Below are 110554 nucleotides of genomic sequence, written 5' to 3' on the forward strand. Positions count from 1 at the left end.
TGGTGATCACCGCGCCTGTCGTGGCGCTGCCGCTTGTCCGCCTCATCACCAAACACGCTTATCAGGCCGGCGCCGGGCTGGTGAGCGCCTTCTACTCCGACGAGGAAACGACGCTGGCGCGCTTCCAATATGGCAGTGACGAGAGCTTCGACCGCGCCTCCGACTGGCTCTACGAGGGCATGGCCAAGGCCTATGCCAACGGGGCGGCCCGCCTGGCCGTCGCCGGCGACAACCCGATGCTGCTTTCCGAACAGGATGCCGGCAAGGTCGGCCGCGCCAATCGCGCCACCTCCACCGCCTATAAGCCGGCGCTGGAAAAGATCTCGAATTTCGACATCAACTGGAACATCGTCTCCTATCCCAACCCCTCCTGGGCCAAGGTGGTCTTCCCCGACGACCCGGAGCCGATCGCGATCGCCAAGCTCGCCAAGGCGATCTTTGCTGCCTCGCGTGTCGATGTCAGCGACCCCGTCGCCGCCTGGGCGGAGCACAATGCCAATCTCGCCAAGCGCTCAGCCTGGCTGAACGGCGAGCGTTTTGCTTCGCTGCATTTCCGGGGGCCGGGCACCGATCTGACGGTCGGCCTCGCCGACGGACATGAATGGCACGGCGGCGCCTCCACCGCGAAGAACGGCATTACCTGCAATCCGAATATTCCGACCGAAGAGGTGTTCACCACGCCGCATGCATTGCGGGTCGAAGGTCATGTCTCGAGCACCAAACCGCTGTCGCATCAGGGCACGCTGATCGACAATATCCAGGTGCGCTTCGAAGGCGGGCGGATCGTCGAAGCCAAGGCGTCACGCGGCGAAGAGGTCTTGAACAAGGTGCTCGATACCGATGAGGGCGCGCGCCGGCTCGGCGAAGTGGCGCTCGTGCCGCATTCCTCGCCAATCTCGGCGAGCGGCATCCTGTTCTACAACACGCTGTTCGACGAAAACGCCTCGTGCCACATCGCGCTCGGCCAGTGCTACTCCAAGTGCTTCCTCAACGGCGCGACCCTCAGCCAGGAGCAGATCAAGGCGCAGGGCGGCAATTCCAGCCTGATCCACATCGACTGGATGATCGGCTCCAACAAGGTCGATATCGACGGCATCACACCGGACGGCTCGCGGGTCCCGGTGATGCGGCAGGGCGAATGGGCCTGAGCGGCATCACCTTGCGCTGACTGAGCCAGACGCCGGCAAGCACCAGGGCGAAACCGGCGATCTGCACCGGCGTCAGGCTCTGGCCGAGCGCCAGCCAGCCGAGCAGGGTCGCGACCACAGGGCTCAGAAAGCCGAGCGAGGAAATCGCCGAGGGCTCGACGCGCGACAGGCCGCGGAACCAGAGCAGATAGGTGAAAGCCGCACCCACCAGACCGAGATAGGCAATGCCGGCAATGTTTGCGATGTTCGGCGACGGCAGCGCCGGTTCCAGGAAGAGCGCAAAGGGTACCAAGAGAATACCGCCTGCCGACAGTTGCCAGGCGGTGAAGGTGAGGTTCGACACCGGCGGCGCCCAGCGCCGTGACAGCACGGTGCCGAACGCCATCGAAACCGCGCCGGCGATACCGGCGGCGACACCCACGGGATCGAGGCTCGCCTTCGGCGTCAGCACCAGCAGCGCGACCCCGGCCATGCCGGCAAGACCCGCCAGCACGGCAAGTGGCCGGACCGGCTTGCCGAGGAAAAGCCGCGACAGGGCGATGACGATCAGCGGCTGCACGGCACCGACGGTCGCGGCAACGCCGCCGGGCAGCCGGTAGGCGGAGACGAACAGCATCGCCCAGAAGAACGAGAAGTTCAGCGCCCCGAGAAGGAAGGCGCGGCCCCACCAGACGCCCGTCGGCAGCTTCCGAACAATCAGTAGCAGAAGCAGGCCCGCCGGCAGGGCGCGCAGCAGAGCGACCGTCAACGGATAGCCCTGGGGCAGGAAGGATGTGGTGACGAAATAGGTGCTGCCCCAGATAGCGGGGGCGACAGCGGTCGTCAGCACATCCGCCAAGTATCGAGAATTTTTCTTCATCTCAAGAATCTCTACATCAAGATAAATTCGAACATAACGCAATTTATCTTGACGTCAAGGTATGCAGTGGTATCCATCCCACATGGGTGAAGCGAAGCAAGATCACGTCGACCGGATTCTGGCGCAATGGCGGCGCGAGCGGCCGGATCTCGACGTCGAGCCGATGGGCATCCTCGGGCGCCTGAAACGCCTCGGCACCTATCTCGGCCGCGAAGTCGAAGCCATGCTCATGAAGCACGGGCTTTCCACCTCGGCCTTCGACGTGCTGGCCACACTTCGCCGCTCCGGCGCACCTCATCGGCTTTCGCCGGGCGAGCTCCTGGAAATGACCATGGTCAGCTCCGGCACGATGACGAACCGGATCGACCAGCTGGAGAAGGCGGGCCTGGTCGAGCGCATCGTCAATCCGCAGGATCGGCGCAGCGTGCTGATCGCGCTGACCGAAAAGGGGCTTGCGACCGTCGAAGAGGCGGTCGGCGCGCATGTCGCCAACCAGCAGCGGCTGACGCGCAACCTGACGGCCGAGGACAAGGCCGAGTTTGACCGACTGCTGAAGAAATTCCTCGCGGATTTCGAATAATAAGAGCCTTTCCTGGTCAGATTGAAGCATTCTGTTGGCTCAAACGGAGTCGGATGGTCGACCGGCCGGCGCGCGTCGTAGCCAAGCTCTACGGCCAAGCCGGCCGGTCGATCAGCCGGCCCGTTTCAGCCCTCCGGCAGAATGCTTCAATCTGACCAGGAAAGGCTCTTTAGATGGCGGCGAGCGCCTTGCTGACACGCTCCAGATGCGCCCTGCGCCTGGATTCCGTGGCGCGGTCCATATCGTGGAGGCTCAGCATGCGGAAGATAAGCTTCCTCGAACAGAAGTTGGCGATACCGCGCTTCAGCAGGCGGCGAACGGGATCGCCCATATAGAGATGCACCAGCCACCAGGGCGAGCCCGTCGTCGTCAGCGCATAGAGCAGCCTGATATTGGTGAGCTCAGGCACGATCCGGCCGCCAGCGGCGTCATGCGTGAAGGCCACACCTGGCGCGAAGACGCGGTCGAAGAAGCCTTTCAGGATGGCTGGGAAATTGAACCACCACTGCGGAAAGACGAGGACGAGACCATCGGCCGCCTTCAGCCGGGCAACGATATCGGCCACATCAGAGGTGTCGTAGGGCATATCGAAGTAAGCACGGCGCTCGGCCTCGGAGAGTCGTGGATCGAAATCCTCGGCATAGAGATCGAGCAGATCGACGGCATGACCGGAAGCTTCCAGCGCTTGGCGAGCCGTGTGCGCCACCGCGGCAGCAAAACTGTCCGACAAGGGATGGGCGAGCACCAGCAGGATCCGCATCGTTAGAACAGGCTTCCCTGCTTCGTCGGTTCCGCCGGTTTTGTGCTGCGCTTCTTGGCGCCGCCAGGCGAGATGCTGCCTTCCGTGGTCATTGCGCCGACACGGCCGTCGGCAAATTCGATGGCGATGCCCATGCCGGCGGAAAGTGCGGCCGCCTGCGAGACCGGCCTGTTGTCCTCGTCGCGAATGACGGCGTAGCCGCGCTTCAGCACGTTCTTGTAGGAGAGCGACTGCAGCACGCGGTCCTGCGCGGAGAGCTCGGCGCGGCCGCGCGTCAGCTGGTGGCGGATCGCCGTATCGGCATGGCGCGAAAGGTTGCCGAGCCGCTCGCGACTGCGGTCTGTCTCGGTCTTCAGCCGGGCCGGCAGCGAGGCGAGGATGGCCTCGGCGCGGTCAATGCGGGACTTCGAGCGATCGACCAGGCGCTCGACGGTGCGCTCGGCCCGCGCCATGCGCTCGCTCAGAAGCTGGCGTCGCTCGGCGATGCGATTGGAGAGCACATCCGGGCGGAGATGCGAGGCGATGCGCTCGAAGCCGCGACGCTTGTTGATGGTGTTGAGTTCCAGCCCGCGGCCGAGGCCGGCCGCCGTCTCGTCGAAGCGGCGGCGCGGCAAGGCGAGAAGCTGATCAAGCGAGGGCAATGCCCGCATCAGACTACGGACGGACTGGCGGCGCTGATCCATCTGCCGGTTCATGCAACCCTGCAGGCGGGCGGCAAGTGCGGCCGCCTGCGCTTCGAGCTCCGCCTTGACGGGCACAGCCATCTCCGCCGCCCCGGTCGGCGTCGGAGCGCGCACATCGGCGGCATAGTCGATCAGCGTCCAGTCGGTCTCATGGCCGACGGCCGAGATCAGCGGTATGCGGCTTTCGGCAGCAGCGCGCACGACGATCTCGTCATTGAAACTCCAGAGATCTTCCAGGCTGCCGCCGCCGCGCGCGACGATCAGCACATCCGGACGCGGAATGGCGCCGGCGGGGTCCAGCGCGTTGAAGCCGCGGATGGCGTTCGCCACCTCCTCGCCGGATCCCTCCCCCTGCACCTTCACCGGCCAGACGAGGACTTGCACGGGAAACCGGTCGGAGATGCGGTGAAGGATATCGCGGATGACGGCGCCGGTCGGCGAGGTGACGACGCCGATCACATGCGGCATGAAGGGCAGCCGCTTCTTCCGGGCCGCATCGAACAAGCCTTCGCCGCCGAGCCTGCGCTTGCGCTCCTCGATCAGCGCCATCAGCGCGCCGGCGCCTGCCGGCTCCAGTGTCTCGATGACGATCTGATATTTCGAGGAGCCGGGAAAAGTGGTGACCTTGCCGGTGGCGATTACCTCCATGCCTTCCTCAGGACGGAACTTCAGCCGCGAGAAAGTGCCTTTCCAGATAACGGCGTCGATACGGGCGCGATCGTCCTTCAGTGCGAAATAAGCGTGGCCGGAGGAGTGCGGACCCCGATAGCCGGATATTTCGCCGCGCACGCGAACCTGATCGAAGGCGGTTTCGACGGTGCGCTTGATCGAGCCGGAAAGCTCCGAAACCGAATATTCGGCAAGGTTGGTCGGCGAATCGCTGTCGAAGAGGTTGCTCATCCCTCCTTTCTATTTCCATTGGCGGGAAACGGGAAGGTCGCGACAGCCGGAGAGACCGTTTTCCCGACTGCTGAAACCGGTGGCGAGGCCGAGTCGTCGGCGTTGCATCAAGATTCACGCTCCGGGCATTGCGTGCATGCGGTCGTTGCAGCGATAAGAATGACAAGAAAAACGGGAAAATTCGCTCCGTCGGGGAACGCATAGATAAAACGCGCGTTTTCTCTGAAAGGGATTGCTAACCACCGCAATACAAAGGATTTTCAGCCGAGAGAGCCGGTAAATCTTTGTTAGTTGGCGCTTCCTATTCTTCCCCTCGTTCTCTCTGGGAAGGTGCTGAAATGATTATTCTCACAGCAGCAGCATTGGGCATCAGCGCCGGGTTAATGCGCTCGGCCGCCGGTATCGCATTGGTCGCCGCGCTGATCGGAATGAGCTTCACGCTGGCGGCGATAACCTCGCCGGGGCCGGTGTCACTTCTGGCGCTTGTTTATGCCATTCTCGGCTATAATGGCGGCCTTATCCTTTTCGTGCTCGGGCTTTATGCCAGCGACCGTCTGCGGGCCGTCCGCACGTCTCACTGACGTCAGCGCAACATAAAGGCTGTCGGCGTCAATTCGCCGTCGGCCGGTAGCGGAAGAACTGGACGCCCGTACCCGGCACCTGCGCCAGCGGCTCCAGATAGGGCGGAATATTCCCCTTGCCGAGTTCGGCATAGAGCCCATCTGGCTTCAATTTGGCGAGTTCGCGCGTCTGCAGGTCCTTCTGGCAGAAAGCAAGCGCCGTCACACCGGCTCCCTTCAGGAAGGCTTCCGCCTCCTGCGGTGTTGCCAGGCCGATATGCATTTCCGTCAGCATGCCGCCCTGATCGCGATGATAGGGGGCGGAGAGAACCCGGTTCTGCGTGAAGCGGAGGATCGGCACACCCATTTCCGATGGCGCGGAGACCAGGCCGGGCGGGAGTTCGGCAAGCGGTGCCAGCGCCTCTTTCGATGTGCAGGAAAGCGCTTTTGTCGGCTCCGCCGCCTTCTTCTGCGCATCGTTCTCCATCTGCAGCGAGACAAGCCCGCCACCGACGGCCCAGACCGCCGGAACGCTTGCAAGCACGCTCATCACATAGACGAAGGCAGCGGCGACATTCTCGCTGTCGCTGTTGGAGATGCGCCTGACATCAATGATCAGCAGGGCGAGCGGCAGGATCGAAAGCAGGTTCGAGAAGGAAGAGCCGCGCACCTGGACCAGCGCGATTGCCCAACTCGTGGCGATCAGGAAGAGCAGGATCAGGTGGATCTGCACGCGGTCGCGCTGAATGAGGCGAAAGATGCAGACGGCAATGGCGAAGAGGCCTGCCGCATAGAAGGCGCCGACCGCGGTGGGATCGGTGCGCGCCAGCGCCAGGAGCGATTGGGCTTCCGAAATATGCCGCAGCCAGAGCTCGACCAGCATCGGATCGAGATTGCCCAACGGATCGCTCAGGCATTGCGGCGCGATGACGATCGCCGCACCAAAAACGCCGACGCCGATAAAGGCGAGCGCGGTAAAGCGCAAGGGCCGACGCAAGCCGCTGGCAAAAACGGCCAAAAACAGCAGCAGGCCACCACCAATCGCCGCCAGACTGTAATAGCCGAGCGAGAGATTGTCGCAGGTGACCATCGAATAGAGCCGGGGCGGTACCGTTGCGAAGAAAAGAATGTTGATCGTAATCGTCAGCGACAGCCCGAAGGCCCGGGCGGCGACGGCGAAATTCTCCCCTTCCCATGCCCAGAGCAGGGCGACCGTGAGGCAGACGCCGGCGACGAACGGGGTGGTCTCGGCCCCGATGGCGATGGCGACAGCCGCCGCAACGCCGGCGACCGCGTAGCTCCAACCGCGACGTTCGGGATCCACGAGCATCGCCACCATCGTCGCGACCAGCGCCAGTTGCGCATTGTGATGATCGATGGCGCCCGGGGCGAAGCGGTTTCCGGTGTAGATCGCCGGAGCGGTGAGACCGAGGGCGATATGCATGCCCGCGACGCCGCCGATCCGCCGGCCGGCGACGCCCATGGCCAGCATGGCAGGAAAGATGAGCGATACGGGCCAGACGGCGAGCGCCAGCGCCTCGGCGGTTTCATACGGCGCAAACAGGCCGAAGAACCAGATCAGCGAAGCGATCGGCAGATCGATCAGCCTCGACCAGTGCATCAGCGTACCGCCGGCAAGGCCGAGACGATATTGCGTCAGATCGAACCAGCCCTGGCCGGCAAGAAAATCGCGAACCTCGACGAGACGCATGCCGTCGTCGTTGTCGGGACCGACATAATCGGTGGAGCCGGAGAATTTGGTAACAAGGATAACGGCGGCGAGGATGACACTATAGGCAATGACAGCCGGCCACAGACGCGTCAGCAGCCCCCCGAGCCGGCTCCGGCGGGCGGCGGTCACGGCGGATGCATCAGCGATCGGCTGCACGGCGTTCATCGTGGTTAGCGCTTCGTTTCCAGATGCCCGAACCTTAGCGGGCACCGATCAAGAAAGTGTAAAGCCGTCTGAGACCGCAGCCGATTTTGCCTGCGTCATAGGGTCTTATTAACGCTGCGTGATTTAGGCTGGTGGCGGCTTTTCAGTGTAACGAGTAGAGTCATGGCCCGAACGCTTACCCATTACCCGGACATTGCCGTCCTGCTTCCCTGCTATAATGAAGCTGCGACGATCGGCGCTGTGGTGCGGGGCTTCCGGGCGACGCTGCCGGATGCCGCGATCCACGTCTACGACAATAATTCCACCGACGGCACCGCGCTGCAGGCGATGCTGGCCGGAGCGCATGTCGTGCGCGAACGGCGCCAGGGCAAGGGGCACGTCGTGCGCCGCATGTTCGCCGACATCGAGGCCGACATCTATATCATCGCCGACGGCGACGGAACCTATGCGCCTGGCGACGCCGAGGAGCTCGTGCGAACGCTTCTAACCGAGCGCGCCGACATGGTCGTGGGAACCCGGCGCGGCGTGCATGCCGATGCCGGCCGTCAGGGCCATGCGCTTGGCAACCGGCTTTTCAACCTGCTCTACCGAACGATCTTCGGCCCCGACTTCACCGATATCTTTTCCGGCTACCGCGCTTTCTCACGTCGCTTCGTCAAGAGCTTCCCGGCGGTATCCGGCGGCTTCGAGATCGAAACCGAGATGTCGGTGCATGCCTCCCGGCTGAAGCTTCCGGTCAGCGAGCTGGAACTCGACTATGGCCGGCGCCCGGAAGGCTCGCATTCCAAGCTTTCGACGTTCCGCGACGGCGGAAAAATCCTCTGGATGTTCGCGATGCTGATGAAGGAAACCCGGCCCTTCGCCTTCTTCAGCGCGATCAGCGCCGCCTTCATGCTGACGAGCCTCGGCTTCATGACGCCGGTGCTGGCGGAATATTTCGACACGGGCCTCGTCAGCCGCATGCCGACCTGGGTGCTGTCGATGGCGCTGATGATGATCTCCTTCATGCTTTTTACCGCCGGCGTCATCCTGGATTCCGTGGCCCGCGCCCGGGCCGAGCAGCTTCGTATCCATTATATGAGCCTGGAGACCCCGAGTGCGGTCAAGGCACCGCTCGCCGACGCCAAACCGGCATCGCGCGATCGTCCCGGCAAGGCGGATGCGGCATGAGAAAGCTCGTCCGCTTCGCGATCGGCGGCGGCATCGGCTTCCTTGTCGATGCCGGCATGCTGGCGGCGCTGCTCCATCTGACGCCACTCGGACCGTTTCTGGCCCGGCTCGTCGCCATCGCGACGGCAATGGCGACCACATGGGCTTTCAACCGCAGCTTCACCTTCGATCGTTCCGGCCGGTCGCTTGCCGCCGAGGGTTTCCGCTACGGCTCGGTCGGCGTGACGGCGGCACTGGTCAATTACGGGCTATACTCTGCGCTGCTGCTTTCGCTGCCGGCGCTGCAACCGCTGGCGGCCATGGTGATCGCCAGCGTCGCCTCGATGGTCTTCAGCTTCTTCGGCTATTCGCGCTTCGTCTTCCGCGCGGAATGAGCGGAATGATCAGACTGCCTCCCAGCCGTCCTTCTCGCTGGCGCGGTAGATGGCATCGATCACCTTCTGGTTCAGCTTCGAGTTTTCGAGCGTGACGATCTCTTCCTTGCCGTTCTTGACCGCGCGAGCGAAGGCCTCGACCTCGCGCCTGTATTGGCGGCTGTCCTGATAGCGGAAGATGCGCGATTCATTGTGGCTGCGATCGGCGAGTTCGATCTCTTCCGGTCCCCAGCGATTGGCGTTGAAGGGCGATTTGACCTCGATGTAACCTTCGGTGCCGTGGAAGACCATGACCTGACGGTTGGCCATCTGTGTCGAGACATAGAAGCTCAGCTCGAAATCGCCGAAATCGGCCTTGACGCTGGAGTAGATATCGGTGCCGAAATCCGGATCGCGCTCGGTGATCGCCTGGACTGAGAGCGGCTCCTTGCCGGTGGAAAAACGCGTGCTCATGACGGGATAGACGCCGATATCGGGAAGGCCGCCGCCGCCGAGTTCCGGAACGTTACGCATGTTGGCGGGGTCTCGGTTGAAATAGGTGAAGGCGCCCTGCACATGTCGCAGCGAACCGATCGCACCCTCGGCTATCAGTGAGCGCACCTTCTGCCAGACCGGGGAATAGGTGACCATATAGGCTTCGGTGACCACCACGCGGTTGCGGTCGCGGGCAGCGATTACCGCGTCGATATCGTCGGCCTTCAGGGCCAGGGGTTTTTCGCAGAGCACATGTTTGCCGGCATCGGCTGATTTGATCGACCATTCGATATGCTGCGACGTCGGCAGCGGGATATAGACCGCGTCGATGACGTCGGAAGCCAGCATTTCCTCATAGGAGCCGAAGGCATGCGGCACGGAGAAGCGATCGGCCATCTCCCTTGCGCGCGTGAGATCACGGCTGGCAACCGCCGTGACGACGCAATTTTCCGCGTCCTGGATGGCGGGAACGACATTGTCGCGACCGATCTTCGCCGTTGAAATGATACCGAAACGCAGCATGTGCGAGCCTCCCAAAACCAATGTCGGCGAACCATATTCAGGCCTCCGCCGCGACGCAATGGCGCGACATGAAATTGCGGAAGCCGGGTTTGCCTGGCGCCGGGATCGCGCTAGCTTGGCCAGACGGCGTTCTGCCGTATCCGCGATTCAATACAGCCTTTTATATTCACCCATTTTGGAGAGCGTCATGAACATGCGCCGGCTTGGAAAAACAGGTCTTTCGATCTCGCCGATCGTCTTCGGCGGCAATGTTTTCGGCTGGACGGCCGACGAGAAAACATCTTTCGCCATTCTCGACGCCTTCTTCGACGCGGGGCTGAACACGATCGACACGGCGGATGTCTATTCCACATGGGTTCCCGGCAACAAGGGTGGCGATTCCGAGGAGATCATCGGGCGCTGGCTAAAGCAATCGCGGATCTCCCGCGACAAGGCCGTCATCATTACCAAGGTCGGCTCGGACATGGGGCAGGGAAAGACCCTCAAGGAGGCATACATCCTGAAGGCGGTCGAGGGTTCGCTGCGCCGATTGCAGACGGACTATATCGATCTCTATCTCTCGCACTGGCCGGATTCCGATACGCCACACGAGGAAACGCTTGGCGCCTTCGCCAAGCTGAAGCAACAGGGCAAGATCGGCGCCATCGGCTGCTCGAACTATGATGCGGATCTGCTCCAGGCGTCGTTCGACGCAGCCGAGAAGGCTGGCCTGCCGCGATACGACGTGCTGCAGCCGGAATATAATCTTTACGAGCGCGCGAGCTTCGAGGGGCAATTGGCCGAACTGTGCATCCGTCAGAATATCGGCGTCATCACCTATTTCAGCCTCGCAGCCGGTTTCCTGACCGGCAAATACCGCAGCAAGGCCGATACGCAAGGCCGCGCCCGCGAAGGCCGGGTTTCGCAATATTTCGACGCCAAGGGCCTGCGCATCCTCGCCGCGCTTGATCAGGTCTCGGCCGAGACCGGCGCCAAACCCGCGGAAATCTCGCTCGCCTGGCTTTTGCGCAAGAAAGGCGTCACGGCGCCGATTGCCAGTGCGACCAGCCTGTCGCAGCTTGAAAGCCTGGTGAAATCAGCAACACTCTCCCTTTCCAACGACGCAATGGCGCTGCTCGACGAAGCCGGTGCCTGAACAGGAATGCCATGACCGTAATCATTCGCGATGCCCGCCCGGAAGACGAAGCCCGTTGGCGTGAACTCTGGGCAGCTTATCTGGCCTTTTACGAGGTGAGCGTTGACGCTGACATCACCGACCAGACGTGGCGGCGAATCTTCGATCCGGCCTCGGCGATCGGCATGCGCGTCGCCGAGGCCGACGGCAGGATCATGGGCTTTGCTCTTTTCCTGACGCATGAGGGCACCTGGATCCGCGGCAGGGACTGCTATCTCGAAGACCTCTTCGTCGATCCCGATGCGCGCGGCAAGGGTGTCGGCCGGGCGCTGCTGGACGATCTCGTCGCGCTCTGCAAGGCCGAGGGCTGGTCGCGGCTCTATTGGCATACGAGCGAAGGAAACAAGACTGCCCGTGCGCTCTACGACAGCTACGTCGAGAGTGACGGCCACATTCGCTACCGCATCAGTTTCTGAGGGCGGGAAATCCCTCATACCATTCCGAATGGTCGCCTTCCCAGTTCCCCATGCCCGGCTTTGTCAGGATGCCGCGCGGCCTGACGTAGCTCTGGATCACCCGCTTCGGCCGTTCGTGCCATTGGATATTGAAGGCCGAAAGCTTTGGGAAGAAGCAGAGCGAGGCGTAGGGCAGATGGTCGTGGATCCACCAGGCGAGCCGCTGCCAATCGCTTTCATCGCGATAGCGGTCGATCATCCAGGGCACGGCAATGCAGACGGCGGCGCCCATGCAGCCGTCGAAATCCCTGATATCCCAGATGTGATGCGCAGCCGTTGCGGCATTGGTGGAACAGTTCAGATTGTTCGCGTTGCCGAAGCGGTTGACCTCAGGCGAGCGGTAGCCGGAGCGGATGTGAAGACGCCCGAACGTCGCTTCCAGCGGCTCCAGCAGTTCCTCGCAAAGTCTTTTGCCGGCTTCGATCGCCAGGTCGGGATCCTCGGGGATATTGGGAATCCGGTAGAAATCCGCGATTTCCGAATGCAGGAAATCGCGGAAGAAGAAGTTTTGCGACAGCCGCACGCGGCCGAGATCCTCCAGACCCTTCATCGAACCCGGCTTTCGCATGATCTTTTCGTCCTCCACTTCAGCGGCCGAATGATTGCCCGGCGCGGTTTTCCAGTCCACCCGAAATCGATCGGGAACAAATTGCGCGATCTTCGCTTCTTAGTGTGTCGCCGCATTCGCGGCCTTTCCCAAAACAAGGATCGAGAAAATGGCCAAGGAAAAGACGTTGGAAGACCTCTTCTACGACACGCTCAAGGACATCTATTTTGCCGAGCGGCAGATATTGCGCGCCCTGCCGAAGATGGCGCGCGCCGCCCAGTCCTCCGAACTGAAGGCCGGTTTCCAGAAGCATCTCGAGGAAACGGAAGCCCAGGTCGAGCGGCTGCAGCAGGTTTTTGAAAAGATCGGCAAGCGCGCCCAGGGCAAGACCTGCGAGGCGATCCAGGGCATTATCGCCGAGGGAGAAGAGATCATGGAAGAATTCAAGGGCACACCGGCGCTGGATGCGGGGCTGATCTCGGCTGCCCAGGCGGTCGAGCACTATGAAATCGCCCGTTACGGCACGCTGAAGACATGGGCCGCGACGCTCGGCCAGAAGGATGTCGTCGCCCTGCTCGACCAGACGCTGCAGGAGGAAACGGCCACCGACAAGATCCTTACCAAGCTCGCCACGACTGCGGCAAACCAGAAGGCAAAAGCCGCCTGACGAAACGAGGCAAACGAGCGGCGGCCCTCATCGGCCGCCCGCATCCCTCACCGCATACCTGAAGAAATCGATGAAGGCGCGCAGCGCCGGCCGCATTTGCCGTCGGCTCGGATAATAGACAAACCACCCGGGATAGGGCGCGCACCAATCCTCCAGCACCCGCACCAGCCTGCCGGCCGTCAGTTCGGTATGCACCCGCATGTCGAAGAGATAGGCAAGGCCGGCGCCGTTCAGCGCCGCGAGCAGGGCCAGCCGGTCCTCGCTGACAACAAGCGGCCCATCGACCGCGACGATCAGTTCCTGCCCATCCTTTTCGAATTCCCAACGATAGATGGAGCCGTTGGTGAAGCGTCGCTTGATGCAACGATGATGGACGAGATCGCGCGGGTGCTCCGGCTTCGGATAGCGCTCGAAATATTCCGGCGAGGCCGCGATCACCGTCGTCAGATTGGGTGAGATCCTGACTGCGATCATATCGGCCTCCAGGCTCTCCTCCAGCCGGATGCCCGCGTCGAAACCCTCCTTGACGATATCGGTGAAGCCGTCCTCATTGGCGATCTCCAGCGTGATATCGGGATAGGTGTTGAGAAAATCGCCAAGGCGCGGGGCGAGCAGGATATCGGAGGCGAAGCGCGGCGCAGTGACGCGCAGGTTTCCGGCCGGTTTGCCGCGCGTATCGTTGACCGCCTCCAACGCGACGCCGATCTCCTCGAGCGCCGGACGCAACCTTTCGAGAAGCAGCCGGCCTTCCTCTGTCGGCGCGACACTGCGGGTCGTACGCGCCAGAAGCCTGACGCCGAGACTGTCCTCCAGGCTCGAAATGGCGTGGCTGACCGCCGACGGCGCGACGAGCAGTTCCTTGGCCGCGGCCCGGAAGCTGCGATGCTCCGCGACGGCGGCGAGAACGGCGAGTTGAGAGAGTTGCCTTCTGTCCATTGATCGAAATTATAGAACAGGCTGTTAGAAACTGCATGCATTTTTTGATTGATACGGCGCCGATATAGTCTGCCCCTGCCGCAATGATCTCCCAAGCGGTTCGGCGCCAGCTCAGAAAAGGAGCGCATCATGAAAACCAGAAAACTCGGAAGCGATTTGTCGGTCTCTGCCGTCGGCCTCGGCTGCATGGGCATGAGCTTTGCCTATGGCGCCAGCGACGAAGCGGAATCAGTGAGGACACTGCACCGCGCCGTCGATCTCGGCGTCACCTTCTTCGACACCGCCGAGGTCTATGGCCCCTTCACCAACGAGGTTCTTCTCGGAAGAGCGCTGAAGCCCTTCCGCGACCGCGTGGTGATCGCCACCAAATTCGGCTTCAGGATCGATACCAGCCAGGCCGGCGCTGCCGCCATCGCCGGCGTCGACAGCCGTCCCGAACATGTGCGTGCGGTCGCCGAAGCCTCACTCAAGCGTTTGGGCATCGAGACGATCGATCTGCTCTACCAGCACCGGGTCGACCCCAACGTGCCGATCGAGGAGACGGTCGGCGCCATGGCCGAGCTTGTGAAGGAAGGGAAAGTTCGCGCCCTCGGCCTCTCGGAAGCCGGCAGCGCCACGATCCGGCGCGCGCATGGGGTCCATCCGATCGCAGCGCTTCAGAGCGAATATTCGCTGTGGACGCGCGATCCCGAAGAGGATGTGCTTGCCACCTGCCGCGAACTCGGCATCGGCTTCGTGCCCTACAGCCCGCTCGGGCGCGGTTTCCTGACAGGAGCGATCCGCAAGGCCGACGACCTTGTCGCCGACGATTTCCGCCGGCAGGTGCCGCGTTTCCAGGCGGAGAATTTCGACGCCAATGCCGCGCTTGTCGCAACGCTCGAAAAGCTAGCCGCCGCCAAAGGCGTGACCGCGGCGCAGCTGGCACTGGCCTGGGTGCTGAACCAGGGCGACGACATCGTGCCGATCCCCGGCGCGCGCAAGCTTCACCACCTCGAACAAAATGTCGCCGCTGCCGATATCACGCTCAGCGCGGAGGAGCTTGATCAGCTCGGCGAAGCGATCCCAGCGGCACAGGTCGCCGGCAAGCGCTATTCGGATGCCTCGCTTGCCATGACGAACATTTGAAAACGGACAAGCCCGGCCGGTCGCATAGGTCGGGCTTGCCTTCGCGGCCGGCGAAACTATCTAACGTCATCTTGGAGAACGGGATGGAAACATGTCGGACAGGCAGGCAGTCGAACAGACGGTTCATCTCTATGTCGAAGGCATGGCCTTCGCCAATGCGGCAGCCTTGAAGAAGGCCTTTCACCCGAAAAGCTCGATCATCGGCTATTACCAGAATGCCGTCGAATGGCTGACGCGGGACGAATTCATCGCCGCGATCCTGGCGGAGGAGCCCGCCGCGCCCGGCACGCAGCCTTTCATGGACATCCAGAACGTCGATGTCGAGGGTGACGCGGCAAGCGTCAAGGTCACCGACGATTTCGCCGGAATGCGCTTTACCGACTATCTCTCGCTGCTGAAGATCGAAGGACGCTGGGTGATCGTCAGCAAGCTCTACCATCTTCATACGTGAAAAGACCGGCCGCTTACGCGACCGGTCTCTTCAGTTTTCGGAAGATGAAGCTCAACTTCTGAGCACACCGCCGGTGAATTTCGTCACGCTCGCCACGATCTTCTGCGTCAGCGCCTCGAAATCCTCATCCGTCAGCGTGCGCTCGACCGGCTGGATCTGAACCTCGATCGCCACCGACTTCTTGCCCTCGCCGACCGATGCGCCCTCGAAGATGTCGAAGACATTAACGCCGGTGATGAGCTTGCGGTCGGCGCCGGTCGCAGCCTTGACGATCGCGCCTGATTCCACCGTCTTGTCGACGACGAAGGCGAAGTCGCGCTTGACGGCCTGGAACGGCGACAGATCGAGCGCCGGCTTGGTGCGGGTCGCCTTCTTCTTCGGCTCCGCCATAGCATCGAGATAGACTTCGAAGCCGCAGAGAGCGCCGGAGACATCAAGGGCTTCCAGCGTCAACGGATGGAATTCGCCGAAATAGCCGAGCACGATCTTTGGCCCCATCTTGATCGTGCCGGAGCGGCCAGGATGAAACCATTCGGGGCCGCCCTGCTCGATCTGGATGTTGCTCGTCGGCAGGCCGCAGGCTTCGATGACGGCGAGCGCATCGGCCTTGGCGTCGAAGGCGTCGACCGGCTTGCCGCCGCCCTTGGCTGCATTCGACCACATGCGGCCGGCGCCGGCGAGCGAGGCCGTGCCGCGGCGGATGCCGCCGGCGACGCGGCGCTGGCCTTCCGGCCGGTCGTTTTCATAGGTGCCCGAGACCTCGAAGATGGCGACGTCGGCATAACCCTTGTCGGCATTGCGCTGAGCTGCGGTCAGCAGACCCGGCAGCAACGACGGGCGCATGTCCGACATTTCGACAGCGATCGGATTGGCAAGCTTGAGGGCTGGCGAACCGCCGCCGAACAGCTTCGCATGTTCCTCCGCAATGAAGGACCAGGTGACGGCTTCGAGCATGCCGCGCGCGGCCAGCGCCCGCTTGGCCGCACGGGTGCGGATCTGCAGAGTCGTCAGAATCTTGCCGTTGACGGCGGCATGGCTTTCGAGCGGCGCCGGCTTGATATTGTCGACGCCATGGATGCGCATGACCTCCTCGACGAGATCCGCCTTGCCGTCGACATCCGGGCGCCAGGAGGGAACGGCGACGGAGACGCGCTCGCCGGAACCGGAGACCGTGAAGCCGAGACGCGTCAGGATCGTGTTGCTTTCCTCATTCGAGACGTCGAGGCCGGTCAGGCGCTTGACCTCCGAATAGGGGAAATCGACGACCTTCGGTTCGTAGCCGTGATAGCCGACAATCTCGGCCCTGGCGGCGGTGCCGCCGCAGAGTTCCAGCACCAGTTCCGTCGTGCGTTCGAGACCGGGAACCATGTATTCCGGATCGACGCCGCGTTCGAAGCGATAGCGGGCATCGGTGATGATGCCGAGACTGCGGCCGGATTTGGCGATGTTCATCGGATCCCACAGAGCGGATTCGATCAGGACGTCGACGGTGTTGTCGTCGCAGCCGGAATGTTCGCCGCCCATGATGCCGCCGATCGATTCGATGCCTTCTTCATCTGATATGACGACATTGTTCGGGCCGAGCTTGTATTCGCGCTGGTCGAGCGCCAGCACAGTCTCACCTTCCCTTGCCCGGCGGACAGTGAGATTGCCCTTTATCTTGGCGGCATCGAAGACGTGGATCGGGCGGCCCTGATCGAAGGTCATGTAATTGGTGATATCAACCAGCGCATTGATCGGGCGCAGGCCAATGGCGGTGAGCCGCTGCTGCATCCAGCGCGGGCTCGGGCCGTTCGTGACGCCGCGCACGAGACGCAGCGCAAAGCCTGGGCAGAGCCTGGGATCATCGAGATCGAGCGTCAGCTTCACCGGCGTTTCGCCTTCGATAGCGAAGGACGGCGCAGACCGCGTCTTCAGCGTGCCGAGACCGGAGGCGGCGAGATCACGGGCGATGCCGTGGATCGAGGTGCAGTCCGGCCGGTTCGGCGTCAGGTTGATCTCGATGACGGGATCGTCGAGATGGGCATAGGAAGCATAACTCCGGCCGACCGGCGCATCCTCCGGCAGATCGATGATGCCGTCATGATTGTCGGAAATCTCAAGCTCCTTTTCGGAGCACATCATGCCGCGGCTTTCGACGCCGCGGATATTGCCGACGGCCAGCGTCACCTCGATGCCGGGAACATAGGTTCCAGGTGCGGCAAAGGCGCCGACCAGGCCGGCGCGTGCATTCGGGGCACCGCACACGACCTGCACCGGCGCGCCGGATCCGGTATCCACCATCAACACCTTCAGGCGATCGGCCTGGGGATGTTTTTCCGCCGACAGGACCTTGGCGATGACGAAGGGCTTGAACGCCGCCTTGTCATCGACATCCTCGACTTCCAACCCGATCTCGGTGAGGCGGGCGCAGATTTCATCCAGCGTGGCATCCGTTTCGAGATGCTCTTTCAGCCAGGAGAGCGTGAATTTCATCGTCCCAAATCTCCGTTCAAGCGCTCAGACCGCCGAACAGCGTCGGCATGTCGAGCGGGCGGAAGCCGTAATGCGTCATCCAGCGGACGTCGGCATTGAAGAAGTCGCGCAGGTCGGGCATGCCGTATTTCAGCATGGCGATGCGATCGAGGCCCATGCCCCAGGCAAAACCCTGATATTCGTCCGGATCGAGCCCGCCATAGCGCAACACGTTCGGGTGGACCATGCCGCAGCCGAGGATCTCCATCCAGTCGGTGCCTTCGCCGAACTTGACGATCGGACCGGAGCGGTCGCACTGAATATCGACCTCGAAGGAGGGCTCGGTGAAGGGGAAGAAGGACGGGCGGAAACGCATCGTCACGCTGTCGACCTCAAAGAAGGTCTTGCAGAATTCTTCCAGCACCCAGCGCATGTTGGCGACATTGGCCTTCTTGTCGACGACCAGGCCCTCGACCTGATGGAACATCGGCGAATGTGTGGCGTCAGAGTCCTGGCGATAGGTCTTGCCGGGAATGATGATGCGGATCGGCGGTTTTTGCGTCTCCATAGTGCGCACCTGCACCGGCGAGGTATGGGTGCGCAGCACTTTGCGCTCACCATTCTCATCCGGATTGAAGAAGAAAGTGTCATGCATCTCGCGGGCCGGATGGCCTTCGGGGAAGTTCAGCGCCGTGAAATTGTAGTAGTCGGTTTCGATATCGGGACCTTCGGCGATCGAGAAGCCCATGTCGGCGAAGATCGCGGTGATCTCGTCGACGATCTGGCTGATCGGGTGGATGCGGCCGCGCTCGGCGGGCGAGGAGCGCACCGGCAGGCTGATATCGACCGTCTCGGCCTTCAGCCGCGCATTGACAGCCGCAACCTTCAGCACTGACTTGCGTTCGGCAATGGCGTCCGTCACCGCATTCTTCAGGGCGTTGATCGCAGCCCCCCGGGTCTGGCGTTCCTCCGGCGTCATGGCGCCGAGCGTCTTCAGCAGTTCGGAGACGGAGCCCTTCTTGCCAAGCGCGGACACGCGCACGGCTTCAAGCGCGGGCTCATCACCAGCGGCGGAAATTTCGGCAAGCAAGGTAGATTTAAGCTGGTCGATATCTGACATCGTCTTCTTTCCGTCCAGATCAGGCGGCGTTCGAAAGGCAGGCTGGAGAGGCCGGCGCAAGGAATATAAAGAAAGAAAAACCCGCGCCAGCCCAAACCAGCGCGGGTTTCCCAAAATTCAAAAAGCGTCAAGCTTGGGAAGCGCTGGTTACCGAACCGCGCCTTCAAACTCGTTAGCCGTGCCGGTTTCCTTGAGATATTCAAGGGCCTTCTTAGCGGCAGCAACCAGGGCGCCGAATGCTTCCGGCTCGTGGATCGCCATGTCGGACAGAACCTTGCGGTCGACTTCGATGCCAGCCTTGTTCAGGCCGTCGATGAAGCGGCCATAGGTCAGGCCGAATTCACGGACGGCAGCGTTGATGCGCTGGATCCAGAGGGCGCGGAAGTTGCGCTTGTTGACCTTGCGGTCGCGGTAGGCGTACTGCTTGGCGCGATCGACGGCAGCCTTGGCGGTACGGATGGTGTTCTTGCGGCGGCCGTAAAAGCCCTTCGCGGCCTTCAGAACCTTCTTATGCTTGGCGTGGGCTGCGACGCCTCTTTTTACACGTGCCATATCATGATCTCCTTAATCTAACGCGTTACCGGAATAGTCTCAGAGACCGTTCGGCAGATAGTTCTTCACGACCTTGCGGCCATCGGGTTCTGCGAGAACCATCGTGCCGCGTGCATCGCGAATGAACTTGTTCGTGCGCTTGATCATGCCATGGCGCTTGCCAGCGGCAGCCGCCTTGACCTTGCCGGATGCGGTGATCTTGAACCGCTTCTTGGCAGCGGACTTCGTCTTCATCTTGGGCATTTTGCTACTCCTTCTGTCCTCCCTGCGCGCTTCATCAAAAAGCCCTCCTTGCGAAGTCCGGTTCTCCGGTCGTCGCAACAAGGTGCGGGAGCGTTTGTTGTTGATCTGCGGCATCGGCGACGAACCGTTCCGCAAGCATTCGAAACTGCCACGGCATGCCCTGCCGGTCAGTTCGGACGCGCGCTTATAACCGCAGCGTCACGAAAGTGCAACGGGGCCCCGGAGGAATCTTCGGCTACGCATGTCGCCCGGAAGTGTGCGGCGGTTCCGGGATAACGACATGCATAAAACAAAGGCTGAAGACAGGGTAGCCAAACGCACAAAAGCCGCCCTTGCGGACGGCCTTGGGCAAGAAGTGACTGGCGCTTACTTCGGCGCCAGCACCATCATCATCTGACGGCCTTCGAGCTTGGGCTCGGCCTCGACCTTGGCAATCTCGGTCGTATCCGCCTTGACCTGCTGCAGAAGCTTCATGCCGAGTTCCTGGTGGGCCATTTCACGGCCGCGGAATTTCAGCGTCACCTTGACCTTGTCGCCTTCGTCGAAGAAGCGGCCCATCGCCTTCATCTTCACCTCATAATCATGGGTGTCGATGTTCGGGCGCATCTTGATTTCTTTGACTTCGACGATCTTCTGCTTCTTGCGCGCTTCGGCAGCCTTCTTCTGGTTGGCATATTTCAGCTTGCCCAGATCGAGGATCTTGCACACCGGCGGTTCGGCATTCGGGGAAATTTCGACAAGATCGAGGCCGGCTTCTTCCGCCATTCTCAAGGCCTGGTCGGTGGGCACGACGCCCATATTCTGTCCGTCAGCCGCGATCAGCTGAACTTTGGGAATGCGGATTTCACGATTCGAGCGCGGTCCGTCCTTCACGGGCGCATCGGTCTTAAAAGGTCTGCGAATGGTCGTATTCTCCTCGCGTTGTTTCGGAACGTTGCAGCCGCGCACGCTCAATCTTGGGTGCACAAACGTATCTCGTTATCGCTGCAACGGAGTCAATATCATCCTTTAGCGGAAAAATCACCAGCTGTCAGCCTGCCAAGAATCTGTTTTATAGGCCGAAACAACAGGAGGTTTCGCCGATGTCCGATCAGATCAGCAATGCCCAACCGCAGTTCCTGACCGTCGGCGAAGGCGAGGCGGCACGGGAGATCGCCATGCTCCTGCGTCCGGCGCAGGCCGGCAATGCTGCCCCATCGCTCGTTTGGCTATCCGGCTACCGTTCCGACATGAGCGGCACCAAGGCGGCGGAGATCGATGGGCTGGCGGCCGAACTCGGTGCGGCCTGCATCCGCCTCGACTATTCAGGCCATGGGCTTTCCGGCGGCAGCTTTCGCGACGGCACGATCTCGCGCTGGCTGGAGGAAGCGCTTGCCGTCATCCGCCATGTTGCGCCCGAGCGCTTCATTCTCGTCGGTTCCTCGATGGGAGGCTGGATCGCGCTCCGGCTGGCGCAGGAACTCGCCCGACAGGGTGGTCCGAAGCTCGCCGGCATGGTGCTGATCGCGCCGGCGCCCGATTTCACCTCCGAACTGATCGAGCCGAACCTTAAGGCCAAGGAACGCAAGTCGCTGGCGGAGCGCGGCTATTTCGAAGAGCGCTCGCAATACAGCCCGGAACCGAACATCTATACGCAGGCGCTGATCGAGGACGGGCGCAAAAACCGGGTGCTCGACGGCATGATCGAGACGGGCTGCCCGGTCCATATCCTGCAGGGCATGAAAGATCCGGACGTGCCGCATGCGCACGCGATGAAGCTTCTGGAGCACCTTCCCGCCGACGACGTGGTGCTGACCTTCATCCGCGATGGCGACCACCGCCTTTCCCGCCCGGGCGATATCGCCCTTCTCCTCAGCGCCGTCAAAGGCATCATTCGTTCATCAACAAATATGCAGATGCCCATTCGAACAGCACCGCCCGAGAAATTCCCCTAACGCAAGCCGCCAACCCGTTGCATTTTAACCATGTTGGCGCGTTGCAACGCTCTCCCAAGAAGTAACGATTGACTCTTCTCCGCCCTCTCCATTAACAATTTGTTAATAATTAAGGGGCGATCAAGGAAAGAGCGGGCGTGCGGATCAAGGGTGTCTTTGTGGCCATGATGGCCGTGTTTGCGATGGCGACTGCCGCCATCCCAGCTCCAAGCAGAAATGCTTCCATGGTAACAGGCAATGCCACTTCGCAGCCGATCGGCCATTACGATTTCTGTCAGATCCACAGCAGTGAATGCGGCGCGAACCGCAATGCGGGCCCGATCGAGATGACGCCGGCGAAGTGGTCGCTCGTCCGTTCGCTCAACACCACGGTCAACAGCACGATCAAGCCGATGACCGACAAGGAAATCTACGGCAAGGACGAGGTCTGGGCCTATCCGACGACCGCCGGCGACTGCGAAGATTTCGCGCTGCTGAAGCGCCGCATGCTGATCCAGCGCGGCTTTTCGGCCGCCGACCTGCTGATGACCGTCGTGCGCAAGCCTGACGGTGAAGGCCATGCTGTCTTGACGCTGCGCACCGCCGAGGGCGATTTCGTGCTCGATAATCTCGCTGCCGACGTGAAGCCCTGGTTCGCGACGGCCTATACTTTCGTCAAGCGCCAGTCGAGCTACAATGCTGGCCGCTGGGTCACCATCGAGAACGGCCGCGACCTTCTGGTCGGCGCTCTTCGATAGGGATCTCAAGGGGATGCGGGGGAAAAGGCCGGCGAAAGCCGGCCTTTTGCTTTTTGGAGATTGGAGACGCGTCGTCGTTAGCTTTCGCAGTCCTCTTCCTTCGAGGTCCGTGCTGTGCACCTCATTGAGCGTTGATCGTGCGTGCCGCCGGAGATGAGGTGTTGATATGCCGCACCGTCTCCCGGCCCTTCGCTTTGGCTCAGGGCGTTCGTCGCTGCAATCGATTCACTGGATCGATTGCTCGGCTTCGCCGACCGCTCCTCACCCATTCCCGATCAGGATGCCGGCGCCGAGGACCAGGCCGCCGCCGAGCACCACCTGGAAGGCGGCGCGCAGGAAGGGGGTTTCCATGTAGCGGTTCTGGATGAAGGCGATTGCCCAGAGTTCGAAGAAGACGATGATGGCGGCGGTGATCGTCGCCGTCCAGAAATGAGGGATCAGATAGGGCAGCGCGTGGCCAAGGCCGCCGAGCGCCGTCATGATGCCGCAGGCAAGGCCACGTTTGATCGGCGAGCCCCGGCCGGAGATCTTGCCGTCGTCATGGGCGGCCTCGGTGAAGCCCATCGAGATGCCGGCGCCGACGGAGGCGGAAAGACCGACGAGGAAGGTCTGCCATGTGTCCTGGGTTGCGAAGGCGGCGGCAAAGATCGGCGCCAGCGTCGAGACAGAGCCGTCCATCAAGCCGGCAAGGCCCGGCTGCACATAGGTCAGCACGAATTGCCGGTGCGCGGTCTCGTCCTCGTCGTGCCTGATATCCTCAGGCGTATGTTTGTCGCCAAGCATGCGGGCGATGTCTTCGTGCCCTTGTTCGGCGAGTGCGAGGTCGCCGAGAAGCTCACGCGTCGAGGCGTCGGTGGTGCGCTTTGCCGCCTCGACATAAAAACGATAGGCCTGCTCCTCCATCGCCTCAGTCTCCTGCCGCATCGCATCGAGTGACAGGTTGGCTCTCAGCCAGTCCGGCTTGCGCTCGTAAAAGCCCTGCACATGCTCGCGCCGGATCAGCGGGATACGCTCGCCGAAACGCTGTCGGTGGATTTCGAACAGCGATTTGCGGTGCGTGTCCTCGACCTCGGCCATATCCTCGAAGACCTTGGCCGAAGCCGGAAATTCAGGGCGCAGCCTATCGGCATAGGCCAGATAGATGCGGGCGTCGTCTTCCTCGGAGGCAATCGCAAGGGCGAGAATCTCCTGCTCGGAGAGGGACTCGAAGGATCGTTTCGGCGATCTGAAAAAACGCGCCAGCATAAATCTCTCCAATAATTTAGAATAATTCTAAATCTAAGCAAGGAAGCGATGGCGGTCAAGTGGCCGGGGCGGACCGGCTGACAGATTGCCGCAATCCGCACGAGCGGCTTTGGTTCGCTGGGGTAAAGGCCTATATGGAGGCTGCCGCATCATGCGGCGCCGGGGTTTATGATGAACAATGATATTCAGGGCCGTCCTGCCCATGTCGCGGCGATCCGCGAAAAGGCGGCGGCCGAGATGCGGGCGATGGGGGTCGACGAGGCCTTTATCGGCAGCCTGGTCGAGACTTTCTACGGGCGCGTGCTGGAGCATCCCGATCTCGGCCCGGTATTCGATGCGCGGCTTTCCGGCCGCTGGCCGGAGCATCTGGAGAAGATGAAGAGCTTCTGGTCGGCCGTCGCTTTCCGCAGCGGCGCCTATGGCGGCAAGCCGGTGCAGGCGCATACCACCGTTCAGAACCTGACGTCCGATCTTTTTCCGAAGTGGCTGGCGCTGTTTGCCGCGACACTTGACGATATCGCCCCCTCGCCGGAAGCCAAGGCCTGGTTCATGGCGACCGCCGAGCGGATCGCCAAAAGCCTGGCGCTGTCGCTGTTCTACAATCCCGCTCTCGACGATCCCGCGAAAAAGGCGGGTTGATCACTGCCGTGCGGAAAAGGTCGCGCCGGCGCTTGCGGCCACGACCAGGGCAGTTCCGGCCATCTGCAGCAGCGTCATCGGCTGCGCCAGAATGACGAAACCCGCGAGTGCCGCAATGGCCGGCTCGAGGCTCATGAGAATGCCGAAGGAGGCTGTCGGCATGCGCCGCAGGGCGATCAGTTCCAGAGTGTAGGGCAGCAGCGGCACAAGGATGGCAAGGCCCGCCATTTCAACCAGGCCGTAAGCATCGAGCTTCGGCACGGCGCCGGCGAAGCCAAAGGGTGTGGCGACAAGAGCGGCGACCATCAGCGACATGGACAGTCCTTCCAGCCCCTTGAAGCTCGCGCCGATCTTTTTTGTCAGGACGATATAGATCGCCCACCCGGTTCCCGCGCCGAGCGCAAAAAGAATGCCCCCGGTATCGCCGACCCAGCCTTTACCGTCATGGGCGAGGGCCAGAACGCCAAGTGCTGCAATGAGCGGCCAGACGAGACGCCGGCTGAGGCCATAGCCGATGGTCGCAACGGACAGCGGACCGAGAAAATCGATCGCCACGGCCAGACCGAGCGGAATGCGCGCGATCGCCGCGAAGAAGCTCATGGTCATCAGCGCTGTCGTCGCGCCGAGAACCAGTGCGCTCGTCCATTGCGCCCTGTTGTAGCTGACGATGCGCGGCCGCACGACAAGGGCGAGAATGATGGCCGCAAAAGCCAGGCGCAGCCAGCTGGCGCCGGCCGGCCCATAGGTTGAGATGGCCGAGGATGAGAGTGCGGCGCCGAATTGGATCGACGACATGGACAGGAGGCACATCAGCCCACCGGTCGCTACCCCGCCAAATGCTGTTGACGCCTCTGCGGTCAGCGTGCCCGCGCCAGCATTTGCTCTTTCTTCCATGCTCGCCCCCGATTGTGCGCTCTTCTTACGAAGACGGCCTGCGAGCGACAAATTCAAACTTCTGATCCGGCCAGCAAAAGGCCTTATGCGATATCAAAGACGGCGGGCCAGGATGACGTCTTCGGCATCCTCCAAACTCATGTCGAACACTTTCCTGCCGATATCGAAGCTGAAGCCGTTACGGGCGAAGGCCGAAAGCTCTTTGGCCTTTCGCTTTTCGTCAAGCTGGACGCGGCGGAAGGGACCGAAGGCGCGTTTGCGGGCAAATATCGCCGCGGCGTAGAGATCGTCAGCCTCCGCAAGGGCGGCCTCGACCTTATCGCCAGCAACACCCTTGGCCGCAAGTTTCCGGGCGATGGCGCGCTTCGATTTGCCGCCGCGCAGCTGGGAGCGCGTGCTGATCTCGGCATAGGCGCGATCATCGAGCGCATTGTTGTCATAAGCGAACCTGACGGCAAAATCGGCAAGGGCCTTGAGTTGCGCCGCGCCGATATCCTCGAACTTCTCCTTCGCCTTACGGGTGATGGCGTCAAACAGCTGTTTTTCCGTCATCATCCGCCGCTCCAGCCTGTAGATGGCGGAATTGCGCGCCCAGCTCAGCATGCGCGGCGTCGGTATATCGGATGGAATGGTGTCGTCGGTCATATCAAGCGATCAGGCTTCCAGGCCCTTGAGGACATTGGCGACGTTGAGGCCGATTTCCGGCACGCCGTAACCGCCCTCCATGCAGATGACGACGGGCAGGCCGGCGGCGGAGATCATCTCTCCCATGCGAATGAAATCTTCCGATTTCAGCTGGAAGAAGGAAATCGGGTCTCGCTCGAAGGTATCGACGCCGAGCGCCACAACGATCGCCTCGGCACCGAAGGCCTTGATGCGGGCGAGCGCATCGGCAAGGGCCGAAGACCAGACCTGCCAGGGCGTGTGGGGCGGCATCGGATAATTGCGGTTGCTACCCGTGCCCTCTCCTTCGCCCTCTTCGTCGGCATGGCCGAGGAAATAGGGAAAGGCAAACATCGGATCGCCATGCAGCGAGGCGGTGAAGACGTCACCTCTGTGATAGAAGAGGTCCTGCGTGCCGTTGCCGTGATGGAAATCGACATCGAGCACGGCGACCTTCTTCGCACCGTCATCGATGAGCCGCTGGGCCGCGACGCCCGCATTGTTGATGAAACAATAGCCGCCGAAGAGATCGATGCCGGCATGATGGCCAGGCGGCCGGCAAAGCGCAAAGGCGAACCGGTTGCCGGCATTCAGCCAATCCGCGCCGGTGATGGCGCAACGCATCGAGGCGATCGCCGCTTCATAGGAGCCCTTGGTGATGGAGGTGTCGGCGGCATTGGCGTAATGGCCGATCGCACCGACGATATTGTCGGGCACGCGCTGGCTGGTGCGGCGGACCGGGAAGGAATTGGCGATCGCCTCGCCCTCGAAGCCGGCCGCCACCCAGCGATCCCAGACGGTGGCGAGAAAATCGAGATAGGCGGGATCATGCACCTTTCGGGCCGTTTCCAGCCCATGCGCATCCGGTGCCGCGACATCCCGGAAACCGGCTTCAGTGACCGCCGCCAGGATCCACTCGGCGCGAAACGGCGCCTCAAAGGGCGTCACCAGCTGGCCGGCATAGAGCTCGGTCCTGGCATCGCGCAGCTTGTGCTCTTCGGAATAGATGACGCGCATTTCGGATCCGTCCTTGATTGGAATTCGAGATTTACATGGGTCGGCCGCGACGAAAAAGCCGGCGCGGCGCCCTTGATCGCCAAAGTAAATGACTTCACCCTTCGCGAGGTTTTGAGTCCGAAGGAAACTGCCGCATGAAAGTGCTGATGGTCGATGTCGACGGCGTGCTCATCCATGGCCGTCCGACCGACGGGCTGCCCCACTTCACCTATCTCGAGCGCGATCTCGGCCTGCGACCCGATCTGCTGCAGCAGGAGTTTTTCCAGGTTCACTGGGGAGACATCATTATCGGCCGCGAAGCACTGGAGCCAAGGCTCGCCGACGTGCTCGCAAAGATCGCGCCCCATCTCAGCGCCGCGGCGCTGATCGATTACTGGTTCGAAAACGATTCCCGGCTCGACCGCAATCTGCTGGAGGATCTCGCCGCTCTCAGGCGAAGCGGCGTCACTCTCTTCCTGGCGACCAACCAAGAGCACAGGCGGGCGCGTTACCTGATGGAACAGCTGGACCTTGGCGCCCATTTCGACGACATCGTCTATTCGGCAGCACTCGGACACAGCAAGCCTTCGCCCGACTTCTTCCGGATGGCGACCGAACGTGCCGGGGTCCTGGCCGCGGAGATCGCATTCATTGACGATATGGCGGCGAATGTCGAAACGGCGCGGCAGTTCGGTTGGAACGCGGCACAATGGACGGCGGGGGCGACCTTGGCCGGCGCGCTTCCCATATTCGCAAGGTGGGCATGAGCGGCGCGGGCGCAATCAGGCGAGCCGCTTGTAGAACAAGGTGGTGTCGCAGAAGCCGCCTTCCGGCCACAGAGCATAATCGGGGATGACGCCGACGCGCTGCCAGCCCAGGCGCGGATAGATCGCCTCGGCATCGCTGCCGGTTGCCGTATCGAGCACGAGCAGGGTCTTGCCGCGGGCGGCCGCCTCGCGTTCGGCGGCTTCCATCAGCAGCCGGGCAAGGCCGCGCCCGCGGGCGGAACGATGCACCAGGAGCTTCTTCAGATCGCCGCGATGCGGCTGGTTCGGCATCAGCGCGGCGCCCACCTGCACCGTGCCGACGATCCGGCCATCGAGTTCGGCGACAACAAGCAGGCTGCCGCCGCCGGCAACCGAATCGGCAACGTCCAGCCAATAGCGCTCGGCATCTTCAGGTCCATAGGGCTGCATGAAGCCGACGGAGGCGCCGCCCGTGACGCAATCGGCCAGCACTTCCGAGAGGGCCGGAATGGAAGCGCGGGCCTCCTCGGCGGAAAGGATGCGAATGTCAGACATGTTCTTCTCCTGAAATGAAGGTCGTCATCGGCCGCCGCGATCGAGCACGACGCAATAGCGCGCCGGCGCATGACCCGGGTTATGAAAGGAATGGCCCTCGCCGACGGGCATGAAAAGGCAATCGCCTGGACGCAGCCGGTAGACCGCCTCACCCGCCGTCATCTCCAACTCGCCGTCGAAGAGCCAGACATGTTGCGTCATGTCATGGGATGCCGCATGCGGTGGGAAGCTGACGCGAGCGCCGGGTGGAAATTCGACTTCGACGATATCGACGGCAGAGCCGGTGCCGGGCGCCGATACCGCGCGCCTGAGATAACCGGTCTCCGGATCACGCCAGACCTGCTGCTCCTGCCGGCGTGCCAGCGGCGAGGCCTGCTGCCCCTCCTCTGCAAAGAAGGCTGACAGCGACAGGCCGAGCGCGGCACAGACCCTTGCCAGCAGCGAGGCGGTCGGGCTCGCCTCCGCCCGCTCGATGCGCGAGATCATCGCGCGGCTGACGCCCGACGCCTCGGCAAGCTCATCCAGCGTCAGGCCCTTTTGCAGCCGCAATGTGCGAATGCGGATACCGATCGCCTGTTCGAGTTCCCGTTCCATCGCCGATCCATTATTCTACTATATGAGAAATACATTATCTCATGATGGAATCAAGCCTCCGTCGATGCTTCATCTCGCTTGCCTTCACCGCCGCGCCGCCGATATATGGCAGCGGCGCTTGCAGAGCGGAGGACCTCATGGACGGCAGCATGCATAACACCGAAATCACGGGAAGCTTCACGGCCGCCGCCTGGGAGCGGATCAAGCCTCTTATGGCCGAGATCGAGCAACTGCCGCTCCTGGAACGGCTTTCGGACGGCACGCTGCCCCCGGAGGTTTTCCGTCACTATATCCTGCAGGACGCAATCTATCTGAAGCATTATGCCCGGTGCCTCGCCATCGTCGCGGCAAAGGCGCCCGACAATGCACAGGTGCTGCGCTTCCTCAGTTCGGCGCAGAAGGCCATCACCGTCGAGCAGGGCCTGCATGCGGGCTTCCTCTCGCAATTCGGCATTTCGAGCGCGGACGTGACGGCCGCCGAGCCCTCGCCTTCCTGCTTCGCCTATACGAATTTCCTTCTGGCGACCGCCTATCACAGCTCCTATGCCGTTGCGCTTTCGGCCATCCTGCCCTGCTTCTGGATCTACATGCATGTCGGCGAAGGCATCAAAGGCAGGCCGGCAATCGATGGCAATGTCTTCCAGGCCTGGATCAACACCTATGGCGATCCGCAATTTGCAGCCGGCGCCCGCGAGGTGATCGCGCTGACCGATATCGCCGCACGCGCCGCATCGGAGACGGAACGTGCCGCGATGATGGACGTTTTCGTGCGCGCCTCGCAATATGAATGGATGTTCTGGGATTCGGCCTGGCGGCTGGAGACCTGGCCGATCTGACACGCTGGCCGCGGACCCGCAAAATAGCGTAAATTCGGGGATAATTACCGCTTTGCGGCAGGGGGCGGCGCTGCTATATGGCGCGCATGAGCACCAATTCGACCACTCCGCTGTCCCATATCCGCAACTTCTCGATCGTGGCCCATATCGACCACGGCAAATCGACGCTGGCCGACCGCCTGATCCAGACGACGGGCGGACTTGCCGAGCGCGAAATGTCCGAGCAGGTGCTCGACAATATGGAGATCGAGCGTGAGCGCGGCATCACCATCAAGGCCCAGACCGTGCGCCTGCACTACCAGGCAAACAACGGCGAGAAATACATTCTCAACCTGATCGACACGCCCGGCCACGTCGACTTTGCCTATGAAGTCTCGCGGTCGCTGTCAGCATGCGAAGGCTCGCTGCTCGTCGTCGACGCCAGCCAAGGCGTCGAAGCGCAGACGCTCGCCAACGTCTACCAGGCGATCGACAACAACCACGAACTCGTCACCGTCCTCAACAAGATCGACCTGCCGGCCGCCGAACCCGACCGCATCAAGGAACAGATCGAGGAAGTGATCGGTATCGACGCTTCCGAGGCCGTGCTGATCTCGGCCAAGACCGGCCTCGGCATTCCCGACGTGCTGGAAGCGATCGTCCATAAGCTGCCGGCGCCGAAGAGCCCGGGCGGCGAGAAGGCGCCGCTGAAGGCGCTGCTCGTCGACAGCTGGTACGACACCTATCTCGGCGTCATGGTTCTCGTGCGCGTCATCGACGGCGTGCTGACCAAGGGCCAGACGATCCGCATGATGGGCACCGATGCGAAATATCAGGTGGAGCGCGTCGGCGTGCTGACGCCGAAGATGGTCAATGTCGACAGCCTCGGCCCCGGCGAGATCGGCTTCATCACCGCCTCGATCAAGGAAGTGGCCGATACGCGTGTCGGCGATACGATTACCGAAGACAAGCGCCCGACCGCGGAAGCCCTGCCGGGCTTCAAGCCGGCGCAGCCGGTCGTCTTCTGCGGCCTTTTTCCGGTCGATGCCGCCGATTTCGAAGACCTGCGCGCCGCCATGGGCAAGCTTCGCCTCAACGACGCCTCCTTCTCCTTCGAGATGGAATCGTCGGCAGCCCTCGGCTTCGGCTTCCGCTGCGGCTTCCTCGGCCTGCTGCATCTCGAAATCATCCAGGAGCGCCTGGAGCGTGAGTTCGACCTCGACCTCATCGCCACCGCGCCTTCCGTAGTCTATCAGCTGACGATGACCGACGGCAGCGAGCGCGAACTGCACAATCCGGCCGATATGCCCGATGTCGTCAAGATTGCCGAAATCCGCGAGCCCTGGATCAAGGCGACGATCATGACGCCGGACGATTATCTCGGCGGCATCCTGAAGCTCTGCCAGGACCGCCGCGGCATCCAGACCGAGCTGACCTATGTCGGCACCCGGGCGATGGTGACCTACGAACTGCCGCTCAACGAGGTGGTCTTCGACTTCTACGACCGGCTGAAATCGATCTCCAAGGGCTACGCATCCTTCGACTATCACCTCGAAGGCTACCGCGCAGGCAACCTCGTGAAGATGTCGATCCTTGTCAATGGCGAGCCGGTCGATGCGCTCTCGATGCTCGTGCATCGCATGGCAGCCGAAAAGCGCGGCCGCGACATGTGCGAGCGGCTGAAGGAGCTGATCCCGAAGCACATGTTCAAGATCCCGATCCAGGCGGCGATCGGCGGCAACGTCATTGCCCGCGAGACCATCTCGGCCCTGCGCAAGGATGTGACGGCCAAGTGCTACGGCGGCGACGCCACCCGCAAGCGCAAGCTGCTCGACAAGCAGAAGGAAGGCAAGAAGCGCATGCGCCAGTTCGGCAAGGTGGAGATTCCGCAGGAAGCCTTCATCGCCGCGCTCAAGATGGGCGATGAATAACGCTTCTCAATGACGTCTTATGCGCATATGATTTGCGCATAAGACGAGGAGATCGTTATGGGTCATCAGGCGAGAAAAGCAGCGAATCTTTCACTTGATGAAGGCCTCGTTTCCCAGGCCCGCGAGCTCAAGATCAACATATCCAGGGCGGCGGAAGAAGGTATCGCGAAAGCGATAAAGGCGGAACGCGAGCGGCTGTGGCGGATCGAGAACGCCGAGGCGATCCGGCTCGAAAACGAATATGTCGAAAAACACGGCCTGCCGCTCGCCAAGTACCGTCAGTTTTAGAGCGGTTCAGTTTTTCATTGAAGCGCAGTCTTGTATTACGCAATTCCTGACGGAAAACCCGCTTCACACTTTTCCTGGAATTGCTCCATGGCACGCTTTCACGTCTATCGCCTGAAAAGTGGGAATGTCCTTGCCGTCGACCTTCAAGCCAATCTGCTTGACGATCTGCCTTCAAGAGTCATGGTTCCTTTGCATCCAGTCCAGGAATTGACTTGGACGATCTCGCGACTGAACCCACGCTTTCTCATTGAGAATGAACCATACGTGATGGCCACCCAGCGCATGGCGTCTGTCCCGACATCGGAAATTGGAGAAGCCGTCACAGATCTATCGGGCAAAAGCGATGCCATCATCGGCGCCATGGACTTTCTCTTCCAAGGCTTCTGAGCCTTATCCCCTGCTCATATACTCCTTCACCAACCCCTCATAGGCGTCCATCTCGGGTAGCGCTTCGTAACTATACACCGCTCCTGTCTCGGCAAACGACAGCTTCTCGCTCGTCCATGTCTCGATGAAGGGCGTGAACCAGCTCGGGTCGTCGAGCATGGTGACGCGCAGATTGACGAACCAGTCCATGCCTTCCGGCCGGGTGAACATCCAGCTCATGCAATGCGGGCAGAAATAATGCTTGGTGGCGCCGTGCAGCCCGCCGATAACAGGCGCGCCCTTGGTAACCTCGAAGCCCTCGCTGGGGATGGCAGCACTCAGCGAGTAGGCGCTCGCCGTCATCTTCTGGCAGCCCGTGCAATGGCAGGCCATGGTGAGCAGCGGCGGAGCGCTGATCTTCAAGCGCACCCGGCCGCAACGGCAGCCGCCTTCCATGGGCAAATTCGGTGATGTCATGATATCTCTCCCCTTCCGTCCCCTGATCTAGCGGAGGCGGCGTCATTGTCGAGAGTCCTAGACGCGTATCTCAAACGCGGTTTATCGGACGCGCGGGATTGCCAACCACCGTTGCGCCCGTCGGCACATCCTTCGTCACCACGGCACCAGCACCGACGATCGAGCCATCGCCAATCGTCACGCCACCGAGAATGATGGCGCCGCCGCCGATCCAGACGTCGCTGCCGATTGCGACCGGCCGGGCGATCTCGATCCCCGCGCCGCGAAGCGCAGGGTCATTGTGATGCTCGGCGCAATAGATCTGCACGCCGGGGCCGAACATGGTGCGATCGCCGATCGTCACGCTGCCGGAATCGAGGATGGTGCAGCCGGCATTGACATAGACGCGCTCGCCGAGAACGATATTGATGCCATAGGAGCAGTGAAACGGCGCTTCGATAAAGATATCGGAGGCGGCCCGTGCAAAAAGCGCGCTGAGGGCGGGGGCAGCGGGGCCGCGCTCGTCCGGCGGCAGCGTATTGTGGGCGTGGACGGCGAGCCGCGCCTGCCGGCGCAGGTGATCGAGCTCATCGTCAAGGCAGCAATACCACTCACCCGCCGCCATCTTCTCGCGTTCGCTTAGTGTCATCGCATTGCCCTTCAAGCCGGGACCTGCGACAGCATCTCGACCTCTTGCTGTTCGATCTGCCCGACCCAGGCACGGGCGATGGCAAGGCCAGCGGCATCGGCGTCACCAGCATGCCGCGCAGTCAGCTCGGCATAGCTTTCCAGCCAGCCGGGCGCGATGCGTTCTATCGTGTCAGGGAATTCCGCCTTCCACTGCTCGACAACCATTCTATCGGCCTCGAAATGAAATTGGGTGCCGTAGACGGCGCGGCCGATGCGGAAGGCCTGATTTTCGGCGACAGCGCTTGTCGCGAGACGAACGGCGCCTGCAGGCAGGGAAAAGGTGTCGGCATGCCACTCGAAGATGGTGAATTCGCCGCCAAGCGCCGAGAGCAGCGGATCGGCCCGGCCTTCATCGGTGACGTCGATGCTGTGCCAGCCGAATTCGCGGGCGGTTCCGAGATGGTTGTCGGCGCCATAGGCGCGCGCAAGAATCTGGCTGCCGAGGCAGATGCCGAGCACGGCCTTGCCGGCATCGCCGAAACGGCGCGCGAGCCGGGCGAGCTCCGGCAGATAGGGATGCGTCTCGTCATCCAGCGCGCTTTGCTCGCCGCCGAGAACGACCAGCGCGTCATGACCGGATATGTCTTTCGGCAGGATGCCATCCCGCCAGACCCGGAACCACTCGATCTCAGCACCCGCCTCGTCGAGCGCCGTGGCAAGCGCGCCGAGGCCGGTGTTGCGCATATTTTCGACGACTGCGACTCGCATAGGTTCTCCCCGGTGGTCGGCAGGAAGAGACCATGCCGAAGAACGGCGCGCAAGATGCTTGCGCATGTGCGATTGCGTCCGCACGCCGCAAGGGCTTAAATCACGCCAAACGAAAGGAAAACGCCATGACCGAAAAAGCCCGCGTCTCGATCCTCTACTGCACCCAGTGCAACTGGCTGCTGCGCGCCGCCTGGATGGCGCAGGAGCTGTTGAGCACCTTTTCCGACAGTCTCGGCGAGGTGGCGCTGATCCCGGGCACCGGCGGCAATTTCGAAATCCGCATCAATGGGGATCTCCTCTGGGAGCGTAAGCGCGACGGCGGCTTTCCCGGGCCGAAGGAGCTCAAGCAACGCGTCCGCGACATCATCGAGCCCGGCCGCGATCTCGGCCATGTCGACCGCGTGTCGCACGAAAGCTGATCAAGCTCGCTCAGCGATAGGGCGAGCGGCAGACCCTGTAGACGCCTTCATAGGTGAGGAAGTGATCCGTCCGCGGATTATAAGAACGGTATTCATTGGTGCACCAGGCGATGTGCTTATTCACCTGCTTCGGCTGCACACGGGGCACCGGCGGCGGATCATAGGTGAGCTGCGGCCGCCCCGCCGCGCCCGGCAGGTAATAGGTCGGCCCCGCGCCCCTCGGACGGTAATTTGGCTGAACATACGCGGGGCGATGCCATTGCTGCGGCCCGAAGCCGAAGCAGCCACGAAAATCGCAGAGCGTCGATCCCGTGTTGACCGAGCCGAGGCCAGGCCTACCCACATTCAGCGAATCGGCGGCTGCCATTGCGGGCGACAGAACGGCCAAGAGGCTGGCGAGCAGAAGCGTGCGAGGAGCGGGCATGACGCATTTCCTTTCGATATTCTCTTTATATAGGGCGCGCCGGCGACAGCGCTATGCCGGCCGGGCCCGCACTCCTCCCGATGCGAGACGCAGTTTTTTGCCAACTGTCAGGAAAACTTCAAAAACCCAGTTGACAGTCATGAGCCGCCCCCTTACATCGCTCTCCGTCGCCCAGATGGCGGAATTGGTAGACGCGCAGGTTTCAGGTACCTGTGCCGCGAGGCGTGGAGGTTCGAGTCCTCTTCTGGGCACCATTTCCTTTTGATCGCTGCCAAGATCAAATATCAAATCTTTCCAAAATTACGCGTTTGGCTCTGTTGACAGAGGCCATCCACGTGCTTGTCTGGATACCGGTTCGAGGAGCGGTGCAGGTTGAAGCCCTGTCACGCCGCCATATGGGGGGTCGTCTTCCCGCTCTCCGATATGACCGACAAAGCCGTAATGCCGGCTTCCCTGGCGGCGCGAAGAAGCAATTCCCTCAATTCCTCCAAGCCGGCCTCCCCGGCGATGGCATCGTCGCAAGCCTTTACGGCCGCGACATATTCCTCTCCATCGTCGAACGGCCAATCTATTATCAGAACTTCGGCTGCGTCTCGGAGCGTCTTGACGACCCTTCGCCGGCCGCCAAGAAAGAGGACAAGAGGCGCAAAATTCGCCGATGCGTTCCATTGCATGACACTTTCTCCCAAAAGGTTAGAATATTAGTAATGATGCAAGAAGCGTGCCGGGGAGCGGAGGCACGTTCGTTGCCCGATCGAGCAGCGGTTCGTGAATGATCTCGGCAAGAGATGAAATCTTTCGGGGCTCGGGGACAAACCGGCCGAGCTGCATGTCTTCTCCGAGAAAGGCGATTGGCCTTACCGCACCGGCTGGTAATGGCCGCGGAGCGGAACCTTTCCGCCCATGGTGACGAAGCCGTCGCGCTCGCAGACATACATCAGCGTCGGCATGCCGCCAGAGCGGAAGATATCGTCATAACGGCGGCGAAGCTGGACGGTCTCGGTGCGGCAATTATAGGATTCCTCTTCCTTCTTGTCCGGCTGCGCCTTGACGCCGGGAAGGCCCTTGTAAGGGTAGAGGGGTTGAACAGCCGAATCCACGGATTTCGTCCAATCGACAGCGAGGGCTGACGCCGGGGCGAGGCTGGACAGGACGCCGAGCGATATCAGAAGCATCATCAACAGCCGCATGGGAATTCTCCTGCCGGCGACAAAGCGCTTCTGCTCCATGTAGGAAAACCGACGGCGCGCATCAAGCCGCCGCGGCGGGCGATTTCCTGAAATAACCTCTGATGACGGGGTGGCCGAAGAGACCGGCGAGAATGGCAAAGGCGGCGCCGACGAAGAACCCGGCCAGCAAGCCGCCGATGATGCCGGCGACCATCAGGATCTTCTTGCCCGGGCCGTCGGCCTTGACCGGCGGCTCAGCCGGCGAGATGACGCGGATGTTGCTCTGGCTGAGGTTCTGCTCCTCGCTCGTCTGGCTGGAGCGCTTGAGCACCGTTTCGTAGATATCGCGCGCCGCCGTCGCCTTGCGCTGCAACTCGTTCAGTTCCACCTGCTTGTCGGAGACGGTTGCCTGCAGCGCCTTCTGAACGGCAAGCTCCTTGGCAATGCTGTCCTCAGCGGCCTTGGCCTGCTCATATTCGCCCTTTGCCGAGGTGGCGAGGCGCTGCAATTCGCCCCTGATTTCGCCTGCTATGCTCTGCAGCGAGGAGCGCGCCGCCTGCAGGCGCGGATGACGCGTGCCCATCTGGCTTTCGAGGCTGCCGACGGCGGCGGCCTGGGCAGCATATTGCTGACGCAGGCTGACGAGCGGCGAGGTGACGCCGCCCTCCGCCTGGTTGCCGGCAACGATGTCTTCGACGCGCAGATTGGCGACGGCATCGGCGCGGGCCTTCGCCTGGATGGTCTTTTCCTGCGCCGTCACCAAGAGCGTGTTCAGCGAGACGAGGCGCTGGTCGGAGATCAGGTTGCCTTCGGTCGCGGCCATGTCGTTGTCGGCCCGGAAGGTTTCGACCGCCTGCTCGGCCTCCAGCACCTTCTGGCGCAGGTCGGCAAGGCGTCCGTCCAGCGTCGAGGAGGTGTTTTCGTAGAGGCCGTTCGAGGCGCTGTTTTCCTCCTCGGTAAAGGAGGTGACCACCTGGTTGGCAAGCCGTGCCGATTTCTCGGGATCGTTGGTCGTCGCGGCGAGCGAAACGACATAGGTGCCGGTCTGGCGGGTAATAACAAGCGCCTTCTGCAGGGCGCCGATCACGGCCGCGCCATCCGTCCTGCCGCCGTTGAATTCCGGATCCTGGTCGAGCTTCATCGCCTCGACGACGCGGCGCAGCACGTTGCCCGAGGTCAGAATCTGCACCTGGCTGTCGATCAGCGCCGAGATCATTTCCGGCGATGGGCCCGAAGATTGCGCGCCGGCCTCGGCCAGGCCGATCTGACGCGGATCGAAATAAAGGCTGCTGACGGCTGTGAATTTCTGGCCGATCAGCGGCGCCACCGCGCCACCCCCAACGGCTCCGACAAGGGCCAGCACAAATACCACCAGCCGGCGGCTCCAGATCGCCGCGATGCTGGAGCGGAGATCGAGAAGCGGGGCGGCTGTGCTCTGCAGCGGCACATTGGCCGCAGGCCTCTCTGGGGCCGCAGGCGGTTCCATGGCCGCAGGCGGTTCGACTGCAGCGGGCGGCGGCTGCTCGGATCGACGGATTTCTGCAACCCGTGCCGAGGGCGGCACGAAAGGCGGAGGGGCTGGCTCGGGCTCGGGACGGGCGAAATCATCGGGACGAACGACGGGACTGCGCGGGCGCACGCCTTCCGACGCAGTCGGAGACGGCTCGTAACTCCGCCAGCCGGGCAGCCGGCTTACCCTGTTCCTGTCATACTGGCTCATACGCGCACTCGTGTCCCGCCCAGCGTGAAAGACTGAAGCCGAGGTGCCGAGACTTTAGAAATTCTTAGCTAACGGACCGTTAAGATAGGCGCAGCGACGTCGATGTTGCGAGTTGCCGTGATTGCGAGGATAGCCATGAGGACGACACGCCATCTGGTGGCGCTGCTGCTTGCGGCCGCCCTCATGCCGTCGCCGGTCTTTGCGGCCGGCGCGCCGTGTTATCGCGGCATCAATCTTTCCGGCGGCGAATATAGCGAGCGCGGCGCCATCTACGGCACGAACTACATCTATCCGAGCGAGCAGACGATCCGCTATTTCGCCAAGAAGGGCATGACGATCATTCGGCTGCCCTTCCGCTGGGAGCGGCTGCAGCCGGCGCTAGGCGGGCGGCTGGACGAGGACGAATTCAAGCGGATCAAGGATACGGTCGGCCTGATCCGAAAGCAGGGCATGGCCGTTCTGCTCGACCCGCATAATTTCGGCTATTACGATAAGGCGCAGATCGGCACCCCGCCGGCGACGGACGCCGCATTCGCCGACTTCTGGGCAAGGCTCGCGGTCGAATTCGCCAATCAGGACGGCGTTCTCTTCGGCCTGATGAACGAGCCGCACGACATCAAGGCCACCGACTGGCTCGATGCCGCCAACGCGGCGATCCGCGCCATCCGCGCCGTCGGCGCTCGCAACCTTATCCTCGTGCCAGGCACCGCCTGGAGCGGCGCTCACAGCTGGGAGGAGGATGTGATCGGCGGCGCCAACGCTACGGTGATGCTCGGCGTGCGCGATCCGCTCGATTTCTACGCTTACGAGGTCCACCAATATCTCGACGTCGATTCGTCGGGAACCCATGCCACCTGCGAAGGCGCCGCCACCGCGGTCGAGGCCATCGCCGGCGTCACCGCCTGGCTGAAGCGGAACCATAAACGCGGCTTTCTCGGCGAATTCGGCGGCTCCGCCGATAAGGACTGCATGAGCGGCCTGACCAAGATCTACGCGACCATGTCCGACAATAGCGATGTCTGGCTCGGCTGGTCCTATTGGGCGGCGGGCGAATGGTGGCCGGCGGACGAACCTTTCAACGTTCAGCCGGGCAAGGGCCCCGAGCGACCGCAGATGCGGCTTCTCGCCGCGTCGGCGAAAGCGGACGCCGGCGCCTGCACCGCCGTCAAGCCTGCGGGGAACTGACCGTGGCGACAGTCGATCAGAAGGCAGCGACTTTCACCGTGGCGGGCAACCGCATCGAGGCGGCCGGGGGGACGTCGCGCATCGACCATCCAGTGCTCTGGCTCGGCCTGCTTTCGATGCTCTATAACGGCATTCTCGCCTTCATCAACCACAACATCATGCCGCTGTCGATGACGCATGTCGCCGCCAGCGAAGGCCTGATTCTGGCAAGCGCAATCATCTACATCCTTCATAAGGGGATCTACGAGACGGATCTGCCGGCCTTCCTGTTCCTGCTGTTCACGCTTGTCGTGACCATCTATGTCAGCGTGCTCAATCGCATGCCGTTCGTCGATCATTTCCGCAACGTGCTGATCATCTTCTGCTTTACCGGCCTCGGCGGCTGGAGCAACGAGAGAACGATGAAGCTGGCCTTCCGCTGGGCAAGCCTTACGGTGCTGATCTTCCTGATCTTCGAGATCGTCAGCGTGCCCTTCTATGTCAGCATCGTGCATCCGTCCGATTATTTCGCCAATACGCGCGGGCTGCTGCCGCTGAGCTACAACACGACAGGCCTGTTCCAGAACGCGCTGGGCTTTCCCGAGCGATTTTCCTTCGGCATCATCGACCATCGCTCGTCGTCGATCTTCCTCGAACAGGTGTCGCTTGCCAATTTTTGCGGCGTGATCGCGATCTACCTGATTTCCATGTGGGAAAGACTGGGGCGCTGGGACCGGCTGCTCTTCATCAGCACGGCGGTGCTGATCCTGGTGACGAACGACACGCGCACAATGCTGATCTTCTGTTTTGCCTGCATCGTCGGCTATTTCGTCTTTCCGAAGATCCCGCGGAATCTCAATCTGGCGCTGATGCCGCTGATCGTCGCCGCGGGCTTCATCGTCTATACCCTCAAACCGAATGCGACGGGTGACAATTTCACCGGCCGCATCAACCTGACGATGAAGAAGATCATGGAGCTCGATCCGCTCGCCGTTCTCGGGCTTTCGGTCGACAGGGTCGCCGAGTTCGCCGACAGCGGCTACGTCTATCTGATCTACGCGGCGACGATCTTCGGCGTCGTCGCCCTCTGGCTGTTCGTCTGCCTGTTCCCTGCCGGCCGTACGGCGGCGCAGCGGCGTTGCGCCCATTCACTTTCTCTTTTCATTTTTCTGAATATGATGATCGGGGGCACCGCCGTTTTCTCGATGAAGATTGCCGGCCTCTTGTGGTTCGTCGTCGGATATATGCGCTTCCACGACAGCCCGCGCATCCGGCAGGGTCGTGCGGCAGATGTACTGAGTTGACCGCAGCGGCACGGTGGAAACCGGCGTCCGCGAGCTCGAGGAGCAAGACATCAGATGCTTGTCCAGCTTCAATATCTGCGCGCGGTTGCGGCGCTGATGGTCGTTTATTTCCATGCAATATTGCAGCTGGCCAAGGTCAATCCCGCCGTCGACGCCACGGCTTTTCTTTATGGCGAAACCGGCGTCGACATCTTCTTCGTGCTCAGCGGCTTCGTGATGTGGCTGACGACGAGCGGGCGGGCGATCCGCCCCATCGATTTCGCCCGCCGCCGCATCAGGAGGATCGTCCCGCTCTACTGGCTGGCAACCTTGTTTTCGGCTGTCGTGGCGCTTGCTGCCCCCTCACTGCTCAAATCCACGGTGTTCGACCTTCCGCATCTCATTGCCTCGCTGCTGTTCCTGCCATGGGCCAATGCCGCCGATCCCGGCACGATCACCCCCGTTGTCGTGCCGGGCTGGACGCTGAATTACGAAATGTTCTTCTATTTCGTGTTTGCACTGCTGCTGCCGCTCTCGGAAACCCGCCGGATTCCGGTGATGTTTGCCGTCTTTGCCGTCATCCTGATTGCCTGCCGGCTGCTTCCGGAATCAACGGCCACCCGGTTCTACGGCGAGCCGATCATGCTGGAATTTCTTGCCGGCGTCGTGCTCGGCTGGCTTTACCGGCAGAAGGTGCTTCTGCCGAACCGCTGGGCATGGGCGGCACTGGCCACGGGTTTTGTGTTCCTCGTCGTCAACGAAGCGCTGATGCCGCCGGAGAGCCGGTTCTACGCCTGGGGCATCCCGGCGATCTTCATCCTCTACGGCGCTGTTTCCATCGACTTTTCCCGTCTGCCGGTTCTGGGATGGCTGAACTATCTCGGCGACTGCTCCTACAGCATCTATATCACCCACGCCTTCACCCTCGCTTTCCTGAGGGTGGCTTCGGACCGCCTGCCGATCGGCATCCTGCAGCAACCGGTGCTCTTCGTGATCCTGGCGCTGGTGCTTTCGTCAATCGGCGGCGCAATCGTCCATGAAATCACCACGCCGCGCCGGAAGGTGGCCGTGGCAGGCAGGCCGCCGGCCTAGATGTGAACCTTCGGATTCAATTTCCGCCCTTCACATGCTTGGTTTCCCGCCTCTCGATGTCGCATATTGCTCATCAGCTTTCAGCGACATGCTTTAATTTCATCCACTGAAGGCGAGAATACACATCCGGACGGCGCTGGCGGTGCGGCGTTGAGCGACTTCTCCTAAGCCGATACGGCCATGAGAGAACTTGCTGGAACGTGATGGTTTATCTTGCAATTTGTCGCATGAATGAAAGTGCGCCGGCCTATTCGCGGCACGGGCTTTGATTTAAGCACGGGCTGCGGCCTCCAAGAGGGAAGAGGGAGAGACATGAGAAGCTATGTATTGACGGTATCCTGCAAATCGACGCGCGGCATCGTTGCGGCGATTTCGAGCTATCTGGCCGACAAAGGCTGCAACATCATCGACTCCAGCCAGTTCGACGACCTCGATACCGGCAGGTTCTTCATGCGCGTCAGCTTCATTTCGGAAGAGGGACTGTCGGGCTCCGCCATCAGCGCCGATTTTGCCGCCGTCGCCGCGCCCTTCGAGATGGATTACGACTTCCACGACAGCGAGAGCCGCATGAAGGTGCTGCTGATGGTGTCGCGTTTCGGCCATTGTCTCAACGACCTGCTCTACCGCTGGAAGATCGGGGCGCTGCCGATCGACATCGTCGGCGTCGTCTCCAACCATTTCGATTACCAGAAGGTCGTCGTCAACCACGACATCCCCTTCCACCACATCAAGGTGACGAAGGAGAACAAGCCGCAGGCCGAGGCCCAGCTCGTCGATCTCGTCGAGCAGACCGGCACCGAGCTGATCGTGCTCGCCCGCTACATGCAGGTCCTCTCCGATCAGCTTTGCAAGCAGATGTCGGGCAGGATCATCAACATCCACCATTCCTTCCTGCCGAGCTTCAAGGGCGCCAACCCTTACAAGCAGGCCTATCAGCGCGGCGTCAAGCTGATCGGCGCCACCGCCCATTACGTCACCGCCGATCTCGACGAAGGCCCGATCATCGAGCAGGACACCGCCCGCATCACCCATGCGCAGTCGCCCGACGACTATGTCTCGATCGGCCGCGACGTCGAAAGCCAGGTGCTGGCCCGCGCTATCCACGCCCATATCCATCATCGCACCTTCATCAACGGCAACCGCACCGTCGTCTTCCCGGCCAGCCCCGGAAGCTACGCCTCCGAACGCATGGGGTGAGTCGGCCGAGGCCGCGCATCTCTTTTGCCGGCAGACAACAATCTCCCGTTGCCTGCCAGCGGCAAGTATTTGATTATCGCGCTTAAGGGGTAATCGAATCATGCTGCGGGAGGGGTGTCATGACCGACGAGGCGCTTGTGGATCGCATGACGCTGCCGCGTCCCGACGTCACCGTTGCTGACGCGGAAGAGATCCTTCTTGCCCATTACAGCCTGTCCGGCACGCTCGCCGAACTCGGCAGCCAGCAGGATCGGAACTACCGCGTCGACAGCGATCGTGGGCGATACGTCCTGAAGATCTGCCATGCCGCCTACGAGGCCCGCGAGCTCGAGGCGCAAAATGCCGCGCTCCATCATCTCAAGCGCCAGCAGGACGCGCCACGCGTTCCGAAGGTGATCGCCACGAATGATGGGCGGGAAATTATCGTCCTTACCGTGCGCGGGCGGGGCTATCAGGTCCGGTTGCTGGAATATCTGGAAGGCCAGGGACTGACGGAGATGAGATATCTGGCGCCGGCTTCCGTCGCGGCGCTTGGCGCGCTCTGCGCGAGGCTGGCGCAGGCGCTTGCCGATTTCGACCATCCCGGCCTCGACCGCAGCCTGCAGTGGGATTTGCGACGCGCCGGGCCTGTCGCCGTACAGCTGCTGTCCGCCATCACCGACAGCGCTGCCCGTGACCGGATTGCCAAAACCATGGTGACGGCCGTTCGCCGCATCCAGCCCCTGGCGCCGTCGCTTCGGCTCCAGGCGGTCCATCACGACGTCACCGGCGACAATGTCGTCGGCCATCGCGACGCCCATGGCCACACGATCCCCGACGGGGTGATCGATTTCGGCGACATCATCCGCGGCTGGCTGGTCGGCGACCTCGCCGTCACCTGCGCTTCGCTGCTGCATCAGGCGAATGGCGATCCCTTTCACATCCTGCCCGCCGTCACCGCCTATCAGGCGATCTATCCGCTGAGCGACGAGGAGCTGAAGGCGCTCTGGCCGCTGATCGTCGCGCGCGCGGTCATCCTCGTTGCCAGCAGCGAACAGCAGATGTCGATCGATCCCGATAATGATTATGTCCGTGGCAATCTCGACCGCGAGCGGGCGATCTTCGATACGGTGATGTCGGTTCCGTTCGAACTCATGGAAGCTGCGATCCTCAAGGCGGCCGGCGCGGATGTCGCCGCTCCGCCGCCATCGGCATGGCTGCCCTTGCTGCCCGATATCGATCCCGTCACGATCGCCTATGTCGACCTTGGCGTGCGGAGCGCGCATTTTTCCGCCGGCAACTGGCTGAGCGCCGATATGGACTGGCGGCTGCTTGCCCGGGCCGCAAGCGAAAACGGCACGGCGGCGACGCGCTATGGTGAATATCGGCTTTCCCGCGCTGCCCTTGGAAACGCGAGGGCACAGGCGACCTTCGCCCTGCATGTCGACATCTGCCTTGCCGCAGGAAGTGCGGTCGCAGCGCCCTTTGCCGGCCGTATCGGCTGGAAGGACCAGCATCTGACACTGACGGACGACAGCACGACCCTGCATCTCGACGGACTCGACCCTTTGGTCGAGAATGGCGCCGTGCTTGCCGCTGGCGATCCGCTTGGTTCTGTTTTCGGTGAAGTGTCGTCACTTGGCGGCCTGCGCCTCCAACTCTGCAGCATCGCGGGTCTTGAACCCCCGCTCTTTGCCATGCCGCGCGAGGCGGCGGCCTGGTCGGTGCTCTGCCCTTCGCCTTCATCCCTTCTCTGCCCGGGAGCGGATGCGCCGCAACCGGAGACCGGAGAACTGCTCGCCAAGCGGCAGACCTATCTCGCAAGTGCGCAGAAGAACTATTATGCCGCGCCGCCGCAGATCGAGCGCGGCTGGAGGGAATATCTGTTCGATGTCGAGGGCCGCGCCTATCTCGACATGGTCAACAATGTCACGATCCTCGGCCACGGGCATCCCAGGCTGGCGGCGGCAATCAGTGCCCAATGGCTGCGGCTCAATACGAATTCACGCTTCCACTATGCGGCGATTGCGGAGTTTTCCGAACGTCTCGCGGCGCTCGCGCCGGAGGGCCTCGACGCGGTCTTCCTCGTCAACAGCGGCTCTGAGGCGAACGATCTGGCGATTCGGCTGGCGCAGGCCCATAGCGGCGCCCGCAACATGCTCTGCCTGCTCGAAGCCTATCATGGCTGGTCGGCGGCGAGCGATGCCGTCTCCACGTCGATCGCCGACAATCCGCTGGCGCTGACCACCCGACCGGATTGGGTGCATGCGGCCGTTTCGCCGAATACCTATCGCGGCGCGTTTCGCGGACCCGACACAGCGGCGAGCTATCTGGCCGCCGTCAAGCCGACGCTCGCGACGATCGACGCCGGCGGCCAGGGCCTCGCCGGCTTCATCTGCGAATCGGTCTACGGCAATGCCGGCGGCATTCCGTTGCCGGAAGGGTATCTGAAGGAGATCTATACCGAGGTGCGCGCCCGCGGCGGGCTCTGCATCGCCGATGAGGTGCAGGTCGGTTACGGCCGGCTCGGCCATTATTTCTGGGGCTTCGAGCAGCAGGGGGTCGTGCCCGATATCATCACCATCGCCAAGGGCATGGGCAATGGCCACCCGCTCGGCGCCGTCATCACCAGACGGGAGATTGCGCAGTCGCTGGAGAAGGAGGGACCTTTCTTCTCCTCCACCGGCGGCAGCCCGGTCAGCTGCGTCGCCGGCATGACGGTGCTCGATATCATGGCTGAGGAGAAGCTGCAGGAAAATGCCCGCACGGTCGGCGATCATCTGAAGGCGCGGCTTGCCGCGCTGATCGACCGGCACGCGATCGCCGGCGCCGTCCATGGGATGGGCCTCTATCTCGGCCTGGAATTCGTCCGCGACAGAACGACGCTGGAGCCGGCGACGGAAGAGACGGCAGCGATCTGCGACCGGCTTCTCGACCTCGGCATCATCATGCAGCCAACCGGCGATCACCAAAATGTGCTGAAGATCAAACCGCCGCTCTGCCTCAGTCTCGAAAGCGCGGATTTCTTCGCAGACATGCTGGAAAAGGTGCTCCAGGAAGGCTGGTGATCCATGCTTTCGGGCGTTAACCAAATCGGTCATTTCGAGGCATCTCGATTTTTAACGACAAGGCCCATTGCCGGAATCAGACAGACTTCCTATTTCTGCTGCGGCGATCGAACGAGTTTCGATTCTGTCATGCGAATTTTACGAAGAGCTGATATGTTTCTTTCTGTAAGTTCGGGCCAGGATGGAATGAATTTTTTCGGATCGTCGATATTTTGACACGTTTCGGAATATGTTTCCGACAGGCTGTCGGATAATCTCTACTAAGTTAGTAGATATTGAACGCAGCCATCACCGGCCCCGGGCTCTTCCGGGACCATCGAGCGCAACGCCAACGAAAGGAACGAGACATGACAGACATCGAAATTCTCGCCACTCTCCTTGGGCGATCTGTGCTTGGCAATGACCGTCCGGGCGCCCTCTCCCGCCCGAACTGTCGAATGTGACATTCGTCCTCCTTTTAACGGTACCAGACAAGTCAATTCGCCATGGCTGCGCATGCCCGCGCGGCAGGAGTTCTATCTATGAAGAAGCAAGTTATCGAATATGCAGGCGTTCCCGTCGGCATCGTTATCCCCGACGAAGATCGGCTGAAGTTCATCGCCGTGAAATTCCATGTCCACGACCTCGACGAGCAGCGGTTCGGTTCGCCCGACGAGGTGCGGCTGGCCATCCACGACCTGATGACCCGCCGTCATCCGAAGCCGCTTCATGCCTGACGGCATGCGGCCGTTACCGACTTTCGCGGCTCTTCTGATGTGACCGGTCCTGCCAAAAGGGCCGGTCTTGTTTTTTGAGGGCAATTGCAGTCCTATCGGCCGGATCAGCGCCACCAGGATCAGCCCTTGCCCGATCTTCTCAATCTGCTCACCGACATCGAAGGCGTTTCCGTCGGCCATGCGACCGACCTCTCGCTGGGATCCGGCGTCACGGTCATCGTCTTCGACGAGCCGGCGGTCGCCTCCGGCACGGTGCTCGGCGGCGCGCCGGGCGGACGCGATACCGGCCTGCTCGACCCGTCGATGACCGTCAGTACCGTCGATGCCTTTGTGTTCTCGGGCGGCTCGGCCTTCGGGCTCGATGCGGCCGGGGGCGTGCAGGCCGGCTTGCGCGAAGCCGGCCGCGGCTTTGCAGTCGGGCCGGTCAAGATTCCGATCGTGCCGCAAGCGATCCTGATGGACCTGCTGAACGGCGGCGACAAGGATTGGGGTCTTCACTCCCCCTATCGTGAGATGGGTTATGCGGCGTTGAAGACCGCGACGAAGGGCGTATTTGCGCTCGGCACCGCCGGCGCCGGCACCGGGGCGACGACGGCCACTTTCAAGGGCGGGCTCGGCTCGGCCAGTGCCGTCAGCAGCGCCGGCCATCGCGTCGCTGCGATCGTCGCCGTCAATGCGCTCGGTTCGGCAACGATCGGTGACGGGCCGCATTTCTGGGCGGCGCCCTTCGAGAAGGACGGCGAATTTGGCGGGCTCGGTATGCCTGCGACCACCGATCACAGGATACGGCTCAAGGGGATGAGCACGCCGGCAACGACGATCGGCGCTGTCGTCACCGACGCGCAGCTGACGAAGGCGGAAGCGCATCGGCTTTCACTTGCCGGTCATGACGGCCTTGCCCGAGCGCTGCTGCCGGCACACCTGCCGCTCGACGGCGATACCGTCTTTGCCGCGTCGACCGTCAAACATCCAAGAAACGACATGGCAAGCCTGATGGAACTTTGCCACCTCGCCACCATCGTCATGGCGCGGGCAATCGCGCGCGGCGTCTATATGGCGAGCGCCCTTCCGGCCGAGGGCGGGCAAATAGCATGGCAAGACCGCTATCCCCAGGGCCGTTGATTGAATAGGGTCGCAACCTGGTGAAATGGCGGAGACACGCGAATGCAGATCCTGGCGCTGAAGTATTTTCGACGAGCTGGTGGGGACCGAATCATGCCGGGTGATGTGATGAACAAGGTTTCGTTTGCGTCTTCGGCGCGCTGCATCAAGCGGCTTTCCCTCGGTGCTGCGTTGTCGGCCGGTCTCGTAGTGACAGCAATGACACCGGCGGAAGCGGCCAAGACCGCCCTCAATCTCGGCATGAGCGTCGAACCAACAGGCCTCGACCCGACGATCGCCGCACCGGTCGCGATCGGCCAGCTCACCTGGCAGAATGTGTTCGAGGGGCTGGTGACGATCGATCAGACCGGCAAGGTCCAGCCGCAGCTGGCGAAAAGCTGGGAAATCTCGGGCGATGGCCTGACCTATATGTTCAAGCTGCGGACCGGCGTCAAATTCCATGATGGCGAGGCCTTCGATGCCGCCGCCGCCAAATTTGCCCTCGACCGCGCCCGCGGTACGGATTCGGTTAATCCGCAAAAACGCTTCTTCGCCTCGATTGCCTCGATCGATACGCCGGATGCCGAAACGCTGGTGCTGCATCTCACGGCCCCGACCGGCAGCCTGATCTATTGGCTCGCCTGGCCGGCATCTGTCATGGTCGCCCCGAAGACGGCCGACAACGACAAGGTCATGCCGATCGGCACCGGTCCCTTCAAGTTCGCTAGCTGGACGAAGGGCGACAGGGTCGAACTCGTCAGGAATGGCGACTACTGGAACAAGGATGCGTCTGCCAAGCTCGACAAGGTGACCTTCCGCTTCATCGCCGATCCGCAGGCGCAGGCAGCCGCCCTGAAATCCGGCGATCTCGATGCCTTTCCGGAATTTGCCGCACCCGAGCTGATGAGTTCCTTCGACGGCGATGCCAGGCTCATCACCAAGGTCGGCAATACCGAACTCAAGGTCGTCGCCGGCATGAACAATGCCAGGAAGCCCTTTGACGACAAGCGCGTCCGCCAGGCGCTGATGATGGCGATCGACCGCCAGACGGTGATCGACGGGGCGTGGTCCGGCCTCGGCACGCCGATCGGCAGCCACTACACGCCGAACGATCCGGGCTACAAGGACATGACCGGCGTGCTGCCCTATGATGTCGAAAAGGCAAAGGCACTGCTGACTGAGGCCGGCTACCCCAACGGCTTCACGTTCACGATCAAATCGCCGCAGATGGCCTATGCGCCGCGCAGCGCCCAGGTGATGCAGGCGATGTTTGCCGAAATTGGCGTGACGATGAACATCGAACCGACCGAGTTTCCGGCGAAATGGGTGCAGGACGTCATGAAGGATCGCAACTTCGACATGACGATCGTCGCCCACGCCGAACCGCTCGACATCGACATCTACGCACGCGATCCCTATTATTTCAACTACAGGAACCCGGCCTTCGATGCGCTGATGAAGAAGGTCCAGGAGACCGCGGATCCCGCCACCCAAAATGCGGTTTACGGCGAAGCGCAAAAGATCCTCGCCGAGGACGTACCGGCGCTCTACCTCTTCGTCATGCCGAAACTCGGCGTCTGGGACAGGAAGCTGAAGGGGTTGTGGGAGAACGAGCCGATTCCGTCGAATGTGCTCTCGGGGGTTTATTGGGAGGAGTGAGCGAGCGGGTTCGGGCGGATTGAGAGGCACGATGAGCAAGGCGAAGCGGGACAGCGATACGCTCAATGCAGGCCGCAGCCCTCGCCATCCCTCATTCCTGTCACAAGCTTGGCGCCGAGGCTACAACGTACTCCCAAAAGCCAACTCGAAAGCGTGGCATGCATGATCGCGCTTCTCCTTCGCCGCTTCACCGGCCTCATCCTCACCCTCGTCATCGTCTCTCTGCTGATCTTCACCGTCATGGATCTGCTGCCCGGCGATCCAGCCTCGATCATGCTTGGCACCTCGGCAAGCCCGGAAACGCTGGCAGCGCTGCGTCACGAGCTCGGCCTCGACCAGCCGCTCGTCCTGCGCTACGGCCAATGGCTGGCCGGCCTCCTGTCCGGCAACCTCGGCAATTCCCTGACCTACGGCGTTCCCGTTGCCGGACTGATCGTCGAGCGGCTGGCGGTGACGCTGCCGCTGGCGCTGATGGCAATGGTGCTTTCGATGGCGATCGCCCTGCCGCTTGGCGTTCTGGCCGCCTCGCGCCGCGGCCGCGTTTTCGACACGATCGCAACATTGTTTTCGCAGATCAGCATCGCCGTGCCCGCCTTCTGGGTGGCGCTGCTGTTGATCATCCTGTTTTCGACGATGCTCGGGCTGATGCCGGCCGGCGGCTTCCCGGGGTGGGGCGCCGGTCTTCTGCCGGCATTGCAGGCGCTCGTCATGCCGGCCGTCGCGCTGGCGATGCCGCAGGCGGGCGTGTTGACACGCGTCGCACGTTCGGCGGTTCTCGAGACGATGCATGAGGATTTTGCCCGCACCGCGGTGGCCAAGGGGCTGTCAAGCAGTGCGGTGCTGTGGCGGCATATCGTGCCGAATGCGCTGATCCCGGTTCTGACGATGATCGGACTGCAGTTCACCTTTCTGGTCGCCGGCGCGGTGCTGGTGGAAAACGTCTTCAACCTGCCGGGGCTCGGGAGGCTTGCGCTTCAGGCACTCTCCCAGCGCGATGTCATCGTCATGCAGGATGTCGTGCTGTTCTTCGCGGGCTTGGTCATCGTGGTGAATTTCGTCGTCGATCTCTCCTATGTGGCGATCGACCCCAGGATCAGAAAGGCGGTTTGAAACATGGCCCAGATCGTATCCTCCGCCTTTGCCCGCCGCCGAAGGACTGACAGACTTAGCCGGCGAATGAACCTCATCGCGGGCACGGTCATCATTGGCCTGCTGGTCGCCGTTGCGCTCCTGTCGCTCGTCTGGACGCCCTTGCCGCCGGCGAAGATGCAGATCATCCATAAACTGCAGCCGCCGCTTGCCTTCGGCCTGCTCGGCACGGATCAGTTCGGCCGCGACGTGGCGTCGATGCTGATGGCTGGATGCCGGAACTCTTTGTCGATTGCCATCACCGCGGTTGCGATCGGCGGGACGCTCGGCTCGATATCAGGCATCTCCGCCGCGGCGATCCGCGGTCCAGCCGAAACGCTGCTGATGCGCATCTGCGACGTCATCTTCGCCTTGCCACCGATCCTGTCGGCGATGGTGCTCGGCGCCTTTCTCGGGCCGGGGCGCTTCACCGCGATCACCGCGATCGCCGTCTTCATGATTCCGGTCTTTGCGCGGGTGACGCTGGCAACCTCGCTGCAGGCCTGGAGCCGCGATTATGTGACGGCGGCGCGCGCGATCGGCAATACGCGCCTGACCATTTCACTGCGCCATGTGCTGCCGAATATCATCAGCCAGATCATCGTGCATGGGACAATCCAGCTCGGTCTGGCGATCCTGACCGAGGCCGGTCTCAGCTTTCTCGGGCTCGGCATGGCGCCGCCAGCGCCGACATGGGGCCGGATGCTTGCAGATGCGCAAACCTATCTGGCGCTGGCCCCCTGGCTCGCGATCCTGCCCGGCCTTGCCATCGCGCTCACCGTCCTCGGCTTCAACATGCTCGGCGACGGCTTGCGCGATCTTCTCGATCCACGCGAGGCGAGCCGCTGATGTCCCTCCGAAACAAAACGCCTATGGCCGAAACCGATCTTACAATCCGTGAACTCAGGCGACGCTTCGCCGATAAGAGCCTCTCGCCGCTCGAATACTGGCTCTCCCTCGAAGACCATATCGCCGCCTGGGAGCCGTCCATATCAGCACTCTACCTCTACGACCCAGAGGCGGCGCGCGTGCAAGCGAAAGCTTCGACGGAGCGCTGGGCGAAGGGACAAACGCTGGGCAGGCTCGACGGCATCCCGGTCACGCTGAAAGAACTGCTCGCGACGAAGGGCCAGCCGGTGCCGCTCGGCTCCAGGGCGGTGGAACTGAAGCCGGCGGAGGCCGACGCGCCGGCTGCAGCGCGGCTGCGCGAGGACGGCGCGGTGATCTTCGCCAAGACCACCTGTCCCGATTACGGCATGCTTTCCTCCGGCCTGTCGAGCTTTCATCCTCTCAGCCGCAATCCCTGGAACATCGCGCAAAATCCCGGCGGATCGAGCGCCGGCGCCGCGGCCGCGGCCGCGGCCGGTTACGGGCCGCTGCACATCGGCACGGATATTGGCGGTTCGGTGCGGCTTCCTGCCGGCTGGACCGGCACCTTCGGCTTCAAGCCGAGCCACGGGCGCATTCCGGCCGATCCCTATTATGTCGGGCGCTGTCTCGGCCCGATGACGCGCACTGTCGAGGACGCCGCTTTTTCCATGGCGACGCTGTCACGGCCCGACTGGCGTGACGGGACCAGCCTGCCGCCCAACGATTTCGACTGGATGGATTTCGTTGTCGACATGTCAGGCATGAAGATCGGCCTAATGCTCGATGCCGGCTGCGGGTTTGCTGTCGATGATGAGATCAGGGTCGCGGTCGAATCGGCGGCGAAACGTTTCGAGAAGGCCGGCGCGACCATCGTCTGCGTTCAACCGGTGCTGACGCGCGCGATGCTTGACGGGCTCGACACGTTCTGGCGCGCCCGCCTGTGGAGCGATATCGCAGGGCTGGACGAAGAGCGGCGCGACAGCATCCTGCCCTATATCCGGGAATGGGCCAAGGCCGGCGCCGATATCAATGGCGTCGATGCCGTCAGGGGCTTCAATCAGACGATCGAAATGCGCAGGAGCTGCGGACGGCTGTTCACCTCGGTCGACGCCCTGCTTTCGCCGACCAACCCGATCGTCTCCTATCCGGCCGAATGGGCATCGCCGACCAACGATCCGGCGAGGCCGTTCGAACATATCGCCTTCACCGTGCCGTGGAACATGTCGGAGCAGCCGGCCGCGTCGATCAATTGCGGCTTCTCCCGTTCGGGCATGCCGATCGGGCTTCAGATCGTTGGGCCGCGTTTCGACGACATGCGGGTGCTGAGACTGTCGAAAGCTTTCGAGGATTGGACCGGCGGCGTGAGATCCTGGCCGCAGCGACCGATCACTTAGCTAAACGGGCGGCGATAGCCGGTCGGCCGTTGGTACAGCGAGCCGATGCGCTCGACGGCCGCCTCGAAGTTCTCCCGCGCCACCGTCATGCTGTGGCCATTGGCGTGGAGAATGGTTTGGGAATCTTCGAAAATGGCGACGTGGCCCTTCCAGAACACCAGGTCGCCGCGGCGAATTTCGGAGCGGTCGATCGGTTCGCCGAGTCCGGCCGCCTGCATGTCGGTATCACGCGGCGCCAGTCTGCCGGTCATCAGCATCGCCAGCTGGACGAGGCCGGAGCAATCGATGCCAAGGCCGGATCGGCCGCCCCAAAGATAGGGTGTTTCGAGGAAACGGGCGGCGATACCGACATAATCGGCACCCTCGAGAGCGCCGATCGGCTGCACGTGCCTGGCGAAGATCGCCGTGCCGTCCGTCAGCACGACATAGTGATTGCCGCGCACCTCCGCCTCGCCTACGACGTGAACGCGGCTTCCCATCGACAAGATGGCCTGATGCGGTTTGCGCAGTTCCGGCTCCGGATAAAGGAAGGTGCGCGGCACGGTGACGATGTGAGTCGGCGCCGGCCCTGTTTGGGAGAGCGCCTCTGCCTCGAGATAACCGACATAGCCGTCGGAGGCAGCTTTTACCCAGCACCAGCCGTCGGCGCGATCGAAAACGGTCACCTCCTCGCCGAGGAGCAGTTCCGTATCGATGCCGCGGGCAAGTTCCGGCTCAGGGCGCAGGGCGGCGACGGGAAGGGCAACGCGCGCTGCGGCGCCTTCGACGAAGCGCGACGCCTCCACCTTGCCCTGGAGCCCCGCTTCCGCGAGATCCGGCCGATAGGCATGCAGGCGGCGGTCGAGCATCGTCATTCGTGTTCCCTTCAGATCGGCAGCCGGCGGCCCTGATCCCGGACGAGATCGCCGAGCTTTTCCAGGTAAAGCGCACCGCCGACGGTACGTTTGATGATCACATTGCGGCGATCGGCATCGTCGCGCACGCGATCAACCAGGCCCATCTCACCCATCGTATCCAAGGCGCGGGTAATGACCGGCTTGGTGACATTGAGTGTGGCGGCAAGCCCGCGCACCGTGTGGGGCGGCGGCACGAGGTAAATATGCAGCAGGATCGCCATCTGGCGCAATGTCAAATCGCGGTCGTCATGGCGAACCTGATCGAGCGCCACGCCATGCCAGAGCCCCAGCGCCTGCGAGGCGGTCAGTTCGATCGGCACGGCCCCTCCGGAAAATCGTTACGCTAGCGTTTCATTTTCCGGCAGTTGCAATGGACATGCAAGAGGTGGCGGGAACTGCCGCCCGGCAGGGTGAATAAAATTTTAACGATCGGCCGCGAGACGCAGCGCGGGACGGCGGTCATGCGATGCGCCTTAGCATTATCCGGGCGGCGTCAGCGCAGGCTGGTGCGGATATGATGGAAGAGCGCGCGGATTGCCTGTGCTTCGCCGCCGCCCGGCGAATGTGGCCGTTCGGACGGAGCCCAGCCGTAAATGTCGAAATGTGCCCAGCTCTTGGACTTGCTGACGAAACGCTTTAGGAAAAGCGCGGCGGTGATCGATCCCGCCATGCCGCCGGCCGGGGCATTGGTCAGGTCGGCGAATTTGGCGCGGACATCCTTTTCATAGCCGGCATAGAGCGGCAGACGCCAGATCGGATCGTCCGTCTCCAGGCTTGCTTCGGTCAGGTCATGGGCCAGATTGGCATCATCGGTGAAGAAGGGCGGAAGATCCGGACCGAGGGCAACGCGGGCAGCCCCTGTCAGCGTCGCCATGTCGATCAAGAGTTCGGGCTCTTCCTCGTCGGCATAGGCCAGCGCGTCGGCCAGGATCAAACGGCCTTCGGCGTCGGTATTGTCGATCTGAACGGTCAGGCCCTTTCGGCTTCGGTAAATGTCGCCGGGGCGAAAGGCATTGGAGGAGATGGCGTTTTCGACGACCGGGATAATGACGCGCAGATCGACCTTCAGCTTGGCGTCCATGATCATCAGGGCGAGTCCCATGACATTCGCGGCGCCGCCCATGTCCTTCTTCATCAGCAGCATCGAGGCGGCAGGCTTGATATCGAGACCGCCGGTATCGAAGCAGACGCCCTTGCCGACGAGCGTCACCTTGCGATGACCCTTTTTGCCCCAGCGCAGCTCAAGAAGGCGCGGCGCGTCGGCGCTGGCGCGGCCCACGGTGTGAACCAGCGGGAAATTCTGGGTGAGCAGTTCATCGCCCGTGATGACCGACAGTTCCGCCTTGTAATGTCCGGCCAGGGCACGGAAAGCGGCCTCGAGCTGGTCCGGCCCCATATCGTTCGTCGGCGTATTGATGAGGTCGCGAGCAAGAAAGACGCCGGCGAGCTGGCGCTTGATATCGGCGCCGTCGGCATCGCGGGGGATCATCAAGGTCGCTGCCGGCGATTTTTCCGATTTGTAGCGATCGAAACGGTAGCTGCCGAGCCCGAAGCCAAGGGCCAGCCGGTTTGCCGTCAGCGGCGCGGTCTCGATGTGCCATTCGCCGGCGGGCAGCGCACGGGCCAGCCTGCCGGTGATGTAGGGCTGTTCCGACGGGTTGGTGCCCAGGCCGAAAAGCGCGCCGCCGAGATGGCCATCGGCCGTCGGGATCAGCAGGAGCGAGCCGCTTTCGGCCTTGTAGCCCGCCTTGCGCGCCCAATCGAGCGCGATCGGATCGATCGTGCCGGTCTCGATATGGGCAGGGGTGACGGCAAAGATCGGCAGCGTCAAGCCGCCCTTCGTGTTGAAAGGAGTCGGTCTTTCGATGAACTGATAGGGGGCCATGATTGTCCTTCGGCGGTCGCCAGGAATCGTTCCTTAACGGTCTGTTAGGGTTAACAGACTATTGCTGGAGCGAAGATTGCGTCAAACCTTTCCCTGTTCCGCTTCGAGGTCAGGCGCCGATTTCGGAATCAGGAACGCAACATGCCTGCCTCGCGCATCACCATTTCCCTAAATCGCATCCTGCAGGGCGCAGCAGCATCGCTGATCATCCTCGCGCTTGCCGGCTGCTCGACGACGGCCAAGGACCGGATGACGACAGGCTCGGTGCCGAAGCTTACCAAACCGGTCGAGGAGATGGATTCGACCGAACTGCGCTCGGCGACGGACCGAATCGGCCAGGCCTATGAGAAGAACCCGCGCGATCCCGTCAACGGCGTCAACTACGCCAACCTGCTGCGCATGAGCGGCCGCGACGCTCAGGCGCTCGCCGTCATGCAGCAGGTGGCGATCGCTAACCCGGGCGACCGCAACGTGCTGGCCGCCTATGGCAAGGCGCAGGCGGCGGCTGGGCAGTTCCAGCAGGCGCTCGACACGATCGGCCGCGCCCAGACACCGGATCGCCCCGACTGGAGGCTGATCTCGGCCGAAGGCGCAATCCTCGACCAGATGGGCCGGGCAAGCGAGGCCCGGCAGCGCTACCGCGACGCACTCGACATTCAGCCGAACGAACCTTCCATCCTGTCCAACCTCGGCATGTCCTACGTGCTGACCGGCGATCTGCGCACGGCCGAAACCTATCTGCGCTCCGCCGCCGGCCAGCCGACCGCCGACAGCCGCGTCCGGCAGAATCTTGCCCTCGTCGTCGGCCTGCAAGGGCGTTTTGCGGAAGCGGAACAGATCGCGCGGCGGGAGCTTTCACCGCAGCAGGCCGATGCCAATGTCGCCTATCTCAGGGGCATGCTCTCGCAACAGAATTCCTGGCAGAAGCTCGCCGCCAAGGACAAGACGCCGGGCGCAGCCGATGGCAGCAACACCAACTGACCTCGTCATTTTTTGCCGGATGACCAGGCCCCTCTCCGCCTGATCTACCTGACGCTGAGGCCCGAAAGAATGAGCCGCAGACCAAGGCCGCCCATCACCGCACTGGCGGCGCGGTCGATCCAGCCCTTGGCATGGAGATAGAGCCGCCGCGGGTGGCGGGCCGAAAAGGCGAGCGCCACGATCGAATACCACCCCGCCTCCACCGCGAACACGCCGACCGGCAGCGCGACGAGGAGATCGAGCGGCACCGTCCTCGGCAGAAGCGCCGCAAAGAGGCTGGCGTAGACGATGATGGTCTTCGGGTTGCTGAGCTGCGTCAGCAATGCGGTCATGAAGCTGCGCATGGGCGCACGATGGCCATGGACGGCATCGGAAAGCTCGATCGGCTTTGCGGCGCCTCTCCAGATATTGACGGCGATGTAGAGGAGATAAGCCCCGCCCGCCACCTTGAGCAGCACATAAAGCCATTCGAATTGCGACAGCAACGCCGTCAGACCGGCGAGCGCCAGGCCGGCGAAAACGACGCCGCCGGCGCCCATGCCGAATGCCGCCGCAAGTCCATCCAGCCGCGAACGCGAGATGGCAATCCTGGAGACGACGACGAAGCTCGGGCCGGGGCTCATCGCGCCGACGGCCAAGGCTGCCATGATGCTGATGAAAATGCCTGCGGAAGACATCGGAACCTCTTTCGGAATCGGATAGCGCTGGGAAAGCGGCGGTCACTTCCGTGCTCCCGACCGCCTCATCCTGTTTATCAGCTATGCCAGCGTCGGTCACGCGGGTCGAAGTGGCCCCTGCGGTTCAGAATCTATCCGCCACCTGGATGCCGGCCGGGCCGAGAATGACGGCGATCAGCACCGGCAGGAAAAACAGGATCATCGGCACCGTCAGTTTCGGCGGCAGGGCGGCCGCCTTCTTTTCCGCTTCGTTCATCCGCTCGTCGCGTCCTTCCTGGGCCAGAACGCGCAGGGCCTGTGCAACCGGCGTGCCGTAGCGGTCCGCCTGGATCAGCGCCTGGGTCACCGAACGCACCAGCTCGAGCTGCGTACGTGCGGCGAGATTATCGAGCGCCACGCGGCGATCCGGCAGGAAGGAGAGTTCGGCGGTGGTCAACACCATCTCTTCGGCAAGCGGCGGCGACTGCTCGCCGAGCTCCTCCGACACGCGACGCATCGCCGCCTCCATCGAGACGCCGGATTCGACGCAGATCAGCATCAGATCCAGCGCATCCGGCCAGGCGCGCTTTATCGAGTGCTGACGCTTGCTCATGCGGTTGGAGATATAGATATTCGGCGCATAAAAGCCGAGATAGGCGATGCCGATGACGGCGAGCATACGCATGGGCATGCCGCGACCAGCAAGGCCGCCGAGACCGAAGACCCAGAAGGCGGCAAGTGCGAGGAAGAGAAATGGCAGCAGGAAGCGCGCGACCAGAAAGGTATTCAGCGCATTTTCCGAGCGAAAACCGGCGGCGCGCAGCTTGTTGACCGTGTTTTCGTCGACGAGCGCCTTGCGCAGGTTGAAACGTTCGACGATCTGGCGGACCGAGCGGTTGTTCTGGTTCCTGAGCGAAGCCTTGCCGGCGCCCGGTTCCATGTTCAAGCGGGCGCGTTCGCGGGCGCGGATCTGCTCGCGCTCGGTCGAGACAGCTTTCATGCGCTTGTTGAGATCGCCGCGCTCGAAGAAGGGGATGGCGATCGTGTAAAAAGTCGCGAAGACGGCGATCGCGACGAAAACAGCGATCAGCATGCTCGGATTGGTCAGCGTTGCGGCAAGATCCTGCGACATGGTGCTTCTCTCCCGCTAGATGTCGAAATTGACCATGTTGCGCATGACGAGGATGCCGATCGACATCCAGACCGCCGAGGCGCCCATGATGAAATGGCCGCGCGGATCGGTGAAAAGGACGATCATGTAGTTCGGCGACGTGAGGTAAACGAGGGTCGCGACGATAAAGGGCAGAGCACCGATGATGACGGCGGACGCCTTGGCTTCCATCGACAGCGCCGAGACCTTGGCCTTCATCTTCCTGCGCTCGCGCAGCACCTTTGACAGGTTGCCGATCGCTTCGGAGAGATTGCCGCCGGCCTGCGACTGGATGGCGATGACGATCGCGAAGAAGTTAACTTCCTGGAGCGGCATTTGGAGTGTCATGCGGGCGCAAGCGTCGGGAATGCTGAGGCCAACTTGCTGGGCTTCGATCACCCGGCGGAATTCGCTCTTCACCGGCTCGGTGCCTTCGGTGGCGATAAGGCGGATCGCATCGTTGAGCGGCAATCCCGATTTGATCGAACGGGTGATGACATCGAGCGCATTGGGGAACTCGTTGAGGAACTTGTTCTGGCGGCGCTTGATCAGGAAACCAATGACCCAACGCGGCAGACCGAGTCCGGCGACGAAAGCGATGCCGACCATGACCAGCCACGACGCGCCGATGATAAAGGCCATGAACAGCAGCACCGAAGCGAAAATGGCGCTGAAGAGATAGAACTGCGTCAGCGTGACCGTCAGCCCGGCCTGCACCAGCCGCGATTTCATCGACAGGGTCTTCTTGGTCTTTTCGTTCTGGCGCTTTTCCAGATCCTTCAGGTTGTCCTGCACCGATTTGCGCCGCTTCGACATCTCCTGCACCCGGTCGCGGGCAGCCTTGACCTTGGCACGGTCGACCTCGGCCGATTTGACACGGTTGATGCGGCTTGCCGATTTCTTGTCGGCCTCGATCCGGGAAAACAGCAGGGCATAGGCGACCGCCGCGGCGGAGACAGCGGCGAGGACGACGATTGCCAGGACTACCGGATCGAATCCGAACATCACCCTATTCCTTCGATTTCGCTTCCATTGCGTCGAGGGCGGCGGCCAGGCGCTTTTCCTCGTTGAAGTAACGAGCCCGATCCCAGAAATGCGGTTTGCCGACGCCGGTCGACATGTGCCGGCCGACCAGTCGGCCGCCAGCATCCTCGCCTTCGATCTCGTAGCGCATCAGATCCTGGGTGATGATGACGTCGCCTTCCATGCCGATCACTTCGGTGATCTGGGTGATGCGGCGCGAACCGTCGCGCAGGCGCGCTGCCTGGATGATGATATCGACGGAGGTGGAGATAATCTCGCGGACCGTCTTTGCCGGCAGCGAGAAGCCGCCCATGGCGATCATCGATTCGATACGGCTCAGGCATTCGCGCGGCGTGTTGGCATGGATCGTGCCCATCGAGCCGTCGTGACCGGTGTTCATGGCCTGCAGCAAGTCGAAGACTTCAGGTCCGCGCACTTCGCCGACGATGATGCGTTCTGGACGCATGCGCAGGCAGTTCTTGACGAGGTCGCGCATGGTGATCTCGCCCTCGCCTTCGATATTCGGCGGGCGCGTTTCGAGACGCACGACATGCGGCTGCTGCAGCTGCAGTTCGGCCGTGTCCTCGCAGGTGATGACGCGCTCGTCCCGGTCGATGTAGTTGGTGAGGCAGTTCAGCAGGGTCGTTTTGCCCGAGCCCGTGCCGCCCGAGATGATGACGTTGCAGCGCACGCGGCCGATAATCTGCAGCACGTTCGCGCCTTCCGGCGTGATCGCGCCGAAACGGACGAGCTGGTCGAGCGTCAGCTTGTCCTTCTTGAACTTGCGGATGGTCAGCGCCGGCCCGTCAATCGACAGCGGCGGCGCGATGACGTTGACGCGCGAGCCATCGGGCAGGCGCGCGTCGCAGATCGGGCTCGATTCATCGACGCGGCGGCCGACCTGGCTGACAATGCGCTGGCAGATGGAGAGAAGCTGCGCATTGTCACGGAAGCGGATTTCCGATTCGATCGTCTTGCCGCCGACTTCGATGAAGGTCTGGCCGGCGCCGTTGACCATGATGTCGGCGATGTCGTCGCGCGCGAGCAACGGCTCCAGCGGACCGTAGCCCAGAACGTCATTGCAGATATCCTCGAGCAGTTCTTCCTGCTCGGAGATCGACATCGCGAAGTTCTTGATGGTGATGATGTCGTTGACGATGTCGCGGATTTCCTCGCGCGCGCTTTCGCCATCGAGCTTGGAAAGCTGCGAGAGATCGATCGTGTCGATCAGCGCGGAAAAGACCTGCTGCTTGGTATCATAATATTCGTCGGTGCGAACCGGTCGCTTGCGCTGCGGCGCCTGCATCGGCGGCGACATCACCTGCTGGCGCGCGGGTTCGCGCTGGGGTTCGACGAGGACGGCAGGAGAAGAGGCCACGGGGGCGGCGGCCGGGGCCGGCGGCGGAGGAGCAATCGCGCCTCCGGCCTTTCCGAAACCATCGTTTCCGCGTTTTCCAAACATGCCGCTTAATCCGATCTCTTCATTCTGGTCACCTACTTCCGCTTCAGGAGGCCGAGCAGGCCGCCCTTCTTCGCCTTCTTGATGGCGACCCGGCCGGTGACGATGTGCGATATCTGCGAAAAGGTTTCGGCCGTCGGCGACTTCGGATCGACTTCCGAGATCATCCGGCCGCTGTTGGCGGCGTTGCCGAAGAGGTTGATGTCAAAGGGAATGATCGCGATCGGATCGACCTCCAGCGGCTCACAGAAATCCGACGGCGATATCTCCGGGCGTTTCGGCATGCCGACCTGATTGAGGATCAGATGCGGCGGCTTGTCATTCGGCCGCATCTTGCGCAGCGCGTCCAGCATGTTTTTGGTGTTGCGCAGGTTGGCAAGGTCGGGAACCGCCGTGATGACCACCTCGTCGACGCTCGCCAGAACCGAGCGCGTCCATTCCGACCAGGCATGCGGGACGTCTAGCACGGTGACGGGCGCACTGCGCTGCAGGACATCGAGCACCGGCTGGAAGGCCTGGCCATCGAAATCATAGGCGCGGTCGAGCAGCGAGGGTGCGGCAAGGAGGGAAAGGTGCTCGGAGCATTTCGTCAGCAAGCGGTCGAGAAAGACCTCGTCGAGCCGATCGGGCGCAAAGACCGCTTCGGCGATGCCTTGCGCCGGATCCTGATCGAAGTCGATATTGGCTGTGCCATAGGGCAGGTCGAGATCGGCGAGGATCGTCTCGGTGGAGAAAAGATTGGAAATGCCGAAAGCGCAATTATGCGCGATGGTCGAGGCGCCGGTGCCGCCTTTCGAGCCGATGAAGGCGATGCTGCGCCCGAGCGGCTCGGCTTCCGGATCAACGAAGATCGAGGCCATCGCCGTCAGAATGTCGGGCATGGCGACCGGCTGAACCATATATTCGGAAATGCCGTTGCGGATGAGTTCGCGATAAAGCCCGATATCATTGTAGTAGCCGACGATCACGACCTTGGTGCTGGGGTCGCAGACGGCGGCGAGCGGCGCAAGTTCGTCGAGCAGGCTTCCGGAATTGGCTTTGGTCTCGAGGATGATCAGGTTCGGCGTCGGCGCTGCGGCGAACATATTGGCGGCAGCGGCTATGCCGCCGCTGGTGATGCGCATGCTCACCTTCGCCATGCGCCGGTCGTTGGCGCAGCGTTCCATCACATGCTGCAGGGGCTCGCTCTCGCAGAAGGCGTGAACGGAGATGCGCGGCAATGGCCGCATATTTTCCAGATCCGCCATCCGCACCGCCTCTTCGGCGTGACGAAGTTCGCTGGGGTTCCTGATTTCGTATTCGATCGCGCTCATCGTCCCGTTCCGCCTCAGAAGCTGCTGTCGCTGCCGGCAACATCCTCGATCGTCGTTGTCGTCGTCCGGTATTCCTGTATTGCGTTGTTGCGCCGCTGTGCATCGATCGGGGTCATGCCGCGGGGCGCCACCAGGTCCTCCGGATTAGCGATCTGGGCAGCGAGGTTGTTCTGCGAGGCGCAGCCAAAATTATAATAGTTCTGGTTGGCGAGATCGTTCGAGATATCCTTCGGCCACTGGCCGCATTGCGTGGTGATCGCGGTCGTGCCGGTAAAGCTCAGCCGGATCGGCGCGGCATCGCCGGCGCCGGCAGCGGCATAGGAGGTATTGATGATTTTCGAACTTGCGATCCCTCTTGTCGTCAGCTCGGCACGAACTTGGTTGCGCAGCTGATGTGCGGCTGCGGAATTGGGCGAACCTTCCGGCGACAGGACATAAACCGGCCCCGAGGCGCGTGAAATGTAGTTGGCGGCAAAGCCGCGGATGAGATCACGCTGGGCGATGGTCAGGCGGCGGTCGGTCGAGGCGACGGGTATATCCACCGTCTGCTCCGCCTCCGTGACGATGATCGGATGGCGGGCGCGGTAGTCGTCAGGAATCCCGCCTGTCGTCAGCTGGTCATGCGGACCGGCGCATCCGGACAGGATCGCCAGCGACATGACCGCCGCGGTAAAAAGCGCCCTGGAGCAACCGAGGCGGTGTGTCGTCGCATTCATCTGGGCCATCGCCTGATCTCTGTTCTGTGCCATTGCTGCCGATCGTGCCCCGCTCATTTGTAGATGAACCCGATCGAGCCGTGGAACTGCGCGTCGGCCACGGGCGCCTCGCGGCCGCCATAGACCTTGTTCACACGGTTGAGGAAGAAGGTTGCACCGTCATTCTCAGGGCTGAAATTATCATCCGGCCGGTTGAGCTGGTTCCGCGCCACCGGGCGCACCAGATAGGGTGTCGCGATGATGACAAGTTCGGTTTCCTGACGTTCGAAACCCTTCTGGCGGAAGAGCGTGCCGAGCAGCGGGATCTTGGAGACGCCGGGTGTGCCGCCCATCGTCTGGGAAACATTGTCGCGGATGAGGCCCGCCAGAGCGATCGAGCCGCCAGAGGGCAGTTCCACCGAGGTCTCCGCCGAACGCCGCTGATAGGTGGCGTTGCCGCTGCCGGCCACCGGCTCGGAGACGTTCGTCTTGATCTCCAGGCTGATGCGTCCAGACGACAGCACGACCGGTTTGAAGGCAAGATTGATGCCGTAGTTGAAGGGAACGACCGTGACGTTGCCGTCATTGTCGGTCGTCGAATAAAGCTGCTGGCCGCCGGAATTGAAGGTTGCCGCCTGGCCGGATATCGCCGTCAACGTCGGCTCCGCAAGCGTCCTGACGACCTTGGCCTGCTCCAGCGCATTGAGATAAGTCGAAATATCGTATTTGCCGATCGAGCTCTTGAAGAGCGCCGCCAGGCCGCCGCCGACGGTGGCTGTGGCGCTGTCGGCGCTCGGAGTGCCAAGCTGAGCGACCGTCATGCCGGAGGAACTGGAGACGAGGTTGTCGAAGCCGAGCTGCTTCAGCACCTCGCGGCGAACCTCGGCGATCGTCACCTTGAGGGTGACCTGGTCCTCGCCCTGGATCTGCAGGAGGTTGACGACCTGCGACGTCTGGCGGCCTTCGGCAAAGAGCGCCACCGAGCTGTCGCCGCCGGTGCCGGAGGCCGTCTCGGTTCTCGTCGTCGCTTCGCCGCCCTTCAGGAAGACCTGCGCCAGATCGGCCGCCTGCGTCGCATCCTGCGGGGTGCGCACGGTGCCGGTCAGCACGATATTGTCGGAGACGATTTCGACTTTGATGTTGGAGTCGGGAATGAAACGGCGGAGATTGGTTTCAAGGCCGGAGACGTCGCGCTCGATCTCGATGTCGAGATTGACGACCTCCTGCCCGCCGGCGCCGAAGACAAAGATATTCGTCTGGCCGACCTTCTTGCCGAACAGGTAGATGCGCCGGGAAGTGCGGGTAACGGCATCGGCCATTGTCGGATCGGAGACCAGGATATCATGGGCATCCTCCGGCAGGTCGACGACGACGGCCTTGTTCAGCCCGAGCTTCAGCCGGCGATGGGCGTCGGGGCCGGTCTGCGAGATGCGGACAAGGCTTTCAGCGGCACGCGCCTCACGGACAGCGAAAAGCGGCCCGAAAGAGGCCGGCGCCATGCCGGTCGCGCCGACTGCCAGCGAAAGGCAGCCTGTCAGGAGAAGTTTGGCGCGCCGCGTTGAATTACCCATTTGCACGTCCTTTTACTCCGCCTTCGGCGCTGCGCCGGCATCCGTCACGATGGAGCCCGACTTGATGACCTGAATGATCGCGCTGCCGTTGTCGCCGCTCAGCAGATAGTCCGCCGCACTGGTATCCTGCTCCTGCGCATCGGCGACCGAGCGCAGAGCGAGCGAAAGCCGGTCAGCCATCTGTTGGGCAACGGCGAGAACTTTCGTCTGGTCCGGGGTCAGCTCGAGCGTTGCGGTCGTGCCGACCACCGTCTTCGAACCATCGTCCTTTTCCTGGATCTGCTGGTCGATGGCGAGAACGCGCACATTGCTCAGCACGGTTTCGGTGATCAGCTTGTTGGCCTCGGTACCCTTGCGGACCATGATGACATCGACGCGATCGTTCGGCAGGATGAAACCGCCAGCGCCCGTTGCCACGGAGATCTCGGTCGCGACGGCGCGTTTGCCGGCCGGCAACAGCGAGGACAGGATGCGGCTGCTGGAATCGGCGACCTTTTCAGGCCGGATCGGCTCGCCTTCGAAGATCGGCAGACGCACGACGGCGCCCTGCAGGTCCTTGATCGCGTCCGGCTTGTCAGCCTCGGTGATGAAGCCCTGGACCACGCCGCCCTGCGGCCAGGGCATCCAGTGCACCGATTTCTCATCGAGCCTTGCCCCGACCGGCAGATTGCCGCTCGAAACGAGGATGTTGACGGTGGGTTCTTTCTTGATAACCGACTGCACCTGGGTGACGACGCCACCGCTGCCGGCCATGCGCATTGCCAGGAGCCCGGCTAGGCCGGCTGCCACCACGGCGACAGCGAGAATTATAAGGCGGGCCGGTTTCATCGATCATTCCTCAGGGCACGATATGTTCGCCCTGCAGAATGCTCAGGAATTGGTGTAATTATGGTTAATGGAATGCTTACATTTTAAGTTAACGGGCATTTAAAATGCGGTTATTTCAGGCTTTCCAGCGCGGCGATGAAGAGCGGCGAGGACGAGAAAGCCATGAAGCCGCCGATCGCGATGGCGATGCCGTAGGGAATCTTCTTGGCGAGCAGCAGAGAGTTCGGCACCGGCAGGCCGATGGCGAGGATGGTATTCGACTGTGCCCTCAGCAGCAGGATGAGCAGGGTGATCAGGCCGCCGATAATGGCAACATCGGTCATCAGGAAAAGCAGGGATTCGTTCAGGCCGAACCAGAGTGCGGTGGCGGTCAACAGCTTTGCGTCTCCGCCGCCCATCACATTAAAGGCAAAAAGAGCAAAGCATGCGGTAAAGACGATCGCGCCGGCGGCAAGATGCATGCCGATCGCCTGCAGGCCGAAACCAAAAAACGGCGCCAGTGCGAGGAAGGAGACAACAAGGATCAGGGAAATGCGGTTCGGGATCGTCATGGTGAACAGATCCGAGAAGGCCGCCACGGCGAGGCAGAGTGGCAGTATTACAAAGACTGCAGCTGCGATCATGCGTATACCCGATCATAATAAGATGCGAAAAGGCTCACGGCCATTCAGCGCGTGAGCCCGCTCGATAGACCAGCCAGGTCAGATCCGGCCAGAATCAGGGAGGTGCCGCCTCGCGGCGCCTCGCTTAGTTGACCGCCGTGGTGGCGTCATCCATCTTGGTGCTCAGACCGTTGAACGTGTTGCCGATCTTCTCGCCGAGGGTCGTGGCGCCGGCGATGAGCGCTACGGAAATGAGAGCTGCGATCAGGCCGTATTCGATTGCGGTCGCGCCGGATTCGTCCTTCAGAAAACGGCTAAAAAGCTTGGTCATGGGTACTCCTAACTCCAGTTGATGTTCAGCACGTCCGCCAACTGTTGCCGTTGATCGGATGAACAGCAATCTAATGAATGGGCGTTTCCATCGGCTTAAGAAAAAGAGTTAACAGCATGTGAAAGCCGTCGGAGGCTCCTGTATGGTAAGCCTTACGCTATTCATTTCGCTCAAGATTTAATGGTTTTCAGAGGTTAACGAGGGGATTCATCCGGTAATAGCACAGGCACCGTATCGAGCCGCAATGACACCGACTGGATCCAGTGCCAAATCAGATCAACTTGCTTCACCGCGAAACAAGATGGTGGGTTTAAGGCTTCATTCACCATTTTTTTCCATTCTATGCGCCTATTGCGCTGTGATCGTGAAAGAGGACCCAATGTCATCGAGCGGCAAAACCATTTTCTTTGCCGGTATGATCGCCGTTTCCGGTGTTTCGGGAGTTTCCTCGGCCGCAGACGATGACATGCTGCGCGTCTATATGGATCACGCGCGCGTCTTGAAGCTCGACCGCCCCGTCAGCAAGGTCATCGTCGGCAATGCCCAGGTCGCCGACGCGACCGTCGCCGATGCCAAGACGATCGTGCTGACAGGACGCAGCTTCGGCACCACCAATCTGGTCCTTCTGGACGCCGACGGCAACGCGATCCTCGACGAGCGCATCCTTGTGTCGATAGACGAGGGCAACACGGTGCGCGTCTACCGGCAGACCGAGCGCTCCGTGCTGTCCTGCACGCCCAATTGCGAGCAGCATGCGCAGCAAGCGGCCGCCGGCGCCACGTCACCCTGATCGGCCCGGCCCGGATCTTCTGCCATTCGTTAAAATCGTCGTATCGGCCTGAAACGGAAAATCAACGAACGGACCCTAGTGTGGCAGGCAGAGATGTCGCGCGGGTCCAGGCAATGACGGTAGTTGATCAGAAGACGGATAGGGAGCGCGCCTTCGCGCCGGACCGTTTCTCCCGGTTTCGCGCTGTTGTCCGCTCGCGCGACGGCGCAGCGGCGATCGAATTTGCCTTGCTTGCCATCCCGTACTTCCTGGTGATCTTCGCGATCCTAGAAACCTTCATCGCGTTCGCTGCCGAAGAACTCGTCTCCAACGCCGTCGATACGATGAGCCGGCGGATGCGGACCGGGCAGATCACCTACAATCTCGGCCGTACGACCGACATGAGCCGGACGCAATTCCGCCAGGCGTTCTGCAATGAGATTTCGATCCTGATCAGCTGCTCGACCAGCGAAGCCGCCACGCCGAGCAAGCTTTACCTGGATGTGCAGACATTCGGCACCTTCTCGGCCATCCCGACGACGATCCCCAAGGTTTCCAGTGACCGATATGCCGATATCAACACTGCCGCCTTCAAATATACGCCTGGCGGTGCCGGCACCATCAACATGCTGCGCGCCTATTATCGATGGGAAATCATCACGGATCTGGTCCGGCCCTATATCACGACGATCCGTCCGTCCGACGGTTCGATGCCGACGCAATATCTGATCATCGCAACCTCCGCCTTCCAGAACGAGCAGTATCCATAATGGCGATGCGCAACCCGTTCACCAGACTGGTACAGCAGGCGCGTCGGCTGGCGCGAGAGCGCAAGGGCGCCGGAGCGATCGAATTCGCGATCCTCTTTCCCGTGCTCATCATGCTCTATATCGGCGCTTTCGAGATCACCATCGGCCTCAGCGTCAGCAAACGCGCGACACGCGCCGCTGGTTCGATCGCCGACCTCGTCACCCAGCAGCAATCCGTCACGAAGAGCGCGCTCGCGCAGATGCCGTCGGTCGCAACGGCGATGTTCGTGCCCTACAATTCAACATCGCTGACGCTGAAAATCACCGGAATTTCAATCGACGCCGGCGCCAATGCGAAAGTGCTCTGGTCCTGGGCGCAGGGCGGAACGGCGCCTTACGCCAAGAATGCGCCGGTGAGCGACGTGCCGGCCGATATGAAGACGGCAAACAGCTTCCTCGTTCGGACCGAACTCAGCATCCCCTATACGATGTTCCTGTTCGCGCCGAACTTCATGCCGGATGGGATGCGCACGATTACCATCAGCCGCAGTTACTTCTACCGCCAGCGGCAAGGCGACTCGATCCCCTGCGGAGACTGCTGACCCCTTCCCACCTCGAATTTGCCAAGGCAGGCGCGGCACTATATGCGTGGGCTTCAGCCTCCGACGGTCCGGAGGCCGGCGATCGGTCCTTTCGGGGGTAAAATGGCGCGCGCCTTTCTTTTCGTTCTCGATTCCTTCGGCGTCGGCGGGGCGCCGGATGCGGCAGCCTATGGCGACGAGGGCGCCGACACGCTCGGCCATATCGCCGAATTCTGCGCGGCCGGTGCCGGAGACCGCGCTGGGCTGCGCAGCGGACCGCTTTCCCTGCCCAACATGTCGGAACTCGGGCTTCTGCACATCGCCCGGGCCGCCTCCGGCCGATTTCCGGCCGGCATGCCCCTGCCGGAAAAGCTCTACGGCATTTATGGCGCCGCCAGCGAAATCTCCCGCGGCAAGGATACGCCATCGGGGCATTGGGAGATCGCAGGGACACCCGTCAATTTCGATTGGGGATATTTTCCGACGGAAGGCGATGCCTTTCCCCCGGAGCTGATCGAGGCACTATGCCGGGAGGGCGACGTTCCCGGCATTCTCGGCAATTGCCACGCCTCGGGAACCGAAATCATCGCCAGGCTCGGCGAGGAACATATCCGCACCGGCAAGCCGATCTGCTACACGTCCTCGGATTCGGTCTTCCAGGTCGCGGCGCACGAAATGCATTTCGGCCTGGACCGGCTGCTTGCCTTCTGCCGCACGGCCCGCACCCTTCTCGATTCCTACAATATTGGCCGCGTCATTGCCCGGCCCTTCATCGGCCAGTCGTCCTCCACCTTCCAGCGCACCGGAAACCGGCGCGATTTTTCCGTGCCGCCGCCGGAGCCGACACTGCTCGACCGGCTCGTCGAGCACCGCCGGCATGTGCATGCCGTCGGAAAGATCAGTGACATCTTCGCCCACCAGGGCATTTCCAGGCTCATCAAGGCCAGCGGCAACGAGGCGCTGATGGATGCGTCGCTATCGGCAATCGACGAGGCCGAGGACGGCGATCTCGTCTTCACCAATTTCGTCGATTTCGACATGATCTACGGCCATCGTCGTGACGTGCCCGGTTATGCGGCAGCGCTCGAAGCCTTTGATGCGCGTCTGCCTGAGGTCCACAAGAAGTTGAAACCCGGCGACCTCGTCGTGCTGACCGCCGACCATGGCTGCGACCCTACCTGGCGCGGCACGGATCATACGCGCGAACGCGTGCCGGTCATCGCCTACGGCCCCGGCATCCAGTCGCGTTCCATCGGCGTTCGCCGCACCTATGCCGATATCGGCGAAAGCATTGCGCACCATCTCGGCATCCCGGGCGGCGCGCATGGAAGGAGCTTTTTGTGACATCGCATTTGAAGAAGGTCGAGCTGCACTGCCATCTGGAGGGCGCGGCACCGCCTGCATTGACCGAGGCGCAGGCGCGGAAATACGGTGTCGACATCAGCGGCGAGCTGCGCGATGGCGCCTATGTCTGGCACGATTTCGCAAGTTTTCTGGAATGTTACGACAAGGTTTCCGAGGTCTACAGGACGGAGGAGGATTATGCGCTTCTGACCGAAACCTATCTAGACGAACTTGCCGGCATCCATACGATCTACAGCGAACTCATCGTCTCGCCCGACCACGGCAAGCGTATCGGGCTCGGCGCCGATGCCTATATAGCAGGCGTCTGTGAAGGCATCCGGCGGGCCAAGGCCAAAACCGGCATCGAGGCCCGGCTGATCGTCACCGGGGAACGGCATTTCGGTCCGGAGAGCGTGATGGGAGCGGCCGAATATGCGGCAAAGGCCGGCAACCCTCTGATAACCGGCTTCAATCTAGCCGGTGAGGAGCGCATGGGCCGTGTGGCCGATTATATCAGAGCCTTCGACATCGCCCGCGATGCCGGTCTGGGCTTGACCATCCATGCCGGCGAGGTCTGCGGCGCCTTCAGCGTTGCCGACGCGCTCGATGCCGTGCGGCCTGCACGCATCGGCCACGGCGTGCGTGCCATCGAGGATGTCGATCTGGTGAAGCGACTTGCCGATCTCGGCACCGTGCTTGAAGTCTGCCCAGGCTCCAATATCGCGCTCAAGGTGTTTCCCGATTTCACCTCGCATCCGCTGCGGCGACTGAAGGAAGCGGGCGTGCGGGTGACGATCAGTTCCGACGATCCGCCGTTTTTCCATACGTCGCTGAAGCGGGAGTATGAACTTGCGGCCGATGTCTTCGGCTTCAGCGACACAGAGATCGACGCCATGACCCGCACGGCGATCGAGGCAGCTTTCGTCGATGAAGAGACGCGCAAGGCTCTGCTTGCCCGGCTTTGAAGATGAGTGTCTTCTTATCCCGGAACCGCTGCACACTTCCGGGCGACAAGCATTGGGGAAGATCGCGGCAAATTCGGCTCCGCTCTTGCGGTCGGGCCGATTTCCGTGAAAGAAACATTCGATAGAAAGAATGAAAGGCTTCCCCATGGACGGCGTCACGGTCATCGATCACCCGCTTGTGCAACACAAGCTCACCATCATGCGACGCAAGGAGACATCGACGGGAAGTTTCCGGCGCCTGCTGCGCGAAATCTCCACGCTGCTTTGTTACGAGGTCACCCGCGATCTCGAATTGACGATGGCGACGATCGAGACGCCGCTGCAGACGATGGACTCGCCGATCCTCGAGGGCAAGAAGCTGGTCTTCGCCTCGATCCTGCGCGCCGGCAACGGGCTGCTCGAAGGCATGCTCGATCTCGTGCCTTCCGCCCGGGTCTCGCATATCGGCGTCTATCGCGATCACGAGACGCTGCAGCCGGTCGAGTATTACTTCAAGGCGCCGGAGGACGTGGCCGAGCGCCTGATCATCGTCGTCGACCCGATGCTGGCGACCGGCAATTCCTCGATTGCGGCGATCGACAAGCTCAAGGAACGCGGCGCCCACAATATCCGCTTCCTCTGCCTGCTCGCCGCCCCGGAAGGCATCCGCAACTTCCGCGCGGCGCATCCGGATGTTCCGGTCTTCACCGCGGCGATCGACAGCCATCTGAACGAGAAGGGCTACATTATGCCGGGCCTCGGCGATGCCGGCGACCGCATGTACGGCACGAAATAATTTCAGCCTTCCTTTACCAAATCGCAAGACTTTATGGCCCGGAAGGTTCGCTCCGGGCCTTTTTGTTATCGATATTAGCAAGTTCTCAGGATTTGAGGCTTAGCAAGCTGGAAGCATGAGGCCCCGCATGACGCGGGGTTTATACAGGAAGGATTTCTGTTTCATGCTCGTGCGTACCGTCATTTTCGCCAGCGTCGCCGCAGTGCTGGCCACACAGGTACCTTCGCTCGTTGGACGTATCAGCCAACAACCTGCCGACGGTCTCTCCGCCAATTACGTCTCGGCCGACGCCCACCAGTCCGCTGCACCGGCGCCCGCTTCCGGCAATGGTACGATCCGCCTGCAGGCGGATGCGCAGGGGCACTATACCGGCAGCTTCAAGATCAACGGCAAACCGGTGCCAGGGCTGATCGATACCGGCGCCACCTATGTCGCGCTCAATGAGACACTCGCCCGCCGGCTCGGCTACACCGCAAATCAGCTTGACTTCCGCTATGGTGTGAACACGGCGAACGGCCAGACGAAGGCCGCGCATGTGATCCTTGACCGCGTCGAAATCGGCGGCATCCGCGTCCGCAATGTCGAAGCCTTCGTGCTCAGGGACGATGCCTTAACGACCACGCTCGTCGGCATGAGCTTCCTGCAGAAACTCGCCTCCTATTCAGTCGCCGACGGCTCGCTCAGCCTCAAACAGTAAACCGCATCAGACCCGACCTGCAATGACGGGGGCCAATTCCGGCCTGTCGTCAGCAATGCGATAATGCACGGCAAGGGCGGCAACTGCTTTTTCCGCCGCGGCTTCGCAGGCAGCGTGAACGACAGCGATCGGATCGCCCGCATCGACCCACGTGCCGAGCGGCAGGAGGCCGGAGAAACCGACGCGGTGGTCGATGCGATCTGACGGATGGCGGCGGCCGCCGCCGAGATCGATGACGCTGATGCCGATACCGCGCGCGTCGCAGGCGGCCATCCAGCCGGATCGGGCAGCGGGGACTTCTCTTTCGACCGGCGCCCCGGCCAGGTATCTCTCGGGATTTTCGACGAGATCGGCCGGTCCGCCGAGCATGGAAACCATGCGCCCGAAGCTTTCGGCCGCCCGTCCCGACGACAGCGCTCGACGCGCCATCGCGTCGGCTTCCTCGCAGGAAGAGGCAATGCCTGATTTAACCAGCATCTCGGCGGCGAAGGCAAAAACCACGGTCTCGAGTCGCGTGCCGGTCTTCCTGCCCGCCAGGAAGTCCAAGCAGTTGCGCATCTCGACGGCATTGCCGGCGCAATCGGCAAGCGGCTCATTCATGTCGGTGATCAAGGCGGAGGTCTTCACGCCCGCGCCGTTCGCCACCTCGACCAGGGAACGCGCCAGCATCTCCGCCTGACCGCGGTCAGCCATGAAGGCGCCGTTGCCGAGCTTGACGTCGAGCACCAGCGTCTCAAGTCCGGCTGCGAGCTTCTTCGACAGGATGGAGGCAGTGATGAGCGGAATGGAATCGACGGTGGCGGTGACATCGCGCACGGCATAAAGCCTGCCGTCGGCGGGCGCCAAGCTTCCGGTCTGGCCGATGATGGCGAATCCCGCCCCTTTCACGACCCTGTGGAACAGGTCCGAATCAGGGGTGATTACATAGCCGGGAATGGATTCGAGCTTGTCGAGCGTGCCGCCGGTATGGCCGAGGCCGCGCCCCGAGATCATCGGGACGGCGAGGCCGCAGGCGGCGGCGATCGGCGCCAGCATCAGCGAGACGTTATCGCCGACGCCGCCGGTTGAATGTTTGTCGGCGATGGGACGGCCGATATCCGCCCATTGCAGCCTGTCGCCGGAATTGGCCATCGCCAGCGTGAGGGCGACGATTTCCTTGCGTGACATGCCCTTGAACCAGACGGCCATGGCGAAGGCGCCGATCTGTCCTTCGGACAGCTGCCCGTCGGAGAGTGCCGCGATGAAGGAGCTGATATCGGCGGGGTCGAGTTCCTCGCCATCGCGTTTACGCCGGATGATCTCCTGCGGAATCATCTCAATAGCTCGACGCCGCAGCCGCTGCCGGCTGCGCTCCGCTCAGAACCGCCAGTATGTCGTCGAGCAGGCCGGAAGCGCCAAAGCGGAAGGTCGAGGGCATGGCCCAGTCCGGCGCCATGATGGTTTCGGCAAGGCTGAGATAGAGCGCCGCATCGGCCACCGAGCCGATGCCGCCAGCCGGCTTGAAGCCGACCTTGCGCCCGCTCTCACGAATGGCCCGGATCATAATGTCGGCGGCTTCGAGCGTCGCGTTGACGGCGACCTTGCCGGTCGAGGTCTTGATGAAATCGGCGCCGGCTTCAATCGCGAGCTCCGAGGCACGGCGGATCAGGGCCGCATCCTTCAACTCGCCGGTCTCGATGATCACTTTCAGCAGGACGGGGCCGGCGCATTCGGCGCGCACCGCCTTGACCATGTCGGTCACCGCCTTCTCGTTGCCTGATATGAACTTGCGGTAGGGAATGACCAGATCGATCTCGTCAGCGCCATCGGCGATCGCCTCACGGGTTTCGGCGGCGACGTCGGCCACCTCCATATCGCCCGCGGGGAAATTGACGACGGTTGCGATCCGCACAGCATGGCCGGCGCCGAGGATATTGCGGGCATGGGCGACGAAACGCGGCCAGATGCAGATCGCGGCGCTGTTGCCGTAGGGCGTCTGCGCGCGGGCGCAGAGCGTGTCGATCTGCGCCTCGGTGCAATCGTCCTTCAAATTGGTGAGGTCGAGAAGGGAAAGGGCGACCGCCGCGGTCTCCCGGATAGAATGGCTAGTCATTTTCGCTTCCTCCCGCAATCATCTCTTTCAATATGGCGGCGAGACGGGCGCCGCCGACGGGCGCCATGTCCTTGGTTTCTTCATGGCTGAGCTCATTGCCGGTCATGCCTGCTCCATAGTTGGTGATAACGGAAGCGGCCGCAACCCTCAGACCCAGCATTCTTGCGATGATCACCTCGGGCACTGTCGACATGCCGACGGCATCGGCGCCCAGGATGCGCGCCATGCGGATTTCGGCCGGCGTTTCGAAGCTCGGCCCGGAAAACCACATATAGACGCCCTGCGCCAGCTCAATCTTGAGCTTTGCCGCTGCCTTCCGAATCGCCGCGGCGAGGCCGGCATCATAGGCATTGGTCATGCCGACGAAGCGATGGTCGCTCTCCTCGCCGATCAGCGGGTTCATGCCGGAGTAGTTGATGTGATCGGTGATTTGCATCACCGAGCCGGGGGGCATGTCGTCGCGCAGCGATCCGGCCGAATTGGTCAGGATCAGCGCCTCGACGCCGAGCGCCTTCAGCACCTCGATCGGCAGGCGCATGGCGTTGGCATCGCCCTTCTCATAATAATGCACGCGGCCGGAAAGCATGATGACTGGCTTTCCACCGAGGCGGCCTGCGACGACTTCGCCAGCGTGGCCGGAGACGGCGCTGACGGGAAAGCCCGGCAGGTCGCGATAGGGAATACGGACGGCGCCGTCCAGCTGGCCAACGAGGGAGCCGAGGCCAGAGCCGAGCACGATGCCATGGCGCGGCTTGATCGCGCCGAGCAGGGCGACAAGCAGTTCGACCGTCGCCTTCATCCGAGTTCGGTCTCGAAGCTGAAAGGAAGGAGCTCTTCCATCGTCATGGTCTTCTTCACGCCTGCCTCATCGCAGAGATAGATCTTCGTGTCCTTGGCGGCGAATTCGGAAATTTTCTGGCGGCAGCCGCCGCAGGGCGGGCAGAGCGGCAGCTTCTCGGCGATGACGGCCATTTCGACGATCTTCCTGGCGCCGCCCATGATCATGGCGCTGATCGCCGTCGGCTCGGCGCACCATCCTTGCGGAAAGGAGAGGTTTTCGATGTTGGCGCCGGTATAGACCTTGCCGTCCTCGGCGCGGATCGCCGCGCCGACCGGGAATTTCGAATAGGGCGCATGGGCAAAGGCCATGGCGCCGCGGGCGGCTTCGAACAGGTCGTGGGACATGATCAACGCTCCTTCGTATAGGGCACGCCGCCGGCCTTTGGCGGGATTGCGACGCCGATGAAGCCGGCAAGCAGGATGCAGGTCAGGATATAGGGCAGTGCCTGGAAGACCTGGACCGGCACTTCACCGACCAACGGCACCTGCTTGCCCTGCATGAAGTTCGCCAAAGCATCCAGGAAGCCGAAGAGCAGGCAGGCGAACATCACCGGTACCGGCTTCCACTTGGCGAAAACTAGCGCCGCCAGCGCGATGTAGCCCTTGCCGGCCGACATGTCCTTGATGAAGGCGGCGGACTGGGCGATCGCGAGGTACGTGCCGGAAAAGCCGCAGAGGATGCCGGCGCACATGACGGCGCGATAGCGCAGCCAAGAAACCGAAATGCCTGCCGTATCGACCGCGCCGGGATTTTCGCCGACGGCGCGCAGCCTGAGGCCGAAGCGCGTGCGGTAAAGCACCCACCAGGAGAAGGGCACGGCGAGGAAGGCGAGATAGGTGAGGATATTGTTGCCCGATATCACGCTTGCATAGAGCGGACCGATGATCGGTATGTCGTGGACGGCATCGGCGCCCGGCAGGATGATCGGCGCGAAGCGGGCCTCCGGCGCCAGCTGCGGCGTCCGGCCGCCCTGGCCGAACCAGGCCTGGCCGAGCACGATGGTGATGCCGGCGATGAAGAAGTTGATCGCCACACCTGAGACGATCTGGTTGCCGCGATTGGTGATCGAGGCAAAGCCATGCACCAGGCTGAGCGCCACCGAACAAACGACGCCGGCGCCAAGGCCCAGCCAGGCCGAACCGGTGAGATAGGCCACGCAGGCGGCGGCGAAGGCCGAGCCCAGCATCTTCCCTTCCAGGCCGATATCGAAGATGCCGGCGCGCTCGGAAAACAGTCCCGCGAGCGCGGTAAAGATCAGCGGAATAGAGAGCCTGACCGTCGAGCTCAGGACGTTGATGAAGATGTCGTAATAATCCATCGTCCGCTCCTCAGGCTCGCTTCAATTGCTGGTAGATGTGCACCATTGCCGGCCGGAACATGTATTCCAGCGCACCGGCAAAGAGGATCACCAGTCCCTGGATGACCAGGATCATTTCGCGGGTGATATTCGGCATCTCGAAAGAGATCCAGTCGCCGCCCTGGTAAAGGGTGCCGAAAAGGATTGCGGAAAAGATGATGCCGAGCGGATGGTTGCGGCCCATCAGCGACACTGCAATGCCGACGAAGCCGGCGCCACCAACGAACTCGACCTGCAGACGGGCGGACGATCCCATGACGGGATTGAGCGCCATCATGCCGGCGAGCGCGCCCGAAATCAGCATCGCGATGATAACGATGCGCGCATAGGGTATGCCGGCATAGGCAGCCGCGGTCGAGCTCACGCCGAGTGTACGCATCTCAAAGCCCAGCTTGGTGCGCCAGATGAGGATCCAGACAAACCAGGCGGCAAGAAGGGCGATGATGAAGGAGACGTTGAAGGGTGCTGCACCCAATTTGGCACCGAAGATGCTCATGAGCCAGCCAAGCTTCGGAAGCTGCCCACCTTCGAGGAAGGTGCGGGTTTCCGGCGCCATCTTGCCCGGCACGATCAGCACGTGCACCAGCAGATAGACCATCAGGGCGGCTGCGATGTAGTTGAACATGATCGTCGTGATAACGATATGGCTGCCGCGTTTGGCCTGCAGGAAAGCGGGAATGAAGGCCCAAGCCGCACCGAAGATCCCGGCGCCGACAATGGCAATCGGCATCGTCACATACCAGGGCACGTAATGGTCGAGCGCAAGCGCTACCAGCGCACAGCCGAGCCCGCCAATATAGGCCTGGCCTTCAGAGCCGATGTTAAAGAGACCGGCATGGATGGCGACGGCCACGGAAAGGCCGGTGAAGATGAAACTCGTTGCATAGTAGAGCGTGAAGCCGATGCCTTCGCCGCTGCCGAAGGCGCCCTCGATCAGCAGCGAGAGCGCGGCGAGCGGGCTTTCGCCGATCAGCCAGACGACGAAACCCGAGATCAGGAAGGCGACGACGAGGTTTAAAAGCGGGATGAGACCGTAATTAATCCAGTTTGGTAGCGGAACGGAAGCAGTGCTCATAAAGGCCTCACGCGGCAATGCCGGCCATCATCAGGCCGAGGGTCTGTTCACCGGCATCGGGCGTCTTCTCGCCGACGACCTGGCCGGCGAACATGACAAGGATACGGTCTGAAAGGGCGCGGATCTCATCGAGTTCGACGGAGACGAGCAGGATCGCCTTGCCCGCATCGCGCATTTCGATGATCCGGCGGTGAATGAATTCGATGGCGCCGATATCGACGCCGCGGGTCGGCTGACCGATGATCAGCATCTTCGGATCGCGTTCGATTTCGCGGGCGACGACGATCTTCTGCTGATTGCCGCCGGAGAAATTCGCCGTCTTCAGCCGCGGGTTCGGCGGACGGATATCGTATTTTTCGATCTTCTCCATCGCATCCTTGCGGATCGCTTCGAGATCGAGCAGCGGCCCTTTGCTGTAGTCCGGACGGCGGTGATAGCCGAGGACGGAGTTTTCATATTCCTCGAACTTCAGCACCAGTCCCATATGGTGCCGGTCCTCGGGAATGTGGGCGAGGCCGAGATCGCGCAGGCAGGCGGGGTCGGCCTTGTCGATCGTCTGGCCATCGAGAAGGATTTCGCCGGAGACAGGCTTGCGGATTCCGGCAATCGCCTCCAGCAATTCCGACTGGCCGTTGCCGGCAACACCGGCAATGCCGACGATCTCGCCGGCGCGCACGTCGAAGGAGACGTTGTCGACCATGGTGACGCCGCGATTGTCCTTGACCGTCAGGTTGCGGACGGAGAGCACGGCGGCGCCCGGATTGGCTTCGCCCTTCTGCACGCGCAGCAGCACGCGACGGCCGACCATCAGCTCGGCAAGCTCCTCCACCGTCGTTTCCGCCGTCTTGCGGGTGGCGACCATCTCGCCGCGGCGCATGACGGAGACCGTATCGGTGATCGCCATGATCTCGCGAAGTTTGTGGGTGATGAGGATGATCGTCTTGCCCTGGTCGCGCAGCACCTTGAGGATGCGGAAGAGGTGGTCCGCTTCAGCTGGCGTCAGCACACCTGTGGGTTCGTCGAGGATCAGGATCTCGGCGCCGCGATACATGGCTTTCAGGATTTCGACGCGCTGCTGCAAGCCGACCGGCAGCTCTTCGATCAGTGCGTCCGGATCGACCTCGAGGCCGTATTCGGTTTCCAGCCGCTTGAGCTCGGCGCGGGCCGATGCGACGCCCCTGGCCAGCAGCGAGCCGCCTTCGGCGCCGAGCATGATGTTCTCGAGCACGGTGAAATTGTCGACCAGCATGAAATGCTGGTGCACCATGCCGATGCCGGCGGCGATGGCCGCCTGGCTGTCACGGATGGTGACCGGATTGCCGTTGACGCGGATCTCGCCGCTGTCGGCATGATAGAAACCGTAGATGATCGACATCAGCGTCGATTTGCCGGCGCCGTTTTCACCGATGATGCCGTGGATCGTCCCCTTGGCAACGGTGAGGTTGATGTCCTTGTTGGCATGGACGGCACCGAATTTCTTATCGATGCCGACAAGCTCGATAGCGGGCTTATCTGTCACTGCAGGCTCCAAATAAGAAAAGGGCGTATGGCGAAAATCCCCTCCGCCATACGCCCGATCTCGATATTACATCAGGGCGCTGATCACTTCGGGCAAGCGTTGTCCGAGGTGTAATCGTGAACCTTGACGGTTCCGGCGATGATATCGGCCTTGGCCTTGTCGACGGCAGCCTGCATTTCCGGCGTGATCAGCGACTTGTTGTTGTCGTCGATCGCGGCGCCGACACCGTCTTCCTTGACGCCGAGAGCCTGAACGCCAGCGGTGAACTTGTCGTTCTTGGTATCGGTGTAGGCGTTGTAGACGGCGAGGTCGACGCGCTTGACCATCGAGGTCAGGACCGAGCCCGGATGCAGATGGTTCTGGTTGGAATCGACGCCGATCGACAGCTTCTTGTTGTCGGCGGCGGTCTGGAGAACGCCGAGACCGGTGGCGCCGGCAGCCGCGTAAATAACGTCGGCGCCCTGATCGATCTGGTTCTTGGTGAGCTCGCCGCCGCGAACCGGGTCGTTCCAGGCAGCACCCGTGGTGCCGGTCATGTTCTGGAACACCTCGATATCGGCCTTGGCGGCGCGGGCGCCCTGCTCATAGCCACATTCGAACTTGCGGATCAGCGGAATGTCCATGCCGCCGACAAAACCGACCTTGCCGGTCTTCGATGCCATGCCGGCGAGAATGCCGACGAGGTAGGAGCCTTCTTCTTCCTTGTAGACGACGGAGCGGACGTTCGGCTTATCGACGACGGAGTCGACGATGATGAATTTGGTATCCGGGAATTCGGCAGCGACCTTCTCGATTGCCGAAGTCCAGGCGAAGGAAACGGCCACCACCGGATTGAAACCGCGGCTTGCGAAGTTGCGGATGGCCTGTTCGCCCTGCGTGTCGCCCGTCGGCTCGAAGTCGCGATAGGCGATGCCGGTCTCGGCCTTGAACTTCTCGGCGCCGTTATAGGCCGCTTCGTTGAAAGACTTATCGAACTTCCCGCCGGTGCCGTAAACCAGCGCCGGCTTGACATCGGCGGCCAGCGCCGTCGTCGACATGGCAGCCACGGCAAGGAGAGTGAGAAGGGATTTTTTCATTGTGCAGCCCTGTTGTTGCTATTCGTTTGGGGTCCTCCCGCAAGCCCTTTTCGGACATGTCTGCGGAACCACCGACCTCCCCCCGGAGGCCTGGCTGCGCGCATCCTTGCATGGCTCACGGAAAAATTCACCAGAAATTTTTCAGGCGGTAAAGATTTGCAGCGATTGCTGAAAATCAGTTCTTCCCGGCTGATTTTTGGACATTTCCCCATCGATGCTGCAGTTTTTCTAGCCAATCCGCCGGCAGATGCCGAAGCCGCGGAGGGCCATAACCGGCCTTCGCCGCAGCGCACCGGCTCAAACCGATCGGCTACGCGATGAAGCGGCCTGACACTTGCGGTTTCTTGTAGCCGATCATCCAAAGAAGCAGCGCGATCACCAGAAAAACCGCAAAGGCCGGCTGCAGCATCAGCCACTGAAAGATGAAGGCATAGAAGCGCGGGTGGATATAGTAGGAAAGCGCGGATTGCAGCGACGTCAGCGTGTCTGGGCTGACATCCTGCCAGGCATCCGACATCGGCGTCATGATCACGGCGGAGGCGGCAACCGACTGGATCGAATCGATGGTTCCGGCAATAACGGCTGCCGCAAGCGCGACAAGACTCGCCAGACGCAACAGGAAACGCATCAATCCCTCCGACGCTTCAATATGCCCGGACAATTCCGGCGAGCCCGCGCCATTCTCCACCTTGAGAATTACATAGTCATCGATGAGGTGAAGCACAATGGGATGGGCCAAGGGGAGTTTTATCGGAAGAAGTCAAAAAACTGTTAGATTTGGGTTGATCGGCAAAAATTCATCGGTATATATCGCGCCGTTCCGACGATTTGCTCCTATCCGGGCGCGAACGCCAAAGGACAGGTGGCCGAGTGGTTTAAGGCGCACGCCTGGAACGCGTGTGTACGTGAAAGCGTACCGAGGGTTCGAATCCCTCCCTGTCCGCCATTTCGCTTTCCCTCTTGCATCTCCTTCAGACATCCCCGGGGGAACCGAGTTCGGCATGTCCCGAATTGGAGATTTTTTACCACGCTGCTTCACCGTGTCTTTGCACGTTTGGGTTTAGGGTTCTGCCAAACCAAGAACAGAGGTAAAACAGGTGCAAGAACTTTCGGTGAAGTCGAAGATCATCAAATCCGTCTATTTCAGTCAGGAAGACGGAAGGCTCAGGATCTGTTTCAAGAACGGTGAAGAGCGCCTGTTCGAAGGCGTGCCCTCCTCGGAAGCGCATGCGATGACGGCGGCGCCGTCTCCCGGACATTATTATCTCGACCGGATCAGGACGCGGTTTCGCAGACTGGCCGCCTGAAACCCGTGGGCCCGGCTGGAAATTGCGCCGGATTGAGACGGGGCCGGTGGATATTAACCACGGGCTAACCCTCACCTTCATCACAGTTGGATCGGCCGGAGCAGAACGCGGCAATTGTCAGCGCTGCCGCTTTCAGAGATTCGGTCAGCCGGGAGGCTCGGTGGCGGACCCCAGCCACGAAGCCGGGCCTCCCCGTCACGCCCAATCCGTTTCGCCAGATCAATCCGAGGTCGGCTGCGATTGCCTTGAAATAGCGAAATGGGGCTAATCCTGTGAAAAACCGGAATGCTCACATCTAGACTCGACAATGCTTCATTAGCATGATTGCATAAACCCATGGAACGGGAGGCCGGGGTGATGATGTTCGAGAATCTGCTTGAGATGCAGGAGCGTGGCGTGCGCGACCGTGCTCGTGGCCGCAGCTTGGCGGACAATCCGATGTCGAAGCCGGATGTGCTGCCGATCACCGATTTTCAGGAATGGTACTCGATGTTCGACGCCTGGCGCTTCGGCTGGTCGATCGAGGATGCGATGGCGGGGCATATCGATGCGCCCCGTCATGGCCGCGCCTCACCTCGTGCCTATACCAGGACAGTCTGATCGACCCGATCCTCGGCGCCGAAGAATTTCAGGTAACGCTCGACCTCAGCCGGGTCTCCCGTCGCCTTCTGCGGATTGTCAGAGAGTTTTACCGCTGGACGGCCGTTGGCGTCGCTGACCTTGCAGACGATCGAGATCGGATTGAGGCCTGATATTTCCGTCGGCGCGCAGCCGGCAAAATCATTCGTCAGGTTGGTGCCCCAGCCGAAGCTCATGCGCACACGGCCTTCGAAATGCCGGTAAGTGTCGATGATGGCGTCGACATCGAGGCCGTCGGAGAAGATCAACAGCTTCTGGCGCGGATCGCGGCCCATCTTCTTCCACCAGTCGATGATCTTTTCTCCGCCTTCGATCGGCGGCGCGCTGTCCGGACGGAAGCCGGTCCAGTCGGCGACCCATTCGGGGGCGTCACGCAGGAAGGCCGCGGTGCCGAAGGCGTCCGGCAGGACGATCAGCAGGTTGCCGCCATAGAGCTTGTTCCAGTCGCGCAGGATCTTGTAAGGGGCATTGCGCAGTTGCTCATCGGTCTGCGCCAGGGCGGCTGCCACCATCGGCAGCTCGTGGGCATTGGTGCCGACCGCCTCGAGATCGGAATCCATCGCCAGCAATACATTGCTGGTGCCGGTGAAGGCCGGACCGATGCCTTCCTTCAGCGCCTCGACGCACCAGCGCTGCCAGAGAAAGCTGTGGCGGCGGCGGGTGCCGAAATCGGAGATGCGCAGGCCCGGCAACTCCCTCAGCCGCTCGACCTTCGACCACATCTTTGCCTTGGCGCGGGCGTAGAGCACATCCAGCGTGAAGGGACCGAGCGCCCTCATCGCCGAGCGCGAACGCAGCTCGTTGACGATGGCGAGCGCCGGGATCTCCCACATCGTGGTTTCCTTCCAGGACCCATGGAAGTCCAGCACATATTGCCCGTCCTTCTTCGACAGCTCATATTCAGGGAGCTGGAAATTGGACAGCCAGGCGAGGAATTCCGGCTCGAAGATCTGCGCACGGCCGTAGAAACTGTTACCCGCCAGCCAGATCATCTCCTTCTTGGAGAGCCGCAGCGTGCGGGCGTGATCGAGCTGTTCGCGCAATTCGCCCTCATCGATCTCTTCGGCGAGATGGACGCGCTTGGTGCGGTTGATCAGGGTGAAGGAGGCGTTCACATCAGGATAGAGCTTCCAGATCATCTGCAGCATCAGCAGCTTATAGAAGTCGGTATCGATCAGGCTCCGGATGATCGGGTCGAGTTTCCAGGCGTGATTGTAGACGCGTCTCGCGATATCGGTCTTGGCCATGAGATTCCTGCCCCTGTCCACTCCGGTCAGGTGCTGCCAAATTCCCAGGTGCTGCCAAGTTCCGGGCCGGCGCACGAAACCGGCTCGTGCGCCTTCTTATCGAAAAATCGGCGGAGAAAGTCCAGACAAAACATAAACATCCCGCCGGATCGTGGCGACGGGATGCGGGAGATCATCCGTCGAACGCCTATTGGGCCGGAGGTTGAGCCGGGGTCGCAGGAGCGGTATCCGGGGCCGGCGCCGTTTGCGGCGTCTCGGTCAGGACCGCATTGCCATTCTGGATCGTCGGCGCGGGTGCTGCGTCCGACTGCTGCTGCTGGAGCTGTTGGCCGGGCTGATGCGGCGCCACCTCGTTCGCCTCGCGGCGGCCCCAGATCTCGACTGGAATCCAGACCACGAAAGCGAGGATCAGCGCCACGAGCAGCACGGTGAGGATACGATAACCCATACGCCCCTGCTTTGCCTCGACCGGCGGGATTTGCTGTTCCTTGTGAAGCTTTCCGTCGGATTTTTCCCAGCGTGTTTCGGTCTGATGCGCCATCATCGTCTCCTTCGCTGCCTTGGCGGCCGATTTGGCCGCAAAGAACTTCGCAAGGAAAACGGGTGGCCGTCTGGAAGGTTCCGGGCTCATACCTGCCGCGGTCTTGGGAATAACCAAACCTCGGCAGTGGTTTTGGCGCGAGATTCCGCTAATAGCCGGCGTCGCGATCGATCACGAACTGCAGCGGCTCGCCGCGCTCAAAACGGGCGATCTGCATCTCGACATGGCGGAACAGCGCGTTCTCTTCGGAGACCGCCGCGTCATGCGGGGTGATGAAGACATTCTCCAATTCCCACAACGGGCTGTCGGTGGCGAGCGGCTCCACTTCGAAAACGTCGAGAGAAGCGCCGCCGAGGATCCCCTCCCTGACCGCCGAGACGATGTCGCTCTCGATCTGGCTCTTGCCGCGGCCGGCATTGATGAAGACAGGCTGCCCGAGCGCACCGTCGCGGCGGAGCTTCTTAAATAGCCCGCTATCATAGAAGCCGGTCGTCTCAGGCGTCAGCGGCAAGAGGCCGACCAGAATGTCGGTCTTGGCGAGGAACCGGTCCAGTTCGCCCGCGTCGAAGGTCTCGACGCCCTCGATTGTTTTGCGGGTGCGCGACCAGCCGATGACGTTGAAACCCATCACTTTCAGCTTGGCGACCGCATCCTGGCCCAGAATGCCGAGCCCCATGACGCCGACGGTCACCTCCGCCGATTCCGGCGCGATCAACTTGGCCCATTCGCGCCGCCGCTGCTTGATGTCATGGGCATATTGCCCCCGCAGATGCATCAGGCACTGCATGACGACCCATTCGCTCATGCGGGTTGTCAGGCTGCGGTCGACGAAACGGACGATCGGAATGTCGGGCAGACCGGCCATGCCGATGATGTGATCGACACCGGCGCCGCCCGAGAAGATGACCTTGAGGTTTGGCGCCCGGCTGAAAAGATCGGCATCCGGCCTCCAGAGAAGAGCATACTCGACGGCACGCAGATCATGCGCGGCATCAGCCGGATCGGCGAGATTGATGCAGCCGCGATCGGCAAAAGCCGTCTTCAGCGCATTGGCAATGCCTTCGGGGTTGAATTTGAGATCGACGAGAACGGGAGAAAGTGCGGACATGATCTTCTTTTACTGCTGCACGGCGGGCGTCGGCACCGCCTCGATGTTGAAGGCGGCCGCCATCAGCGCCTTGGTGTAATCGTCCTTGGGCGCACGGAAGATTTCCGCGGACGGTCCCTGCTCCACCACCTTGCCGAACCGCATGACGATGACGTCGTTGGCAAGCGCCTTCACCACCTTCAGGTCGTGGCTGATGAAGAGATAGGCGAGGTCGTGTTTCCTCTGCAGGTCGCGCAGCAGGTCGACCACCTGCGCCTGTACGCTCATGTCGAGCGCGGAGGTCGGTTCGTCGAGCATGACGAAACGCGGCTTCAGCACCATGGCCCGGGCGATGGCGATGCGCTGGCGCTGGCCGCCGGAGAATTCATGCGGATAGCGCCAGCGGGTCAGCGGATCGAGGCCGACCTCCTCCAGCGCCCAGCAGACGCGCTGGTCGCGCTCCTCTGCCGTCAATGCGCGCTCATGCACCTTCAGCCCTTCGGCGATGATATCGCCCACCGACATGCGGGGGCTGAGCGAACCATAGGGATCCTGGAAGACGATCTGCAGCTGATTGCGCAGCGGTCGCATCTCATTGAACGAATAGCCGGCTATATCCTTGCCGACGAAGGCGATCCGTCCCTGTGAAGAGATCAGCCGGGTGAGCGCCAGGCCGAGCGTGGTCTTGCCCGAACCGGACTCGCCGACGACGCCGAGCGTCTGGCCGGCGCGCAGCGAAAGATCGATGCCGTCGACCGCCTTCACATGATCGACGACGCGGCGCATCAGCCCCGCCTTGATCGGGAACCAGACGCGGATATCCGAACCTTCCATCACCACCGGCTTCGACGGATCGGCGAGCGGTGGCTCGCCGCGCGGCTCGGAGGCCAGGAGGTGGCGGGTATAATCGTGCTTCGGATTGGCGAAGACCTCCTCGACCGTTCCTGCCTCGACGATCCTGCCCTTGGTCATGACGCAGACGCGGTCGGCGAATTTGCGCACAATGCCGAGATCATGGGTGATGAACAGCATCGACATGCCGTGCGCTGCCTTCAATTGCCGCAGCAGTTCGAGGATCTGCGCCTGCACGGTGACGTCGAGCGCCGTGGTCGGCTCGTCGGCGATCAGCAATTCCGGCCGGTTGGCGAGCGCCATGGCGATCATGACGCGCTGGCGCTGGCCGCCGGACAGTTCGTGCGGATAGGCCTTCAACCGCTTTTCCGGCTCGCGGATGCCGACCTGGTTCAACAATTCCAACACGCGCTGGCGCGCCGGCTGGCCGGTGATGCCCTGGTGCAGGGCGAGGATCTCGGCGATCTGCTTCTCGATCGTATGAAGCGGATTGAGCGAGGTCATCGGCTCCTGGAAGATCATGGTGATGTCGTTGCCGCGCACCTCGCGCAGCGCCCGCTCCGAGGCTTTCAGGAGATCCTTGCCCTTGAACAGGATCTCGCCGGAGGGATGGCTTGCGGTCGGATAGGGCAGAAGCTTCAGGATCGAATTGGCCGAGACCGATTTGCCGGAGCCGGATTCGCCGACGAGCGCCACGACCTCGCCTCTGGCGATATCGAAGGAGACGCGATCGACGGCAAGGGAGGCTTCGCCGCCCTGGTGAAAGGCAACCGAGAGATCGCGGACGGAAAGGAGCGGTTCTGTCATGTCACTCATTGAAAGGTCTTCCTCGGGTCGAAGGCGTCGCGCACGGCTTCGCCGATGAAGATCAATAGGGAAAGCATGATCGACATGGCGAAGAAGGCCGTCAGCCCCAGCCAGGGCGCCTGCAGGTTGGTCTTGCCCTGCGCGATCATTTCGCCGAGCGAAGGGGAGCCGGGCGGCATGCCGAAGCCGAGGAAATCGAGCGAGGTCAGCGTCGTGATCGAGCCGGAGAGGATGAAGGGCAGGAAGGTGAGTGTTGCCACCATGGCGTTCGGCAGCAGGTGGCGCCACATGATGGTGCGGTTGTTGACGCCGAGCGCGCGAGCGGCGCGGACATATTCGAAATTGCGGGCGCGCAGGAATTCGGCTCGCACCACGCCGACGAAGCTGACCCAGGAGAAGAGCAGCATGATGCCGAGCAGCACGAAGAAGCCGGGCGGCAGGATCGCGGCGATGATCAGCAGGATGTAGAGCACCGGCATCGACGACCAGATCTCGATGAAGCGCTGCAGCAGGAGATCGGTCAAGCCGCCGAAATAGCCCTGCACCGCCCCTGCCGTGACGCCGATGATTGCCGAGCAGATGGTCAGCGCCAGGCCGAACAGCACCGATATGCGAAAGCCATAGATGACACGCGCCAGCACATCGCGCGCCTGGTCATCAGTGCCGAGCCAGTTGAGATTGCCAAGCGTGCAGCCGGGATCATTCACCCCTTGCGGATAGCCGGAGCAACGCTCCTCTTTCGTCATCAGCCAGAAGGGCGCGGTTGGCGCCGAATGCGGAATGTTCGAGTTGACCGAGCGGTAGGAATAGCGGATCGGCGGCCAGATCATCCAGCCATTGGCGTTGATCTCGTCCGATATCACCGAGGAGCGGTAGTCGGTTTCGGCGAGGAAGCCGCCGAATTTCTCCTCGGGATAGTCGATCAGCACGGGAAACAGGATTTCGCCCTTGTAGGAGGCGATGATCGGCCGGTCGTTGGCGAGGAACTCGGCAAAGAGGCTGAGCAAGAACAGCAGCAGGAACAGCCACAGCGACCAGTAGCCGCGGCCGTTCGCCCGGAAATTCTGCCAGCGACGGATGTTGGTCGGCGACAGCAGGCCCTTGCGCGGCGGCTTGACCGGGGTTGCCGTGGCGGGATTTGCGGCGGCGTCCATCAGACATCCCTCCGCTCAAAATCGATGCGCGGATCGATCCAGGTGTAGATCAGGTCGGAAATCAGGCTGACGAAGAGACCGAGCAGCGAGAAGATATAGAGTGTCGCGAAGACGATCGGATAATCCCGGTTGACCACCGAGAGATAGCCGAGGCGGCCGAGGCCATCGAGCGAAAAGATGTTCTCGATCAGCAGCGAGCCGGTGAAGAAGGCGGATATGAAGGCGCCGGGAAAACCGGCGATGATGATCAGCATGGCGTTGCGGAACACATGGCCGTAGAGCACCTGCCGGTCATTCAGACCCTTGGCGCGGGCGGTGACGACATATTGCTTCTTGATCTCCTCGATGAAGGAATTCTTGGTCAAGAGCGTCGTGGTGGCGAAGGCGGCTAGCGAAAGCGAGATCAGCGGCAAAGTGAGGTGCCAGAAATAGTCGAGCGGCTTCTGCCACCAGGCGAGCTCACCGAAATTGTCGGAAACGAGGCCGCGCAGCGGGAACCAGTCGTAGAAGGAGCCGCCGGCGAAAAGCACGATCAGCAGGATGCCGAAGAGAAAGCTCGGAACGGCATAACCGATAACGATGACGCCCGAGGTCCAGACGTCGAAGGTCGACCCGTCCTTGACCGCCTTGCGGATGCCGAGCGGGATGGAGATCGCATAGGAGAAGATCAGGATCCAGATGCCGAGCGAAATCGACACCGGCAGCTTCTCCTTGATGAGGTCGAGCACGGAGGTGTTGCGGAAGAAACTCTCGCCGAAATCGAAGCGGATGTAATTCCACATCATCTCGCCAAAGCGCGTCAGCGGCGGCTTGTCAAAGCCGAACTGTTTTTCGAGCTTGGCGATCAGCTCCGGATCGAGCCCCTGAGCGCCGCGATATTTCGAACCTTCGTCGCTGCCGCCGCCACCGAGGAGATCGCCGCCGCCGGACAGGCGCTGATCGGCGCTGTCGGCCTGGCCGGTCAGCTGGGCAATCACCTGCTCGACCGGGCCGCCGGGTGCAAATTGAACAACGATGAAGGAAATTGCCATGATGCCGACAATGGTCGGAATCATCAAAAGCAGGCGGCGAATGACATAGGCACCCATCAGCCTTCAGCCTCCGGGAAAGTATTTCTTGTCTGCACGCCGTTCAGTCCAATGCCGCTCAAGCCGCCAGCCTTCCCTTGCCGGCCCCGCCGGCTTGTCGTGATTCGCTCGTGCCATTTGGAGCCCAGGGCCCCGCTAATGCAAGCCCGCTCATTTTGCCGAGGTCGACCACCAGGCATCGGGGAAACCAAGGCTGTAGGCCGGAAATTCGGCAGGATGCGTGACTGTGTTCCAATAGGCGATATTAACGGTATCGCGGTAGAACAGCGGGATAACATAGTGATTTGCCAGCAAGACCCGGTCCATTGCCTTGATCGCAGCGACCTGTTCATCGCGGTTCGGCGCGAAGATAATCATGCGGATGAGCTCATCGACGGCTGGGTTGGCAATGCCGGCGTAGTTGCGAGAACCCTGCTGGTTGACCGAGCCGGATCCCCAGTAGTCGGCTTGCTCGTTGCCCGGATTCATTGTCTCCGCCCAGACATTCCAGATCATGTCGAAGTCAAAGCTGCGTTCGCGGTTGACAGCTTGCGAAGCGTCGACTGTCCGAACTCGCGCATCTATGCCGATTTTCTTGAGATTGCTGGCATAAGGCACTGCCCAGCGCTCCAACATGGGGCTCGACAATAATATCTCGAAACTCATTGGCTGGCCGGTCTTGGTATTGACCATGCGACTGCCCTTCAGCTCCCAACCGGCTTCTTTCAGAAGAGCAATCGCCTTTCGGAGGTTGTCGCGGCTCTTCTGCGGATCGCCGCCAACAGGATTGGTGTACGGCGTCGTGAAGACCTCGGGCGGAACCTTGTCCTTCAGGCCTTGCAGAATTTCCAGCTCCCGCCCCTGCGGCAGACCGGAGGAGGCGAGCTCGGTATTCCAGAAATAGCTGTCGATGCGCTTGTAACTGTTAAAGGCAACGGTGCGGTTCAACTCCTCGAAATCGAGGCCGTAGTTCAGCGCCTCGCGGACCCTTATATCCTTGAAGTGGTCACGCCGCATATTCGGCACAAGAGCCTGCAGAATGCCGGTGGAGCGCAGAGGATTTGCAACCTCTTCCTTCTTGACGCGTCCTTCCTTCACTGCAGGAAAATCGTATCCCGTCGCCCAGCGGGCAGCCGTTGTCTCCTGCCAATAGTCGCTATTGCCGGCGCGAAAGGCTTCGAACTCAACATCGCGGTCACCGAAATAGGTGTAGATGACATTGCGGAAATTGTTCTGGCCGACATTCACATTGAGATTCTTGCCCCAGTAATCGTCACGCAGTTCATAACGGATGGTTGCGCCGGGCGAGAAAGAAGCAATCTTGTAAGGCCCGGACCCCATTACGGGCTCCAGCGTCGTTTTGGTAATGTCACGCGGCTTGCCATCCGCTCCGGGTGCTTCCCACCAATGTTTCGGCACAATCATTAACTGGCCGAGAATGTTGGGCAATTCGCGGTTGTTCTTCTCATCAAAGGTGAAGGTCACATCCCGATCGCCGGTCTTTTCCGCTTTGACGACGTGATGGTAGTAGTTCCCGGCGACGGGGTTCAATTCCTTAGTCTTGTCCAGGCTGAAAATGACGTCTTCCGGAGTTACCGGCTGACCGTCCGCCCATTTCGCCTCTTTGCGCAGGCGGAAGGTCGCGCTGGAAACGTCAGAAGGAAAGGAAAGTCCTTCGGCAAGCAGGCCGTAGGAGACAAGGAGCTCGTCATCGGCGGGCTTCATCAAGGTGTCGTACACGAGCGTCAGGCCGACCGCCGTCTGTCCCTTGGCAAGCAGCGGGTTGAAGGTGTCGAAGGCGCCACTTGCGGAAAGGCGCAGATCCCCGCCCTTGGGAGCATCGGGATTGACGTAATCGAAATGCGCAAAGCCCGGCTTGTATTTCATTTCGCTGATGACCGAGCTTCCGATCTGAAACGGCTGCTCTTCACCCATTGCCGTCAATGGCATCAAAACACCAGCAAGTGCCAGAATAACACCGATTTTCGACCACGATGCCGTCATTCCCATTTCCCCTGAATATTGCGGATTCGACAATACGAGAAATAGGGGCGAAAAACAGGAGAGAGTTTGGTTTTTGCCGAGCTCGCGGAATTTTGAGCTTTTCTGTCAAAGGGCAGCTGCGGTGATGCTGCGGCGATCCGTCGCCGGCTCCTCCTGCGCCGCTCCGCCAAATCATCGATTCACCAAAATTGCTTTTCACGATAGATTCGAGTGCAAATCACTTCGGCATCGACGTAAGGGAACAGCATGGCTTTCGGCTCCGCCCAGGCTTTCAGGACTTTTGGCAAATTGACGCTTGCCGGCGCAATCGGGGCAAGCCTTGCCGCCGGCGACGTCGGCGCAGAGCAGAAAACGCCAAGCCCGGGCAGCGCCAAGGCGCTATTCGCAGGCGCCAGCCTGCCGACGCAGGGGCCGGCGCAGCCGATCGGCTTCTATGCAAAGGGCTGCATGACCGGCGCGGTGGCGCTGCCGACCGACGGGCCGACTTGGCAGGCAATGCGGCTTTCACGCAACCGCCGCTGGGGCAACCCGGCGATGATTGCGCTTCTGGAACGGTTTTCGCAGGATGCGGTCAAATATGCCGGCTGGCCGGGCATCCTGGTCGGCGATGTCGCGCAGCCGCGCGGCGGGCCGATGCTCAACGGCCATTCCTCACATCAGATCGGCCTTGATGCCGATATCTGGTTCACCCCGATGCCGGCGCGCCGCATGACGGCTGAGGAGCGCGAGGACCTGCCCTTCACCAGCATGCTGCAGAAGGACAAGTTCCTCACCGTCGACCCGAAGGTGTGGACGGAATCGCGGGCGCGGCTTTTGGTGCTGGCGGCGAGCTATCCCGAAGTGGAGCGCATCTTCGTCAATCCGGCGATCAAGAAGAAGATGTGCGACACCTGGACCGGCGACCGCACCAACCTTGGTAAGCTGCGGCCGATATACGGCCATGACTCGCATTTCCACATCCGCATCAAATGCCCGCCCGGTGCTGCCGGATGCACGCCGCAAGCTCCCGTCGCCTCAGGAGACGGCTGCGACAAGTCGCTCGCTTATTGGTTCACCCCGGCGCCTTGGGCACCGCCCAAACCGCCCAAACCCGGCGCCAAGCCCCCGAAGCCGCCGCGTGAGATGATGATCACCGACCTGCCGAAGGCCTGCTCTGCCGTGCTCGATGCCGCTTCTGTCGCTTCGATGCAGGCCGCCACCTATGGCGGGCCTTCCGCCGTAAGCGCGTTCGCCGCCGCTCCGGCAGCCGCGCCGGCTGATGATGACGAGGGGTTGCCGGATGTCGGCCCGGTTCCGAACGACAAGCCGGCGATCCAATGAATGGGCGGACGCGTTGTCTTTCAAATCGCAAATTCTTGGTATAAAGCGATCAAATCGATTGAATTGTTGGGGCGGAGATTCCTTTCATGGCCGGCAGCAAGTGCCTTGCGCTGATCGCGCATGACCAGAAGAAGGACGACATGGCGGCTTTCGCCCGCGCCAATCAGGACCTTCTCTCGCGCTGGAAGATCGTCGCGACAGGTACCACCGGCGGTCGCGTGCTCGACGCCGCTCCCGGTCTCGACGTCACCAGACTGAAAAGCGGGCCGCTCGGCGGCGACCAGCAGATCGGCGCGCTGATCTCGACCGGCGAAGTCGACGCGCTGATTTTCTTCGTCGACCCGCTGACACCGATGCCGCATGATGTCGACGTGAAGGCGCTGATGCGGCTGGCGATTGTCTACGACATTCCGATGGCGCTCAACCACGCGACCGCTATAAAGCTCCTTCCCACACTCGAAGCCTGATCAGCACGGAACCGGCCATGCCCAAATCCAATCACAGCACCGCTCCGCTTCCCTTCCCGATCCTGATCGGCGATATTGGCGGCACCAATGCCCGCTTCTCCATCCTGACCGACGCCTATGCCGAACCGAAGCAGTTTCCGAACGTGCGCACGGCGGATTTCGCCACGATTGACGAAGCGATCCAAAAGGGCGTGCGCGACAAGACAGCGGTGCAGCCGCGCTCGGCGATCCTCGCCGTCGCCGGCCCGATCAACGACGACGAGATCCCCCTGACCAATTGCGACTGGGTGGTGCGGCCAAAGACGATGATCGAGGGCCTCGGCATCGAGGACGTGCTCGTCGTCAACGATTTCGAGGCGCAGGCGCTGGCGATTGCCGCCCTGTCTGATGAAAACCGCGAACGTATCGGCAGCGCCACCGGCGACATGGTCGCCTCGCGCGTCGTGCTCGGACCCGGCACCGGCCTCGGCGTCGGCGGACTCGTGCATGCCCAGCATACTTGGATTCCGGTTCCCGGCGAAGGCGGCCATGTCGATCTCGGGCCGCGCAGCAAGCGCGACTATGAAATCTTTCCGCATATCGAGACGATCGAAGGTCGTATTTCGGCCGAACAGATCCTCTGCGGACGCGGCCTCGTCAATCTCTACAACGCCATCTGCGTGGTCGACGGGAGCCAGCCGACGATGAAGGATCCGGCCGAGATCACCTCGCATGCGCTTGCCGGCAGCGATAAGACCGCCGTCGAGACCGTTTCGCTGTTTGCCACCTATCTCGGCCGCGTGGCCGGCGACATGGCGATGGTGTTCATGGCGCGTGGCGGCGTCTACCTCTCCGGCGGCATCTCGCAGAAGATCCTCCCGGCGCTGAAGAAACCGGAATTCCGGCAGGCTTTCGAGGACAAGGCGCCACATAGTGCGCTGCTTCGCACCATCCCGACCTATGTGGTGACGCATCCGCTGGCGGCGCTCGCCGGGCTTTCGTCCTATGCGCGGATGCCGGCCAATTTCGGCGTATCGACGGAAGGCCGCCGCTGGCGGCGCTGAGCCCAGGGCGCGTCCCTCCGGGACGCGCCGCGGTCTAGCCAAACCAGTCCCAACTCTTTATAGAGCCGGCCAAAGTGCGCGCCACATTCACGACGCGCTCAGTCTCGGACAGGAAGCTTGATATTTGGAAGCCGTGGAAAGCAGAAAGCAGAGCGTCAGCAGCGATACCGTCACCGGCATCCTGAAGCGCATCATCGCTGAAAACGGCCGCGACCATCTCTGGGGTTATGTCTTCGCTATCGTCTGCCTCGTGGTCGTGGCACTTTCGACGGCGTTCACCGCCTGGATCATGCGGGCGATCATCGACGAGGCCTTCGCCAACCGCCGCGCCGACGTCGTCTGGATCATCTGTCTTTCGATCTTCATTGCCTTCGTGCTGCGCGGCTTTGCCAGCTACGGCCAGGCGGTGGCGCTTTCCAAGGTCGGCAACAATATCGTCGCCCGCTATCAGCGCCGCCTCTATGCCCATCTGATGACGCTTTCAGTCGGCTTTTTCAGCGAGGCGCGCTCGGCTCATATCGCCGCGCAAGTCAGCCAGAACGTTAGCGGCATCCGTGACGTGCTCAACCTGACGATCACCTCGACGGTGCGCGACCTCCTGACATTCGTTTCGCTGATCGGCGTGATGGTCCTCCAGGACCCGCTGCTGAGCCTCGCCGTGTTCATCATGGCGCCGCCACTGCTCTATGCGCTGCGTTATGTTTCCAAACGTCTTCGCTCGGCAACCCGCGAGGCCGTGCATCTGAACAGCCACGTGCTGGGGGCCATGCAGGAGACGATCCAGGGTATTGCCATCGTCAAAGCCTTCACGATGGAAGAGGAGCTGGAGAACAAGGTCAACAAGCTCATCACCGCCGCCGAAAACCGGGCGAACCGGATTGCCCGGCTTTCCGAGCGCACCTCGCCGCTGACGGAGAGCTTCGCAGGCTTTGCCGTCGCCAGCGTGCTTGCCTATGCCGCCTATCGCTCGATCTATTACAATGTGGCCCCGGGCGCCTTCTTCTCCTTCGTGACGGCGCTGCTGCTTGCCTATGACCCGGCCCGCCGCCTTGCCCGCCTGCAGGTGCAGATGGAACGCGCCGTCGTCAATGCACGGATGATCTACGAATTGCTGGACATGGAGCCGCGCCAGCGCGACCTGCCGGATGCCCGGCCGCTGACGGTGACGCAGGCGCGCATCGAATTCCGCAATGTTTCCTTCGCCTACGGCAGTGAAAGCGTGCTGAACAGTGTCAGCTTCGTCGCCGAGGGCGGGACGACCACGGCGCTTGTCGGCCCCTCTGGAGCGGGCAAATCCACCGTCATCAGCCTCATTCCGCGCTTCTACGACCCTCGTGAAGGCGAGATCCTGATCGACGGGCAGGATATCGCCCACATCACCAAGAAGTCGCTGCGCCAGCAGCTCGCCTATGTCTCGCAGCAGCCCTACCTGTTCGAGGGCACGATCCGCGACAATATCCGCTACGGCCGGCCGGAAGCGACCGATGCCGAGGTGGAAGAGGCCGCCCGGCTTGCCTATGCGCATGACTTCATCTCAGCGCAGCCGCAGGGTTACGATACGCCTGTCGGCGAAAACGGCGTGACGCTTTCAGGCGGCCAGCGCCAGCGACTTTCCATCGCGCGCGCTTTGGTGCGCAATGCACCGATCCTGCTGCTCGACGAGGCGACCTCCGCCCTCGACACCGAATCCGAGGCCGCCGTGCAGAAGGCGCTCGACGAGGCGATGACCGGGCGCACCGTGGTGGTGATCGCCCATCGGCTATCGACCGTGGTGCGCGCCGACAAGATCGTCGTCATGCAGCAGGGCCGGGTCGTCGAGGAGGGCAATCATGAGACGCTTGCGAAGGTCAGCGACGGTCTTTACGCTCGCCTCAACAATCTGCAGAGGCCCTCGGCCTCGGATTCATACTAAGCTGGCGAGACTGACATGAGCGATGCTGCGATGAAACTGGTGGTGGTCGGCGCAGCGGGACGCATGGGGCAGACGCTGATCCGGCTCATTCATTCCATGGAAGGCGTGATGCTGCATGCCGCCGTCGAACGTGCCGGCTCGCCCTTCGTCGGCAAGGATGCCGGTGAAATTGCCGGGCTCGGCCCGACCGGCGTCATCATCGGCGACGATCCGCTCCAGGCTTTCCTGCATGCCGAAGGCGTGCTCGATTTCACCGCGCCTGCCGCCACGGTGGAGTTTTCCGGTCTCGCCGCTCAGGCCCGCATCGTCCATGTCATCGGCACGACAGGCTGCTCGACCGAGGACAACGCGAAGATCGCCGCCGCGGCACGCCATGCCCGCGTCGTCAAGACTGGCAATATGAGCCTCGGCGTCAATCTGCTCAGCGTTCTGGCCGAGCAGGCGGCACGAGCGCTCGATCCGGCGGACTGGGACATCGAGATCCTGGAAATGCACCACAAGCACAAAGTCGATGCTCCTTCCGGCACCGCCCTTCTCTTCGGCGAAGCGGCAGCCAAGGGCCGCAGTATCGATCTTGCCTCGAAATCGGTGAGGGTCCGCGACGGCCACACCGGCGCGCGCGAAGTCGGCACGATCGGTTTTGCGACGCTGCGCGGCGGCTCGGTCATCGGCGAGCATTCCGTGCTTTTTGCCGGAGAAGGCGAAATCGTCACCCTGTCGCACAGCGCGGCAGACCGCTCGATCTTCGCGCGCGGCGCGATCAAGGCGGCGCTCTGGGCGCGCGACAAGAAGCCAGGTTTCTATTCCATGCTCGACGTGCTCGGGCTTTCTTCCCAATAACGACATCTCGGAGGCATATTCATGAGCGGTACCCTCGTCCTCGTTCGCCACGGCCAGAGTGACTGGAACCTGAAGAATCTCTTCACCGGCTGGAAGGACCCGGATCTGACGGAGCTCGGCATCCAGGAAGCCAACGCCGGCGGCGCCGCACTTGCCGAATACGGGATCAAATTCGACGTCGCCTATACCTCGGCGCTGGTGCGCGCGCAGCACACGCTGAAGCTCATCCTCGACAAGGTCGGCCAGCCCGACCTCGAGACGATCCGCGACCAGGCGCTGAACGAGCGCGACTACGGCGATCTCTCCGGCCTCAACAAGGATGACGCGCGTGCCAAATGGGGCGAGGAACAGGTTCATATCTGGCGCCGTTCCTATGACGTGCCGCCGCCGGGCGGCGAGAGCCTGCGCGACACCGGCGCCCGTGTCTGGCCTTACTACCTCACGGAAATCCTGCCGCGCGTGCTGCGCGGCGAAAAGGTGCTGGTCGCCGCCCACGGTAATTCGCTGCGCTCGCTGGTCATGGTGCTCGACAAGCTGACCAAAGAAGGCGTGCTCGCCCTCAATCTCGCGACCGGCGTTCCAATGGTCTACAAGCTGAAGGCGGATTCAACCGTGGCTTCAAAGGAAGTTCTGGGCGATATGTCCGGTGCACACTAATTCGGTGAGGCGTGCCGCCGTAAGCGGTCGGCACGCCTTGCCTCAACTATTGGCCTCAGTTCTCGATCGTGAACTGCACCCGGTCGGCGGCGAAACGGCTGATCGAATATTGCACCGGCACGCCGTCGAGATCGGTGTTCATTGCCTTGGCGATCAGCAGGATCGCGCCGGGGGTGAGTTCCAGGTCGGCAAGGTCGGCTGTCCCGGCATGGGCAGCCGTCACCTCGGTTGTCGCGCGGACATAATCCGCCACGCCAAGCTCGGCGAAAGCCTTGGTGATCGATTCATGCTTGCGGTAGGCCTCGCCGATCCCGGCGAAACGGCCGGCGGGAAACCAGCTCGTCGCTTTTGAAACCGGCCGCCTGTCGGCATGGCGCAATGTTTCCAGCCGGATCACTTGCTCGCCCTGTTTCACACCCAACCAGCGGGCAACCTCGGCGCTCGCCTCCTCCTGCGCCTCATCGAGCAGAAGACCACGCGTCTCGCGCGCCTGATCGCCGATGCCGGCAGTGAAGCGCGTGCGCCGGGTGATCGGGAAGTTCAGCCGCTGCTTGCGCTCGATCAGCGTGCCGCGGCCTTGCACCGCGCGCACGATCCCCTCCTGCGCCAGCGCCGCCAGCGCACTGCGCACCGTATGCCTGTTAACGCCGAATTGCAGCGCCAGCACCGTTTCCGGCGGCACCATTCCCGTTTCGTCATAGGCTCCGTTGCCGATCGCCTCGCGAATTCGATCGGCGATCTGACGCCAGAGCGCCACACCTGTCTGCCTCTGCACCTGCTTCAGTCCTGCCATTCTGCCCCTGCCTTGCCCCACGATGTCACACGCTTGTCACGACACCGATTTAAGGCTAGGTATAACTTGTATGGTTGTCTATATCAATAGACATTTCGAGGAAAGCAGTGATGATATCAGCGGACAAGGAAGACGCCGCGTCGCAAACGGTCTCGGAGCGCAAACGCGCCGCCGATCTGTTGGCGCGAGCGGAACGGAGCGAACTCCAGGCAGTCTGGGACGCATTGCCGCAAAAGCCCGTGGCTTATCCGGTGCGCGGACCGGAGACCGGACTTGTAATGGTGCGCGGCCGCATCGGCGGCGGCGGAGCTCCTTTCAATCTCGGCGAGGTGACGATGACACGCGCGACGGTGCGGCTCGAGTCCGGTTCCATCGGTCATGCGCAGGCGCTCGGCACCGACCGGGAGAAGGCCCGTCTTGCGGCGATCTTCGACGCGCTCTGGCAGGAGGAGACGAGCAAGAATTTTGTCGAACAGGCACTGCTTTTGCCGATTGCCGCGCGCATCGCCGCCACTGAGCGCCGCAAGGCGGATGAGACGGCGGCAACCCGCGTCGATTTCTTCACCATGGTGCGGGGAGACAACTGATGGGTCTTGCGACAGAAGCTTTGATCGGCGGTTTTGCCGACCCGGTTTTCCATGCACAGAGCGTCTTCAAGATGCTGATGGACGGCATGGCCCGTCCCGGCGCCATTCAGACCATTGAGCCCGATATCGCTCCGCCGGCGCCGCTCGGCATTGCCGCCGGCGCGATCGCGCTCACGCTTTGCGACCACGACACGCCGGTCTGGCTTACCACGGGACTGGCGAAATCCGCCATGCCGGAGTGGCTCGGCTTCCACACTGGCGCGCCGCTGACCGCCGAGAAGGCCGATGCGCGTTTTGCCTTCATTGAGGCGGGCATTACGCTTTGCTCCTTCGGCCTGTTTGCATCAGGCACACAGGAATATCCCGACCGTTCGACGACTGTTGTCATCGAACTTCCCGAACTCGACGGCGGACGCAGGCTGGCGCTGATGGGTCCGGGCATCAAGAGTGTCGTGGAGATCGGGCCGGCCAGCCTGCCGGAGACCTTCCTCAGACTCTGGAGCGAGAACCGGGCGCTCTTCCCGCGCGGCGTCGACATCGTGTTGACCTCAGGCAGACACTTCGTCTGCCTGCCGCGCACCACCAAGATCACAGCAACGGAGATCTGAGCTCATGTATGTTGCCGTCAAAGGTGGCGAGGCCGCCATCGCCAATGCCCATCGGCTGCTTGCCGACCGCCGCCGCGGCGACCGTTCGTTGCCGGCGATCGGCATTGAGCAGATCGTCGAACAACTCGCCCTCGCCGTCGACCGCGTCATGGCTGAGGCCTCGCTTTTCGACCGCACGCTTGCCGCACTCGCCGTGCGCCAGTCGCGCGGCGATATGATCGAGGCGATCTTCCTGCTGCGCGCTTACCGCACGACGCTGCCGCGCTTTGGCTATTCCAGACCGCTAGACACGGCTGACATGACGATCGAACGGCGTATCTCGGCGACCTACAAGGACCTGCCGGGCGGCCAGCTTCTTGGTCCCACTTTCGACTATACTCATCGCCTTCTCGATCCGTCGCTGCTTCAGGACGAAGCGGTCGAGGCGCCCGCCCAGCGTCCGGCCGAGACCGGCCGCGTCATGCGCGTCTCGGAAATCCTCGGCGAGGAGGGCCTGATCGAGGCCGACGGCGACATGCCCGAAGATCACGAGATCGGCGATCTGACCCGCGAGCCGATGGAATTCCCGATGACCCGCGATCTGCGCCTGCAGGCGCTTGCCCGCGGCGACGAGGGCTTCCTGCTGGCGCTCGGTTATTCCACCCAGCGCGGCTACGGCCGCAACCATCCCTTCACCGGAGAGATCCGCATCGGCGAGGTCGAGGTGGAATTCGAGGTGCCGGAACTCGGCTTCGCCGTCTCGCTCGGCACGATCCAGATCACCGAATGCCAGATGGTCAACCAGTTCAAGGGCTCGGCGAAGGCGCCGCCGCAATTCACCCGCGGCTACGGCCTGGTCTTCGGCCAGAGCGAGCGCAAGGCGATGGCGATGTCGCTGGTCGATCGCGCGCTTCGCGCCGAAGAGCTCGGCGAGGACATCACCGCGCCGGCCCAGGACGAGGAATTCGTCATTTCTCATTCCGACAATGTCCAGGCGACCGGTTTCGTCGAACACCTGAAGCTGCCGCATTATGTGGACTTCCAGGCGGAACTCGATCTCGTCCGCCGCATGCGCCGCGAGTTCGAAGCCGCCCGCAGCAGCGGCGAAGACATGAAGGAAGCCGCCGAATGAGCGATCTCGCCAGCTACAACTTCGCCTATCTCGACGAACAGACCAAGCGGATGATCCGCCGCGCCATCCTCAAGGCGATCGCCATTCCCGGCTACCAGGTGCCCTTCGCCAGCAGAGAAATGCCTATGCCCTACGGCTGGGGCACCGGCGGCGTGCAGGTGACGGCCTCGATAATCGGGCCTGATGACGTGCTGAAGGTGATCGACCAGGGCGCCGACGACACGACCAATGCCGTTTCGATCCGGGCCTTCTTCCAGAAGGTCGCCAATGTCGCGGTGACGACGCGCACCAGCGAAGCGACGATCATCCAGACGCGCCACCGCATCCCGGAAGAGAAGCTCGGGCCTGGCCAAGTGCTCGTCTACCAGGTGCCGATCCCCGAGCCGCTGCGCTTCCTCGAACCGCGCGAGACCGAGACGCGCAAGATGCATGCGCTGGAAGAATACGGCCTTATGCATGTGAAACTCTACGAGGATATCGCCCGCAACGGCCGCATCGCCACCACCTATGCCTATCCGGTCAAGGTACATGGGCGTTATGTCATGGATCCCTCGCCGACGCCGAAATTCGATAATCCCAAGATGCACAGGTCGGAAGCGCTGCAGCTTTTCGGCGCCGGTCGCGAAAAGCGCATCTATGCCGTGCCGCCCTATACCGATGTCGTCAGCCTGGATTTTGAGGACCATCCCTTCGAGATCCAGCGCTTCGACAGGCCTTGCGCGCTCTGCGGCGCTGAGGAGGTCTACCTCGATGAGGTCATCCTCGATGACAAGGGCGGGCGCATGTTCGTCTGCTCCGATACCGACCATTGCGAAGATCGCCAGGCCCAAGGGCATGCCGGCGAAATGCTGGCCCGGGGGGCTGCAGAATGACCAATATCCCGCTTCTCAAGGTCAACGACCTCTCGAAGTTCTACGGCAAGCGCATCGGCTGCCGGAACGTCTCCTTCGAGCTCTGGCCCGGCGAGGTTCTCGCCATCGTCGGCGAATCCGGCTCGGGCAAGACGACGCTGCTCAATTGCATCTCCACCCGGCTGATGCCGACGACCGGCAGCGTCGAGTACCACATGCGCGACGGCGGCCACCGCGACCTCTACCACATGAACGAGGCCGAACGCCGCTTCCTGATGCGCACCGACTGGGGCTTCGTGCACCAGAACCCGGCCGACGGGCTACGCATGAGCGTCTCTGCCGGCGCCAATGTCGGTGAACGGCTGATGGCGATCGGCGACCGGCACTATGGCAAGATCCGCTCCACCGCCATCGACTGGCTCGAACGCGTCGAGATCGATGCCGATCGCATCGACGATCAGCCGCGCGCCTTTTCCGGCGGCATGCGCCAGCGCCTGCAGATCGCCCGCAACCTCGTCACCGGTCCGCGTCTGGTCTTCATGGACGAGCCGACCGGCGGCCTCGATGTTTCGGTGCAGGCGCGCCTGCTCGATCTGGTGCGAGGCCTCGTCAACGATCTTGGCCTCTCGGCCATCATCGTCACCCACGATCTCGCCGTCGCCCGCCTGCTCTCGCACCGCATGATGGTGATGAAGGACGGCTACGTCATCGAACAGGGCCTCACCGACCGCGTGCTCGACGATCCCAGAGAGCCTTACACGCAGCTGCTCGTCTCCTCGATCCTGCAGGTCTGAGCTAGAAACCAGGAAAACCATATCATGCCAACGCCCCTCGTCGTTTCCGAAGTCTCGAAGAGCTTCACCATGCACCTGCGCGACGGCATCAGGCTGCCCGTCGTCTCCGACGTCGCCTTCTCCGTGTCGTCAGGCGAATGCGTCGTTCTCGGCGGCCCCTCAGGCATCGGCAAGAGCTCGCTGCTCAAGATGATCTACGGCAATTATGCCGTCGACACCGGCCAGATCCTCGTCCGCCACGACGGGCGGATCGTCGACCTCGCCGCCGCCGATCCGCGCACCGTGCTCAATGTTCGCCGCGATACGCTCGGCTATGTCAGCCAATTCCTGCGCACCGTACCGCGCGTGGCGGCAATCGACGTGGTGGCCGAGCCGCTCGTGGCGCGCGGCGAAGAAATCGTCGTTGCACGCGAAAAGGCAGGCGCCCTGCTTGCCAGGCTCAACCTGCCGGAGGCGCTTTGGCAACTTCCGCCCGCCACCTTTTCCGGCGGCGAGCAGCAGCGCGTCAACATCGCCCGCGGCTTCATCACCGAGCATACGATCCTGCTTCTCGATGAACCAACAGCCTCGCTGGATGCGAAAAACCGCGCCGTCGTCGTCGGCATGATCGCAGAGAAGAAGAAGGCGGGCGTCGCCCTTCTCGGCATCTTCCATGACGAGGAAGTGCGCGAGGCCGTCGCCGACCGCATCCTCGACGTCCAGCAGTTCTCGCCGAGGATGATTGCCGCATGAGCCGCAAGCTTGGTATCGAGCCCGCCATCCACGAAACGGCCGAGGTCAGCGATTCCACCTTCGGGCGCTATACGGAGGTCTCCGAACGCTGCCGCATCAGCGAGGCGACCTTCGGAGACTATTCCTACATCATGCAGGACGGCGCCGTCTGGTGCGCAACGATCGGCAAGTTCGTCAATATCGCCGCCGCCGTGCGCATCAACGCCACCAACCACCCGACCTGGCGCGCGACTCTGCATCATTTCACCTATCGCGCCGCCAATTACTGGCCGGACGCCGATATGGAGACGGATTTCTTCGCCTGGTGGCGCTCGAACCGGGTGACGATCGGCCACGACGTCTGGATCGGCCATGGCGCGACCATCCTGCCCGGCGTCAACGTCGGCAATGGCGCCGTCATCGGGGCCGGCGCGGTCGTATCGAAGGACGTTGCATCATACACGATCGTCGGCGGTGTGCCGGCGAAGCTGATCCGCGAACGTTTCCCGAAAGAGATCGGCGAACGCATGGACAGGCTTTCCTGGTGGGATTGGCAACACGACCGGTTGCGCCTGGCCTTGCAGGATTTCCGCAACCTTAGCGCGGAAGATTTTCTGGCCCGCTACGAATGCTAGACGCCACCGCCGAGACACGGAGATTTGTGACACCTCTTACACAAATATGACATTGGAGGTTCATGAAGCGGGACTAATGCGATGCTGACCAGGGCCTGGAGTGCAAGGGAAGAGCATGATGTTCGAGCTGAAGGATGTCACCCGCCGTTTCGGAAACAAGCTCGCCGTCGATGCCGTGACGCTCACCGTTGCCCAGGGCCAGATGGTTGGCATCATCGGCCGCTCCGGCGCCGGCAAGTCGACGCTGCTGCGCATGATCAATCGGCTGCAGGAACCGAGCTCCGGCTCCATTCATTTCGCCGGCGTCGAGGTCTCCGGGCTTCGCGGTCAGGCATTGCGCAACTGGCAGCGCGACTGTGCGATGATCTTTCAGCAGTTCAACCTGGTGCCGCGCCTCGATGTTCTCACAAATGTCATGCTCGGCCGCCTCAATCACCGCTCGACGCTTCTGAGCCTTCTCAACATCTTCACCCGGGAAGAACGCGTTCATGCGATCGCCGCACTGGAGCGCCTCGGCATCGAGCAGACGGCGCTGCAGCCGGCCGGCACGCTTTCCGGCGGCCAGCAGCAGCGCGTGGCGATCGCCCGGGCGCTGATGCAGAACCCGAGGATGGTACTCGCCGACGAGCCTATCGCCTCGCTCGACCCGCTGAACGCCAAGATCGTCATGGATGCGCTGCGCGACATCAACGAGCGCGAGGGCATCACCGTCATCACAAATCTGCATACGCTCGACACTGCCCGCAACTATTGTGAGCGCATCGTCGGCATGGCCGGCGGCCGCGTCGTCTTTGACGGCAAGCCCTCGGAGCTGACGGCCGAAGCCGTGAAGGCAATCTACGGAACGGACAAGGATGGCGCCGGCATCGACGAAACCATGACGTCGACATCCATCAATATCGCTGCCGAGCGGGCAGACAATCCATCCGCCGGCGCCCAACCGCTGGCATTGGCCGGTCTCTGAGCGGGACGGCCGCGATCGAACGCCCGCGTCAAGGGCACATTCTTCGTAACGGGAAGGCCGGAACACCGGTCGATAGGAGAGAACGCATGTTGAAGAAAGCACTCTTTGCGGCAACGGCGCTGTTCGCGCTCGCCGGCGCCGCCAATGCCGCAGACCTCAAGGAATTCCGCATCGGCATCCTTGGCGGCGAAAACGAAACCGATCGCCTGCGCAATTATGCCTGCCTTGCGGACCATCTGAAGCAGGAGTTCGGCTTCGAGAAGGTCTCGCTCTTCCCGGCCGCCGATTATGACGGCGTTATCCAGGGTCTGCTCGGCGGCACGCTCGACTTCGCCGAACTCGGCGCTTCCGGCTACGCCTCCGTCTACCTCAAGGATTCGAAGGCCGTTACGCCGATCCTGACGACGCAGCAGAAAGATGGTTCGACGGGTTATTACTCGATCGGCCTTGCACTGAAGTCCTCCGGTATCAAGACCATCAAGGACGCCAAAGGCAAGAAGCTCGGCTACGCCGATCCGGACTCCACCTCCGGTTACCTCGTTCCGCTGACGCAGATCCCGAAGGACACCGGCATGCCGAATGACAAGTTCTTTGCCTCGACCCAGTTCAACGGCGGGCATGAAAACAACCTGCTTGCCGCCTATGACGGCAAGGTCGACGTCGCAGTCGATGACTCGTCGGGCATCGGCGATTTCAAGGACGGCTACACCTCCGGCACCTTCCGCAAGGAAGTCGACAAGGGCGCCGTGGACCCGAACAAGCTCGTTGAAGTCTGGCGTTCGCCGCTGATCCCGAACGGCCCGCTCGTCGTGCGCAACGCCCTCGGCCAAGAGTGGCAGACGAAGCTCGCAGCCTTCTTCACGGCCCTGCCGGAAAAGGATCACAAGTGCTTCTCGGCTGTCGAAGGCGGCGACTACAAGGGCTATGCCCCGGTCAAGCACGACTTCTACAATGCTGTCGTCGAGGTTCGCAAGGCGGCCATCGGCGGCTGATCGCCTTTCCAATGCGGGGCGGCCGGCAACGGCCGCCCTTTGTTTGTTACCGCGCGGAGCGTCCATGACCATTGCCGAAACACAGCCGCACGTGCAGAGCACGCAGGAGATCGCCACCGCCTGGGATCGGATGGTCGCGAAGCGCCGCTTTTATACCGTCCTTGGCTTGGTCATCCTCGTTGCGGCATTCGTCAGCTCCGTCCGGTTCGCCGATGAGAGCAATGCCGGCCATTTCTTCGAGCGTCTGCCGCATCTTTTCGACTTCCTGAGCTGGCTCATTCCCAAGGATTGGAACGATGTCTGGCGCGCGCTGTTCGACATAGCCAGCGTCAACGACAGAGGCGGCGAGGAATTCAACTTCGACAAGGGCCGCGTCTACGTCTGGGGTGCCTTCTACATTCCGGAATATTTCGAGCTGATGATCGTCACGATCAACGTAGCGCTCATCTCGACCATCATCGCCTTCATCTTTGCGGTTCCCTTGAGCTTCTTTGCCGCGCGCAATCTCACGAATTCATGGCCGCTGCGCATCGTCACCAAGCGGCTGATGGAGTTCCTGCGCGCTTTCCCCGAGATTGTCATTGCCGGCCTGTTTTCGGCGATCCTGTCGATCGGGCCGGTCGCCGCCATCATAGCCATCACCCTGCACACGATCGGCGCGCTCGGCAAACTCTTCTACGAAGTCGCCGAAAACATCGACATGAAGCCGCATGAGGGGATGAAGGCCGTCGGCGCCAACTGGTGGGAGCGCGTGCGCTTCGCCGCCCTGCCACAGGTGCTGCCGAATTTCACCTCCTATGCGCTCTTACGCCTGGAGATCAACGTGCGCGCCTCGACCATCATCGGGGCCGTCGGCGGCGGCGGCATCGGCGAGGAGCTGAAGCTTTCGATCTCGCGCGGCTTCGGCGCCAAGACGATGGCGCTCGTTCTGCTGCTCTTCGTGACGATCGTCGCCGTCGACCAGTTCTCCGCATGGCTGCGTCGCCGTCTCGTCGGCGAGCACGCTTTCCTTCTGCAACATTGAGGCCGCCATGACGGTGATTGACGCAAACCGCATGCATGAGATCGAAGCGCGCTATCCGGAATATTTCCACCGATCGTTCCGCCAGCGTTTCGGCGGGTTGATGATCCTCATTGCGACGCTGCTCTACGGGCTCTATGCCGTCTGGTTCTTCGACCTGCCCAAGCTCTTCGCCGAGGCCCATTGGGAACGCGTCGGCATCTATCTCAGCCAATGGGTGAGCTACGATGTCCAGCCGGACCTCCGCATCCAGGACGACGGCTCGATCGAGGTGCGTTATCCCCGCTTCTCACCGCTCGGCGATCATCCGCACCCGGACTGGGTGGTCAACAATCCCGACGGCAGCATCACCGTTTCCATCAGCGGCATCAGCCGCAGCGTCACCGTCTCAAAGAGCGAAACGATCGTGACCGCGCACGGCGTCAGCGTCCCCGTCGACGTATCGAGCGGCGCGCCTGAGGTGGTCGGGCCGGTGCCGAGCTGGATGACTGTTTATGACGACAACGTGCTTGCGGATCTCGGCTTTGCCGGCGACGTCAGTATTTCCGTCGATCGCGTGAAGGTCCGCAAACGCTTCCTCGGCTGGGCGAATTTCATCTTCGACACGCAATCCTCCTTCTTCGACAAACCGGTCGGCGAAGTCATCGGCCTCGTTGTTTCCGGCCCGCGCATCAAGCCCGACCAAACCAACCTATCGCTCGCCTTCGAGGATATCTGGAACAACAGCGAATGGCAGCATGGCGACGTCTGGACCAAGCTTTTCCAGACGATCGTCATGGCCTTTCTCGGAACGCTGCTCGGCGTGCTTGCCGCCTTCCCCCTCGCCTTCCTGGCAGCGCGCAACATCACGCCGAACCGCCTCCTGAACCAGATCCTGAAACGCTTCTTCGATTTCCTGCGCTCGGTCGACATGCTGATCTGGGCGCTGTTCCTGACGCGCGCCTTCGGCCCCGGGCCGCTCGCCGGCAGCGGCGCGATCTTCCTCACCGAGACCGGCACGCTCGGCAAGCTTTATTCCGAGGGGCTCGAGAATATCGACAACAAGCCGCGGGAAGGCATCAAATCAACCGGCGCCCAAACGGTGCTCGTCCATCGTTACGGCATCATGCCGCAGATCGTTCCGGTTATCGTCAGCCAGACGCTCTACCAGTGGGAATCGAACGTGCGCGGCGCGACCATCATCGGCGCTGTCGGCGCGGGCGGCATCGGCCTCAAACTCTGGGAGGCGATGCGCACCAACGCCAACTGGGAAAACGTCGCCTATATGGTCATTCTGATCTTGATCGTCGTCTTCCTGTTTGACGCCGCCTCGAACGTCCTGCGCCACCGGCTGATGGGCACGAAGACGCACTGACCGTTCGACGAGGGGCGACGGCGACGCTGCCGCCATCATCATTCTGTCACGGAAATCTTTTAGCCGGGAGCCTGCTTGCGGTTCGCCGCCAAATCACTGCACATTGCGCTCCCCGTTTCGACGATCCCCAGGATAAAAGCCTTGCGCTACGCTCTCTATTTCTCGCCGCCGAAGGATGATCCCCTGACCGGCGCGGCTTCGCTCTGGCTCGGCCGCGATGCTTTCACCGGCAAAACCTATCCTGCACCCGAACATGAGACACTCAGTGCGGCAGAGCAGTTCGAGCTGACCGCCGACCCACGCCGCTACGGCTTTCACGCGACGATCAAGGCGCCGTTTTCGCTTGCCGCTTCCGTCACCGAACGGGATCTCATCACCTTTGCCGAGGATTTCGCGGCGCGCACCCCGGCCTTCAAGATTCCTGAACTCGTGCTCGGCCAGCTTGGCCGTTTTTTTGCACTGGTTCCCGGTTCTCTTTACCAACCTCTTCAGGATTTCGCCGGAAAGGTGGTAAAATCCTTCGAACCGTTCCGCGCTACGCTTTCCGAGACTGATATCGCGCGACGCAACCCGGAGAAGCTCAGCGACAGCCAGCGCGCCAATCTGCAACGCTGGGGCTATCCTTACGTCATGGAGGATTTCGGGTTCCACATGACTCTGAGCGGCCAGGTGCCGGAGACACGCGCGGAGGTGATGAAAACGGTCCTGGCGGAGCGTTTTGCCGGTTTTACCGGCCGGCCGCTTTCGATTTCCGGCCTCGCCGTCTTCATCGAGGAGACGCGCGGCGCCCCGTTCAAAGTTCATTCCTGGCTGCCGCTTTCCGGCGCCAAAAGCTGAAAGACCTGACGATATGAGCAAAGAGACCGTCTTTTCCAACGCCCGCATCGTTCTCGAGGAGGACGTCCTTTCAGGATCGATCCTCATCCGCGACGGCAAGATCGTCGATATCTCCGAAGGCAATTCGGTAGCCGGCGAAGATTTCGAGGGCGACTACGTCATTCCCGGCCTTGTCGAGCTGCATACTGACCATCTCGAAGGCCATTATCAGCCACGTCCGGGCATCCGCTGGCACAAGACGGCTGCCGTCCAGGCGCATGACGCCCAGATCGTCACATCGGGCATCACCACGGTCTTCGACTGCCTGCGCATGGGCGCGGACGAGGACGGCGGCTTCGAACATGGCGAGATGCGCGAGATGGCCGACGCCATCCAATCGGCGGAGAAGGAAGGCAGGCTGCGCGCGGAGCACCTCCTGCACCTGCGCTGCGAGGTCTCGGCCGACAACGTGCTCGAACATTTCGCCGATTTCGAAAAGGATCCGCATGTGCGGCTCGTCTCGCTGATGGATCACGCGCCCGGCCAGCGGCAGTTCCAGACGATGGATCAGTATATCTTCTACTACCAGAAGAAGCGGGGCCTGAGCGATGAGGCTTTTGCCCGTTTCGTCGCCAAGCGCCAGGCGGAATCGGCGCGCAATTCGACGCCTCATCGCAATGCCATCGCCAAGGTCTGCGCCGAGCGCGGCATCACGGTCGCAAGCCATGACGACGCCACGCTCTCTCATGTCGACGAGGCGATCGACAATGGCGTGCGCCTCGCCGAGTTTCCGACCAGCTTCGATGCCGCCCGGGCATCGCACGAGCACGGCATGAGCGTGCTGATGGGCGCACCGAATATCGTGCGCGGCAAATCCCATTCCGGCAACATCGCCGCCCGCGATCTCGCCGAAATGGGCGTGCTCGACGTGTTGTCCTCCGACTACGTGCCGCTCAGCCTGCTGCATGCACCCTTCATCCTCGCCGACGAGGTGGAGAGCATCACCCTTCCGAAAGCGATCGCGATGGTGACATCGACGCCCGCCCGCACGGTCAGCCTCGACGATCGCGGCCGGATCGCGACCGGGCTGCGCGCCGATCTCGTCCGTGTCCACCGTTCGCACGGCGTGCCGGTCACACGCTCCGTCTGGCGCCAGGGACGCCGTGTCGCATGACCCCGCACGAACCACATGCAGCAGCCGGAGCCGAACGGGGCATCATGGTCGTCGTCGTTGGGCCGAGCGGCGCCGGCAAGGACACGCTGATGAACCTCGCTGCGCGACGTTTTGCCGGCCGCGACAATGTGCATTTCGCCCGCCGCGTCATCACCCGCCACCGTGACGCCGGCGGCGAGGATCATCTTTCCGTCTCTCTCCAAGGCTTTGCCGCCATGGAGCAGTCAGGCTCCTTCGCCGTCTGGTGGGAAGCGCATGGCCTGAAATACGGCATTCCGGCCGAAGTCTCGGTGGCGCTGTCGCGAGGCCACGTCGTCGTTGCCAACGGCTCGCGCTCGGCGCTTCACCGCTTCCAAGCCGCTTTCCCGCGGCTGAAGGTCATCAACGTCACGGCCCGTCCCGAAGTGCTCGCCAGCCGGCTGGAAGCGCGCGGCCGCGAGACACATGAGGACATCATGGCCAGGCTCGCCCGCGGGCCGCTGACCGTGCGTGGCGACTACGACGTCACGGAGCTCGACAATAGCGGCTCGCTCGAAGAAGCTGAGCAGAAGATGATCGCGATCCTGGACGGATTGTTGGCCGAAGTGCGCTGACGACAATCGCGAGGAAGGGCATGCGCGCCGTCAAAGTGGTCGACTACAACCCGTCCTGGCCGCGGCTCTTTGCCGAAATCAGCGCCGAGATCTCCATCCTGCTCGGCAATCTCGTGCTTTCCATCGATCATATCGGCAGTACGTCGGTTCCCGGCCTGGCCGCCAAGCCGAAGATCGACCTCGATATCGTCACGATCTCCGACGACGCTCTACCGACGGCGATCGATGCGATGCGCGCGGCCGCTTTCGTCTTCCACGGCGATCGGGGAGAGAAACGCTGGGCCTTCACCCGGGATCACCCGGGTTACGGATTCAAGCTCTATCTCTGCGGAGCCGATAATCGCGCGCACCGCGAGCGCATCCTGTTTCGCGACTATCTCAGGGAGCACCCGGAAAGAGCCCGGCCTATGCCGAGCTGAAACGCCGGCTGGCTGTGGCGGCAGGCGGCGACTGGGATTTCTACACCGGCGGGAAGACCGGGTTCGTCAGTGAGACGGTGCGGCTGGCCATATCGGGAGCGTGAGATCGGCTGTGCGCCCTTTTTCAAACGAGGAAAGCGTGTTCCACCCCCTCCTATCGCCCCGGCTTGCTGGTTTCATCAGACGAATGACCGCCAATAGTTTCAGCGATTGACTGTTGCATCCATGCGCGGAACCGCGCCAAGGTCACTTCATTCCAGCGTTCTCGCGATCCGACGAAATAGTAGCCGCCGAGCCGAACATCCGTTTCGAGCAATTCGACCAGCCGCCCAGCGCGCAGGTCATCCGCAGCGATCAAACGCGTCGCAAGCGCTATTCCTTGGCCCGCGACCGCCGCATCGACCGTCAGATTGGCCGACCAGAGGCGCGGACCATTCAAAACGACTTCATGCTCGAAGCCGGCCTTGTGGAACCATTGGCGCCATTGGTCGCGGCTTTCCTCATGGATCAACGGCTGGCACACCAGATCATCGAGAGTGCGTATTGGGGCGTTCCTGCTGATCCATTCGGGGCTTGTAACCGGAAACATGCGGGGCCTCTCCAGCAAGATCCAGCGGACATTTCCTCTTGGCTCGTCAGAGTAGCGAATGTCCACATCGGCCTCAT

116 protein-coding genes, 2 tRNA genes and 1 pseudogene (2 of these 119 cut by a window edge) are annotated in these 110554 nt (G+C 62.1%); 63 read left to right on the forward strand and 56 right to left on the reverse strand.

Annotated features, from left to right (window positions below; translation table 11 throughout):
• On the forward strand, positions 1 to 1148 hold the 3' portion of the coding sequence (locus tag J7U39_RS18615) for an aminopeptidase (RefSeq protein ID WP_210629523.1). The gene continues 106 nt to the left of window position 1, outside the view; only the last 1148 of its 1254 coding nucleotides appear in the window; its start codon lies beyond the left edge, outside the window; it ends in the stop codon at positions 1146 to 1148.
• Here the strand turns inward: J7U39_RS18615 and J7U39_RS18620 are convergent.
• Positions 1096 to 2007 carry an EamA family transporter gene (locus J7U39_RS18620; protein WP_210629524.1) on the reverse strand — a complete coding sequence of 304 codons (912 nt, stop codon included), beginning with the start codon at positions 2005 to 2007 and terminating at the stop codon, positions 1096 to 1098. The genes J7U39_RS18615 and J7U39_RS18620 overlap by 53 nt on opposite strands.
• Positions 2008 to 2089: 82 nt before the next feature.
• Here J7U39_RS18620 and J7U39_RS18625 point away from each other — a divergent pair, with 82 nt between their 5' ends.
• A complete protein-coding gene (locus tag J7U39_RS18625) occupies positions 2090 to 2587 on the forward strand; it encodes a MarR family transcriptional regulator (protein WP_210629525.1) in 498 nt (165 codons plus the stop codon).
• A gap of 169 nt (positions 2588 to 2756) precedes the next feature.
• Here J7U39_RS18625 and J7U39_RS18630 read toward each other — a convergent pair whose 3' ends face one another.
• Positions 2757 to 3347, reverse strand: coding sequence for an NAD(P)H-dependent oxidoreductase (locus tag J7U39_RS18630; RefSeq protein ID WP_210629526.1), 591 nt, complete (start codon positions 3345 to 3347; stop codon positions 2757 to 2759).
• 2 nt (positions 3348 to 3349) lie between these two features.
• On the reverse strand, positions 3350 to 4930 hold the full coding sequence (gene xseA, locus J7U39_RS18635; RefSeq protein WP_210629527.1) for an exodeoxyribonuclease VII large subunit: 1581 nt from the start codon (positions 4928 to 4930) through the stop codon (positions 3350 to 3352).
• A 338-nt stretch (positions 4931 to 5268) separates the two neighbouring features.
• Here xseA and J7U39_RS18640 point away from each other — a divergent pair, with 338 nt between their 5' ends.
• Positions 5269 to 5511 (forward strand): hypothetical protein, encoded by a 243-nt coding sequence (locus tag J7U39_RS18640; protein WP_020920162.1) that lies wholly within the window; start codon positions 5269 to 5271, stop codon positions 5509 to 5511.
• A gap of 28 nt (positions 5512 to 5539) precedes the next feature.
• On the opposite strand, the gene J7U39_RS18645 is transcribed toward J7U39_RS18640, so the two are convergent.
• Complete coding sequence (locus J7U39_RS18645; RefSeq protein WP_210629528.1) at positions 5540 to 7387, reverse strand: hypothetical protein; 1848 nt, start codon at positions 7385 to 7387, stop codon at positions 5540 to 5542.
• Positions 7388 to 7549: 162 nt separating this feature from the next.
• Between J7U39_RS18645 and J7U39_RS18650 the strand changes: the two genes are divergently transcribed.
• Together J7U39_RS18650 and J7U39_RS18655 are read left to right on the forward strand one after the other, a co-directional pair.
• Positions 7550 to 8557 carry a glycosyltransferase gene (locus J7U39_RS18650; RefSeq protein ID WP_210629529.1) on the forward strand — a complete coding sequence of 336 codons (1008 nt, stop codon included), beginning with the start codon at positions 7550 to 7552 and terminating at the stop codon, positions 8555 to 8557.
• The gene (locus tag J7U39_RS18655; RefSeq protein WP_210629530.1) at positions 8554 to 8931 is read left to right on the forward strand and encodes a GtrA family protein; all 378 of its coding nucleotides are present in this window, start codon (positions 8554 to 8556) and stop codon (positions 8929 to 8931) included. Before J7U39_RS18650 ends, J7U39_RS18655 begins: the two co-directional genes overlap by 4 nt.
• Positions 8932 to 8940: 9 nt before the next feature.
• On the opposite strand, the gene J7U39_RS18660 is transcribed toward J7U39_RS18655, so the two are convergent.
• A complete protein-coding gene (locus J7U39_RS18660; protein ID WP_210629531.1) occupies positions 8941 to 9927 on the reverse strand; it encodes a Gfo/Idh/MocA family oxidoreductase in 987 nt (328 codons plus the stop codon).
• Between the two features lie 187 nt (positions 9928 to 10114).
• Between J7U39_RS18660 and J7U39_RS18665 the strand changes: the two genes are divergently transcribed.
• Positions 10115 to 11062: an aldo/keto reductase gene (locus tag J7U39_RS18665; RefSeq protein ID WP_210629532.1), complete on the forward strand. Its 948-nt coding sequence runs from the start codon at positions 10115 to 10117 to the stop codon at positions 11060 to 11062.
• 11 nt (positions 11063 to 11073) lie between these two features.
• On the forward strand, positions 11074 to 11517 hold the full coding sequence (locus tag J7U39_RS18670; RefSeq protein WP_247241694.1) for a GNAT family N-acetyltransferase: 444 nt from the start codon (positions 11074 to 11076) through the stop codon (positions 11515 to 11517).
• On the opposite strand, the gene J7U39_RS18675 is transcribed toward J7U39_RS18670, so the two are convergent.
• The gene (locus J7U39_RS18675) at positions 11507 to 12124 is read right to left on the reverse strand and encodes a hypothetical protein (RefSeq protein ID WP_210631709.1); all 618 of its coding nucleotides are present in this window, start codon (positions 12122 to 12124) and stop codon (positions 11507 to 11509) included. The two genes, J7U39_RS18670 and J7U39_RS18675, sit on opposite strands and share 11 nt — an antisense overlap.
• Before the next feature lie 148 nt (positions 12125 to 12272).
• Between J7U39_RS18675 and J7U39_RS18680 the strand changes: the two genes are divergently transcribed.
• Complete coding sequence (locus J7U39_RS18680) at positions 12273 to 12770, forward strand: ferritin-like domain-containing protein (RefSeq protein WP_210629533.1); 498 nt, start codon at positions 12273 to 12275, stop codon at positions 12768 to 12770.
• Between the two features lie 27 nt (positions 12771 to 12797).
• On the opposite strand, the gene J7U39_RS18685 is transcribed toward J7U39_RS18680, so the two are convergent.
• A complete protein-coding gene (locus J7U39_RS18685; protein ID WP_210629534.1) occupies positions 12798 to 13706 on the reverse strand; it encodes a LysR family transcriptional regulator in 909 nt (302 codons plus the stop codon).
• Positions 13707 to 13835: 129 nt separating this feature from the next.
• Between J7U39_RS18685 and J7U39_RS18690 the strand changes: the two genes are divergently transcribed.
• Positions 13836 to 14831, forward strand: coding sequence for an aldo/keto reductase (locus tag J7U39_RS18690; RefSeq protein ID WP_210629535.1), 996 nt, complete (start codon positions 13836 to 13838; stop codon positions 14829 to 14831).
• A 91-nt stretch (positions 14832 to 14922) separates the two neighbouring features.
• Entirely contained in the window at positions 14923 to 15282 is a 360-nt protein-coding gene (locus tag J7U39_RS18695) for a nuclear transport factor 2 family protein (protein WP_210629536.1), read from the forward strand.
• 51 nt (positions 15283 to 15333) lie between these two features.
• On the opposite strand, the gene pheT is transcribed toward J7U39_RS18695, so the two are convergent.
• The 5 genes from pheT to infC form a co-directional block, all read right to left on the reverse strand.
• The gene (gene pheT, locus J7U39_RS18700) at positions 15334 to 17757 is read right to left on the reverse strand and encodes a phenylalanine--tRNA ligase subunit beta (protein WP_210629537.1); all 2424 of its coding nucleotides are present in this window, start codon (positions 17755 to 17757) and stop codon (positions 15334 to 15336) included.
• 16 nt (positions 17758 to 17773) lie between these two features.
• Entirely contained in the window at positions 17774 to 18856 is a 1083-nt protein-coding gene (pheS, locus tag J7U39_RS18705) for a phenylalanine--tRNA ligase subunit alpha (protein ID WP_210629538.1), read from the reverse strand.
• Positions 18857 to 19003: 147 nt separating this feature from the next.
• On the reverse strand, positions 19004 to 19408 hold the full coding sequence (gene rplT / locus J7U39_RS18710; protein ID WP_011423647.1) for a 50S ribosomal protein L20: 405 nt from the start codon (positions 19406 to 19408) through the stop codon (positions 19004 to 19006).
• 39 nt (positions 19409 to 19447) lie between these two features.
• Complete coding sequence (rpmI, locus tag J7U39_RS18715; protein WP_011423646.1) at positions 19448 to 19651, reverse strand: 50S ribosomal protein L35; 204 nt, start codon at positions 19649 to 19651, stop codon at positions 19448 to 19450.
• 366 nt (positions 19652 to 20017) lie between these two features.
• On the reverse strand, positions 20018 to 20554 hold the full coding sequence (infC, locus tag J7U39_RS18720; RefSeq protein ID WP_073990355.1) for a translation initiation factor IF-3: 537 nt from the start codon (positions 20552 to 20554) through the stop codon (positions 20018 to 20020).
• Positions 20555 to 20733: 179 nt separating this feature from the next.
• Here infC and J7U39_RS18725 point away from each other — a divergent pair, with 179 nt between their 5' ends.
• Both J7U39_RS18725 and J7U39_RS18730 read left to right on the forward strand, forming a co-directional pair.
• Complete coding sequence (locus tag J7U39_RS18725; RefSeq protein ID WP_210629539.1) at positions 20734 to 21585, forward strand: alpha/beta hydrolase; 852 nt, start codon at positions 20734 to 20736, stop codon at positions 21583 to 21585.
• 137 nt (positions 21586 to 21722) lie between these two features.
• Entirely contained in the window at positions 21723 to 22322 is a 600-nt protein-coding gene (locus tag J7U39_RS18730) for a transglutaminase-like cysteine peptidase (RefSeq protein WP_210629540.1), read from the forward strand.
• A 261-nt stretch (positions 22323 to 22583) separates the two neighbouring features.
• Here the strand turns inward: J7U39_RS18730 and mbfA are convergent, their stop codons facing one another.
• Entirely contained in the window at positions 22584 to 23567 is a 984-nt protein-coding gene (gene mbfA / locus J7U39_RS18735) for an iron exporter MbfA (protein ID WP_207244224.1), read from the reverse strand.
• Between the two features lie 171 nt (positions 23568 to 23738).
• On the opposite strand from mbfA, the gene J7U39_RS18740 reads away from it, so the two are divergent.
• Entirely contained in the window at positions 23739 to 24206 is a 468-nt protein-coding gene (locus tag J7U39_RS18740; protein WP_210629541.1) for a truncated hemoglobin, read from the forward strand.
• Here J7U39_RS18740 and J7U39_RS18745 read toward each other — a convergent pair whose 3' ends face one another.
• From J7U39_RS18745 to J7U39_RS18755, 3 genes are all read right to left on the reverse strand, one after another.
• Complete coding sequence (locus J7U39_RS18745; RefSeq protein WP_210629542.1) at positions 24207 to 25100, reverse strand: EamA family transporter; 894 nt, start codon at positions 25098 to 25100, stop codon at positions 24207 to 24209.
• Between the two features lie 93 nt (positions 25101 to 25193).
• Positions 25194 to 25745 (reverse strand): recombination regulator RecX, encoded by a 552-nt coding sequence (gene recX, locus J7U39_RS18750; RefSeq protein WP_210629543.1) that lies wholly within the window; start codon positions 25743 to 25745, stop codon positions 25194 to 25196.
• A gap of 9 nt (positions 25746 to 25754) precedes the next feature.
• Positions 25755 to 26780, reverse strand: a complete 1026-nt coding sequence (locus J7U39_RS18755; RefSeq protein ID WP_210629544.1) for a histone deacetylase family protein — start codon at positions 26778 to 26780, stop codon at positions 25755 to 25757.
• 134 nt (positions 26781 to 26914) lie between these two features.
• Between J7U39_RS18755 and J7U39_RS18760 the strand changes: the two genes are divergently transcribed.
• A complete protein-coding gene (locus tag J7U39_RS18760; protein WP_210629545.1) occupies positions 26915 to 27526 on the forward strand; it encodes an HAD-IA family hydrolase in 612 nt (203 codons plus the stop codon).
• A 15-nt stretch (positions 27527 to 27541) separates the two neighbouring features.
• Here the strand turns inward: J7U39_RS18760 and J7U39_RS18765 are convergent, their stop codons facing one another.
• The gene (locus J7U39_RS18765; protein ID WP_210629546.1) at positions 27542 to 28060 is read right to left on the reverse strand and encodes a GNAT family N-acetyltransferase; all 519 of its coding nucleotides are present in this window, start codon (positions 28058 to 28060) and stop codon (positions 27542 to 27544) included.
• Between the two features lie 24 nt (positions 28061 to 28084).
• On the reverse strand, positions 28085 to 28654 hold the full coding sequence (locus tag J7U39_RS18770; protein WP_210629547.1) for an XRE family transcriptional regulator: 570 nt from the start codon (positions 28652 to 28654) through the stop codon (positions 28085 to 28087).
• A gap of 137 nt (positions 28655 to 28791) precedes the next feature.
• Here J7U39_RS18770 and tenA point away from each other — a divergent pair, with 137 nt between their 5' ends.
• The 4 genes from tenA to J7U39_RS18790 all read left to right on the forward strand — a co-directional run bounded on the left by tenA (position 28792) and on the right by J7U39_RS18790 (position 32075).
• On the forward strand, positions 28792 to 29490 hold the full coding sequence (tenA, locus tag J7U39_RS18775; protein WP_210629548.1) for a thiaminase II: 699 nt from the start codon (positions 28792 to 28794) through the stop codon (positions 29488 to 29490).
• A 77-nt stretch (positions 29491 to 29567) separates the two neighbouring features.
• Entirely contained in the window at positions 29568 to 31400 is a 1833-nt protein-coding gene (lepA, locus tag J7U39_RS18780; RefSeq protein ID WP_085776615.1) for a translation elongation factor 4, read from the forward strand.
• 57 nt (positions 31401 to 31457) lie between these two features.
• The gene (locus tag J7U39_RS18785; protein ID WP_210629549.1) at positions 31458 to 31688 is read left to right on the forward strand and encodes a type II toxin-antitoxin system CcdA family antitoxin; all 231 of its coding nucleotides are present in this window, start codon (positions 31458 to 31460) and stop codon (positions 31686 to 31688) included.
• An 87-nt stretch (positions 31689 to 31775) separates the two neighbouring features.
• A complete protein-coding gene (locus J7U39_RS18790) occupies positions 31776 to 32075 on the forward strand; it encodes a CcdB family protein (protein ID WP_210629550.1) in 300 nt (99 codons plus the stop codon).
• Positions 32076 to 32078: 3 nt separating this feature from the next.
• Here J7U39_RS18790 and J7U39_RS18795 read toward each other — a convergent pair whose 3' ends face one another.
• The 3 genes from J7U39_RS18795 to J7U39_RS18805 form a co-directional block, all read right to left on the reverse strand.
• Positions 32079 to 32531, reverse strand: coding sequence for a GFA family protein (locus tag J7U39_RS18795; protein WP_210629551.1), 453 nt, complete (start codon positions 32529 to 32531; stop codon positions 32079 to 32081).
• A 70-nt stretch (positions 32532 to 32601) separates the two neighbouring features.
• The gene (locus J7U39_RS18800; protein WP_210629552.1) at positions 32602 to 33159 is read right to left on the reverse strand and encodes a sugar O-acetyltransferase; all 558 of its coding nucleotides are present in this window, start codon (positions 33157 to 33159) and stop codon (positions 32602 to 32604) included.
• A gap of 11 nt (positions 33160 to 33170) precedes the next feature.
• On the reverse strand, positions 33171 to 33908 hold the full coding sequence (locus J7U39_RS18805; RefSeq protein ID WP_210629553.1) for a type 1 glutamine amidotransferase: 738 nt from the start codon (positions 33906 to 33908) through the stop codon (positions 33171 to 33173).
• Between the two features lie 125 nt (positions 33909 to 34033).
• On the opposite strand from J7U39_RS18805, the gene J7U39_RS18810 reads away from it, so the two are divergent.
• The gene (locus tag J7U39_RS18810; RefSeq protein ID WP_210629554.1) at positions 34034 to 34327 is read left to right on the forward strand and encodes a SelT/SelW/SelH family protein; all 294 of its coding nucleotides are present in this window, start codon (positions 34034 to 34036) and stop codon (positions 34325 to 34327) included.
• 10 nt (positions 34328 to 34337) lie between these two features.
• Here the strand turns inward: J7U39_RS18810 and J7U39_RS18815 are convergent, their stop codons facing one another.
• Entirely contained in the window at positions 34338 to 34751 is a 414-nt protein-coding gene (locus J7U39_RS18815) for a BA14K family protein (RefSeq protein WP_210629555.1), read from the reverse strand.
• A gap of 169 nt (positions 34752 to 34920) precedes the next feature.
• Here J7U39_RS18815 and J7U39_RS18820 point away from each other — a divergent pair.
• Positions 34921 to 35005: transfer RNA gene (locus J7U39_RS18820), tRNA-Leu, on the forward strand.
• A gap of 129 nt (positions 35006 to 35134) precedes the next feature.
• Here the strand turns inward: J7U39_RS18820 and J7U39_RS18825 are convergent.
• The 3 genes from J7U39_RS18825 to J7U39_RS18835 all read right to left on the reverse strand — a co-directional run bounded on the left by J7U39_RS18825 (position 35135) and on the right by J7U39_RS18835 (position 37640).
• Complete coding sequence (locus J7U39_RS18825; RefSeq protein ID WP_210629556.1) at positions 35135 to 35425, reverse strand: DUF982 domain-containing protein; 291 nt, start codon at positions 35423 to 35425, stop codon at positions 35135 to 35137.
• Between the two features lie 183 nt (positions 35426 to 35608).
• Positions 35609 to 35941 carry a hypothetical protein gene (locus tag J7U39_RS18830; RefSeq protein ID WP_210629557.1) on the reverse strand — a complete coding sequence of 111 codons (333 nt, stop codon included), beginning with the start codon at positions 35939 to 35941 and terminating at the stop codon, positions 35609 to 35611.
• Between the two features lie 61 nt (positions 35942 to 36002).
• Positions 36003 to 37640 carry a GumC family protein gene (locus J7U39_RS18835; RefSeq protein WP_210629558.1) on the reverse strand — a complete coding sequence of 546 codons (1638 nt, stop codon included), beginning with the start codon at positions 37638 to 37640 and terminating at the stop codon, positions 36003 to 36005.
• Between the two features lie 135 nt (positions 37641 to 37775).
• Between J7U39_RS18835 and J7U39_RS18840 the strand changes: the two genes are divergently transcribed.
• The 11 genes from J7U39_RS18840 to J7U39_RS18890 all read left to right on the forward strand — a co-directional run bounded on the left by J7U39_RS18840 (position 37776) and on the right by J7U39_RS18890 (position 52291).
• Positions 37776 to 38825 (forward strand): glycoside hydrolase family 5 protein, encoded by a 1050-nt coding sequence (locus J7U39_RS18840; protein ID WP_210629559.1) that lies wholly within the window; start codon positions 37776 to 37778, stop codon positions 38823 to 38825.
• 2 nt (positions 38826 to 38827) lie between these two features.
• Positions 38828 to 40108 (forward strand): hypothetical protein, encoded by a 1281-nt coding sequence (locus tag J7U39_RS18845; protein ID WP_210629560.1) that lies wholly within the window; start codon positions 38828 to 38830, stop codon positions 40106 to 40108.
• Between the two features lie 54 nt (positions 40109 to 40162).
• Entirely contained in the window at positions 40163 to 41179 is a 1017-nt protein-coding gene (locus J7U39_RS18850; protein ID WP_210629561.1) for an acyltransferase, read from the forward strand.
• A 312-nt stretch (positions 41180 to 41491) separates the two neighbouring features.
• Complete coding sequence (gene purU / locus J7U39_RS18855; protein WP_210629562.1) at positions 41492 to 42376, forward strand: formyltetrahydrofolate deformylase; 885 nt, start codon at positions 41492 to 41494, stop codon at positions 42374 to 42376.
• A gap of 119 nt (positions 42377 to 42495) precedes the next feature.
• The gene (locus J7U39_RS18860) at positions 42496 to 45423 is read left to right on the forward strand and encodes an aminotransferase (RefSeq protein ID WP_210629563.1); all 2928 of its coding nucleotides are present in this window, start codon (positions 42496 to 42498) and stop codon (positions 45421 to 45423) included.
• Between the two features lie 521 nt (positions 45424 to 45944).
• Entirely contained in the window at positions 45945 to 46139 is a 195-nt protein-coding gene (locus J7U39_RS18865; RefSeq protein ID WP_003544544.1) for a hypothetical protein, read from the forward strand.
• Between the two features lie 126 nt (positions 46140 to 46265).
• Positions 46266 to 47261, forward strand: coding sequence for a P1 family peptidase (locus J7U39_RS18870; protein ID WP_210629564.1), 996 nt, complete (start codon positions 46266 to 46268; stop codon positions 47259 to 47261).
• Between the two features lie 108 nt (positions 47262 to 47369).
• The gene (locus tag J7U39_RS18875; RefSeq protein ID WP_210629565.1) at positions 47370 to 48899 is read left to right on the forward strand and encodes an ABC transporter substrate-binding protein; all 1530 of its coding nucleotides are present in this window, start codon (positions 47370 to 47372) and stop codon (positions 48897 to 48899) included.
• A gap of 162 nt (positions 48900 to 49061) precedes the next feature.
• Positions 49062 to 50009: an ABC transporter permease gene (locus J7U39_RS18880; RefSeq protein WP_210629566.1), complete on the forward strand. Its 948-nt coding sequence runs from the start codon at positions 49062 to 49064 to the stop codon at positions 50007 to 50009.
• A gap of 3 nt (positions 50010 to 50012) precedes the next feature.
• On the forward strand, positions 50013 to 50876 hold the full coding sequence (locus J7U39_RS18885) for an ABC transporter permease (protein WP_210629567.1): 864 nt from the start codon (positions 50013 to 50015) through the stop codon (positions 50874 to 50876).
• A 23-nt stretch (positions 50877 to 50899) separates the two neighbouring features.
• Complete coding sequence (locus J7U39_RS18890) at positions 50900 to 52291, forward strand: amidase (RefSeq protein WP_210631710.1); 1392 nt, start codon at positions 50900 to 50902, stop codon at positions 52289 to 52291.
• Here J7U39_RS18890 and J7U39_RS18895 read toward each other — a convergent pair.
• From J7U39_RS18895 to J7U39_RS18905, 3 genes are all read right to left on the reverse strand, one after another.
• Positions 52288 to 53145, reverse strand: coding sequence for an NlpC/P60 family protein (locus J7U39_RS18895; protein WP_210629568.1), 858 nt, complete (start codon positions 53143 to 53145; stop codon positions 52288 to 52290). The genes J7U39_RS18890 and J7U39_RS18895 overlap by 4 nt on opposite strands.
• An 11-nt stretch (positions 53146 to 53156) precedes the next feature.
• Positions 53157 to 53507 (reverse strand): MarR family winged helix-turn-helix transcriptional regulator, encoded by a 351-nt coding sequence (locus tag J7U39_RS18900; RefSeq protein WP_011423607.1) that lies wholly within the window; start codon positions 53505 to 53507, stop codon positions 53157 to 53159.
• Between the two features lie 173 nt (positions 53508 to 53680).
• A complete protein-coding gene (locus tag J7U39_RS18905) occupies positions 53681 to 55072 on the reverse strand; it encodes a M17 family metallopeptidase (protein ID WP_210629569.1) in 1392 nt (463 codons plus the stop codon).
• A 141-nt stretch (positions 55073 to 55213) separates the two neighbouring features.
• Here J7U39_RS18905 and J7U39_RS18910 point away from each other — a divergent pair, with 141 nt between their 5' ends.
• A complete protein-coding gene (locus tag J7U39_RS18910; protein ID WP_210629570.1) occupies positions 55214 to 56053 on the forward strand; it encodes a tetratricopeptide repeat protein in 840 nt (279 codons plus the stop codon).
• Between the two features lie 44 nt (positions 56054 to 56097).
• Here the strand turns inward: J7U39_RS18910 and J7U39_RS18915 are convergent, their stop codons facing one another.
• The 10 genes from J7U39_RS18915 to J7U39_RS18960 form a co-directional block, all read right to left on the reverse strand.
• On the reverse strand, positions 56098 to 56730 hold the full coding sequence (locus J7U39_RS18915; RefSeq protein WP_210629571.1) for a LysE family translocator: 633 nt from the start codon (positions 56728 to 56730) through the stop codon (positions 56098 to 56100).
• 124 nt (positions 56731 to 56854) lie between these two features.
• Complete coding sequence (locus J7U39_RS18920; protein ID WP_210629572.1) at positions 56855 to 57841, reverse strand: type II secretion system F family protein; 987 nt, start codon at positions 57839 to 57841, stop codon at positions 56855 to 56857.
• Between the two features lie 15 nt (positions 57842 to 57856).
• Positions 57857 to 58864, reverse strand: a complete 1008-nt coding sequence (locus J7U39_RS18925; RefSeq protein ID WP_210629573.1) for a type II secretion system F family protein — start codon at positions 58862 to 58864, stop codon at positions 57857 to 57859.
• A gap of 4 nt (positions 58865 to 58868) precedes the next feature.
• Entirely contained in the window at positions 58869 to 60344 is a 1476-nt protein-coding gene (locus tag J7U39_RS18930) for a CpaF family protein (RefSeq protein ID WP_210629574.1), read from the reverse strand.
• A 32-nt stretch (positions 60345 to 60376) separates the two neighbouring features.
• Complete coding sequence (locus J7U39_RS18935) at positions 60377 to 61654, reverse strand: CpaE family protein (RefSeq protein ID WP_210629575.1); 1278 nt, start codon at positions 61652 to 61654, stop codon at positions 60377 to 60379.
• 14 nt (positions 61655 to 61668) lie between these two features.
• The gene (locus J7U39_RS18940; RefSeq protein WP_210629576.1) at positions 61669 to 62427 is read right to left on the reverse strand and encodes a CpaD family pilus assembly lipoprotein; all 759 of its coding nucleotides are present in this window, start codon (positions 62425 to 62427) and stop codon (positions 61669 to 61671) included.
• Positions 62424 to 63920 carry a type II and III secretion system protein family protein gene (locus tag J7U39_RS18945; protein ID WP_210629577.1) on the reverse strand — a complete coding sequence of 499 codons (1497 nt, stop codon included), beginning with the start codon at positions 63918 to 63920 and terminating at the stop codon, positions 62424 to 62426. Before J7U39_RS18945 ends, J7U39_RS18940 begins: the two co-directional genes overlap by 4 nt.
• Positions 63921 to 63932: 12 nt before the next feature.
• A complete protein-coding gene (cpaB, locus tag J7U39_RS18950) occupies positions 63933 to 64748 on the reverse strand; it encodes a Flp pilus assembly protein CpaB (RefSeq protein ID WP_210629578.1) in 816 nt (271 codons plus the stop codon).
• Between the two features lie 110 nt (positions 64749 to 64858).
• A complete protein-coding gene (locus J7U39_RS18955) occupies positions 64859 to 65371 on the reverse strand; it encodes a prepilin peptidase (protein ID WP_210629579.1) in 513 nt (170 codons plus the stop codon).
• A 124-nt stretch (positions 65372 to 65495) separates the two neighbouring features.
• A complete protein-coding gene (locus tag J7U39_RS18960) occupies positions 65496 to 65681 on the reverse strand; it encodes a Flp family type IVb pilin (RefSeq protein WP_085857806.1) in 186 nt (61 codons plus the stop codon).
• Positions 65682 to 66060: 379 nt separating this feature from the next.
• Between J7U39_RS18960 and J7U39_RS18965 the strand changes: the two genes are divergently transcribed.
• From J7U39_RS18965 to J7U39_RS18995, 7 genes are all read left to right on the forward strand, one after another.
• Positions 66061 to 66471, forward strand: a complete 411-nt coding sequence (locus J7U39_RS18965; protein WP_210629580.1) for a pilus assembly protein N-terminal domain-containing protein — start codon at positions 66061 to 66063, stop codon at positions 66469 to 66471.
• 113 nt (positions 66472 to 66584) lie between these two features.
• Positions 66585 to 67220 (forward strand): TadE/TadG family type IV pilus assembly protein, encoded by a 636-nt coding sequence (locus J7U39_RS18970; protein WP_210629581.1) that lies wholly within the window; start codon positions 66585 to 66587, stop codon positions 67218 to 67220.
• The gene (locus J7U39_RS18975) at positions 67220 to 67801 is read left to right on the forward strand and encodes a TadE/TadG family type IV pilus assembly protein (protein WP_210629582.1); all 582 of its coding nucleotides are present in this window, start codon (positions 67220 to 67222) and stop codon (positions 67799 to 67801) included. Before J7U39_RS18970 ends, J7U39_RS18975 begins: the two co-directional genes overlap by 1 nt.
• A 102-nt stretch (positions 67802 to 67903) precedes the next feature.
• Complete coding sequence (locus J7U39_RS18980; protein ID WP_210629583.1) at positions 67904 to 69124, forward strand: phosphopentomutase; 1221 nt, start codon at positions 67904 to 67906, stop codon at positions 69122 to 69124.
• Entirely contained in the window at positions 69121 to 70089 is a 969-nt protein-coding gene (locus tag J7U39_RS18985) for an adenosine deaminase (RefSeq protein WP_210629584.1), read from the forward strand. Before J7U39_RS18980 ends, J7U39_RS18985 begins: the two co-directional genes overlap by 4 nt.
• Before the next feature lie 145 nt (positions 70090 to 70234).
• Positions 70235 to 70864, forward strand: a complete 630-nt coding sequence (gene upp, locus J7U39_RS18990; protein ID WP_020920114.1) for a uracil phosphoribosyltransferase — start codon at positions 70235 to 70237, stop codon at positions 70862 to 70864.
• 127 nt (positions 70865 to 70991) lie between these two features.
• Positions 70992 to 71561, forward strand: coding sequence for a TIGR02281 family clan AA aspartic protease (locus tag J7U39_RS18995; RefSeq protein ID WP_210629585.1), 570 nt, complete (start codon positions 70992 to 70994; stop codon positions 71559 to 71561).
• Positions 71562 to 71567: 6 nt separating this feature from the next.
• On the opposite strand, the gene deoA is transcribed toward J7U39_RS18995, so the two are convergent.
• The 9 genes from deoA to J7U39_RS19040 form a co-directional block, all read right to left on the reverse strand.
• On the reverse strand, positions 71568 to 72875 hold the full coding sequence (gene deoA, locus J7U39_RS19000; RefSeq protein ID WP_210629586.1) for a thymidine phosphorylase: 1308 nt from the start codon (positions 72873 to 72875) through the stop codon (positions 71568 to 71570).
• 1 nt (position 72876) lies between these two features.
• Complete coding sequence (deoC, locus tag J7U39_RS19005) at positions 72877 to 73653, reverse strand: deoxyribose-phosphate aldolase (RefSeq protein ID WP_210629587.1); 777 nt, start codon at positions 73651 to 73653, stop codon at positions 72877 to 72879.
• Positions 73646 to 74452: a purine-nucleoside phosphorylase gene (locus J7U39_RS19010; RefSeq protein WP_210629588.1), complete on the reverse strand. Its 807-nt coding sequence runs from the start codon at positions 74450 to 74452 to the stop codon at positions 73646 to 73648. Before J7U39_RS19010 ends, deoC begins: the two co-directional genes overlap by 8 nt.
• Positions 74449 to 74838 carry a cytidine deaminase gene (locus tag J7U39_RS19015; protein ID WP_064800281.1) on the reverse strand — a complete coding sequence of 130 codons (390 nt, stop codon included), beginning with the start codon at positions 74836 to 74838 and terminating at the stop codon, positions 74449 to 74451. The genes J7U39_RS19010 and J7U39_RS19015 overlap by 4 nt, the downstream gene beginning before the upstream one ends.
• A gap of 2 nt (positions 74839 to 74840) precedes the next feature.
• On the reverse strand, positions 74841 to 75812 hold the full coding sequence (locus tag J7U39_RS19020) for an ABC transporter permease (RefSeq protein ID WP_210629589.1): 972 nt from the start codon (positions 75810 to 75812) through the stop codon (positions 74841 to 74843).
• 10 nt (positions 75813 to 75822) lie between these two features.
• A complete protein-coding gene (locus tag J7U39_RS19025; protein ID WP_210629590.1) occupies positions 75823 to 76926 on the reverse strand; it encodes an ABC transporter permease in 1104 nt (367 codons plus the stop codon).
• A gap of 7 nt (positions 76927 to 76933) precedes the next feature.
• Positions 76934 to 78445: an ABC transporter ATP-binding protein gene (locus tag J7U39_RS19030; protein WP_210629591.1), complete on the reverse strand. Its 1512-nt coding sequence runs from the start codon at positions 78443 to 78445 to the stop codon at positions 76934 to 76936.
• Positions 78446 to 78528: 83 nt separating this feature from the next.
• Positions 78529 to 79521 (reverse strand): BMP family ABC transporter substrate-binding protein, encoded by a 993-nt coding sequence (locus J7U39_RS19035; protein ID WP_085776574.1) that lies wholly within the window; start codon positions 79519 to 79521, stop codon positions 78529 to 78531.
• 310 nt (positions 79522 to 79831) lie between these two features.
• Positions 79832 to 80149, reverse strand: a complete 318-nt coding sequence (locus tag J7U39_RS19040; RefSeq protein WP_184458686.1) for a hypothetical protein — start codon at positions 80147 to 80149, stop codon at positions 79832 to 79834.
• 228 nt (positions 80150 to 80377) lie between these two features.
• Here J7U39_RS19040 and J7U39_RS19045 point away from each other — a divergent pair.
• The 3 genes from J7U39_RS19045 to J7U39_RS19055 all read left to right on the forward strand — a co-directional run bounded on the left by J7U39_RS19045 (position 80378) and on the right by J7U39_RS19055 (position 81428).
• Positions 80378 to 80467, forward strand: a tRNA-Ser gene (locus J7U39_RS19045).
• A 151-nt stretch (positions 80468 to 80618) separates the two neighbouring features.
• A complete protein-coding gene (locus J7U39_RS19050) occupies positions 80619 to 80828 on the forward strand; it encodes a KTSC domain-containing protein (RefSeq protein WP_210629592.1) in 210 nt (69 codons plus the stop codon).
• Positions 80829 to 81188: 360 nt separating this feature from the next.
• Positions 81189 to 81428: a CrpP-related protein gene (locus J7U39_RS19055; protein WP_210631711.1), complete on the forward strand. Its 240-nt coding sequence runs from the start codon at positions 81189 to 81191 to the stop codon at positions 81426 to 81428.
• Here the strand turns inward: J7U39_RS19055 and pncB are convergent.
• The 7 genes from pncB to J7U39_RS19090 all read right to left on the reverse strand — a co-directional run bounded on the left by pncB (position 81410) and on the right by J7U39_RS19090 (position 90226).
• On the reverse strand, positions 81410 to 82714 hold the full coding sequence (pncB, locus tag J7U39_RS19060; RefSeq protein ID WP_210629593.1) for a nicotinate phosphoribosyltransferase: 1305 nt from the start codon (positions 82712 to 82714) through the stop codon (positions 81410 to 81412). The genes J7U39_RS19055 and pncB overlap by 19 nt on opposite strands.
• Positions 82715 to 82901: 187 nt before the next feature.
• Entirely contained in the window at positions 82902 to 83258 is a 357-nt protein-coding gene (locus J7U39_RS19065; protein WP_210631712.1) for a hypothetical protein, read from the reverse strand.
• Positions 83259 to 83403: 145 nt separating this feature from the next.
• Entirely contained in the window at positions 83404 to 84363 is a 960-nt protein-coding gene (locus J7U39_RS19070; RefSeq protein ID WP_210629594.1) for a glyoxylate/hydroxypyruvate reductase A, read from the reverse strand.
• A 9-nt stretch (positions 84364 to 84372) separates the two neighbouring features.
• The gene (locus J7U39_RS19075; RefSeq protein WP_210629595.1) at positions 84373 to 86010 is read right to left on the reverse strand and encodes an ABC transporter ATP-binding protein; all 1638 of its coding nucleotides are present in this window, start codon (positions 86008 to 86010) and stop codon (positions 84373 to 84375) included.
• Positions 86007 to 87155: an ABC transporter permease gene (locus J7U39_RS19080; RefSeq protein WP_210629596.1), complete on the reverse strand. Its 1149-nt coding sequence runs from the start codon at positions 87153 to 87155 to the stop codon at positions 86007 to 86009. The genes J7U39_RS19075 and J7U39_RS19080 overlap by 4 nt, the downstream gene beginning before the upstream one ends.
• Complete coding sequence (locus tag J7U39_RS19085) at positions 87155 to 88243, reverse strand: microcin C ABC transporter permease YejB (RefSeq protein ID WP_210629597.1); 1089 nt, start codon at positions 88241 to 88243, stop codon at positions 87155 to 87157. The genes J7U39_RS19080 and J7U39_RS19085 overlap by 1 nt, the downstream gene beginning before the upstream one ends.
• 150 nt (positions 88244 to 88393) lie before the next feature.
• On the reverse strand, positions 88394 to 90226 hold the full coding sequence (locus J7U39_RS19090; protein WP_210629598.1) for an extracellular solute-binding protein: 1833 nt from the start codon (positions 90224 to 90226) through the stop codon (positions 88394 to 88396).
• 246 nt (positions 90227 to 90472) lie between these two features.
• Here J7U39_RS19090 and mepA point away from each other — a divergent pair, with 246 nt between their 5' ends.
• The 6 genes from mepA (at position 90473) to J7U39_RS19120 (ending at position 96465) form a co-directional block, all read left to right on the forward strand.
• Positions 90473 to 91546 (forward strand): penicillin-insensitive murein endopeptidase, encoded by a 1074-nt coding sequence (gene mepA / locus J7U39_RS19095; RefSeq protein WP_210629599.1) that lies wholly within the window; start codon positions 90473 to 90475, stop codon positions 91544 to 91546.
• A gap of 86 nt (positions 91547 to 91632) precedes the next feature.
• Complete coding sequence (locus tag J7U39_RS19100; protein ID WP_210629600.1) at positions 91633 to 92013, forward strand: methylglyoxal synthase; 381 nt, start codon at positions 91633 to 91635, stop codon at positions 92011 to 92013.
• Positions 92014 to 92030: 17 nt separating this feature from the next.
• The gene (locus J7U39_RS19105; RefSeq protein ID WP_210629601.1) at positions 92031 to 93056 is read left to right on the forward strand and encodes a glucokinase; all 1026 of its coding nucleotides are present in this window, start codon (positions 92031 to 92033) and stop codon (positions 93054 to 93056) included.
• 124 nt (positions 93057 to 93180) lie between these two features.
• Positions 93181 to 94968 (forward strand): ABC transporter ATP-binding protein, encoded by a 1788-nt coding sequence (locus J7U39_RS19110; protein ID WP_210629602.1) that lies wholly within the window; start codon positions 93181 to 93183, stop codon positions 94966 to 94968.
• Between the two features lie 15 nt (positions 94969 to 94983).
• Entirely contained in the window at positions 94984 to 95808 is an 825-nt protein-coding gene (dapB, locus tag J7U39_RS19115; RefSeq protein ID WP_210629603.1) for a 4-hydroxy-tetrahydrodipicolinate reductase, read from the forward strand.
• Between the two features lie 21 nt (positions 95809 to 95829).
• Positions 95830 to 96465: a 2,3-bisphosphoglycerate-dependent phosphoglycerate mutase gene (locus J7U39_RS19120; protein WP_210629604.1), complete on the forward strand. Its 636-nt coding sequence runs from the start codon at positions 95830 to 95832 to the stop codon at positions 96463 to 96465.
• Positions 96466 to 96520: 55 nt separating this feature from the next.
• On the opposite strand, the gene phnF is transcribed toward J7U39_RS19120, so the two are convergent.
• Positions 96521 to 97258, reverse strand: coding sequence for a phosphonate metabolism transcriptional regulator PhnF (gene phnF, locus J7U39_RS19125; protein ID WP_210629605.1), 738 nt, complete (start codon positions 97256 to 97258; stop codon positions 96521 to 96523).
• A gap of 110 nt (positions 97259 to 97368) precedes the next feature.
• Here phnF and phnG point away from each other — a divergent pair, with 110 nt between their 5' ends.
• The 15 genes and pseudogenes from phnG (at position 97369) to J7U39_RS19200 (ending at position 109992) form a co-directional block, all read left to right on the forward strand.
• Positions 97369 to 97845 (forward strand): phosphonate C-P lyase system protein PhnG, encoded by a 477-nt coding sequence (gene phnG / locus J7U39_RS19130; protein WP_210629606.1) that lies wholly within the window; start codon positions 97369 to 97371, stop codon positions 97843 to 97845.
• Entirely contained in the window at positions 97845 to 98453 is a 609-nt protein-coding gene (gene phnH, locus J7U39_RS19135) for a phosphonate C-P lyase system protein PhnH (protein WP_210629607.1), read from the forward strand. The genes phnG and phnH overlap by 1 nt, the downstream gene beginning before the upstream one ends.
• 4 nt (positions 98454 to 98457) lie before the next feature.
• The gene (locus tag J7U39_RS19140; protein ID WP_210629608.1) at positions 98458 to 99564 is read left to right on the forward strand and encodes a carbon-phosphorus lyase complex subunit PhnI; all 1107 of its coding nucleotides are present in this window, start codon (positions 98458 to 98460) and stop codon (positions 99562 to 99564) included.
• Positions 99561 to 100436 (forward strand): alpha-D-ribose 1-methylphosphonate 5-phosphate C-P-lyase PhnJ, encoded by an 876-nt coding sequence (locus J7U39_RS19145; RefSeq protein WP_210629609.1) that lies wholly within the window; start codon positions 99561 to 99563, stop codon positions 100434 to 100436. Before J7U39_RS19140 ends, J7U39_RS19145 begins: the two co-directional genes overlap by 4 nt.
• On the forward strand, positions 100433 to 101209 hold the full coding sequence (phnK, locus tag J7U39_RS19150; RefSeq protein ID WP_210629610.1) for a phosphonate C-P lyase system protein PhnK: 777 nt from the start codon (positions 100433 to 100435) through the stop codon (positions 101207 to 101209). The genes J7U39_RS19145 and phnK overlap by 4 nt, the downstream gene beginning before the upstream one ends.
• Before the next feature lie 24 nt (positions 101210 to 101233).
• Positions 101234 to 101941 carry a phosphonate C-P lyase system protein PhnL gene (phnL, locus tag J7U39_RS19155; RefSeq protein ID WP_210629611.1) on the forward strand — a complete coding sequence of 236 codons (708 nt, stop codon included), beginning with the start codon at positions 101234 to 101236 and terminating at the stop codon, positions 101939 to 101941.
• The gene (locus J7U39_RS19160) at positions 101938 to 102555 is read left to right on the forward strand and encodes a DapH/DapD/GlmU-related protein (RefSeq protein WP_210629612.1); all 618 of its coding nucleotides are present in this window, start codon (positions 101938 to 101940) and stop codon (positions 102553 to 102555) included. Before phnL ends, J7U39_RS19160 begins: the two co-directional genes overlap by 4 nt.
• Before the next feature lie 118 nt (positions 102556 to 102673).
• Positions 102674 to 103519 (forward strand): phosphonate ABC transporter ATP-binding protein, encoded by an 846-nt coding sequence (gene phnC, locus J7U39_RS19165; protein WP_210629613.1) that lies wholly within the window; start codon positions 102674 to 102676, stop codon positions 103517 to 103519.
• A gap of 86 nt (positions 103520 to 103605) precedes the next feature.
• Complete coding sequence (phnD, locus tag J7U39_RS19170) at positions 103606 to 104511, forward strand: phosphonate ABC transporter substrate-binding protein (protein ID WP_210629614.1); 906 nt, start codon at positions 103606 to 103608, stop codon at positions 104509 to 104511.
• A 64-nt stretch (positions 104512 to 104575) separates the two neighbouring features.
• Positions 104576 to 105535: a phosphonate ABC transporter, permease protein PhnE gene (gene phnE, locus J7U39_RS19175; RefSeq protein ID WP_210629615.1), complete on the forward strand. Its 960-nt coding sequence runs from the start codon at positions 104576 to 104578 to the stop codon at positions 105533 to 105535.
• Positions 105536 to 105542: 7 nt separating this feature from the next.
• Positions 105543 to 106886: a phosphonate ABC transporter, permease protein PhnE gene (phnE, locus tag J7U39_RS19180; protein ID WP_210629616.1), complete on the forward strand. Its 1344-nt coding sequence runs from the start codon at positions 105543 to 105545 to the stop codon at positions 106884 to 106886.
• 141 nt (positions 106887 to 107027) lie between these two features.
• Positions 107028 to 107723, forward strand: a complete 696-nt coding sequence (locus J7U39_RS19185; protein WP_210629617.1) for a DUF1045 domain-containing protein — start codon at positions 107028 to 107030, stop codon at positions 107721 to 107723.
• Positions 107724 to 107736: 13 nt separating this feature from the next.
• The gene (locus tag J7U39_RS19190) at positions 107737 to 108876 is read left to right on the forward strand and encodes an alpha-D-ribose 1-methylphosphonate 5-triphosphate diphosphatase (RefSeq protein WP_210629618.1); all 1140 of its coding nucleotides are present in this window, start codon (positions 107737 to 107739) and stop codon (positions 108874 to 108876) included.
• Positions 108873 to 109469 (forward strand): phosphonate metabolism protein/1,5-bisphosphokinase (PRPP-forming) PhnN, encoded by a 597-nt coding sequence (phnN, locus tag J7U39_RS19195; RefSeq protein ID WP_210629619.1) that lies wholly within the window; start codon positions 108873 to 108875, stop codon positions 109467 to 109469. Before J7U39_RS19190 ends, phnN begins: the two co-directional genes overlap by 4 nt.
• Before the next feature lie 20 nt (positions 109470 to 109489).
• A pseudogene (locus J7U39_RS19200) lies at positions 109490 to 109992 on the forward strand (GrpB family protein).
• A 50-nt stretch (positions 109993 to 110042) separates the two neighbouring features.
• Here J7U39_RS19200 and J7U39_RS19205 read toward each other — a convergent pair.
• Positions 110043 to 110554 carry the 3' portion of a LysR substrate-binding domain-containing protein gene (locus tag J7U39_RS19205; protein WP_247241697.1) on the reverse strand. Its footprint extends 427 nt past the window's final position, so 512 of the gene's 939 nt are visible here — the last part of the coding sequence; its start codon lies beyond the right edge, outside the window; the stop codon is at positions 110043 to 110045.

It is taken from the genome of Rhizobium sp. NLR16a (genome assembly GCF_017948245.1).
Lineage (GTDB): Bacteria > Pseudomonadota > Alphaproteobacteria > Rhizobiales > Rhizobiaceae > Rhizobium.

Excerpts from the sequence above, each read along its gene's own strand:
- deoC (WP_210629587.1), bottom strand. The coding sequence starts at position 73,653 with ATGACTAGCCATTCTATCCGGGAGACCGCGGCGGTCGCCCTTTCCCTT.
- phnG (WP_210629606.1), top strand. The coding sequence starts at position 97,369 with ATGATATCAGCGGACAAGGAAGACGCCGCGTCGCAAACGGTCTCGGAG.
- J7U39_RS18825 (WP_210629556.1), bottom strand. The coding sequence starts at position 35,425 with ATGCAATGGAACGCATCGGCGAATTTTGCGCCTCTTGTCCTCTTTCTT.
- J7U39_RS19025 (WP_210629590.1), bottom strand. The coding sequence starts at position 76,926 with ATGAGCACTGCTTCCGTTCCGCTACCAAACTGGATTAATTACGGTCTC.
- J7U39_RS18850 (WP_210629561.1), top strand. The coding sequence starts at position 40,163 with ATGCTTGTCCAGCTTCAATATCTGCGCGCGGTTGCGGCGCTGATGGTC.
- J7U39_RS18790 (WP_210629550.1), top strand. The coding sequence starts at position 31,776 with ATGGCACGCTTTCACGTCTATCGCCTGAAAAGTGGGAATGTCCTTGCC.
- J7U39_RS19040 (WP_184458686.1), bottom strand. The coding sequence starts at position 80,149 with ATGCGTTTCCTGTTGCGTCTGGCGAGTCTTGTCGCGCTTGCGGCAGCC.
- J7U39_RS19065 (WP_210631712.1), bottom strand. The coding sequence starts at position 83,258 with ATGATGGCGCATCAGACCGAAACACGCTGGGAAAAATCCGACGGAAAG.
- J7U39_RS19035 (WP_085776574.1), bottom strand. The coding sequence starts at position 79,521 with ATGAAAAAATCCCTTCTCACTCTCCTTGCCGTGGCTGCCATGTCGACG.
- phnH (WP_210629607.1), top strand. The coding sequence starts at position 97,845 with ATGGGTCTTGCGACAGAAGCTTTGATCGGCGGTTTTGCCGACCCGGTT.
- J7U39_RS18795 (WP_210629551.1), bottom strand. The coding sequence starts at position 32,531 with ATGACATCACCGAATTTGCCCATGGAAGGCGGCTGCCGTTGCGGCCGG.
- J7U39_RS18865 (WP_003544544.1), top strand. The coding sequence starts at position 45,945 with ATGAAGAAGCAAGTTATCGAATATGCAGGCGTTCCCGTCGGCATCGTT.
- J7U39_RS18620 (WP_210629524.1), bottom strand. The coding sequence starts at position 2,007 with ATGAAGAAAAATTCTCGATACTTGGCGGATGTGCTGACGACCGCTGTC.
- J7U39_RS19085 (WP_210629597.1), bottom strand. The coding sequence starts at position 88,243 with ATGGGTGCCTATGTCATTCGCCGCCTGCTTTTGATGATTCCGACCATT.
- phnE (WP_210629616.1), top strand. The coding sequence starts at position 105,543 with ATGACGGTGATTGACGCAAACCGCATGCATGAGATCGAAGCGCGCTAT.
- tenA (WP_210629548.1), top strand. The coding sequence starts at position 28,792 with ATGGACGGCAGCATGCATAACACCGAAATCACGGGAAGCTTCACGGCC.
- J7U39_RS19145 (WP_210629609.1), top strand. The coding sequence starts at position 99,561 with ATGAGCGATCTCGCCAGCTACAACTTCGCCTATCTCGACGAACAGACC.
- J7U39_RS18695 (WP_210629536.1), top strand. The coding sequence starts at position 14,923 with ATGTCGGACAGGCAGGCAGTCGAACAGACGGTTCATCTCTATGTCGAA.
- J7U39_RS18625 (WP_210629525.1), top strand. The coding sequence starts at position 2,090 with ATGGGTGAAGCGAAGCAAGATCACGTCGACCGGATTCTGGCGCAATGG.
- J7U39_RS18785 (WP_210629549.1), top strand. The coding sequence starts at position 31,458 with ATGGGTCATCAGGCGAGAAAAGCAGCGAATCTTTCACTTGATGAAGGC.
- deoA (WP_210629586.1), bottom strand. The coding sequence starts at position 72,875 with ATGATTCCGCAGGAGATCATCCGGCGTAAACGCGATGGCGAGGAACTC.
- J7U39_RS18670 (WP_247241694.1), top strand. The coding sequence starts at position 11,074 with ATGACCGTAATCATTCGCGATGCCCGCCCGGAAGACGAAGCCCGTTGG.
- J7U39_RS19070 (WP_210629594.1), bottom strand. The coding sequence starts at position 84,363 with ATGTCCGCACTTTCTCCCGTTCTCGTCGATCTCAAATTCAACCCCGAA.
- J7U39_RS18645 (WP_210629528.1), bottom strand. The coding sequence starts at position 7,387 with ATGAACGCCGTGCAGCCGATCGCTGATGCATCCGCCGTGACCGCCGCC.
- J7U39_RS18895 (WP_210629568.1), bottom strand. The coding sequence starts at position 53,145 with ATGACGATGCTCGACCGCCGCCTGCATGCCTATCGGCCGGATCTCGCG.
- J7U39_RS18655 (WP_210629530.1), top strand. The coding sequence starts at position 8,554 with ATGAGAAAGCTCGTCCGCTTCGCGATCGGCGGCGGCATCGGCTTCCTT.
- J7U39_RS18885 (WP_210629567.1), top strand. The coding sequence starts at position 50,013 with ATGGCCCAGATCGTATCCTCCGCCTTTGCCCGCCGCCGAAGGACTGAC.
- J7U39_RS19160 (WP_210629612.1), top strand. The coding sequence starts at position 101,938 with ATGAGCCGCAAGCTTGGTATCGAGCCCGCCATCCACGAAACGGCCGAG.
- J7U39_RS18675 (WP_210631709.1), bottom strand. The coding sequence starts at position 12,124 with ATGCGAAAGCCGGGTTCGATGAAGGGTCTGGAGGATCTCGGCCGCGTG.
- J7U39_RS19105 (WP_210629601.1), top strand. The coding sequence starts at position 92,031 with ATGCCCAAATCCAATCACAGCACCGCTCCGCTTCCCTTCCCGATCCTG.
- mepA (WP_210629599.1), top strand. The coding sequence starts at position 90,473 with ATGGCTTTCGGCTCCGCCCAGGCTTTCAGGACTTTTGGCAAATTGACG.
- J7U39_RS18690 (WP_210629535.1), top strand. The coding sequence starts at position 13,836 with ATGAAAACCAGAAAACTCGGAAGCGATTTGTCGGTCTCTGCCGTCGGC.
- phnC (WP_210629613.1), top strand. The coding sequence starts at position 102,674 with ATGTTCGAGCTGAAGGATGTCACCCGCCGTTTCGGAAACAAGCTCGCC.
- J7U39_RS18725 (WP_210629539.1), top strand. The coding sequence starts at position 20,734 with ATGTCCGATCAGATCAGCAATGCCCAACCGCAGTTCCTGACCGTCGGC.
- pheT (WP_210629537.1), bottom strand. The coding sequence starts at position 17,757 with ATGAAATTCACGCTCTCCTGGCTGAAAGAGCATCTCGAAACGGATGCC.
- J7U39_RS18915 (WP_210629571.1), bottom strand. The coding sequence starts at position 56,730 with ATGTCTTCCGCAGGCATTTTCATCAGCATCATGGCAGCCTTGGCCGTC.
- phnK (WP_210629610.1), top strand. The coding sequence starts at position 100,433 with ATGACCAATATCCCGCTTCTCAAGGTCAACGACCTCTCGAAGTTCTAC.
- J7U39_RS18995 (WP_210629585.1), top strand. The coding sequence starts at position 70,992 with ATGACGCGGGGTTTATACAGGAAGGATTTCTGTTTCATGCTCGTGCGT.
- J7U39_RS18660 (WP_210629531.1), bottom strand. The coding sequence starts at position 9,927 with ATGCTGCGTTTCGGTATCATTTCAACGGCGAAGATCGGTCGCGACAAT.
- J7U39_RS18630 (WP_210629526.1), bottom strand. The coding sequence starts at position 3,347 with ATGCGGATCCTGCTGGTGCTCGCCCATCCCTTGTCGGACAGTTTTGCT.
- mbfA (WP_207244224.1), bottom strand. The coding sequence starts at position 23,567 with ATGCTGGCGCGTTTTTTCAGATCGCCGAAACGATCCTTCGAGTCCCTC.
- J7U39_RS18640 (WP_020920162.1), top strand. The coding sequence starts at position 5,269 with ATGATTATTCTCACAGCAGCAGCATTGGGCATCAGCGCCGGGTTAATG.
- cpaB (WP_210629578.1), bottom strand. The coding sequence starts at position 64,748 with ATGAAACCGGCCCGCCTTATAATTCTCGCTGTCGCCGTGGTGGCAGCC.
- J7U39_RS19140 (WP_210629608.1), top strand. The coding sequence starts at position 98,458 with ATGTATGTTGCCGTCAAAGGTGGCGAGGCCGCCATCGCCAATGCCCAT.
- J7U39_RS18955 (WP_210629579.1), bottom strand. The coding sequence starts at position 65,371 with ATGATCGCAGCTGCAGTCTTTGTAATACTGCCACTCTGCCTCGCCGTG.
- phnD (WP_210629614.1), top strand. The coding sequence starts at position 103,606 with ATGTTGAAGAAAGCACTCTTTGCGGCAACGGCGCTGTTCGCGCTCGCC.
- J7U39_RS18930 (WP_210629574.1), bottom strand. The coding sequence starts at position 60,344 with ATGTTTGGAAAACGCGGAAACGATGGTTTCGGAAAGGCCGGAGGCGCG.
- J7U39_RS18925 (WP_210629573.1), bottom strand. The coding sequence starts at position 58,864 with ATGTTCGGATTCGATCCGGTAGTCCTGGCAATCGTCGTCCTCGCCGCT.
- J7U39_RS18815 (WP_210629555.1), bottom strand. The coding sequence starts at position 34,751 with ATGCCCGCTCCTCGCACGCTTCTGCTCGCCAGCCTCTTGGCCGTTCTG.
- J7U39_RS18830 (WP_210629557.1), bottom strand. The coding sequence starts at position 35,941 with ATGCGGCTGTTGATGATGCTTCTGATATCGCTCGGCGTCCTGTCCAGC.
- J7U39_RS18685 (WP_210629534.1), bottom strand. The coding sequence starts at position 13,706 with ATGGACAGAAGGCAACTCTCTCAACTCGCCGTTCTCGCCGCCGTCGCG.
- J7U39_RS18680 (WP_210629533.1), top strand. The coding sequence starts at position 12,273 with ATGGCCAAGGAAAAGACGTTGGAAGACCTCTTCTACGACACGCTCAAG.
- purU (WP_210629562.1), top strand. The coding sequence starts at position 41,492 with ATGAGAAGCTATGTATTGACGGTATCCTGCAAATCGACGCGCGGCATC.
- phnE (WP_210629615.1), top strand. The coding sequence starts at position 104,576 with ATGACCATTGCCGAAACACAGCCGCACGTGCAGAGCACGCAGGAGATC.
- J7U39_RS18975 (WP_210629582.1), top strand. The coding sequence starts at position 67,220 with ATGGCGATGCGCAACCCGTTCACCAGACTGGTACAGCAGGCGCGTCGG.
- phnF (WP_210629605.1), bottom strand. The coding sequence starts at position 97,258 with ATGGCAGGACTGAAGCAGGTGCAGAGGCAGACAGGTGTGGCGCTCTGG.
- rpmI (WP_011423646.1), bottom strand. The coding sequence starts at position 19,651 with ATGCCCAAGATGAAGACGAAGTCCGCTGCCAAGAAGCGGTTCAAGATC.
- pncB (WP_210629593.1), bottom strand. The coding sequence starts at position 82,714 with ATGGCCAAGACCGATATCGCGAGACGCGTCTACAATCACGCCTGGAAA.
- J7U39_RS19190 (WP_210629618.1), top strand. The coding sequence starts at position 107,737 with ATGAGCAAAGAGACCGTCTTTTCCAACGCCCGCATCGTTCTCGAGGAG.
- J7U39_RS19090 (WP_210629598.1), bottom strand. The coding sequence starts at position 90,226 with ATGACGGCATCGTGGTCGAAAATCGGTGTTATTCTGGCACTTGCTGGT.
- J7U39_RS18765 (WP_210629546.1), bottom strand. The coding sequence starts at position 28,060 with ATGTCTGACATTCGCATCCTTTCCGCCGAGGAGGCCCGCGCTTCCATT.
- lepA (WP_085776615.1), top strand. The coding sequence starts at position 29,568 with ATGGCGCGCATGAGCACCAATTCGACCACTCCGCTGTCCCATATCCGC.
- J7U39_RS19120 (WP_210629604.1), top strand. The coding sequence starts at position 95,830 with ATGAGCGGTACCCTCGTCCTCGTTCGCCACGGCCAGAGTGACTGGAAC.
- J7U39_RS18875 (WP_210629565.1), top strand. The coding sequence starts at position 47,370 with ATGAACAAGGTTTCGTTTGCGTCTTCGGCGCGCTGCATCAAGCGGCTT.
- J7U39_RS18810 (WP_210629554.1), top strand. The coding sequence starts at position 34,034 with ATGACCGAAAAAGCCCGCGTCTCGATCCTCTACTGCACCCAGTGCAAC.
- J7U39_RS19080 (WP_210629596.1), bottom strand. The coding sequence starts at position 87,155 with ATGGACGCCGCCGCAAATCCCGCCACGGCAACCCCGGTCAAGCCGCCG.
- phnL (WP_210629611.1), top strand. The coding sequence starts at position 101,234 with ATGCCAACGCCCCTCGTCGTTTCCGAAGTCTCGAAGAGCTTCACCATG.
- dapB (WP_210629603.1), top strand. The coding sequence starts at position 94,984 with ATGAGCGATGCTGCGATGAAACTGGTGGTGGTCGGCGCAGCGGGACGC.
- xseA (WP_210629527.1), bottom strand. The coding sequence starts at position 4,930 with ATGAGCAACCTCTTCGACAGCGATTCGCCGACCAACCTTGCCGAATAT.
- J7U39_RS18665 (WP_210629532.1), top strand. The coding sequence starts at position 10,115 with ATGAACATGCGCCGGCTTGGAAAAACAGGTCTTTCGATCTCGCCGATC.
- J7U39_RS18920 (WP_210629572.1), bottom strand. The coding sequence starts at position 57,841 with ATGTCGCAGGATCTTGCCGCAACGCTGACCAATCCGAGCATGCTGATC.
- J7U39_RS18905 (WP_210629569.1), bottom strand. The coding sequence starts at position 55,072 with ATGGCCCCCTATCAGTTCATCGAAAGACCGACTCCTTTCAACACGAAG.
- J7U39_RS18740 (WP_210629541.1), top strand. The coding sequence starts at position 23,739 with ATGAACAATGATATTCAGGGCCGTCCTGCCCATGTCGCGGCGATCCGC.
- J7U39_RS18800 (WP_210629552.1), bottom strand. The coding sequence starts at position 33,159 with ATGACACTAAGCGAACGCGAGAAGATGGCGGCGGGTGAGTGGTATTGC.
- J7U39_RS18760 (WP_210629545.1), top strand. The coding sequence starts at position 26,915 with ATGAAAGTGCTGATGGTCGATGTCGACGGCGTGCTCATCCATGGCCGT.
- J7U39_RS18840 (WP_210629559.1), top strand. The coding sequence starts at position 37,776 with ATGAGGACGACACGCCATCTGGTGGCGCTGCTGCTTGCGGCCGCCCTC.
- J7U39_RS19100 (WP_210629600.1), top strand. The coding sequence starts at position 91,633 with ATGGCCGGCAGCAAGTGCCTTGCGCTGATCGCGCATGACCAGAAGAAG.
- J7U39_RS18835 (WP_210629558.1), bottom strand. The coding sequence starts at position 37,640 with ATGAGCCAGTATGACAGGAACAGGGTAAGCCGGCTGCCCGGCTGGCGG.
- J7U39_RS18965 (WP_210629580.1), top strand. The coding sequence starts at position 66,061 with ATGTCATCGAGCGGCAAAACCATTTTCTTTGCCGGTATGATCGCCGTT.
- J7U39_RS18880 (WP_210629566.1), top strand. The coding sequence starts at position 49,062 with ATGATCGCGCTTCTCCTTCGCCGCTTCACCGGCCTCATCCTCACCCTC.
- J7U39_RS18980 (WP_210629583.1), top strand. The coding sequence starts at position 67,904 with ATGGCGCGCGCCTTTCTTTTCGTTCTCGATTCCTTCGGCGTCGGCGGG.
- J7U39_RS18935 (WP_210629575.1), bottom strand. The coding sequence starts at position 61,654 with ATGAGCGCGATCGAATACGAAATCAGGAACCCCAGCGAACTTCGTCAC.
- J7U39_RS18745 (WP_210629542.1), bottom strand. The coding sequence starts at position 25,100 with ATGGAAGAAAGAGCAAATGCTGGCGCGGGCACGCTGACCGCAGAGGCG.
- J7U39_RS18970 (WP_210629581.1), top strand. The coding sequence starts at position 66,585 with ATGACGGTAGTTGATCAGAAGACGGATAGGGAGCGCGCCTTCGCGCCG.
- J7U39_RS19020 (WP_210629589.1), bottom strand. The coding sequence starts at position 75,812 with ATGGATTATTACGACATCTTCATCAACGTCCTGAGCTCGACGGTCAGG.
- J7U39_RS18890 (WP_210631710.1), top strand. The coding sequence starts at position 50,900 with ATGGCCGAAACCGATCTTACAATCCGTGAACTCAGGCGACGCTTCGCC.
- J7U39_RS19015 (WP_064800281.1), bottom strand. The coding sequence starts at position 74,838 with ATGTCCCACGACCTGTTCGAAGCCGCCCGCGGCGCCATGGCCTTTGCC.
- recX (WP_210629543.1), bottom strand. The coding sequence starts at position 25,745 with ATGACCGACGACACCATTCCATCCGATATACCGACGCCGCGCATGCTG.
- J7U39_RS19075 (WP_210629595.1), bottom strand. The coding sequence starts at position 86,010 with ATGAGTGACATGACAGAACCGCTCCTTTCCGTCCGCGATCTCTCGGTT.
- J7U39_RS18860 (WP_210629563.1), top strand. The coding sequence starts at position 42,496 with ATGACCGACGAGGCGCTTGTGGATCGCATGACGCTGCCGCGTCCCGAC.
- J7U39_RS18755 (WP_210629544.1), bottom strand. The coding sequence starts at position 26,780 with ATGCGCGTCATCTATTCCGAAGAGCACAAGCTGCGCGATGCCAGGACC.
- J7U39_RS18770 (WP_210629547.1), bottom strand. The coding sequence starts at position 28,654 with ATGGAACGGGAACTCGAACAGGCGATCGGTATCCGCATTCGCACATTG.
- upp (WP_020920114.1), top strand. The coding sequence starts at position 70,235 with ATGGACGGCGTCACGGTCATCGATCACCCGCTTGTGCAACACAAGCTC.
- rplT (WP_011423647.1), bottom strand. The coding sequence starts at position 19,408 with ATGGCACGTGTAAAAAGAGGCGTCGCAGCCCACGCCAAGCATAAGAAG.
- J7U39_RS18805 (WP_210629553.1), bottom strand. The coding sequence starts at position 33,908 with ATGCGAGTCGCAGTCGTCGAAAATATGCGCAACACCGGCCTCGGCGCG.
- pheS (WP_210629538.1), bottom strand. The coding sequence starts at position 18,856 with ATGTCAGATATCGACCAGCTTAAATCTACCTTGCTTGCCGAAATTTCC.
- J7U39_RS19010 (WP_210629588.1), bottom strand. The coding sequence starts at position 74,452 with ATGAAGGCGACGGTCGAACTGCTTGTCGCCCTGCTCGGCGCGATCAAG.
- J7U39_RS18650 (WP_210629529.1), top strand. The coding sequence starts at position 7,550 with ATGGCCCGAACGCTTACCCATTACCCGGACATTGCCGTCCTGCTTCCC.
- J7U39_RS18960 (WP_085857806.1), bottom strand. The coding sequence starts at position 65,681 with ATGACCAAGCTTTTTAGCCGTTTTCTGAAGGACGAATCCGGCGCGACC.
- J7U39_RS18940 (WP_210629576.1), bottom strand. The coding sequence starts at position 62,427 with ATGAGCGGGGCACGATCGGCAGCAATGGCACAGAACAGAGATCAGGCG.
- J7U39_RS18910 (WP_210629570.1), top strand. The coding sequence starts at position 55,214 with ATGCCTGCCTCGCGCATCACCATTTCCCTAAATCGCATCCTGCAGGGC.
- phnN (WP_210629619.1), top strand. The coding sequence starts at position 108,873 with ATGACCCCGCACGAACCACATGCAGCAGCCGGAGCCGAACGGGGCATC.
- J7U39_RS18945 (WP_210629577.1), bottom strand. The coding sequence starts at position 63,920 with ATGGGTAATTCAACGCGGCGCGCCAAACTTCTCCTGACAGGCTGCCTT.
- J7U39_RS19055 (WP_210631711.1), top strand. The coding sequence starts at position 81,189 with ATGTTCGAGAATCTGCTTGAGATGCAGGAGCGTGGCGTGCGCGACCGT.